Below are 114,456 nucleotides of genomic sequence, written 5' to 3' on the forward strand. Positions count from 1 at the left end.
GGCGCGGTCGTCACGGTCGAACCGACGCGGGGCACGGTCGTCGCTGTCACGACGGGGCGCACGATCGTCGCGGTCGAACCGACGCGGGGCACGGTCGTCGGCGCGGGCCGGGCGACCGGCGCCGCGGGGCTCCCACGCCGGACGGCTGCCGCGGCTGTCGCGCGGGTCCCAGTTGGGGCGGCTCGGGCGATCGCCCTGCGAGGAGCGGTTGCGACGCTCGTCGGCGTCCCAACGCTGCTTCTGGCGGGGAGCGGTCGGCTCGGCGGCGCGGAAGCCACGGTGCTTGCTCGAGCGAGCGGCGGGGGTGCCGTTCGGGTGACGGGTTCGATCGGAGGCGCGCTTGTCCGCGCCCTTGTCGTACGGGGCCATGTGTTCTTTCCGGGGTGCAGACGTACCACGCAGCCCGGCAGCGACATCGGCGGGGGCGGTTCGTGGAGAGGGGGTTCATCCCGTCGTCGATCGACGTGATTCCAGCCCTCGAACTACACAACACCCAAACACGTCCGCGGCTCGCAGCCACGGTGTCGAAGGCCGACCGAAGGAGTCTACGCGACACGACACGCGTTGGCCAGCCCCGCTGGCTCGCACGGGGCGTGGCGGAGGCGAGCGGGGCCTCCCGTCCGACCGCGCCGGATCAGGACTCGGCGAGTCGCTGTCGCTGCTCGGCCACGTCGAAGTCGGCGGCGGGCCAGGACAGGTGCATGTCCTCGAGCGCGCGCAGCAGGAGCTGCTGGACGGCGAGCCGCGCGTACCACTTGCGGTTCGCCGGCACGACGTACCAGGGCGCGACCGCGGTCGAGGTGCGGTCGAAGACGACCTGGTAGGCGTCCTGGTACTCGTCCCAGAGCAGGCGCTCGTCAATGTCGCCCGGGTTGAACTTCCAGTGCTTGTCGGGGCGGTCGAGGCGGTCGCCGAGTCGGGCACGCTGCTCGTCCTTCGAGATGTGCAGCATGACCTTGACGATGGTCGTCCCCTGCTCGGCCAGACGCGTCTCGAAGTCGACGATCGCCCCGTAGCGACGTTCGATCTCCTCCGGCGGCGCGAAGGAGCGGACGCGCTGGATGAGGACGTCCTCGTAGTGCGAGCGGTCGAACACGCCGAGCTGTCCGGCGGCCGGCAGCTGCCGCTCGACGCGCCAGAGGAAGTCGTGCGCTCGCTCCTCGGCCGTCGGCGCCTTGAAGCCCGCGTAGTGGACCCCGTTCGGGTCGACGGCGCCCACGACGTGCGAGACGATCCCGCCCTTGCCCGCGGTGTCCATCGCCTGCAGGACGAGCAGCACGCGGCGCTCGTCGCCCGTCGTGGCCGCAGCCCAGAGGCGTTCCTGGAGCGCGGCGAGCCGATCGGCGCCGGCGGCCAGCGACTCGAGCCCGTCGATCTTGCGGCCGGGGAACCCGGGGGTGCCCTCGGGGTCGACGTCGGCGAGCCGGAACCCCTCGTCGACGCGGAGGAGCGGTTCGGGATCGGCGTTCCAGGCCTTGCGACGGCTCACGGGTCCTCCAGGGTCAGGGGTGTGCTGCCGCTCATCCTGGCACCCGCGGGTGAACGGCGTTCCGCGGTACCGTGGTCTGCGATGAGGTCCGGCCGCCGCACGCTGTACGCGCTCGTCGCCGCGGTCGTGGCGCTCGGCGCGGTTGCGTCGTGCAGCGCCGACCCGGCAGCCGACGAGAACGCGACCGTCACCGCCGATCCCGTCATCTACCCGCTGTCGCTGCGGTACCACGGCATCGACGTCGTCCGGGACGTCCCGTACGGCGCCGACCGACTGCAGCAGCTCGACGTCTGCCTGCCCGCGGACAGCGCTCCGAGGACGACGGCGACCCCGAGCGTGGCGGCGTCCGCTGGCGCTCCCGGGTCGGCCGCCAGCTCGGCTCCGGGCGGTGCCTCGGCGTCGGCCAGCCCCCGTGCCGCGGCCGGGACCCGCCCCGCGGTGATGATGGTGCACGGCGGCAGCTGGTCCCACGGGGACAAGGACACGGCGGCCTACCGCGCGGTGTGCCAGTACCTGGCGTCCGAGGGCTTCGTCACGTTCAACATCGACTACCGCCTGGCGCCGACCGACCCCTTCCCCGCGGGCCTCGACGACACCCGACGGGCGCTCGACTGGGTCTTCCGACCGTCGACCCTCGAGACGTACGACGTCGATGCCGACCGCGTGGGGGTGTTCGGCGGCAGCGCGGGCGGCAACCTGGCCGCCATGCTCGCGGTCGAGGACCACGAGTCCACCGCCTACGCCGACGGGGACCGCATCCGTGCCGTCGTCGACCTGAGCGGACCGACCGACCTGACGGCGCGTTCGACCCGGGCGGACGGGGTGTCGGCGGCGTTCCAGCGGCGCCAGCTGCTGTACCTCGGGTGCACCGCGTACGACGCCTGCCCGGCGGCGACCAGGGCCTCCCCCACGTACCACGTCACCGCGGACACGGCGCCCTTCTTCATCGGGCACTCCACGCAGGAGTTCATCCCGCTCTGGGAGTCGCAGGAGTTCGCCGCGGCGCTGCGAGCACACGACGTCCCGGTCACGTTCGTCGCGGTGCGGGGGACGGCGCACTCGATCGCACAGCTCGACGAGGCGATGAGCAAGCGCGTCGTGGCGTTTCTGCGGCGGCAGCTGCGCTGAGCGCGGGGCCTGCGACATCGCCGCAGTTATTGCGCGTCGCTTCTGCTGCACCGATGTCGCCTCGGGAGCGGACCCGGGCCGCGGGCGACGTCAGGGCAGCGAAAGCGACACGCGAAACCGCGGGTGATGTCGCTTTCGGGGGCGGCGCAGGCAGGAGCGGGCGGCGCAGGCGGGGGCGGCGCAGGCGGGGGCGGCGCAGGCGGGGGCGGCGCAGGCGGGGGCGGCGCGGGCGCGGCAGGCGGGAGCGTGCACTCGGGTCGGCCACGCGGTGGACCGTGGGCGTACCCCGACCGGGTGCCACCCGGAGTCGGGACTGCCGCCGTAACGTGTCCGGACGGAGACTTCGTGGGTGACCGACACCTCGACCCGCCCCGCGCGCTCCGCACGACCGACGACCCCGTGGGAGCGCCGCCCCCGCAGCAGCACGGTCGCGGAGCTGCTGCTCGGGCTGTCGTTCTTCGTGACGGTCGGGTTCGCGGGACTCGGTGCCGCGACCGGGCACACCTCGGCCGTCGCACAGCTCGGCGCGGTGGTGTTCCTGGTGACGCTGACGGTCGTCGTCGTGCGGTGGTTCGTCGCTGTCGACCTCGAGGACGTCGAAGCCCGCTAGTCCGCGACGCGCTCCGACCGGCGTCGGAACGTCTCGCCGAACCAGACGCGCAGACTCCGCCGCGGCAGTCCCGCAGCACGACGGTCAGCCCGACGCTCGCGCGCCCGCTCGACCAGGAAGTACAGCGCCGGCAGCACCACGAGCGTCAGCAGCGTGGAGGACACCAGCCCGCCGATCACCACCAGCGCGAGCGGCTGCGAGATGAAGCCGCCCTGCCCGGTCAGGCCGATCGCCATCGGCACCAGCGCGAAGATCGTCGCCAACGCCGTCATCAGGATCGGGCGGAGTCGGCGGGTCGCGCCTTCGACCAGGGCCTCGCGGACGCGGAGTCCCCGTCGGCGGTACTGGTTGACGAGGTCGATGAGCACGATCGCGTTCGTCACGACGATGCCGACCAGCATGAGCACCCCGATCAGGGACGCCACACCGATCGGGATCCCCGACGCGATCTGCAGCAGGATCGCCCCGGTCGCCGCGAACGGCACGGACACGAGCAGCAGCAGCGGTTGCAGGAGGCTGCGGAACGTCGCCACCATCACGACGTAGACGATCAGGATCGCCACGAGCGCTGCGAGCAACAGCTGGCTGAACGCCGACGACTGGCTCGACGCGACGCCGCCGATCGACGCCGACGCCCCTCGTGGCAGGTCGAGCTGGTCGACAGCGTTCGTCACCGACGTGACCGCGGCACCGAGGTTGGCGGAGTCGGGCGTGACCGTGATCGTCGCCGTCCGGACCGCGTCCGAGGTGGTGACCGAGGTGGGCCCGTCGGCCTGGTCCACTGACGCCAGATCGGACAGCGGGACCGATCCGGTCGCGGTCGGGACCGACAGGTCGCGCAGGGCCTGGACGGTGGTGGGCGGCTCGGGGTCGGCGATGTAGACGTCGAGCGAGGCGTCGTCGATCTCGACCGTGCCGGTGTCGCGCGGCGAGACCGAAGCCGCGACGATGCCGCCGACCTGGGTCTCGGTGAGGCCGAGCGACGCGGCCTTCGCGCGGTCGACCGTGACGGCCAGGTACGGCTCGGCCGCCGACAGGTTGCTCGTCGCACCGGTGGTGTGGGCGACGTCCTTGAGCGTGCTCAGGGCCTTGTCTGCCGCGGTCCGCAGCTGCGCCTGGGTCGGCGCGGTGACGTCGACCTCGATGTCGCTGCTGCCGCCGAAGCCGCCGCCCGATGACGACAGCGCGATCTCCCCCGCGCCGCTGAGCCGGTCCAGGCGCTTGCGCGTGTCCGACTGGATGCGGGCCTGGTCGGCGTCGGAGTCGGTCGTCACGGCGTACTGGATCGACGCGGTCCCACCGCCGCCGAACGCCGCCTGGATCGACTGGCCGCTCGTGCCGATGGTGGTCTGCACGGTGTCGACGCCGTCCACCGCACGGAGCTGCCGCTCGACCGCGCGCGCCTTGTCGGACTGCACGTCGAGCGAGGCGCCGGGGTCGAGGTCCTGCGTGACGGTGAACGTGTTCTGGCCGGAGTCGCCGAGGTAGTTCGTCTTGACGAACGGCAGCGCCGCGACCGTCCCACCGAGCACGAGGACCGCCAGCACCACGACGAGCGCCGGGAACCGCAGGACCCAGTGCAGGACGGGCTGGTACCCGCGCCTCAGGCGGTCCGGAGCGGTGGCGTCGTGCAGGTCCGCCGCGGAGCGCAGGTCCGACTCGGTGGCCGAACCGGCAGCCACCGCGCCCGTGCCCGGCGAACCCGCCGTGTCCGCAGCAGCGACACCGGCGGCCGCGCCGGCGTGCTTGTGGGCCTTGGGTGCCCGCAGGAACCAGTACGCGAGCACCGGCACGATGGTCAGCGCCACGAGCAGGGACGCGACCAGCGCCATCGACACGGTGAGTGCGAACGGCCGGAACAGCTCGCCGACGAGCTCGGCGACGAACGCGACGGGCAGGAACACGACGACCGTGGTCAGCGTCGACGCGGTCACCGCGCCCGCGACCTCGCGCACGCCGTCGAGCACGGCCTGTCGCCGGTCGACGCCCGGTTGCAGATGTCGCTTGATGTTCTCGATGACCACGATGGAGTCGTCGACCACGCGGCCGATCGCGATCGTCAGGCCGGCCAGCGTGATGATGTTGAGCGTGTAGTCGGCCGCCCGCATGCCGATCGCCGCGAGCAGCACCGACGTCGGGATCGAGATCGCGGTCACGATCGTGGAACGCACCGACAGCAGGAACACCAGGATCACGACGACAGCGAACCCGAGCCCGAGCAGGCCCTCTTCGGCGAGGGAGTCGATCGACTGCTGGATGTAGGGCGCCTGGTCGAAGACGACCGTGAACCGCGGGTCACCGGTGATCTTCGACTCTATGCCAGGCAGGGCGTTGCGGACGGTCTTCGACACGTCGACCGTGTTGGCCTCTTGCGTCTTGGTGATCGCGATCGTCAGCGCCTGTTCGCCGTCGACCCGACTGATCGACGTGCGTGGTGACTCGGTGATCTCGACCTTCGCGACGTCACCGATCGTGGTCGTCGTCGGTGTCGCCCCCGGTGCCGTCGTGCCCCCGGTCAGCGGGAGCGCCTGGATGTCGGCCACCGACGCGATGCGCTCCCCCGTCTGCACCGAGAGCGTCGAGCCGTCCTGGGTGAGCGTGCCGCCGGGGATGAGCGTGCCGTTGTCGCTGAGGGCATCGGAGATCGCCGACTCGGACAGCCCGCGCTCCCCGAGTGCCGTGCGGTCGGGGGTGATGAGCACGCGCCGACCCGGGTTGCCGTAGATGTCGGCCGCGCGCACCCCGTCGAGCTTCTCGAGGTCGGGGACCGCCGTGGCGTTCAACCGCTCGACGAGCTGTTCCTGGTCGCCCTTCGCCGACACCGCCAGCTGGATCACCGGCAGGTCGTCGAACGACCCCGTGACGATCTGCGTCTGGACCGAGTCCGGCAGCGAGAGCGCGTTGACGACGGTCTGGATCTTGTCCTCGGCGCTCGCCAGGTTGGACCCGTAGGCGAACTCGGCCGACACGACGCTCTGCCCGGTGGAGGACGTGGCCGTGGTGGACTTCAGGTCGGGGACCGCCTGGATGCCCTGCTCGATCTTGGTCGAGACGTCGTTCGACACCACCTCGGGAGTCGCTCCCGGGTACGCGCTGACGATGGCGACCTGGGGGAACTGGACGCTCGGGATGAGTTCCTGCTTCAGGCTGGACAGCGAGATGCCGCCGAAGATCGCCACGACGATGGTGACGAGCGCGATGAGCGCGCGGTTCCGCAGGCTGAAGACCGAGAGCAGGTGCACGGTCCGATCCTCGCAGGTGCGTCCGACGCTGAGCACAGCCCACGAGCAGGTGCGTCCGACGCGGAGCACAGCCGACGAGCAGGTGCATCCGACGCCCGGCACGGCCCGCCCGGAGGAACGCCGCCGGGACGGGTCAGCCGCCGAGCAGCAGGAAGACCGCCAGCACCGCCACCGACCCGACGACACCGGTGCCGAGCGCGAGGACCCGCGCCGCCGGCGACCCGGCCAGCACGACCCCGGCGACGAGCACCGCCGCCCCGACCACGATCTCGACGATCCAGGTCACGACGCCGGTCGTCGCGGCGACCTGGAGCAGTGCCCGGATGCCCTCGCCCACGAGCACCGCGGCGACGGCACCGAACGCCGCCCCGCGCAGTCGTCCGTCGCGGGACCGCACGAGGACCGCGCACGCGCCGGCGAGCACCCCCGCAGGCACCCCCATGAGGACCCAGAAGTTGGTGAGGGACAGCACGTCCGGGAAGCCGCGCAGGTTCGTCGTCGCCCAGTAGCCGACGTGCATGAGCTCCAGCAGCACGACACCGGCGACCATCGCGAGCGCCAGACCACCGCGACCCGCGCGGACCCGGAGCACGAGCAGCAGCGCGACGGCGACGACGAACCACGGACCGGCGGAGTTCGCCACCGACGACAGCGGCCCGACGGCCTGTCCGTACGACGTCAGGACGCCGGCGAGCAGCGCACCGCCGAGGACCATCGACACCCGCGCAGCGGCGGGCACGGGCGCGACGGGCGTCGCGGGGGCGGAGGACACGAGCGGGGTCATGTCCCGATGCTCGCGCACGCCCGGCGCAGCCGCGTCACCCCCGGGAGCGAAGCCGGCTCATCCCAGCGGACGACACCTCAGACCACCGCGGCCAACGACCCCCGCGTGCCGCTGCCCGCACCACCGGTCCGCGCCCACGCACGCTCGAGCACGTCGACCAGCCGCACCCGGTCCGCCGGTGCCATCGTGAACGGCACCCGAAGGAACCGCTCGAAGCCGCCGTCCGGCCCGAACACCCCACCGGAGGCCAGCACGACGCCCTCGGATCGCGCAGCCAGCACGAGCGCACTCGAGACCGGCCGGCCGAGCCCCACCCACGTCGTCAGCCCACCCGCCGGTGACGGCACGTCCCACTCCGGCAACCGCGCCCGCAGCGCGCCCACGACGGCGTCGCGACCCTGTCTCAGGGTGACGCGCCGGGCCTCCAGGACCGTGTCCGTCAGCGGGACCAGCTCGCGCGCGACCAGCTGGTCGAGCACCGGCGTGCCGAGGTCGCCCGTCGGGCGGGCGAGCAGCAGCCGCTGCAGCAGCTCCGGCTCGGCGCGGATCCACCCGATCCGCAGGCCGCCCCAGAAGACCTTGTCGGCCGACCCGATCATCACCACGGACGACGAACGCGTCGCCAGCGGCGGCGATGCCTGGCCGTCGATCCGCAGCTCGCCCATCGTCTCGTCCGCGATCACCGTCGTCCCGACCGACGACGCGAGGTCGAGCAGCGTCGACCGCACCGCGTCGGACATCGTGGCGCCGGTCGGGTTGTGCAGCTCCGGCATCACGTACGCGACGGAGGGCGCCGAACGCCGGAGGGCGGCCTCGAGCACCCCGACGTCCCACCCGGTCCGCGCGTCGACGGGCACGCCGACGAGACGGCCCCCTGCTTCGCGGAAGGCTTCATGGGCGTGCGGGTACGTGGGCGACTCCACGAGCACGGCGTCGCCGCGACGGACCAGGACCCGGGCGAGCAGCGCGATCGCGTGCTGCGCGCCGATGGTGACCACGACCTGGTCCGGCGTGGTCGGCAGCCCGCGAGCGGTGTACCGCGCGGCCACGGCGGCACGGAGCCCGGGGTCGCCGACCGTGTCGTACCCGATGCCGGCGAGCGCTGCCGGGACGTGCCGCATCGCCCGGTCGACCGCTTCGGAGATCCCGGGGGCGGCGTGCAGCGCGGCCTTCCGCAGGTCGAGCACGTCACCGGACACGACGCCGCCCAGCCGCTCCGGGTCGGGCCGTCCGACCAGGTCCCGCGGCAGACGCACGACACTGCCGGACCCGCGCAGGGACGCCAGGTACCCGGAGGACCGCAGCCGGGCGTAGGCGTTCGCGACGGTGGTGCGTGAGACGCCGAGCGCCTCGGCCAGCCCGCGTTCGGCGGGCATCCGGGCGCCGAGCGGGACGCGTCCGTCGATGACGAGCACGCGGACGGCGTCGGCGAGTGCCTCGTACGCGACGGCGTTCGACCCGACACGCCAGTCCTGCAGCATGGCTGCGGCGGCGCGGGCACTCAGCAGGACCGGGGTCATCACGCCACCGTAGTGCGATTGGCTCTCGACCGGCAGTCCAATTCCCTGCCACGCTCGCCCCATGTCCCGTTCCGCCGCCCTCACCCTGCGCACCGTCCAGCTGTTCGTCGGCCTGTTCCTCTACGGCGCCTCCACCGCACTGCAGGTCCGAGCGGTCGTGGGCGTCAGCTCGTGGACCGTCCTGACCGAGGGTCTCGAGCACGTCCTGCCGTGGTCGTTCGGGCTCATCACCGTGGTGTCGAGCGGCGTCATCCTGCTGTTCTGGATCCCGCTCCGCCAGCGGCCCGGCATCGGGACGCTGCTCAACGCCCTGGCCATCGGGCCGTCGGCGGACCTGGTGCTGTGGCTCGTCCCGACGCCGCCGGAACTGGGGGGCAGGATCCTGTTGTTCGTGGCCGGGACGGTCCTGCTGGCCGTCGCGACCGCGTTCTACATCGGCGCGGGCTTCGGCACGGGAGCGCGCGACGGGCTGATGGTCGGCCTGCACCAGCGGCTCGGGTGGCCGATCTGGCTCGCCCGCACCCTGGTCGAGGTCACCGTCGTGGTCGTGGGCTGGTTCCTCGGCGGCGACGTCGGTGCGGGAACCGTGGTCGCCGCGTTCGTCATCGGCCCGATGGTGCAGCCGCTGATGCCGGTCTTCCGCCGCTTCCCGTGGAGCCCGGACCGGGCACCTCGACTGGAGGCTCACCCCGCCACCGTCACGGAGCCCGCCCCCGCCCCGTGATGCGTCCCGCCGGTGGGTCACCACCGAGCCGTTGCCGACGGGCGTGACGCGATGTATCGTGTCGTCAACACACGCGATACATCGCGAGTCCGAAGGAGACGACAGGGCGCAGGAGAAGTGGCTCGTCGAGGAGCCCAAGGTCATCGACACCGGGATCGTCCGGTCCGTGCGGATCGGCCTGGTCGGGGGGCAGGTCGACGTCGTCGCGCACGACGAGCCCACCGCCCGCATCGAGGTGCACAGCGTGTCGGGCAAGCCCCTCAAGGTGGAGCTGGACGGGGACACCCTCACGGTCGACCACCCCCAGATCCGGTGGGACGACCCGATCGGCTTCCTGAAGTCCTTCCGCGGCAAGGCCCACGCCGACGTCAGCATCCTGGTCCCCCGCGACGCCGGGGTCACCCTCGGGGTCGTCTCGGCCGGCGCACTGCTCGCGGGCACGAACCGCGGCGCGACGCTGAACACCGTCTCGGGTGACGTCGTCGTCGACGGCGTTGCGGGCGACATCACCGTCAACGCGGTCTCCGGCACGACCACGATGCGCGACCTCGACGGCTCCCTGACCGTCCACACCGTGTCGGGCGACGTCGTCGCCACCGGTGAGATCCCGCGCTTCTCGGCCGACGGGGTCTCCGCCGACGTCGTGCTCGACCTGCGCGGCACCGCCGACTCGGCGAAGGTCAACACGGTCTCCGGCGGCGTGAGCGTCCGACTCGAGGACGGCGCTCCGTACCGCTGCACCGTCAGCACGGCCAGCGGCAAGCTGCAGTTCGACGACGCCGAGATCAAGGGCGTGCGCGGCTCGTACGTCAAGCAGGGCGGCGAGCTCTCCGGGCAGTGGCTCGACCTCCGGGTGAACTCCGTGTCGGGCGACATCGCGGTGCTGCACGCGCCGCCGACGGCCGCCAGCGCGCCGGCATCGGCAGCGCCGACGACCCCGGCACCGACCACGCCCGTCGTCGACGACAGCGAGGCGCCCGAATGAGCCCCGTCTTCGCCCACGGGCACCTGCGGCTGTACCTGCTCACGCTGCTCGCCGACCACCCGATGCACGGCTACGAGGTCATCCAGGCGCTCGGCGACCGCTTCGGCGGCACCTACGTCCCGAGCGCCGGCACGGTCTACCCGCGCCTGGCGAAGCTCGAGGAGGACGGCCTGGTCACGAAGACCGCCGACGGTCGCAAGACCGTCTACGCGATCACCGACGCAGGCCGCGCCGAACTCGACGCCCGCGCCGAGGAGATCGCCTCGCTCGAGGCCGGCGTGAACGACTCCGTCCGGTCGCTGGCCGACGGCGTCCGCGCCTCGGTCGGCGACGCGATGCGGTCCCTGCGCGCCGACCTCGCCGCCTCGGCCCAGGGTGCCGACGCCAGCGAGCCGACCTCGGTGCCGTCCGAGAGCGCTCGCGCCCTGCGGGAGCTGGAGATGGCCCTGTCGTCGTTCCGGCAGCAGGTCCGTGCCGACCTGCGGCGTCGGGCGACCCGCGGGACGCTCGGCCCGGACACCGTCACGCGCCTGCGCGACGGGCTCGAGGAGCTGCGCAAGTCCCTCTGAACCGCACGCCGACGGGGCGGCGGCGACCGGAGCCTCCCGTCCGGTCCGCACCGGCACGGCACCGACGAACGGACACAGCACCACGGCAACCCGTGGTGCTGTGTCCGTTCCACGGTGCGGTGTGGGAACGACTACAGCCCCGCGTCCGCCAGCGCGTGCATCGCGTCGCGGAGGGCGCGGGCCGCACCGGGCCCGGCCCACTCGTAGGCGTGGGTGAACCGCTCGTCGGCGACGTACATGTCGCCCAGGGTGCGGAACCGGTCGGCGGTCAGGTCTGCCGGCGGCGTCGCCTGGGCCAGCCACGCGTACTGCCGTCGGGCGAGCGCGATCCCCCGCGGTGACGACGGTCCCTCGCCCGCGGCGGCGAGCGCGGCGGCGTCCGCGGCGATCGATCGCTGCTCGTCCTGGAACACCTGCTTGGCGGCGGGGTCCTTCGCGTCCCACCATCCGGCCCCGCGCTCCCAGGCCTGAGCGCCCCAACGCTCCTCGACCTCGGCGCGGAACCGCGTCTGGTCGAACCCGTCGAAGGTGTCGTTCGTGGTCATGTCCTGTCCTCCCTGCAGTTTGGTGATGGTGGTGCGCACCGCGGCGAGCTGCCGGGCGATGCGGTCGCGCTCCCGTTCGAGCCACGCGACGTGGATGGTCAGCGCCACGACGTCGTCCTGCTCGCCGTCCAGGACGTCCCGGATGGCGGACAGGCCGAGCCCGAGGCCCCGGAGCAGCAGGATCCGCTGCAGCCGCACGAGCGCGCGGTCGTCGTAGCGGCGGAGCCCGCCGTCGCCGACCGCCGTCGCGGGCAGCAGCCCGATCGCGTCGTAGTGCCGCAGCGTCCTGCTCGAGACCCCCGCTGCGCGCGCCACGTCGGCGATGCCGTGCTGGGCTTTCGCAGGCGGGTCCGGGATGTCTGTCGAACCACTCATGCTGATGACGGTAGACGTTGACGCAGCGTCAACTGCAAGGGGTGCGTGCGACGGAGTTCGCCGATGTGGGAACACCGAGCGGGCCCCTCGTGTTGACTCGCGCCCGGATGTGAGTAGGTTTGCCGCTCGTGACGAACGAGATCCGGTCGCTGAAGTCGCGACTGATCGGGGAGCCCCTCCCCTCCGAGAAGCTCGAAGGACAGCTCCTCCCGAAGCACCTGGCACTGCCGATCTTCGCGAGTGACCCGCTGTCCAGCGTGGCGTACGCCCCGCAGGAGCTGCTGATGATCCTGCTGCTCGGCGGCATGGCGTTCCTCACCTTCGCCCCGTGGGTCGCCGCGCTCGTCGTGCTGCTGCTGCTGGTCGTGGTCGCGTCCTACCGCCAGCTGATCAAGGCGTACCCGTCCGGGGGCGGCGACTACGAGGTCGCGCACCGCAACCTGGGCGAGAAGGCGGGGCTCGTCGTTGCGAGCGCGCTGCTCGTCGACTACGTGATGACCGTCGCCGTGTCGGTGGCCTCGGGCGTGGACAACATCATCTCGGCGCTGCCCGCGCTGAACGAGTTCCGCGTCGAGCTCGCACTGCTGTTCGTCGTGCTGCTCGCAGCGGCGAACCTGCGCGGCGTGCGCGAGTCGAGCAAGGCGTTCGCCGTGCCGACCTACCTGTTCGTGGCGAGCGTGTTCGTCATGGTGGTCACGGGCCTGGTCCGCGTCCTCGCCGGCAACGCACCGGTGGCCGAGTCCGCCGCGTACACGGTGCAGAACGTCGAGCACACGACCCAGGCCGCGTTCATCCTGCTGCTGCTCCGCGCGTTCGCCTCGGGCTGCTCGGCATTGACGGGCGTCGAGGCGATCGCGAACGGCGTGCAGGCCTTCCGCCGTCCGAAGATCAAGAACGCGCAGGCGACCCTGGTGGCGATGGGTGGGATCGCGATCGTCCTGTTCGTCGGGCTGATCACCCTGGCGCTGGTCTCCCGCGTGCACTACGCCGAGAACGCCTGCGACCTACGGGGCTTCGCGGACTGCGCGACCACCCCGCAGCGCTCCCTGATCGCGCAGATCGCCGCCGCCACCTTCGGCAACGACACGGTGCTGTTCTTCGTCATCCAGGCCACCACCGCGGCGGTCCTGCTGCTGGCGGCCAACACGGCCTTCAACGGCTTCCCGCTGCTCGGGTCGATCCTGGCGCGCGACTCCTACGCCCCCAAGGCACTGTCGACCCGCGGCGACCGGCTCATCTACAGCAACGGCGTCATCGTGCTGGCCCTGGTCGCCGCGGCGCTGCTCGTGGTCTACCGCGCGAACGTGACGAGCCTGATCCAGCTCTACATCATCGGCGTGTTCGTGTCGTTCACGCTCGGCCAGACGGGCATGGTCCGGCACTGGACACGACTGCTGCGCGAGGACCGGGACGGCACCGCGACCGAGCCGGTGAACCGCGGGCAGGTCATGCGCTCCCGGGCGATCAACGCGACCGGCGCGACGTTCACCCTCGTCGTCCTGGTCATCGTGACGATCACGAAGTTCACGCACGGCGCCTGGCTGGTCTTCGTCATCATGCCGGTGCTGTTCGTGCTCATGCTCGGCGTCAACCGCTACTACCGCGACGTCAAGCACGAGATCGAGGCCGACGTCGAGACCGAGTTCGGCGCGACCGGCGACCACGCGATCGTCCTCGTCAACAAGCTGCAGAAGCCCGTGCTCAAGGCCCTCGACTACGCGATCGCGGCGAAGCACGCCGGGCTCGAGGCCGTGCACGTCGCCATCGACGACGCCGACGCGGCGCTCCTGCGACAGCAGTGGGCCGAGCACGGCATCGAGGTCCCGCTGACGATCGTGCCGAGCCCGTACCGCGACATCTCGACGCCGCTGATCCGGTACATCAAGGCACACCGCCTGCAGCACGGGTCCGAGGTCGTCACCGTGTACACGCCCGTCTTCATCGTGGGGCACTGGTGGGAGGGCCTCCTCCACAACCACCGCGGCCGCCGGATCCGCAAGAGGCTCCTGCTCGTGCACGGCGTCACCGTGGCGCTCGTGCCGTGGCTGCTGGACTCGTCCGAGCTGCTGTACGGCCGCCGCTCGCGCCCCTTCCCCGGGCAGGACCGCCGCGGCGAGCCCGTCCGACCCGCGCTGCGCCGGTCGCCCAGCGGCGTGTTCCGCAGCGAGGAAGAGGACCGGCTGCTCCGCTCCGAGCACCGCAACAGCCTCGAGGCCCAGGCGCTCCACGTGCTCCCCGGTCACACGTCCGGGCAGCAGTCCCGTCGCGCCACGCGTCCGGCAGGGCCCGCCGAGGGGCTGGACCCGGCCCTGTGCACCGGTGAGCTGAAGGCCCTGGTGCCGGCCACGCCGGGACGCGCGCCGTCGTCTGCCGAGTGACCCACGCCTCCCGGCCTACGATCTGATGCCATGACCGACGCACCCGACCTGCGCACCTTCGCGACGTTCGACGGGCACGGCGGCAAGGTCTCCCAGCGCGTCGAGGTGCTCGACCACCGCGACGACGACCACGAGGGCCTGGTCGCCGTCCTCGGCGCGCACCCGCTCGGAGCGGTCGACGAACGCGCTGTCGACGACGACGCGGCGCTCTCCCGCGGCGTGGCGAGCATCGGCTGGGTCGACCCCGCCACGCTCCGCGACTGGTACCGGCCGGACCGCGTCGTGGTCCCCGACATCGAGGCCCGCCGGTCCGACCTGTCGCCCGGCACCTACGCGGACACCCGGGGACGCGGTCGCGTCCGGATCGACAGCCAGGAGGCCCACCTCGGCCCCGACGGCCGGCCCGCCTTCCGCGCGCTGGCCGGTTCCGGCGTCGTCGACGTGCCCCTGCCGAAGGACCAGGTGGTCCGACTCGTCGTCGTGCGCGCCGACGTGCCGACCGAGTCCGGCGCCGCCGGCACCGAGATCGTGACGACGCCGATCAGCCCGCTGCTCGCGCCCGGGGAGTACCCCTCGTACGCCGACGACGTGCCGGGGCTGCCGCGTCGAGCGTCGTCCGGGCGGGTGCACGTGCGCGCCGCGGTGCTGCTGGACGGGACCCTGTTCCCGGTCGAGCGACTCGACGAACCGGCGAACACGATCTGGATCCGGCGGGACGACCGCTCGGTGCCGATCGCGGCGAACGAGGTCGGGCCCGACCTGGTGCGCTACACGGCCTCGCCCGTCTGACCGTGTGTCCCCCGGGTGTCAGTGGGTGCGGCGTAGCGTCCGTGCCATGACCTCCTCGGACTCCACCCCCACGCCTGCACACGACGCCGACGCCGACCACTCGGGCGAGACCCTCGGCGGCGCCCGTCCCGATCCCTCCACCACCGCCAGCAAGGACCCGGAGCAGTGGGTCACCGGCGACGAGCCGATGACCGGCCCGCAGCGCAGCTACCTCGACACCCTGGCGCGCGAAGCCGGCGAGGAACTTCCCGCCGACCTGACCAAGGCCGAGGCGTCGGAGCACATCGACCGCCTGCAGCACGAGACCGGTCGGGGCACCCCGGACGGGTCGGACACGTCCGGCACGATCGGCGCGAAGTCCTGACCTGCGCTTGCTGAACGCTGACGCTCGCGCCGTGCCGTGCGCCGTGCACCGCGCACGGTGCGAGGTTCGTGCCCGGTGCGAGCGTGATCGTGTGGTGCGAGGAACCATGCTCGCACCAGGCGGTCAGCCGTGCACCGGGTTGCGCGGACTTCGCACCGTGCGAGGTCAGTCGTGCGCGAGCAGCGCCATCACCTGGCGTGCCGTACGTCGTCCGGCGCGGTTGGCGCCGATCGTCGAGGCCTGGGGACCGTAGCCAGCCAGGAACAGCCGCGGCTCGTCGACGCTCTGCCCGTCGACGACCGCGACGCCCCCGTGCTCGGTCCGCAGGTGCAGTGGCGCCAGGTGCCGCAGGTCGGCCCGGAAGCCCGTGGCCCAGATGACCGCGTCGGCGTGCACGTGCTCGCCGTTGCTGGTCACGACCCCGTCAGGGTCCATCGCGGTGAACACGGGCTCGTCGCGCAGCACCCCGTGGTCGAGGCCCTCGCGGATCCGGTCGGACACCGGCACGCCCGTCCCGCTGACGATGCTCGGCAGCACCTCGCCGGCACGGGCTGCCCGGTCCTGCTCGGCCACCGCAGCGACCGCCGACTCGACGTCGAGCGCTGAACCGTCCGCCCAGACCACCGGCCGACGGGTGAACCACCGCGTGGACCGCGCGACACCGTCGAGCTCGAGCAGGAACCCGATCGCGCTGGTGCCGCCGCCGACCACGACGACGTCCTGCCCGGCGAACTCGTCCGCCGACCGGTACTCCGTCGTGTCTACCTGCCGACCCGTGAAGGTGTCGCGCCCGGGGTACCACGGCACGAACGGCGTGCCCCACGTGCCCGAGGCGTTGACGACGGCCTCCGCGACGATCCGCTGCGCCCGGCCGTCCGCGGACCGCGTCGCGACCTGCAGACCGCCGTCGACGCGGGTGACGGAAGTGACCGCGACCGGCCGCCGGACCTGCAGCCCGTGGTGCTGCTCGAACCTCCGGTAGTACTCACCGACGACGTCACGCGCGGGCCGGGAACGGTCGGCGTCCTCGAACCGCAGGCCCATCTCCGGCATGCCCGGCAGGTCGTGTACACGGTGGGCCCACCCGAGTCGCAGAGCCTCCCACCGGAACTGCCAGGCGCCGCCCGTGCTCGGCGCCCGGTCGAGGACCACGAGGTCCGACCCGGGCGTGAGCCCCAGACGGCGCAGGTGGTACGCGACGGAGAGCCCCGCCTGGCCCGCTCCGATCACGACGACCCGAGCGTGCTGGTCGTCCGGGAGGGGCTCCGGCGTCGGGTCGGTCATCGCCATGATTCTGCCGGACGGACCCGCACGACCGGGCTCGTCGTGCGGCGGGTCCGGACAGGGCTGCATGGTAGAGTGATCGGCAGATTTCCAACCACGAACCGTTCGGATTCCCCGGGTGATGACTCGTCTCCCGTGTGACCGGACACGAGCCGACACACGAGGGGGTCACGCATGGGGCGCGGCCGTCAGAAGGCAAAGCACACCAAGGTCGCTCGGGAGCTGAAGTACTTCAGCCCGGAGACCAACTACGGTGCACTCGAACGCGAGCTTGCTTCCGGGCAGCACTCGGGCGAGGACTACGTCGACCGTTGGGCCGATGAGTACGGACCGGAGCCGCAGGACGAGGACGACGAGTTCGAGCCCCAGCAGGACCAGAACAAGTCCGCCTGACCTCGACTCGATGACGCCGCGCCGCCCCTGGGCAGCGCGGCGTTTTCCGTGTGCGCGGGTGACTGGCCCGGCGCAGCGCATGTCCCGCAGCCCGCCGCCCGCCGCCCGAACGACACCACCGACGTCGTACGACACCCACAACGTCGTACCACGGGCACCCCGCCGCCCACGCGACACCACCGACGTCGTACGACACCGTCAACGTCGTACCACGGGCACCCCGCCGCCCACGCGACACCACCGACGTCGTACGACACCGACAACGTCGTACCACGGGCACCCCGCCGCCCACGCGACACCACCGACGTCGTACGACACCGACACTGTCGTCCCGGGTCGGACAACGCTGCGCAGCACCCCCGCGCGCGGCGCCTCAGCCCGCGTACGGCGCCTCAGCCCGCGTACGACCCGGTCAGCCGAACGGCTCCTCCGTCGACGCCCTTCGCGCCCTGCTCGAACCCGTCCAGCTCACGTGCGGACATCGACACGACACCCACGGGCCACGACGCCAGGCCAGCGGCCCCGAGCGCACCGACCACGGCGTCCGCCGCCGAGGCCGCGACGACCGCGAACATCCCGACGCCGAGGTTCCAGGTGCCCTCGGTGTCCTCGATCCGTGTGTCCGCCATGTCGGCGAGCACCCGGAACACGGGCAGGGGCTCCCACGTGGCGCGGTCGACCTCGACCCAGGACCCGACGGGCAGCACGCGCGCCAGGTTCGCCGCGATGCCGCCACCGGTCACGTGCGACAGCGAGTGGACGGCACCGTCGTGTGAGGCGATGACCGACAGCAGCGGCGTCGTGTAGAGCCGGGTCGGTTCGAGCAGCGCTTCGCCGACGGTGCCGGAGCCGAACTCGGGCAGCGTGTCCGTGTAGGACACCCCCCGCTGGCCGAGGATGTGCCGGACGAGCGAGTAGCCGTTCGAATGCAGGCCGGACGAGGCGATCGCCACGACGACGTCCCCGTCCTCGACGCGCTCGGCACCGAGCACCGAGGACGCCTCGACCGCACCGACCGCGGCACCGGCGACGTCGTAGTCGTCCGGGCCGAGCAACCCCGGGTGCTCCGCGGTCTCGCCGCCGACCAGCGCGGTGCCGGTCTCGGCGCACCCGCGGGCGATCCCGGCGACGATGTCCGCGATCCGCGACGGCACCACGCGCCCGCAGGCGATGTAGTCCGTCATGAACATCGGCGTCGCCCCGACCACGACGATGTCGTCGACGACCATGCCGACCAGGTCCTGCCCGATGGTGTCGTGCTTGTCGATCGCCTGGGCGATGGCGACCTTCGTGCCGACGCCGTCGGTGGACGTCGCGAGCAGCGGTCGTGAGAAGTCCTTCAAGAACGAGACGTCGTAGAGCCCGGCGAAACCACCCACGCCGCCCAGCACGGAGGCGTTGTGCGTGGCCGACACGGCGGACTTCATGAGCTCGACGGCCAGGTCACCGGCAGCGGTGTCGACGCCGGCCTCGGCGTAGGGGTTGGGCATACGTCGTCCTCCGCGGGGCATGGCAGACTTGTTCGGTACCACCCGATCCTACGGTCTGGAGCACTCCGCGCATGTGCGGCATCGTCGGCCTCGTCAACCAGGGGCCAGCAAACCAATCCATCTACGACGCACTGCTCCTGTTGCAACACCGGGGACAGGACTCGACCGGCATCGCCACGGTCGAGGGGCACATCCACCACATGCACAAGACCCGCGGGCACGTGCGCGAGGCCTTCCGCACCCGCGACATGCGCGCGCTGCTCGGCACGATGGGCCTCGGCCACGTGCGCTACGCCACCAAGGGCGCCGCCAGCAACGAAGAAGAGGCGCAGCCCTTCTACGTGAACGCGCCGTACGGCATCGTCCTCGTGCACAACGGCAACCTGACGAACACGCGCGAGCTCACGCGTGAGCTGTTCGACATCGACCGACGCCACCTCAACACCAGCTCCGACACCGAGCTCCTGGTGAACGTGCTCGCGCACGAGCTCCAGGGCCAGGTGCGCGGCAAGGACCTCGACCCCGGTCAGGTGTTCGACGCCGTCGAGCGTGTGCACGAGCGCGTCGAGGGCTCCTACGCCGCCATCGCCACGATCGCCGGGCACGGACTGCTGGCCTTCCGCGACCCGTACGGCATCCGGCCGCTCATCCTCGGGCACCGGTTCAACGGCGCCGAGAAGTCCGAGTGGGTCGTCGCGTCCGAGTCGCTCGTGCTCGAGTCGGGTGGCTACGAGATCGTCCGCGACGTGGCCCCGGGCGAAGCCGTCTTCATCGAGATGGACGGCACGATGCACGCCCGCCAGTGCGCACAGAACCCGCGCCTGGTGCCGTGCTCGTTCGAGTACGTCTACCTGGCCCGCCCGGACTCCGTGATGAACGGCATCTCGGTCTACGACGCCCGCCTGCGGCTCGGCAACCGGCTGGCCGACACGATCGCGCAGTACGCCCCCACCGGTGACATCGACGTCGTGATGCCGATCCCGGACTCCAGCCGACCGGCGGCGATGCAGGTCGCGCAGAAGCTCGGCATCGAGTACCGCGAGGGCTTCTACAAGAACCGCTACGTCGGCCGGACGTTCATCATGCCGGGCCAGGCGGAGCGCAAGCGGTCGGTGCGCCAGAAGCTCAACGCGATGTCGTCCGAGTTCAAGGGCAAGAACATCCTGATCGTCGACGACTCGATCGTGCGCGGCACGACCTCGAAGGAGATCGTCGAGATGGCCCGCGCGGCCGGCGCGAACGAGGTCACCTTCACGAGCGCCGCCCCGCCCGTCCGCTACCCGCACGTCTACGGCATCAACATGCCGACGCGGCAGGAGCTCATCGCGCACGACCGGAAGATCCCGGACATCAACCGCGTGCTCGGCAGCGACCACCTGATCTACCAGGAGATCGGCGACATGCGCGACGCGATCATCGAGGGCTCGGACGTCACCGACCTCGAGATGAGCTGCTTCACCGGCGAGTACGTCACCGGCACGGTGACCCCGGAGTACCTGTCCTGGGTCGAGGCCAACCAGCTCAGCTGAGCGCGGGTCGCCGACGCGACCGACCGACGGACTGGAGGCCCCCTGCCAGCTGGCAAGGGGCCTCCAGTCTGTCTGCGGCGCGGATCAGGGCTGCTGGTCGCCGTGGTCCTCGATCTCGCCCTCGACCGTGTCCGGCGGGGTGTCGACCGTGACGCGCTGCGCCGTCAGGCGGGCGGCGCGGCGCGCGAGCACCCGGTCGAGGACGATCGCGACCACGGCACCGACGAAGCCGCCGACGGCCACGCCCCACAGGCCGAAGTAGCCGACCAGGCCGCTGAAACTGACCGTCTCGGCCTGGCCGCCGCGGTCGATGTCCCGGGTGAGCGCAACGATGATGACGACGACGATGAAGCCGAGGACGGCTCCGCCGACGATGAAGACGCCGAACTTGGGCGCACGACGGATGGTCACCTCGTCGGACGAGGAGACGGTGGCGGGCTCCGGAACCGGGGCGTCGTCGGGGCGATCGGTGTTGCTCACACCGCCATTGTCCCCCACTGTGGGACGTCACGAGGCCTGCCGCCGCCCGCCGATCCGGTGGAGGATGGTGCGTACCCGCTGGTATCCCGAGGACGGAGGTGAACCCATGGCCCGATCGACCGCTGTCGGAGCGCGTGGCCGACCCGTCCCCGCTCGGATCGCGTGGCCGATCGTGCAGCGTGCGGACGAGGACCGCGCCGTGTCCGTCGTCGCCGAGCACCGCACGAGCGTCGCGCTGGTGGGCGCCCCCGGGCTGGGGAAGAGCACCTCGGCGGCCCGTGTCACCGACCGTGTCGCGGGTCGCGACGGCAGCGGCCGCACCCTCGTCGTGCCGATCACCGCCGTCGCCACCGGGACCTCGATGCCGTTCGGAGCGATCTCCGAACGGTTCGGCGACCTGCCCGCCGAGGTGCTCTCCGACGAGACCGGATCGGAACGCCGACTGCGCGAAGCGGCTGACGCGATCGACCGCGACCTGCTCATCCGCATCGACGACGCCGACCACCTCGACGCCATCTCGGCGCGGTACGTGGCCTGGCTCGTGCGACACCAGGACGCGCGGATCGTCCTGACGTGTCGCGACTTCACCGCCCTGGCCGAGCCGCTGCGCTCGCTGTGGCAGGACGACCTGCTCGAGCGGATCGACCTCGGCCCGCTCGACCTGCAGGACACCGCCCGGCTGATCGAGGACGCGCTCGGCGCCCCGCTCGAGTCGGCCTCGGTCGAACGCGTGCACCGGGCGACCGAGGGGAACCCGCTGTACCTGCGCGAGGTCGTCCGGGCAGCGCTGGCGACCGGTGCGCTCGAGCACACGGCGTCCGGGTGGTACTGGCGCGGACGGATCACCGCCTCGAACAGCCTGTCGGACATGTACCGCACCGAGCTCGGGGCGCTGCCCGAGGACCTGCGCGACGTCGTCGACATCGTGGCGCTGGCCGACCCGATCCCGCTGTCACGGCTGCTCGGGCTGGTCGGCGGCGGGGACGTCGACCACGTCGTCGCGCTCGGCCTGGTCCGCATCGACTCGCTCGCCGACGGCGCCCCGATCGTCCGTCCGTCGCACCCGCTGGTCGGCGAGGTCGTCCGGTCCCTGGTGCCCGTCGCGCGCCGCACCACGCTGTTCGCCCGCGCGAACGCCTTCCGCGCCGACCACCACGAGGGCGCCACGCCCGCCGCCCGGCTCCGGGCCGCGCTCTGGGCGCTCGAGTGCGGCGTCCGGCCCCCGGTCGCCCAGCTGCTCGACGCGGCGCAGGTGGCCAGCGGACTGCAGGAACTCGAGAGCGCCGTCGCACTGAGCTCGGCCGCCCTCCGCGTGGACCTGACACCGACCGAACGCGTCGTCGCGCTCTGCCTGCGGTCGTTGGCGCGGGGCTACAGCACCGGGCGCGAGGCCGGCCGCGCCGACGCCGAGGCCGCCTGGGACCTGGTCCGCGCACGCCGCGGCGAGGTCGCGGACGCGGTCGTGATCGAGGCGTGCGAGACCCTGGCGAACATCCGCCAGTTCCACGACGACGACACGATGGCCGCCGTCGCGCTCACCGACGCCGCGGTCGCCTACGTCGGCGGCCCCGACGCGGTCGAGCGGCTGCGACTGCTCCGCCTGGCGCACCTCGGTTGGGGCGGCGACTTCGTCGAGGTCCGCGAGGAGGTCGAACGCTCCGGGATCGTGCACGCGCCGACCGTGCCGATGTCGTTCCTCTGCGTCGCGCCCTGCGCCGTGATGGCCCTCGCGACCGCCGGACGGCTCGACGACGCGATGTCGCTCGGCACCGCGTCGCTCGCGACCGCGACCGTGCACGTGGAAGAGGCGCCGTGGAGCGTCGGCGAACTGCTGTCCGTCATGCACCAGGTGCAGGTCTGGCGGGGCGACTACGAGGACATGATCACGTCGATCTCGGTGAAGCGGTCGAACCCCTTCCTGAAGTACGACTTCACGCTCGAGCTGATCGGGGCCGGCAACCTGGCGATCGGGCAGCGCCGGTGGGACGACGCGGTCGCGGCGTTCTCGGCGGCGTGCGAGCGGTACGCGATCGCTGACCTCGGTGGGTTCGGTGCCTACCCGTGGTCGCGGCTGGCGATGGCACTGGCCTCGGCAGGTCGGGTCGAGGAGGCGACGGCGGCGATCGACCGTTGGCGCTCCGTGCCACCCCGTGCGATGCGGATCACCGGCGAGCAGATGCCGACGTCGGTGGCCTGGGCCGAGGTGCTGCTCGGCAACCCGCTCGGCCGCGAGCACGCCGAGGAGGTCATCGCCCGGTCGACGGCGACCGGGTCGTGGCTCGGCGTGTTCTCCGGGCACCTGCTGCTGCACGCCGCCGCACTGGTCCACGGCCTGGACACGGCCCCGACGCTCCGACGGCTGCGCGAGGCCGCTGCCCGGGTGGACGGCCCCCTCGCGGCTGCGGTGCGCGAGTACGCCGACGCGACCAGGTCCGGGGACCGGACGCGGGTGGTCGCGTCGTACGCCGGTCTGGCACGGTGCGGTCTGTACGTCACGGACAACCTGGCGCGGCTGCCGCTGACCCGACGCGAGCACGAGGTCGCGGAGCTGGCCGCGCGGGGGTTGTCGAACCGGCTCATCGCCGAGCAGCTCGGGCTGTCGGTGCGGACCATCGACGCCCACCTGTCGAAGGTGTTCCAGAAGTGGGAGCTGCACTCGCGGTCGGAGCTCGCGGACCTGCTGCGGGTGGTCTGACTCCGGCGTCGTCGGTCTCGCAGCGCGGGATGCCTGGACGACCGACTGGACGTCGTTGTCTCGTCGGTCGAACGGCTTCGGGGCCGCCGGATTCGGCAGTTTCGTTGCGGAATGCAGCACGCCACGCCGGATGGTTGACACGGAATGCCGAACATCGCGTACCGTTGCCCCTGTTGCCGGGTTCGGACCCGTTCGGGTCGGGTCCGAATCCCGGTGACTTCAACGCTAGGACCGCGGCGCGGATCGGCACATCGGTAGGTGTTACCTAATTCGATCCCCGCGGGTACCGACGGGCGTGTCGGGGTGCTCCTGCCCGATCAGACCGTCGTGCGCACGGGCAGGAACGACGCCAGGTCGGCCCGCGAACCGGAGGCGCTGACCTTGGTCGCCACGGATGCGTCGTCCCACCGGAGCGCGCCGGTCGCGAGTGCGATCCACGTCGTGGCGTCGGTCTCGATCACGTTCGGTGGGGTCCCCCGGGTGTGCCGGGGACCGGGGACCGCCTGCACCGCCGCGAAGGGCGGGACCCGCACCTCGACGCTGTTGCCCGGGACGTCCTCGGCCAGGCGCTGCAGCGTCCACCGCACCGCGGTCGCGACCGACGCCCGGTCGGTGGCACCGCCGACCACGGCCTGCAGCGCCGCTGCTCCCTCGGCGTCGTCGATCGTCCTGCCCGGCATGTCCACAGGCTAGCCGGTGCACTGCGGCGGGCCCCCGCGTCTCGGTAGGGTGATCGGGTGCGAATCCTCGTCCTCGGTTCCGGTGCCCGCGAGCACGCGATCACCACGGCGCTCCTGGCAGAACAGGCCGGGCACGTCATCACCGTCGCGCCCGGCAACGCCGGCATCGCTGCCGATGTCGAGACCGTGGCGCTCGACCCCACGAACGGCCCGCTCGTGGCCGAGTACGCGCTCGAGAACGACGTCGAGCTCGTCGTGATCGGGCCGGAGGCACCGCTGATCGCCGGCGTCGCGGACCCGCTCCGCACGCGTGGCATCGCGGTCTTCGGTCCGAGCAGGGCCGCCGCGGCGCTCGAGGGCTCGAAGGCCTTCGCGAAGCGGGTCATGGCCGACGCCGACGTCCCCACCGGCCGCCCGGTGTCCGCCGGCACGCTCGACGAAGCCGTCGCCGCGATCGACGAGCTCGGCGCTCCCTACGTGGTCAAGGCCGACGGCCTCGCCGCCGGCAAGGGCGTGCTCGTGACGTCGGACCGCCAGGCAGCCGTCGACCACGCCACGTACTGGCTGCAGCACGGCCCCGTGGTGGTCGAGGAGTTCCTCGACGGCGAAGAAGTGTCGCTGTTCTTCCTGAGCGACGGGCACGACATCGCCCCGCTCAGCCCCGCCCAGGACTACAAGCGCCTGGGCGACGGCGACGTCGGGCCGAACACGGGCGGCATGGGTGCGTACTCCCCGCTGCCGTGGCTGGCCGAGCGCTGGGGCTCCGAAGCCGCCTTCGTGGCCGAGGTTGCCGACATGGTCGCACTCCCGACGATCCGCCGGCTCGAACACGAGGGCACCCCGTTCGTCGGGCTGCTCTACTGCGGGCTCATCGTCACCGAACAGGGCGTGCGGGTCATCGAGTTCAACGCACGCTTCGGCGACCCGGAGACCCAGGTCGTCCTCCCCCGCCTGGCCACCCCGCTCAGCGGGCTCCTGCTCGCGGCCGCCACCGGCCAGCTCGGCGGCGTGCCCGCGCCGGAGTTCCACGACCTGGCAGCCGTCACCGTCGTCCTGGCGAGCGAGGGGTACCCCGCCAGCCCGGTGACCGGCCGTCCACTGATCGGGGTCGACGCCGCGAACGCCCGCGACGGCGTCTCGGTGCTGCACGCCGCCACCGGGGTCCTCGACGGCGAGCTCGTCGCGACCGGCGGGCGGGTGCTCAGCGTGGTCGCGACCGGCTCGGACTTCGCCCAGGCCCGCGAGCGCGCGTACGCCGGGCTGCACGACATCGCGCTGCAGGGCGGGCAGTACCGCACCGACATCGCGGCCGAGGTCACCCGATGAGCGCCCCGCAGGTCGACGGCTGGCGGCACGTCTCGTCCGGCAAGGTCCGCGAGCTCTACGTGCCGGCCGACACCGCCGACGTCGCCGGCGCCACCGAGCTGTTGCTCGTCGCCTCGGACCGGGTCAGCGCCTACGACTTCGCCCTCGAGCCGCCGATCCCGGGCAAGGGCGAGCTCCTGACCCGCCTGTCCCGGTTCTGGTTCACCCAGCTCGGGGACGTCCCCAACCACCTGCTCGGCCCGTCGGCCACCAGCACTCCGGTGCCGTCGTCCGTCGCGTCGCGAGCGATGCACGTCATGCCCCTGACGATGTTCCCCGTCGAGTGCGTCGTGCGCGGCTACCTGGTCGGCAGCGGCTGGGTCGAGTACCAGCAGTCGGGCAGCGTCTGCGGCGTCGAGCTGCCGTCGGGGCTGTCGAACGGCGACCGGCTGCCCGAACCGATCTACACCCCGGCGTACAAGGCGCCGCAGGGCGAGCACGACGAGAACATCTCCTACGAGCGCACCGAAGCGCTGGTGGGGCCCGACGTCGCGGCGACGCTCCGCGACCTCTCCCTGCACGTGTACTCGGAAGCCGCAGCGATCGCCCTGCAGCGCGGGGTCGTGATCGCGGACACGAAGTTCGAGTTCGGGCACGACCGCAGTGGCCAGATCCGCATCGGGGACGAAGTCCTCACGAGCGACTCGAGCCGCTACTGGGACGCCCGGGCCTCCGACGACGGCTCCCGCACGGACTCGTTCGACAAGCAGATCGTGCGCGACTGGCTCAGCGCCAACTGGGACAAGCAGGGCACGCCGCCGGTGCTGCCCGATGCGATCGTCGAGCGGACGGCGACGCGGTACCGCGAGCTGATCGAGCGCCTCGGCGCCTGACCCGTCAGGCGGCGCGCTCGACCACCACGACGGTCAGGTCGTCGCCCGGGTCGTGCGAGGCAGCACGTGCCCGGATGCGGCCGAGGAACGTCCCGACGTCGGCGGAGTTCCGGTAGAGCCCGCCGAGCCGCGACAGTGACGCCAGCGTCGAGTCCCAGAGCTCGAGCGCCCCGTCGCTGACCACGATCAGGACGTCGCCGGGCTCGAGCTCGAGCGTCCCGGTCGTCCGCTCGAACCCCACCGGGTGCAGCCCGAGCGGCAGGTCGAGCGAGCGGTGGATCGTCTCGGTCCCGTCGTGGTGGAGCTGCAGCACCAGACCGTGCCCGGCGTCGATGAACTCGACGACACCGGTGGCGGGCTCGAGCACCCCGTGGAAGAGCGTGGCGAAGGACTCGGCGCGGCTGAGCTCGGGCGCGACCTGGGCCTCGACGGCCCCGAAGGCGTTGGGCGCGGTCGCAGCACCGCGGGCGAGCAGCGCCCCGCGGATGTTCGCGGCGAGGAGCCCGGCCGACATGCCCTTGCCCATCACGTCGGAGACCGTGACGTGCAGTCCGCGGTCGGAGACGTGCCAGTCGTGGAAGTCGCCGGAGACGACGCCGTGCGGGACCGACAGGCCCGTGATCCGGTACCCCGGCACGTCCACGGCACCCGGCTCGAGTCCGGCGAGCACCGAGCGCAGGCGGTCCTCGTCGGCGCCGGCGGCGAGCTCGCGTTCCGCCCAGATGCCGAGTTCCTGCAGCAGGGCGACGTCGTCGTCGTCGAGGGTGCGCGGCTGGGGGTCGATCAGGCACAGCGTGCCGACCTTGACGTGCTCGGCACCGAGCCGCAGCGGGACGCCGGCGTAGAAGCGGACGTTGGGGTCCTGGAGCACCATCGGCAGGTCGCGGAACCGCTCGTCGCGGAGCGCGTCCGGCACGAGCACCGGCCCGGGGCTGGCCAACGTGCGCCCGCAGAAGGTGTCCTCGAGCGGGATGACCGGGTCGAAGCGCTTGTCGCTCTGCTGCGACTTGATCGTCAGGTGGTCGTCCCCGGCCAGGTTGAGGAACGAGCCCGACACCCCGAAGGCCTCACGCGCGATGCGGGTGATCCGTTCGAAGCGTTCCTCGGCACCGCCCTGCACCACGTCGAGCGCCGCGAGCAGTGCCGCACGCCGCGCGGCGTCCTGCCCGGGCGTGGTCGACTGCACGGTGCTCGCGGTCTCGGTAGCCATGGACCAACGCTAACGCGCCGACCGGACAGTGAGTGTCCCTCGTTCGGAGGACCAGGACCCCCAGTAGACGGGCCACTGACCTCGACGCCGGCCGGGCACCGGCCCGCCGCCCGTGACAGATGTCACGAAGGATCCGTGACGGACGCCCCATGGCCGAGGCGCCTCGCGACAGCACGCTGGGGTCATGAACACACCAGCAGCCCGGGACGACGTCCCGGTCATCGAGCTCACCGGCCTGCGCAAGCGCTTCGGCGCCGTACCGGCCGTCGACGGCGTCGACCTGACGATCCGTCCGGGCGAGGTCGTCGCCCTCCTCGGCCCGAACGGCGCCGGCAAGACCACGACGGTCGACCTGGTCCTGGGCCTGGCCACCCCGACCGCCGGGTCGGCGCGGCTGTTCGGCGCGGACCCGCGGCACGCCGTGGTCGCCGGGCGCGTCGGCGCGATGCTGCAGGGCGGCGCGCTGCTGCCCGACATGACGGTCCGCGAGGCCGTCGCCCTGGTGGCCGCAGCCCACCGCACGCCGATGCCCGTCGACGAGGCCCTCCGCCGCGCGCGCTGCACCGACATCGCCGGCCGCCGGGTCGCCAAGCTGTCCGGCGGCCAGCTCCAGCGGGCGCGGTTCGCCGTCGCCGTGGTCTCCGACCCGGACCTGCTGGTGCTGGACGAGCCGACGGCCGCGATGGACGTCGAGGCACGCCACACCTTCTGGTCGTCGATGCGCGAGTTCACGGACGCCGGCCGCACGGTGGTCTTCGCCACCCACTACCTCGACGAGGCCGACACGTTCGCGGACCGCATCGTCATCCTGCGCGCCGGTCGCGTCGTCGCCGACGGCACCCCCGCCGAGGTGAAGGCGATCGCGGCCACCCGGACCATCCGGTTCCGCGGTGTCCCCGACAGCGAGCACGTCGCGCTGGGCGCGCTGCCCGGCACCGTCGGACTGGAGGCGCGGCACGGCTCCGTCACGCTGCGCACCGACGACTCGGACACCACGCTCCGCGCGCTGCTCACCGCGTTCCCCGCGGCCCACGACGTCGAGGTGGTCGCCTCGACCATGGACGACGCGTTCCTCGCCCTCACGGCGGACACCACGTCCGCCGACACGATCGGAGTCTCCGCATGACCACGACCACCACGACCACCGCGACCACCGTCGCCACGACAGCGCGCCCGCTCGACACCGTCCTCGGCGGCGGTCGACTGCCGCTCCGGTACGTCCTGCTCGAGACGAAGCGCCAGCTCCGCAACGTCCGCGCGATGGTGTTCACCTTCGCCGTCCCGGTCGTGATGCTGCTGGTGTTCGGCGCGGCCTACGGGTCGCAGCAGGACCCCACGACGCACCTGCAGTACCTGGTCGTGACGACCCTGCAGATGGCGTCGTACGGCGCGATGATGGCCGCACTGAGCCAGGCCTTCGCGATCGTCAACGAGCGGTCCCTCGGCTGGAACCGGCAGCTCCGCGTCACGCCGCTGTCCGGGTGGGCCTTCCTGGTGTCCAAGGTCGTCGCCGCCATGGCGTTCGCGGCGATGTCGATCGCGGTCACGGTCGTCGTGGCGGTCCTCGCGCTGCATGCCTCGCTCGACGCCGGGCACTGGGCGGCGGCCGCGTTCGGCATCTGGTGCGGGGTCGTGCCCTTCGCGCTCATCGCGGTCCTGATCGGGCAGTTCGCGAAGCCCGCCTTCGCCCAGCCCCTGTTCATGGTCGTGTTCATGGGGCTGGCGATCCTCGGCGGGCTGTGGGTCCCGCTGTCGATCATGCCCGCGTGGATGGCGGACGTCGCGCACCTGCTGCCGTCGTACTGGCTCAACCGGATCGGGCAGATGGGTGCCGGCGCCACCGGGACGAGCGGCATGCTCGAGCCCGCGCTGGTGCTGACGGGCTGGGCGGTGGCCCTCGGCGCGGTGATCGTCTGGCGCTACCGCCGCGACGCGGCACGCCAGTGACCGACGGCCCTACACTCGCCCACGTGGACGACGTGTCGAGCGTGCGGGAGGCCCCACGGGCCTCCCGTCCGTCGCGCTCCCGGTCGTTCCCGTGGGCCGCCGCGCCCAGCAACGACGCCGCGGAGATCGCGCAGGCGCGACGCCGCTGGTACGGCGGGGCGGTGTTCGGGCTGCTGTGGCAGTCGTTGCTGCTCATCGCCCTGTGGACGGACGGCGGGTCGTTCCGGGACCACCTGACCGCCACGGCGTCGCTCGCGCTGGTCTACGCGTTCTTCATGGTGGCGCCCGAGCTGATGTGGCGCCGGGCCCTGGTCGGACGCGTCGTCGTCATCGGGTTCTTCGCGCTCTGCTCCGGGCTGCTGCTCGCCGTCATCGGGCCGCTCGCGGTGTGGTCGTGGCTGCTCCTGGTGTCCCTGTCGGGCTTCGTCGCGGCGCGGCTCTGGGTGGCGATGGCCGTCACCGGGCTCACCGTCGCCGGACAGCTCGCCGTCGCCGCCGTCATCGGCTGGGACACCGCGTCGGCCTCGGGGATCCTGTTCGCCCCGCTCATCACGATCTCCGTCGGCGCCTCGATGGTGTTCTTCGGACGCCAGCGCGAGGCCGAGGACCGGTTGGGGGTCGCGCAGGACGAGATCACGCGGCTGGCCGTGGTCGAAGAACGCGCACGCTTCTCGCGGGACCTGCACGACGTCCTCGGGCACTCGCTGACCGTCGTCACGATGAAGTCCGAGCTCGCCGCACGCCTGGTCGACAGCGACCCCGTGCGGGCGAAGGCCGAGATGCAGGACGTCGAGCGGCTGGCGCGCGAGGCGCTGCAGGGGCTCCGCCAGGCCGTGAGCGGGTACCGCGAGGCCTCGCTCGACGCCGAGCTGCTGTCCGCCCGGGCCGCGCTGTCGGCCGCGCAGATCGCGGCGGAGCTGCCCGCGTCCGGGGACGCCGCCGCGGCCGACGCGCGCAGCCTGTTCGCCTGGGTGCTGCGCGAGGGCGTCACGAACGTCCTCCGCCACGCGGGGGCCTCGGCCGTCCGGATCACGATCAGCCGCACCGCACTGACTGTCGAGGACGACGGCACCGGGTCGCTCGACGGGCCGGCGGTCGGCACGCCCGTGTTCGGCGGCAACGGGCTGCGCGGCCTCCGGGAACGGGCCGACGCCGTCGGGGCCACCCTCGCCACGGGCACCAGTGACCTGGGCGGGTTCCTGCTGCGGGTGGAACGAGGACGACGGTGACCGAGGCCATCCGCGTGCTGATCGCCGACGACCAGGCCCTCGTCCGCGGTGCGCTGGCGTCGCTGCTGTCGCTCGAGCGGGACATCGACGTCGTCGCCCAGGTCGCGCGCGGGGACGAAGTGCTCGACGCCGCACGGTCGAGCGGCGCGACCGTGGCGCTGCTCGACGTCGAGATGCCCGGGGCCGACGGGCTCACGGCCGCGGCGCAGCTCGCCGCCTCGCTGCCGGCGTGCCGGTCGCTCATCGTGACGACGTTCGGGCGACCCGGGTACCTGCGGCGCGCACTGGAGTCCGGGGCAGCCGGGTTCGTCGTCAAGGACACGCCGGCGGAACAGCTCGCCGACGCCGTCCGCCGTGTCGCGTCCGGGCTGCGCGTGGTCGACCCGGTCCTGGCAGCCGAGTCGCTCGCCGCGGGGCCGTCACCGCTGACCAAGCGTGAGACGGACGCGCTCATCGCCTTCCGGACGGCCCCGACCGTGGCGGGTGTCGCGGCCGCGCTGCACCTGTCCGAGGGCACCGTGCGGAACCACCTGTCCGCGGCGATCGGCAAGACCGCGTCGCGGAACGCCACCGAGGCGCTGCGCGTGGCCGCCGACAACGGGTGGCTGCTCGGGTCCGCGTAGGCTTGTGGGGTGTTCCGTCGCCCCGCCACCGCCCTCGTCGTCGGACTCGCCGCAGCCCTGGTCCTGACCGGTTGCAAGGCCCAGGACTCCACCGGGCGGATCGCCGTGACCGTCTCGCCGAACGAGGCCGAGCAGTCCTACTTCGTCGAGGTCCTCGTGCCGAACGGACGCACCGCCGCGCACCAGAAGGCGTTCCCCGGGGACACCCTCGAGTTCGCCGGGGTCGCCGTGGGCAAGGTCCGGGTCCGCGCGGACGGGCTCTGCGCGCAGTCGACCACGATCCTGAGCGGGCAGGTCACCGACGTGACGCTGTCGTCCACCGGCTGCTGACCGGCGCGGGCGGCGCTTCGCGCACCGTGCGCCGTTGATGCGCCGTGCCCGCCTGACCGCCCCGTGCGCGGTTGTTGCCCCGCACCACGCGGTCAACCTCGCACCACGCGCCGACGGCCGCAACCTCGCACCGTGCGAGGTTAGTCCGCCGTGCGCGGTTAGTCCGCCGTGCCCGCCTGACCGCCCCGTGCGCGGTTGTTGCCCCGCACCACGCGGTCAACACCGCACCACGCGCGCCGACGCCCGCAACCTCGCACCGTGCGCGCCCGGCGCCGCAAGCTCGCACCGTGCGCGGTTGCGGCCGCTCAGTGCGTCAGGAGCACCTTCACGAGACCGATGACGAACGCGACCGCCGCCAGCACGATCCCGCCCCACAGCGCCGGGAACGTCGGCTTCTGCCCGCTGAACCGCTGCATGAACACGCCGACCAGCCCGATGCGGACGACCAGGATCACGAGCGCAGCCGTCTGCGCCCAGGGCGCCGGGAGCCACCCGACCCACGCCACCGCGTAGAGCACCGCGGGGATGAGGCCCGAGGTCGCGATCGGGTTGGCGTTCCGGGCGATGGTCGCGGCGGACTCGCGGCGCGCGGCGTCGGTGGCGTCCTGCTCGCCGACGCCGTGCGCCACGAGGTGCGCGAGCACGTGCGCCGCGTAGGTCAGCACCGCGGTGCCGAGCACGGCCCAGACCGCCGAGCCGTGCTCGATGGCGCGCGGGTCGACGGCGATCGCGGCGGCGAGCACCGTGATGTTGCCGTACACGTACGAGGACAGCCGGTCGCGGACGTGCTCGACGGCGATGGCGTCCGGAGCGGGACGGGAGCGGGCCATCCGCCCATCCTGCCCTGTGCGAGGCTTGGTGGGTCGACGCACCGGAGCGCCGGACAGGAGGCCCGCAGCATGTCCCACAGACCCCTCGCCCTGGTCACGGGTGTCGGCCGCAGAGCCGGCATCGGCGCCGCGATCGCGTCGCGTCTCGCGACGGACGGCTGGGACCTCGCGCTGTCGTGGTGGAGCCCGTACGACGAGCGGGTGCACGGTGGGGCCGATCCGGACGGCATCGACTCCGTCGTCGCCGAGTGCGAGCACGCGGGCGCACGCGTGTCGCGGCTCCCGGTCGACCTGGCCGACCCCGCGCAGGCGGCCGCACTCGTCGGCCGCGCCGAGGAGGACGCGGGCGCCCCCGTGACCGCGATCGTGATGTCGCACTGCGAGTCGGTCGCCTCGGACTTCGCCACGACGACGCTCGAGTCGTTCGACCGGCACATGGCGGTGAACGTCCGTGCTCCGTTCCTGCTCGTGCAGGCGTACGCGGCACGACTCCGGGCCGGGGCGGACGCACCGATCGACCGCCGTCGGGTGGTCGCCCTGACCAGCGACCACGTCGGCTTCAACCTGCCGTACGGCACCAGCAAGGGCGCACTCGACCGACTGGTCATCTGGGCAGCGCAGGAGCTCGGCGACCTCCGGGTGAGTGCGAACCTGGTCAGTCCCGGGCCGAACGACACCGGGTGGATGACCGACGCGATCCGGCAGTCCGCTGCGGACCAGACACCGCTCGGACGGCCGTCGTTGCCGTCCGACACCGCCGCGCTGGTCGGGTTCCTGCTCGGGCCGGACGGCGGCTGGGTGAACGGGCAGCTGCTGAAGTCGGACGGCGGGTTCAGCGCCCGCTGAGGTCGATTTAGTTGACGCGTCAACCAAATCGGCGCACACTGGGGTCATGCACACGCAGGACCTCCTCGCCGCCGACACCGGGATGGGCGCCGTCACGCTCCGGGTCGCCGACCTCGACCGGATGACCGCCTTCTACCGGGACGGCGTCCGGCTCACCCTGCTGTCGAACGCCGGTGGGATCGCCGTGCTCGGCCGAGGCGCGACGCCGATCGTGGTCCTGGAACACGCCCCCGAGCTCCGGCACGCCGGCGCGCACGAGGCCGGGCTGTTCCACACCGCCATCCTGTTCGACACCCGGGCCGACCTGGCCGCGGCGCTGTACTCCGTCGCGACGCAGTACCCGCAGGCGTTCACGGGCAGCGCCGACCACCTGGTGAGCAACGCCTTCTACTTCACGGATCCCGAGGGCAACGGCGTCGAGCTGTACTGGGACCGCGACCGCACCGAGTGGTCGTGGACGCACGGCATGGTCGACATGGCGACGATCTCCGTCGACCCGAACCAGTTCCTGCAGGAGCACCTGACGTCGTCCGCGCTCGAGTCGGCAGCCACTACCCCGGGTCGGGTCGGACACGTGCACCTGTCCGTCGGGGACGTGGCCTCGGCGAAGGCGTTCTACGTCGACCAGCTCGGCTTCGCGACGACGGCGGGTTGGGGCGAGGCACTGTTCGTCAGCGCCGGCGGCTACCACCACCACATGGCGATGAACACGTGGAACTCCCGCGGTGCCGGACGCCGGCAGCTCGCACTCGGCCTGGGGCTCGTCCGCATCGAGGTCCCCGGCGCGGACGACCTCGGCGCGCTGGTCTCGCGGATGCACGACACCGGGGTGCAGACCGCGGACGACGGGCGGACCGTGGCGTTCGAGGACCCGTGGGCGAACCGCATCGAGGTCACGGCGCCCGGTCGGGGCTGATCCGAGCCCGCGTCTGCCCGGCTCGGCAGCGTCCGGGCAGGATGGACCCATGAGCGACGACATCCGGTGGGAGGTGGTCGAGGAGAGCGCGCTGAGCCTCCCCGACCACGAGGCGATCGCAGCGATGCTGGGGCAGGCGTTCCCGGACTGGTCGCACTGGTACGTGGGTGGCCGGAGCTGGTCCGGCATGCAGCCCGAGCGCCGGGTCATCGCGCGCGATGCCGACGGCGTCGTCCTGGCCCACGTCGGGATCCGGCGGATGTTCGTCGGCGTCGGCGGCGAGGACGTCCTGATCGGCGACACGGGCCTGGTCGCCGTCGCACCGACGATGCAGGGCACCGGGATCGGCCGCGAGCTGATGACCCGCACGCAGAGCGTCCTCGAGGGTCTGCGCGTCCCCTTCGGCTTCCTCGGCACCGGCGAGCGCACCGTCCCGTTCTACGTCCGCATGGGGTGGCACCTGATGGACGACGCCGTCACGACCTTCAGCGCCTTCACGGCGGACGGCGCCGGGGTCTCGGAGACCGAGCAGGGCGGATGGCTGGTCCTGCCCGTGACGGCGACGGCCGAGGAGTGGCCGGAGGGCCCGATCTGGCTGAACGGCCAGCAGGTCTAGTCGCGACACACGTCAGACGGGCGCGCCCCGCTCAGAGGCAACGCGAAGCGTTGCGCGGGGCGCGCCGACCGAGCCTGCGAGGGAGGACGGTGCCAGCTGGCACCGGGCCTCCCGTCTGCGTGGAGCGGCTGGGGCTCAGGCCTCGACCGCGACCTCCGCCGGGTCCTCGTTCGAGCCGGGGGCGCTCGGCGCCACCGCGGCGCGCACGCGCGCACCCAGGTCGGCGTCGACGTTCGTCCAGTAGGCGAAGACCCGCTCGCGCAGGTCGTCGCGCGTCACCTTGGAGACGTGCCCGGCGATGTTGCCGACCAGGCGCTCACGTGCGGCGTCGTCGAGGACCTCGCGCACCATGGTGCCCGCCTGGCCGAAGTCGTCGTCCTCGGGGTGGAGCGTCGCCGCGGCACGCTGCAGCGCACCGTCCGACTCCCAGCCGGGAGTGTCGTCGGTCGCGGCGGGGTCGGCGTGCGCACCGCCGAGCGAGTTCGGCGCGTAGACGGGGACCTCGGACTTCTGGAAGTCGAAGCGCATGGCGCCGTCCTTCGAGTACGAGTGGACCTCGTTCTTCGGCGCGTTCACCGGCAGCTGCGCGTGGTTCGTGCCGACGCGGTAGCGGTGCGCGTCCGCGTAGCTGAAGATGCGTGCGAGGAGCATCTTGTCCGGACTGGCCGCGATGCCGGGCACGAAGTTCGACGGCGCGAAGGTGGCCTGCTCGATCTGCGCGAAGTAGTTCTCCGGGTTGCGGTTGAGCTCCATCGTGCCGACCTCGATCAGCGGGTAGTCCGCGTGCGGCCACACCTTCGTCAGGTCGAACGGGTTGAAGCGGTAGCTGGCGGCGTCCTCGTACGGCATGACCTGCACCTTGAGGGTCCAGCGCGGGAAGTCGTTGCGCTCGATCGCCTCGTGCAGGTCGCGGATGTGGAAGTCCGCGTCCTCACCGGCGATGCGGTCGGCGTCCTCCTGCGTCAGGGTCTTGTGGCCCTGCTCGGTGATGAAGTGGTACTTCACCCAGAAGCGCTCGCCCTCGGCGTTGATCCACTGGTACGTGTGCGACCCGAAGCCGTCCATGTTCCGCCAGCTCGCCGGCAGGCCGCGGTCGCCCATCAGCCACGTGACCTGGTGCGCCGACTCGGGCGAGAGGGTCCAGAAGTCCCACTGCATGTCGTGGTCGCGCAGGTGCGAGCCCGGCAGGCGCTTCTGCGAGCGGATGAAGTCGGGGAACTTGATGCCGTCACGGATGAAGAACACGGGCGTGTTGTTGCCGACGAGGTCGTAGTTGCCCTCGGACGTGTAGAACTTCAGCGCGAAGCCACGGGGGTCGCGCCAGGTGTCCGGGGAGCCCTGCTCGCCGGCGACGCTCGAGAAGCGGGCGAGCATCTCGGTCTGCTGGCCCGGCTGCAGGAACGCGGCGCGGGTGTACTTGCTGATGTCGTGCGTGATCGTCAGGGTGCCGAACGCGCCGCCGCCCTTGGCGTGGACGACGCGCTCCGGGATGCGCTCGCGGTTGAACTGCGCGAGCTTCTCGACCAGGTAGTGGTCGTGCAGCGCGAGGGGGCCGTCGGCCCCGACGCCCATCGAGTGCTGGTCGCTCGAGACGGGTGCCCCGCTGTTGGTCGTGGTGGTCGGGGTGCCGGTCGGCTGGTCGGTCGTGTTCTGGTCGGACACGGTTCCTCCTCGGTTGGGACGGTGGTGCGGTCAGGGTTGCTCGGGTGGTCTGTGCGGTGCGGTGCGGTGCGCGGGTGCGGTGCGCGGGTGCGCTGTGCGGGTGCGGCGCGCGCTGCGGGTCGGTGCGCTGCGGTTCGTCCGTGGCGCCGGTCGCGGTCGGCGCGTGCGCGCTACGCCAGAACCGGCTCGTCGTCGCGCTCGGCCGCGGCACACCGTTCGCAGATCCCCCAGTAGGTGACCTCGGCGGTGGTGACGGCGAAGCCGTGGGCGTCGGACGGCGTCAGGCAGGGCGCATGCCCGACGGCGCAGTCGACGTCGGCGATGGTCCCGCACATCGTGCACACGATGTGGTGGTGGTTGTCCCCGGTGCGGCGTTCGTAGCGCGCCGGGCTGCCCGCGGGCTCGATGCGACGCACCAACCCGACGCCGGTCAGCGCGGCGAGGACGCCGTACACCGCCTGGTGACTCGTGGTCGGCAGCTCGGAGGCCAAGGCCGTCACGATGTCGTCGGCCGTTGCGTGCGGCAGGGTCTCGGTCGCGCGCAGGACCGCCAGACGAGGGGTCGTCACCCGCAGGCCCGCGGTGCGGAGCAGCTCGGCGTCGCCGTCCATGAGACCCCCTTCTCTTGCAGCATTCAAGACAACTGCGACCCTACACGACATCGGGCGCGGGACGCATTCCGCTACCGGAATACAATGTGTCACGGTTCGGTCGCGATCAGCTGGACGGACCATGGGAAGCCCCGACCGGCCGGTAGCGTCGCGCCATGTCCACTCAGCCGGTACAGACCAGCGTGGACGCCCGGGGGATCATCGCGCAGCGAGACCTGGTCGTCGACCTCATCCGGACGGCCTGCGTCGTCCTCGTCGTCATCGTGCACGTCACGATGGTCGGGATCGCCGCCGACGACGCCGGCATCCGTGTCACCAGCCCACTGCAGCAGGCGGACTGGTACGTGCCGGCCACCTGGGTCGGCCAGGTGATGCCCCTGTTCTTCGTCGTGGGCGGGTTCGCCAGCGCGGTCGGGTGGCGGAGCACCCTGGCCCGGGGCGGCGGTGCCCGCGACTGGTACGCGACCCGGTTGGTCCGGTTGTTCCGCCCGGCGGTCCCGCTCCTGGTCGTGCTCGCGCTGGGACTCGGCGTCGCCACGGCGCTCGGCACACCGGCCGACCTGTTGGCCACGGTGGCGTTCGGCATCGGGTCGCCGCTGTGGTTCCTCGCTGCCTACGGCATCACCCAGTGCTGCGTCCCCCTGATGGCCCGACTGCACGCCAGCGCCCCGTGGCGCACGCTCGGCATGCTGCTCCTGCTGGCAGGACTGGTCGACGCCGTCCGGCTGACGACCGGGGTCGCCGACGTCGGGCTGCTCAACCTCGGTCCGGTGTGGTTGTTCGCGCAGCAGCTCGGGTTCCTGTGGGCGGACGGGTGGTTCCGGCAGCGGTCGCGTGCGCTGCTCGCCGTCGTCGCCGTCCTGACCTACGCCGTCACCGTGCCGATCACGCTGGTCGGACTGTGGTCGCCGGACATGCTGCAGGACCTCAACCCGCCGATGCTGCCGCTGGCACTGCTGGCCGTGGCGCAGGTGTGTCTGGTGCAGGTCCTGCACGCGCCACTGTCGCGGCTCATGCACACCCGCGCCGCGCAGGGCGTCGTGTTCCTGCTCGGCCGTGACGGCATGACCGTCTACCTGTGGCACCTGCCGCTCTTCATCGCGCTCAACGGCATCGCGCTGTTCATCGGCGTCCCGTTCCCCGCGCCCGGCTCGGCGACGTGGTGGGCGACCCGGGCCGTGGCCGTGGTCGTGGTCCTCGCGACGGCGCTGGCGGTGGCGCGGGGGCTGCGCTGGTTCGACCGACCGCTCCCCCGCCTGGTCCCCGGCTCCGACCGCCCCGCCTGGCCGGTCGTCGCGCTCGCCGTCCTGTGCACGGTCGGCCCGGCGTTCGTCGTGATGCAGCTCCACCTGTCGTTCGGGGTCGCAGTGCTGGGCGCGGTGCTGGTGCCGATCGGCGTGTGGCTGCTGTCCCGCACGGTGCCGGCGGCGGGCGTCACGCGGATCTGAACCCGTTCTCACCGGATCGGCACCGGCTCCGAGCGGCGCCGGTCCTCCGGAGGCCGAGGATGATCGTGCGGCGCGATCGCGCCGTGCGACCCAGGAGGCCCCCACGCCGTCACCGTCCGAGTTCTGGAGCATCTGGCACCTCGATCCGCTCGCGGTCGCCATGATCCTGGTCGCCGCGGTGGCCTACGGCTGGTGGCTCGTCGGTGCCCACCGTCGCGGCACCGGATGGCCGTGGTGGCGGTCGCTGTCTTTCGTCGCAGCACTGGCGCTGTTCGGCGTCCTGCAGTTCGGCATCGTCGGCGTGTACGACCAGACCCTGCGCTGGGCGTTCGTCCTGCGGCTCGCGCTGCTGTTCTTCGCGGTCCCGACGTTCGCTGCGATCGGCGCGCCGCTCGCGCTGCTCCGGACGGGAGGCCCTGCTCGCCTCGCCGACGCCGCCACCGCCGTCATGCGGTCGCGTCCGGTGCGGGTGCTCGGCACCGCAATCGTGTCGCCCCTGGTCGCCCTCGCGCTGTTCTGTCTCCTGCTGACTCCGCTGTCGGCGGCGATCCGCACGTCCGCGGTGGGGGCCGTCGCGATCACGGTGCTCGTCCCGATGCTCGGGTTCGGGCTGCTCGCTCCGCTGTCCGAACCGGGACTGCTGCGCTCATCGACGTTCGTCACGGCGGAGTTCCTGCTGGCGTTCGTGGAGCTCATGCTCGACGCGATCCCGGGCATCGTGCTGCGCATCACGAACCACGTGCTCGACGGCGCGACCGTGATGGCCTCGGGGCCCGCCTGGTTCCCGTCACCGCTCCGCGACCAGCACCTGGCGGGCGACCTGCTGTGGTTCATCGCCGAGGTGGCGGACATCCCCGTGCTGATCTCGCTGTTCATCCGGTGGCAGCGGACCGACCGCCGCGAGGCCCGCGCCGTCGACGCCCTCTCCGACGACGAGATGGACGCCCTGACCCGCGAGCACCTGTCCCGCCGCAGGTGAGGCGGGCGCGGCGGACGCAGGGGCGGCGGCGGGCGGAGCCGACTCGGAACGACAGAGTCGATGTCGTACGACAGCGGTGTTGTCGCATCGTCGGCAGGGCTGCCCCGACCGCGACGAAGTCGACGTCGTACGACAGCGGTGTTGTCGCCTCGGACTGCATCGAGGAGCCGCCGGTGCTCGCCCGGTGTCGGGACATGCGGACGCAGCGAGCGACAGCGGGCATGGACAGGCGCCCGGACACAACGACGCCCCCGACCACATGTGCGATCGGGGGCGTCCTGGGTACGCGGGCTACTCGGCGCCGGAGTGCCGTCCGTGGTGGTCGGCTGCGGCCAGCTCCTCCTCGGGTGAGGTGGGCGCGGGAGCCGCAGCGTGGATGCCGTGTCCGGTCGGGGCAGCCGGCTGCTCCGCCGCGGCGCCGGGCTGAGTCGCGACGGAACCGGTCTGGCTCCAGGCGACGGTCTGCTTCGGCTTCGCCAGGAACAGTGCCGCGACGATCGCGACGACGAGCACCACGGCGGGCAGCACCAGCGACTGGCCCATCGCGGTCGCGAACGGCTGCTGGAGGAAGGCGGGCAGCCCACCGACCTGCTGCTCGGCGCCACCGGCCGACGCCCCGCCCGACTGCGCCGGGAAGTTCGCGGTGATCCGGGCCTCGATCAGGGCGGCGATGCCGGCGGAACCGAGCACCGCACCGATCTGACGGGTCGTGTTGTAGACGCCCGAGCCGGCACCCGCGAGCTTGGGCGGGAGGTTGCGCGTGGCCGAGACGGACAGCGGTCCCCACATGCAGGCGTTGGCCAGACCGAGCAGGGCACTCGGCAGAAGCGTCCAGCCCCAGTCGGCACCCGACCAGAGCAGCGCACCGAACCAGAACAGCCCGCCCGAGAAGCACGCGAGGCCGAACGCCGCGACCCAGCGCGGGTTCCACTTGTTGAGGTTCTTGCCGACGAGCGGCGCGAGCCCCGCGGAGATGACCGCCTGGGGCACGAGCAGCAGCGCGGCCTGGGTCGGGGAGAAGCGCAGGACGTCCTGCGCCCAGAGCATGATCGGCAGCGCGAACGACGAGATCGCGACACCGACGGCGGTGATGGCGACGTTGGCCAGGGTGAAGTTGCGGTCCTTGAACAGGCCGAGGGGCAGCAGCGGCTCCCCCTTCTGCACGCCCTGCCACACCACGAAGGCGACGAGCACGACGATGCCGGTGATGATCAGCGACCAGACCGAGATCGGGCCGGTGATGACGCCCCAGTCGTAGGTCTCGCCCTCCTGGATGCCGAAGACGAGCAGGAAGAGCCCGACGGCACTGAGCACGATGCCGAGGTAGTCGAAGCGGTGGCCGTGGCGCTCGAACGACGGGACGAAGCGCTGCGCCAGCACGAAGGCGACGACACCGACCGGCACGTTCACGAAGAAGATCCACTCCCAGCCGAAGCCGTCGACGAGCAGGCCGCCGACGATCGGGCCGACGAGCGAGGCGACACCGGCGACCGCGCCCCAGAGGCCCATCGCCGCGCCGCGGTTCTGCGGCGGGAAGATGCGCGTGATGACGGACATGGTCTGCGGCGTCATCATGGCGGCGCCGAGGCCCTGGACGACACGGGCGAGGATCAGCATCTCGATCGAGCCCGAGAAACCACACCACAGGCTGGCGAGGGTGAAGACGACGAGGCCGACCTGGTACAGGACCTTCGGGCCGAAGCGGTCACCGAGTCGGCCCGTGATGAGCAGCGGCACCGCGTAGGCGAGCAGGTAGGCGCTGGTCACCCAGATGACGCTGTTGATGTCGGCGTTCAGCTTCTCGGCGATGGTGGGGGTGGCGACGGACACGATCGTGGAGTCGACCAGGATCATGAAGAAGCCGACGACGAGCGCCCAGAGGGCGGGCCACGGCTTCTTCTCGGTGCCCGTGGGGGGCGACGTGACGGAGGTCATCGAGTGGGTTCCTTGCTGTTCGTGGGGTTCTGCGTCGGGACGGCCGGGCCGTCCCAGGGGATGTCGCCGCGCTCGATGCGGGCGACGGTGGCACGGAGCCACTCGATCTGTGCGGTGAGCATCGCATGCACGTAGGACACGTCGAGCCAGTAGCGGTCGGCGAGCTGCTTGGCGTGGATGTCGCGCACGGCGCCGTCGTACTCGTCGCGTTCGTGTTCGAGCGCGACGATCCGGACCCGGACCGCATCGACGGCCTCGTCCTTCGGCAGGTTCTCGAGCACCGACAGCGCCAGGTGGAACTCGGGGTACTCGTCGGCGGGCTCGGCGACCATGCGCCGGAGCCCCTCGGCGAGCGCGGTCCGTCCCGCGTCGGTGATCGTGTAGGTCGTCCGCTCGGGGCGGTTGCCGTCGCGGTCGGTGCCGACCACCTCGGCCAGGCCGAGCTCTGCGAGGCGCCCGACCTGGTGGTAGAGCGTGCCGGGCCGGACCTTGACGTTCCGTTCCTCGCGGCGGTGGACCATGGTCTGGAACATCTCGTACGGGTGCATCGGCGCTTCGTTCAGCAGGTCCAGCGCGGCGAACGCGAGGGGCGTGAGCGACGTCATCCGGGCCTCCTGTCCGTGTTCCGAGTTGACTATTCGACTTGGAATATACGGCTTCGAACAGTTCTCCACAAGCGCGCCCGGCGGGATGCGCGGGCCGCATAGACTTGGCGCGTCCCCAACCGACCCACCGTGCTGGAGTGAACACGTGCCAACGATCGTCGTCGAGGTCATGCCGAAGGCCGAGATCCTCGACCCCCAGGGCAAGGCGGTGGGCAATGCCCTCGCGCGCCTCGGCAAGAACGACCTGACCAACGTCCGCATCGGCAAGCGATTCGAGGTGACCGTCGACGGCCCCGTCGACGACGCCAAGCTCGCCGAGGTCCGCGAGATCGCGGCGGACATCTTCTCCAACGCGGTGATCGAAGACGTCGTCTCGGTCAGCGTGGCCGAGCACAGCAGCGCCGAGTGACCGCGATGCGCATCGGCGTCATCACGTTCCCCGGCTCGCTCGACGACCGCGACGCCCAGCGCGCGGTCCGCCTCGCCGGGGCCGACCCGGTCGCGCTCTGGCACGGCGACCACGACCTGCAGGGCGTCGACGCGATCGTGCTCCCCGGGGGCTTCTCGTACGGGGACTACCTGCGTGCCGGGGCGATCGCGGCCAAGGCGCCGATCATGGCCGAGGTCATCGACGCAGCCGGCAAGGGCATGCCCGTGCTCGGCATCTGCAACGGGTTCCAGATGCTCGCCGAGGCCCGCCTGGTGCCCGGCGCGCACACCCGCAACGCCCACCAGCAGTTCATCCGTCGCGACCAGAAGCTCCGCGTCGAGAACGCCGGCACCGCCTGGACCTCCGGGTTCAGCGCGCAGCAGGAGATCACGATCCCGCTCAAGAACGCGGACGGCCGGTTCGTCGCCGACGCCGACGAGATCAAGCGCATCGAGGACAACGGCCAGGTGGTGTTCCGCTACGTCGGCGTGAACCCGAACGGCTCGATCGACGACATCGCGGGCGTCTCCAACGAGCGCGGCAACGTCGTCGGCCTGATGCCGCACCCCGAGCACGCGACGGAAGCCGGGTTCGGCCCGGACACCCCCGCGGCGATGGCCTCCGGCACGGACGGCCTCACCTTCTTCACCTCCGTGATCGAGTCGACACTCGTCAAGTGACCGACGCGACCGACGTGACCGCCCCGACCTCAGCAGGGAACGACAACACCGTGACGACCCACGTTCGCCCGAAGCCCGACACCGTGCAGGACGCGGCGGCGACGCCCGACAAGGACCAGCCGTACGAGGCCCTCGGGCTCAAGGCGGACGAGTACGCGAAGATCCGCGAGATCCTCGGCCGTCGCCCCACCTCGGGTGAGCTGGCGATGTACTCCGTCATGTGGTCGGAGCACTGCTCGTACAAGTCGAGCAAGAACTACCTCCGGCAGTTCGGCCAGAAGGTCACGCCGGAGATGCAGAAGGACCTGATGGTCGGCATGGGCGAGAACGCCGGTGTCGTCGACATCGGCGACGGCTGGGCGGTCACCTTCAAGGTCGAGTCGCACAACCACCCGTCCTACGTCGAGCCGTACCAGGGCGCCGCCACGGGCGTCGGCGGCATCGTCCGCGACATCATCTCGATGGGTGCGCGTCCGGTGGCGGTCATGGACCAGCTCCGCTTCGGCGCGATCGACCACGAGGACACGGCTCGCGTCGTGCACGGCGTCGTCGGGGGCATCTCGTTCTACGGCAACTGCCTGGGCCTGCCGAACATCGGCGGCGAGACCTACTTCGACTCCGTGTACCAGGGCAACCCGCTGGTCAACGCCCTCGCGGTGGGTGTCCTGCGGCACGAGGACCTGCACCTGGCGAACGCCTCGGGCGCCGGCAACAAGGTCGTCCTCTTCGGCGCCCGCACCGGCGGCGACGGCATCGGCGGCGCGTCGATCCTGGCGTCCGACACCTTCACCGAGGGCGGCCCGACCAAGCGCCCCGCAGTGCAGGTCGGCGACCCCTTCGCCGAGAAGGTCCTGATCGAGTGCTGCCTCGAGCTCTTCCAGAAGGACCTCGTCGAGGGCATCCAGGACCTCGGCGCCGCGGGCATCTCGTGCGCCACGTCCGAGCTCGCCAGCAACGGCGACGGCGGCATGCACATCTCGCTCGACGACGTCCTGCTGCGGGACCCCACGCTCACGGCAGAGGAGATCCTCATGTCGGAGAGCCAGGAGCGCATGATGGCGGTCGTCCGTCCCGACAAGCTCGACGCCTTCCTGCAGGTCGTCGGCAAGTGGGAGGTCGAGACGAGCGTCCTCGGCGAGGTCACCGGCACCGGTCGTCTCGTGATCGACTGGCAGGGCCAGGAGATCGTCAACGTCGACCCTCGCACCGTCGCCGTCGACGGCCCCGTGTACGACCGCCCGGTCGCCTACCCGACCTGGATCGACGCACTGCAGTCCGACGGCGCCGAGTCGCTCGACCGCCCGGAGACGGGGCCGGCGCTCAAGGCCCAGTTCCTGCAGTTGCTCGGCTCGCCCAACTTGGCGGACAAGCGCTGGATCACGAACCAGTACGACACCTACGTGCTCGGCAACACCGCTCTGGCCTTCCCGGACGACGGCGGCATGATCCGCGTCGACGAGGAAACGGGCCTCGGCGTGACGATCGCGACGGACGCGAACGGCCGCTACTGCCAGCTCGACCCGAAGCAGGGCGCTCGCCTGGCCCTGGCCGAGGCGTACCGCAACGTCGCCGTCACCGGTGCCATTCCGGCGGCGGTGACCGACTGCCTGAACTTCGGCTCCCCGGAGAACCCCGAGGTCATGTGGCAGTTCTCCGAGGCGGTCGAAGGACTGGCGGACGGCTGCATGGAGCTCGGCATCCCGGTGACCGGCGGCAACGTGTCGTTCTACAACCAGACCGGCTCGACCCCGATCCACCCCACCCCCGTGGTCGGTGTGCTCGGTGTCATCGACGACGTCGCCAAGCGCGTGCCCTCGGGCTGGCAGGACGACGGCCACAACATCTACCTGCTCGGCACGACCGACCTCGAGCTCGACGGTTCGGCGTGGGCGGGTACCGTGCACGGACACCTGGGCGGTCGCCCGCCCAAGGTCGACCTGGCCCACGAGAAGGACCTCGCCGCGCTGCTGCACGCCGCCACGGACGAGCAGCTACTGACCAGCGCCCACGACCTGTCGGACGGCGGGCTCGCGCAGTCGCTCGCCGAGTCGGTCCTGCGCTTCGGGGTCGGCGCACGCGTCGTCCTCGACGAGCTGCAGGAACGCGACGGCATCGACGTCGCCACGGCGCTGTTCTCGGAGTCGACCACACGGGTGATCGTCACCGTCCGCCGCGAGGACGACGTCCGCTTCCAGGGCCTCTGCAACGGTCGGGGCTTCCCGGTCCTGCGCATCGGTGTGACCGACGGCCACTCGCAGGCCCTCGAGGTCCAGGGGGCGTTCGAGGTCTCGATCGGCGAGCTCCGCGGCACGCACGGCGCGACTCTGCCGAGCCGCTTCGGCGACGTCATCCAGGAGACCGTGACCGAGGGCGTCCTGGGCCGCGGGCCGCTGGCGTCCGACGGCACGTTCTCGCCGCGCACGGACAGCTGAGGCCGGACGTCGTGAGCGCGAACCCCCGCACCAGCGTCGTCACCCTGCCGTTCGCCGAACTCGTCGACCGCTTCGGCCCGGTGCCGGACGGCGTCGAGCTCGAGGTGTGGGACCTCGAGCAGCCCCACGAGCGGCCGGACGACATCGCGATCACGCTGCTGCCGTTCTACTTCCAGGGCCGCCACCGGTGGCAGTACGTGCACGACCTGCCGAACCTGCGGCTCCTGCAGCTGCCGAGTGCCGGGTACGAGCACGCGGTGCCGCACGTCCCCGCGCACGCGCAACTGGCGAACGGCCGGGGCATCCACGACGACGAGACCGCCGAGCTCGCCGTCGGTCTCGCACTCACGGCGCTGCGCGAGATCGGCCAGTTCCAGATCGACCGGACGAACCAGGTCTGGGACGTCCGGAAGACCCGGTCCCTGGCCGACCGTCGGGTGACCGTGGTCGGCTACGGCGCGATCGGAGGCGCCATCGCGACGCGCTTCGAAGCGTTCCGGACCGACGTCACCGTCGTCGCCCGGACCGCTCGCGTGCAGGACGGCCGCCAGGTGCACGCGTTCGACGAGCTGCCCGAACTCGCCCGCAGCACCGACGTCCTCGTGCTCATCGCCCCGCTGACCGACGAGACCGAGCACCTGGTCGACGCGGCGTTGCTCGCGGCGCTGCCCGACGGCGCCCTCGTGGTGAACGTCGCGCGCGGCAAGGTCGTCGACACCGATGCCCTGGTGGCCGAGCTGCTCGCTGAGCGGCTCTCGGCTGGGCTCGACGTCACGGACCCCGAGCCGCTGCCGCCCGGGCACCCGCTGTGGACGACGCCGAACACCGTGCTCACGCCGCACGTCGGTGGCAACACCGACCTCAGCGTGCCGCGGTCCATCGAGCTGATGCGGCGGCAGGTGTCGGCCCTTGCCGAGGGACGCCCCTTCGAGAACCTGATCCAGACCTGATCCAGACCCGATCCAGACCTGACCCAGACCTGACCCCAGCGGGTCTAGCCGACCGGCACCACGCACGTCGGGGTGCCGACGGCGATCTGCCCGACGGGCTCCCCCGGAACCCCGTCCGGCCCCACGGGCAACACCGCGATCGCGTCGGACCGCTCGTTCGCCACCAGGACGAACCCGGGCACCCGGGCGAAGTGCCGCGGCCAGACACCACCCGACGACGCCGACCCGACGACCGCCAACTGTCCGTCGGAGGCGTCGAGCACCACGATGACGTCCCGGCCGCGCACGGCGACGTACACCAGCCCGGAGTCGTCGACCTCGATGTGGCTCAGCAGGGACTCGCCCGCCCCCGTCGACACCGAGGCCACGGTGCGGAGCGATCCGCCCTCGTCACGACGCAGCCGGTGGACGTGCCCGTCGAGTTCCCCGGCGACGAACAGGTCCCCGTCGAACCAGGCCATGTGCCTCGGCCCCGCCCCCGGCGCCACGTGGTGGACCCGGACCAGCACGAGCGACGACGAGTCACCAACACCAACCCCAGCACCAGCACCAGCACCAGCACCAGCACCAGCACCAGCGTCACCCACCGAGAACTCGTGGAGCGCGTCCCCGCCCAGGTCCGCCACCAGGATCGTGCCCTCGGGCGTGGCGATGGACTGGTGCGCGTGCGGCCCGTCCTGCCGGTCGGCATCCGGCCCCGTCACGTCCGGCAGGACCTCGGTCGACGACGCGGCATCCGGCACCACGAGTGCGTCCCCCGGCCCCGCCGACGCCGCGAACGACTCCGCCGCGGCCAGGTCCACCGCGGAGACGGTCCCCGACGTGTAGTTCGTCACCACCAGCACCCCGGCCGGGTCGACCCGGACGTGGCACGGCGCATCACCCCCGGCAGCGACGGTCCACAGGTGCTCGAGCGCCGACCCGTTCCGGCGGAAGGCCTGCACGCTGCCGTCGACGACCTCGGACACGGCGTAGACCCGGTCCTCTGAGACGGCGAGGAACGACGGGTCGTCCATCACGGCCACGGTGGTGGCGACGCCGTCCTGGACGAACGAGATCCCGGTCGCCGTGCCTCCCCCGGTGGCCGTGTACGACCCGAGGAGCAACGCCGGCACCGCGTCCCGCCACGAGGCGACGGCACCCGCCCCGGCATCCGAAGCACCCGCACCCGCCCCGGCATCCGAAGCACCCGCCCTGGCAGCCGCAGCACCCGAAGCCGAAACACCCGCCCCGCTCACACCTCGCCCTCGGCGATCTGCTCGTGGTGGTGGATGACCTCGGCGACGATGAAGTTCAGGAACTTCTCCGCGAACGCCGGGTCCAGGTGCGACTCCGCCGCGAGCGACCGCAGCCGCGAGACCTGCACCTGCTCGCGTGCCGGGTCGGCCGGCGGCATGCCCGCACTGGCCTTGAGGTACCCCACCCGCTGCGTGTACTTGAAGCGCTCCGCGAGCATGTGGATCACCGCGGCGTCGATGTTGTCGATGCTCTGCCGGATGCTCTGCAGTTCCGCCACGGCCGCGTCGTCGTACTCGCTCATGGCCCGAGCCTAACGGCGCACGACGGGCGACACCCGTGGGGCACGACTGACACCGCGGTCGATGGGAAGATGGAGTCCATGTCGGTCCTCCTCGTCCTCTCCTGCGTGTTCGCGATCCTCGCCGGACTGCTCCACGTCTACATCTTCTTCATGGAGTCGATCGCCTGGACGAGCCCCCGCGTCCGCAAGACCTTCGGCATCGCCTCCGACGCCGAAGCGCGCGCCACCCGCTCGCTCGCCTTCAACCAGGGCTTCTACAACCTGTTCCTGGCGATCGGCACGTTCCTCGGTGTGGTGCTCGCCTTCGCGGGCAACGGCGCGACGGGCTGGCCGCTCATCGTCTTCGGCACCGCGAGCATGCTCGCCGCGGCCGTGGTGCTCGTCGGCACGGGCCGTCGGTACCTCAGCACGGCGCTGATCCAGGGCTCGTTCCCGCTCATCGCGCTGCTCTTCGCCTTCCTGGGCTCGACCTTCGGCGTCTGATCCGACCGACGCGTCGGCTGGCGACGTGGTCGCCGGAACGCTCTGGAGGCCCGGTGCACCCCCGGCGGACCGCAACCGGTCCGTGGGTGGTGATCCGGGCCTCCAGGCCGTTCAGCGGATCGGGGCGGCTCAGCCGAGCTTCGCCGCGAACTCGTCGGGCAGGCGCTTGAGCGCCCACTCGATCGCCGCGGTCGTGCCCATCGAGAACGCCGAGGACACGTCCTTGTCGTCGACGACGATGGAATGGCCGGCCTGGACCGACGGCACCTTCTGGAACAGCGGGTCGTTCTCGGCCGCCGAGGCCTCGACGTAGATCGGCAGGATCACCGTCAGGTCGGCGTTCAGCAGGTCGAGGTTCTCGTTCGACAGCGACACCGAGAACTGCTTGCCGGCCTCTTGGTCGATCTTCTTGGGGATGGTGAACCCGAGCTGCTGCATGAACTGCGCGCGGCTGTCGGCCGAGGCGTAGGCGCCGAAGCCCTCGGACGTGTAGGCCCCGATGACGGCGGTCTTGCCGTCGAACTCGGGGTGCGCCTTGCGTGCTGCGGCGTAGGCGTCGTCGACCCCGGACAGCAGCTTCTTGCCCTCAGTGACCTTGCCGAGCGCCTTGGCGATCATCGTGGTCTGCTGCTTCGTGGTGGCGAGGTAGTTCTCGCCGCCCTTCGGGATCGCCACGGTCGGCGCGATCGCGGAGAGCTTGCTGTAGCGGTCCTTGTCGCCCGAGGACTTGACGTCGAGGATCAGGTCCGGCTTGAGCTTGAGGATGTCCTCGTAGCTGGGCTCGAGCGTGTTGATGATCTTCGGCGACTTCGTGTACGCGTCCTTGAGCCACGGCCCGACGCCGTCGCCACCGAACGCCAGCCAGTCGCTCGCGCCGACGGGCTGCACGCCGAGCTCGAGTGCCGTCTCGGCGTCGCCCCAGCCGAGGGCGACGACGCGCTTGGGCTGCGACTCGATGGTCGTGGTGCCGAGGCCGGTCGTGATGGACACCGGGAAGGCGCCGTCGCCGGAGGCGGACGAGGTCGACTGCGCGGTCGTCGAACCGGAGGCGCACCCGGCGAGGACGAGCGAGGCGGCCACGACGGCGCCGGCTGCTGCGAGCACGCGGCGGAGGCGCTGCTTGGGGAGGGAGGATCGGATCACAGAGGTAAGGCTACCCTAAGCACCTGACGTCGAGCCGGGCTGACTATGCTCACAGACCGTGACCCCCACCTGGCACGACCCGGAGCGCACCGCCCTGTCCGTGCTCGGCTCCCCGATCACGCACTCCCTCTCCCCCACGCTGCACCTGGCGGCGTACGAGGTGCTCGGCCTGCCCTTCACCTACGACCGGCACGAGGTCGCTTCAGGCGGGCTCGACGCGTTCATCGGCGCGCTCGGCCCGGAGCAGCGCGGGCTCAGCCTGACCATGCCACTCAAGCGCGAGGTGCTGCCCCTGCTCGACCGGACGACACCGCTCGTCGACGAACTCGGCGTCGCGAACACGCTGGCGTTCCGGACGTCCGGCGACCGGGTGCTGCGGTGGGGCGCGAACACCGACGTCGAGGGACTGGTCCGTCCCGTCGCCGCACTCGGGCACGTCCCCGGCGAGGCCACGATCCTGGGCGGCGGGGCCACCGCGGCGAGCGCCCTGACGGCGTCGCTGCGACTCGGGGCCTCGCTGGTCCGGGTCTTCGTCCGGGACACCGCGCGCGCCGGTGACCTGGTTACCCTGGCGACACGGCTCGGGGTGACGATCGAGGTGCACCCCCTGGCCGAGCTCGACCAGGCCGGCCCGCTCGGGTTCGTCGTGTCGACGCTCCCCGGTGGTGCTGCCGACGACCTGCACCTCGTGCCGAGCGGGCCCGACGCCGTGCTGTTCGACGTGGCGTACGAGCCGTGGCCGACGGCGGCGTCGAGTCGGTGGTCGGCTGCCGGGGGCCGGGTGCTGAACGGGCTCGACATGTTGACCGAGCAGGCGATCGGGCAGATCCGGTTCTTCCTGAACGGGGACGACGACGAGCTGCTGCCGGACGAGGCCGCCGTGCGCCGGGCGATGCGCGCCGCGGTGCGCCTGCCGGAGACGATCGGCGGGTAGTCGCAGCTCGCCGCAGCTACCCGCGGCTGCGGGCCTCGGCGTCGAGCAGCGCGACGGACACGTCCCACAGACGGTCGGCGTCGCGGGTGTCGAGCGCCCAGGGCAGCACCCCGTACAGGCCGTCCTGCACGGCGTCGACGACCGCTGCCTCGTGGCAGTCCTCGAAGTACTTCCCGCTCACGCCGGCGAGCTCGGGTGCCGTTGCGAGCAGCACCGACGTCGCCGCTCCCTGCGCCGGGGTCTTGACGACGTCGGCCGCGGCGACCTTGGTGGCCGCCAGGACGTCCGGGTCCCAGTGCTTCTGCAGCCCGGTCCAGATGCCGCCGGGCATGCAGGAGTTCGCGGTGATGCCGTCGTCGGCCCAGCGCAGACCCACCCCGACGGCGAACAGGGCGTTCGCGGTCTTCGACTGGGCGTAGGCGAGCCCGGGTTCGTACGGACGGCGGCGGAAGAACAGGTCGTCGAACACGACGGGCGACGAGCCGTGCCCGCTCGACGACACGGCGACGATGCGCGCGGACCCCGCTGCGGTCAGGGCGTCGTGCAGCCCGAGCGCCAGGGCGAAGTGCCCGAGGTGGTTCGTGGCGAACTGCGACTCCCACCCGGCGGGCGTGTACGTCTCGGGAGCGTCCATGATGCCGGCGTTGGCGATCAGCACGTCGAGCGGGCCGTCCCACGCGGCGGTGAACGCGTCGACCGAGGCCGGACGGTCCAGGTGCAGCTCGGCGATCGCCGGTGCCGGCCGTCCGGTCGAGTCCGCGATGTCGTCGGCCACCCGACGGCCGGCGTCCACGGCGCGGACGGCCATCGTCACGGTGGCTCCGGCTCCGGCGAGCGCCCGGGCCGTCTCGACGCCGATGCCCGACGCGGCACCGGTGACGATCGCGGTGCGGCCGGTCAGGTCGATGCCGTCGAGGACCTCGGCCGCCGTGGTGCGGGCGCCGAACGTGGTGATGTCGCGGGGCATGGGACTCCTCAGCTGACGACCCCGTCCAGGTAGGACCAGCGGCCCCGCTCGCGCACGAAGTCGCTCGTCTCCTCGAGCGTGCCACGCTCGGTGTCGGTCCGCCACCACGCGCGGAAGGCAACCGTGCCCCGGGAGTCGAACGGGCCTCCGGCCTGGGTCGACAGCACGTCGAGCCGTGTCCAGCGCTGGTCGGCGTCCAGTTCGAGCGAGCTCGGCCGGGTGCTCGGGTGCCACGACGACAGCAAGTACTCGGGCAGCCCCAGCGCGAAGGCGGAGAAGCGCGACCGCATGAGCCGTTCCGCGGTCGGTGCTGCGGCCCCGGCGTGCAGGGGACCGCAGCACTCGCCGTAGGGGTTGCCGCTCAGACAGGGGCATCGCGACGCGGGGTCCATGACGCCCAGCGTGTCAGACGCCCAGCGTGTCAGTCGACGAGCGACAGCGTGACGGTGATGTTGCCCCGGGTGGCGTTCGAGTACGGGCAGATCTCGTGCGCCCGCTCGACGGCACGCTGGCGCTGGGTCGGCTCGACGGCCGGCGCGTAGACGTCCAGCTCGACCGCCAGCCCGAAGCCCCCGCTGCCGTTGCCGCCGATGCCGACCTCGGCGGAGACCTCGGCACCGGTGGTGTCGACGCCGAGCTCTCGGCCCGCGGCGTGCAGTGCACCGAGGAAGCACGCGGCGTACCCGGCGGCGAAGAGCTGCTCGGGGTTGGTGCCCTCGCCGCTGCCGCCCATCTCCTTCGGCGGACGGGTGTCGAGGTCGAGGCGGTCGTCCTCGCTGCGGACGTGCCCGTCGCGGCCGCCCCCGGAGGCGTGGGCGACGGCGGTGTAGACGATGTCGAGACTCATGGCAGCAGATGAGCGCCCCTGCCTGGACGATCGCTGATCCAGCCCGGTGCCGTGCGGTGGTCGGCACCGCCGCTCCGGGCAGGTCGGGCGTGTCCGAGCCGCGGACGAGTAGGAAAGGCCCATGTACTCCCTCGGATGGCGTGTCTTCCGCGACCATGTCGGTGGCGCCGTCCCCGCGGACCGGCGTCGTCGGTCGGTCGTCGTCGGCGTGCTCGTCGCCGTGGTCGTGGTCGTCGTCCTGGTGACGCTCGGGCTGGTCGCGGGGTGGCCCGACCTGCGTGACGGCGCGGACGCGGTCGGCGTGGCGCTGCTCGCGCTGGGGCTCGGGGTGTTCGGGGCTGCATGCGTGCCACTGCGACCGAGCACGGCCGACGGCACGCGGCTGTACTGGGGCGCGGTGTCGACGGCTCCGGACTCGAGCGAGCGGCACTTCCGCCGCGGAGCAGCCCCGACGATCGACCCTGCCGACCGCGACGACGTGCTGCGTGACGCCCTCGCCATCCGCGCTGCCCTCGTGCCCGAGGTGTACCGCGGGCTGCTCGTCGTGGTCGCCGTCATCCTGGCGTTCACCGGCGTCGTCCTGTGGGCGGGGTCGTCGTTCCTGTTCCTGTGGGTCGCGGGGATGACCGTCGTCCGCACGGTCATCAGCCTCGCCCGTCTCGGCCGGGTCGAGCGTGCCCGGGCCCTGGCCGAGGTGCTGCCCGACGCACCGGCGCGGACCGCGGCACGCTCCGTGCGCCCCGGCCGTCCCGGCACCCGCTCGGGCTCGAAGATCGCCCTGCCCGGCGACGATCGGTAGCCGCGGGTGTTCCGACTCGGGTGGGAGACGTACCGGCACGTCGTCCACGAGGTGGTGTCGCCGGCACGTGCACGCCGTGCGTTCGGCATCGCAGTCGTGTGCACCGTCCTCGCCGCCGTGGTGATGACCGCGCTCGAGGCCGCCGTCCACTGGACCGGGCACGACGCACCCGGCGCGGCGGTCGTCATCGCGCTGCTGTCGCTCGGCGTCGGGTCGGTCGCCTTCGCGTGCTGTCGCCTGACAGCGCCGGTCGCCCCGAACGCCACGATCAACGGACGGGAGGTCCGTCCCGACACCGCGCGCTCGCTACGGTGGTCCGTCCAGCGGTACGTCGGTGCCAGACCCCCGGCCATCGCGCCCGAGGACCGCGAGGCCGTCCTGGTCGACACGGCACTGTTCCGCCGTGGCGTGACGCTCGACCTGACCCGGGGGACGGCACTCATCGGCGGCGGCCTGCTGGCGGCGACGGGCCTGACGGTCGTCGGGGCCCCGCCCCTGTGGCTGGGGTTCGTGGTCATCTACGGGGCGAACCTGCCGGCGACACTGCTGCGCCTCGGTCGCGCCGAGCGCGCCCGCCGTGCCGCGGAAGCGCTGGCACCCCGCCCCTGACCGAGCACCGCCGATCCGGTCTGCGACCCGCAGGGAACCGTGAACCGGATCGGCCGCTGACGAATCTGGTCGGCTGGCCTCGGGTTTCGCCAACCGGATTCGTCAGCGCGCAGGACGAACCACCCGCACCACCGCCGCCCGCACCCGCACCACCGCCGCCCGCACCCCCGCCACCGCCGTCGCCGCGCGCTCCACCGCAACCGTCGCCGCGCGCTCCACCGCAACCGTCGCCGCGCGCTCCACCGCAACCGTCGCCGCCCGCACCACCGCCACCGCCGTCGCCGCCACGCGCGCCACCGCGACCGTCACCGCCGCCGAGCTCCCGGCAAGCCCGAACGCGCCTCCGTCGGCGGCACGGGGCACACTGGGCGCATGTGTGGCCGCTTCGTCGTCTCCGACACCACCGCTGACCTGCTCCCCGAGCTCATGGGCGAACTCGCCGCCCGCACCGAGCACGTGGACGAGGACTCGGGCGAGGTGCACTCCGGCCTGGCTCCGAGCTGGAACGTCGCCCCGACCGACCCCGTGTACGCCGTCCGGCAACGGCACGGCGAGCGCGAGCTCCCGCGCATCAGCTGGGGCTTCGTGCCGACCTGGGCGAAGGACTTCGCCAAGCAGCGCCCGAAGCCGATCAACGCGCGGATCGAGACCGTCGCCACGAGCGGCATGTTCAAGCGGGCCTTCACGACCAACCGCTGCATCGTCCCGGCCCAGGGCTACTACGAGTGGGTCGTGCGTGAGGACGGCAAGGAACCGCACTTCGTGCACGAGCCCGGTGGCGCCCTGGCGATGGCGGGTGTCGTCAGCGCCTGGCCCGACCCGACCAAGGCCGAGGACGACCCCGACAAGTGGAAGCTCTCGCTCGCGATCATCACGCGTGACGCTCACGTCGCTCCGGGTGAGGTGCACGACCGCATGCCCGCGTTCCTCACGCCGGACGGCTACGACGACTGGCTCGGCGGCGACCTGCCTCCGGACGACCTGCTCGCGCTCCTCGACCACGAGTCGCTCGCGGTCGCGGCCGGCCTCGAGCAGTACGAGGTCGCCCGCGCCGTCAACAGCGTCCGCAACGACGGACCCCAGCTGATCGAGCCCGTCACGGGCGCAGGCGCTCCCGAACACCCCGGCGAGTCCACGCTCTTCTGACGAGACGCCGCCCGCCGCACCCGACCGCACCCACCGCACCCACCGCAACGGACGGGAGGCCCGGATCACCGGCGCCGATGAGCGATGGTGATCCGGGCCTCCCGTCCGTCAGCCGGTGTCGGTCAGCTGCGCGCGTTCCGTCGGCGCAGCATCAGGGCGAAGCCGGCCAGCAGCAGTGCGAGCGCTCCGAGCCCCAGGCCGACCAGGCCGGTGGCTCCCGTGAAGGCGAGCTGTGCGGCGTGCAGCTTGGCGGCCAGGCCGACCGGGTAGACCACGGTGATCGTGGCCTTGACGACCTGCCCGTCGCTGTCGGTCACGATGTACCCGACCTGCAGCGTGCCGGTGTGGTCGGCCGTTGGCGTGAAGGTGACCACGCCGTCGGACACGGTCCAGGTGCCCTCGCCCGCGACGGTCAGGCGGTCGACGCTCGCGCCGGTCGCCGGGTCGAGCAGGTGCAGCGTGCTGCGCTCGAACGTCGCGCCACCGGTGGGGTGGTCGTTGTCGAGCGGCGCGATCGTGACGTGCTCGCCCTTGGTCCCGGTGGCCGAGTCGTCCGTCGCGACCGCGTGCGCGATGACGACCATCGTCGCCGTGGCGGTCGTGGTCTGCCCCGAGGCGTCCGTCACCGTGTAGGTGAACGTGTCCGTCCCGGTGAACCCGGCTGCCGGCGTGTAGACGTACGACCCGTCCCGAGCCACACGCGCGGTGCCGTGCGCGGGCTTCCGGTCGAGCGCCGCGGTCAGGCCCGTGCCGACGTCGTTCCGGAGCAGGCCGTGGCGCGCATCGGTGGCGACCGGCACCCCGGCGATCGTGCGACCGGAGTCGTCCACCGCATCGATGCCGACCGTGATCGTCACGGTGCCGTCGACGCGCTGCCCGGAGGCGTCCTGCGCGCTGTACGTCACGTGGTCGATGCCGGAGAAGCCGGCGGCGGGCGTGTAGACGAACGTGCCGTCCGCGGCGATGCCGACCGTGCCGTGCGCCGCGGTGCCGACCGCGACGACCCGCAGCTGCGAGCCGTGGTCGTTGCCGAGCACACCGGGACCCCGCACGGTGACGGACCTGCCCGCGGTGGTGCGGGCGCTGTCGTCACGCACGGTCGGGACGACGGTGATCGTCACGAGGCCGGTCGCGGTGTTCCCCTCGGCATCGGTGGCCGTGTACGTGAAGGTGTCGACGCCCGACCAGTCCTCGGCCGGCGTGTAGACGAACGAGCCGTCCTTCGCCAGCTCGACGGCGCCGTGCGCCGGCTTCCGGTCGACCGCGGCCCAGAGCGCCGTGCCGGAGTCACCCGTCAGCACGCCCGTCGCGGCCGAGGCCGTCACGGTGCCGTTCGTCGACGTCGTCGCGGTGTGGTCGACCGCCACGGTGCCGACCAGCACGGTCACGGTCGCCGTCGTCGTCTGCCCCGAGGCGTCCGTCGCGGTGTAGGTGAACGTGTCGGTGCCCGACGTGCCCGGCGCGGGCGTGTAGACGAGACCGCCGCCCTGGCCGTCGGTCACGGTGCCGTGCCGAGCGTCGCCGTGTCCGGTGACGTGCAGGCCGGTGCCGTGGTCGTTGCCGGTGAGCGTGTCGCTGCTGATCGGCAGCGCGGTACCGGCTGGCGTGGTCAGGGCGTCCGCGACGGCCACGGGCGAGACGGTCACGGTGACCGTCGCCGTGGCGGTGCCACCCGTGGCGTCGGTGACCGTGTAGTCGAACGTCGCGGTGCCGGAGAACCCGTCGGTGGGCGTGAAGGTCACGGTCCCCGCCCCGGTCGTCCGCGCGGTGCCCGGGGCGGTCACGGCGGACGACACGGCGGACACAGGACCGACGGCCGTGACCCGGAGTCCGGTGCCGCTGTCGTTGGTCGTCACGGGGACGTCGACGGCGGTGCCCACACGGGTGCTGGCGGTGTCGGCCGCGGCCTTCGGGGCGACGGTGATGGTGACGGTCGTCGTCGCGGTGTTGCCCGAGCCGTCCTCCGCCGTGGCGTCGAACGTGTCCGGACCGGAGTACCCCGGCGTCGGCGTGTAGGTGTACGACCCGTCCTTGTCGACCGTCACCGAACCGTGTGCGGGGTCGCTGTTGTCGACGACGTGCAGGTCGGTGCCGGTCGAGCCGGCCAGGACGCCCTGGTCCGCCGGCACGACGAGCTCACCGTCCGCGGTGGCCGTGGTGTCCGGTGCGGCGAGCACGGGCGTGATCGTCACGGTGACGGTGCCGGTCGCGGTGTTGTGGTTCGCGCCGGTGACCTCGTACGTGAAGGTGTCCGTGCCGGAGGTGCCCGTCGCCGGGGTGTACGTCACGGTGCCGTCGGCGTTCAGCACGACCGAGCCGCTGTGTGCGTCATGCACGGCGGTGACCGTCAGGCCCGTGCCGTGGTCGTTCGCCGTCAGGTCGCGGGACGTCACGGTGACGGGCACGTTCGCCGTCGTCGTGACGGTGTCCGGCGTGGTGCTCGGCGTCACGGTGATGCTGACCAGCCCGGTGGACGTGTTGCCGTCCGGGTCGGTCGCGGTGTACGTGAAGGAGTCCGGCCCGGAGTAGCCGTCCTTCGGGGTGTACGTGTAGCTGCCGTCCGCCGCCAGGTCGACGGTCCCGTGCAGTGGCTTCACGTCGACGGTGGCGCGCAGGTCGGTGCCGCGGTCGTTGGCCAGGACGCCCTCGCCCGCCGGGACGGTGAGCGTCGAGCCCGCCGTGGCCGTCGCCGCGTCAGCCGTCGCCATCGGGCCGACGATCACGACGACCCAGCTGGAGGTCGGCTGCCCCGAGCCGTCCGCGGCGTCGTACCAGAACGTGCCGGTGCCCGAGAAGCCGGTGTCGGGGGTGAACACCGCGTTGCCGGAGGCGTCGGGCGCGACCGAGCCGTGCGTGGCGTCACGGTAGCCGGTGACGTGCATCCCGGTGCCGACGTCGTTGCCCGTCAGGGCCGTCGCGGCGACGGTCACGGGCTGGTCCGCCGTGGTCGCGGCCGAGTCGGGCAGCGCGCGCGGCGTCACCGTGACGGTGACGGTCGCGGTGCGGGAGACCAGTCCGGCGGTGTCGGTCACGCGGTAGCTGAAGTGGTCGGTGCCCGAGGAGCCGGTGGTGGGCGTGTAGTCCACCGAGCCGTCGTCGGCGACCACGACCCGGCCGGCGGCGGGGCCGTCGACGATCGTGGTCGTCAGTCCGGTGCCGTGGTCGTTGCCCTGCACGTCGATGGTCACGGGCACGTTGGCACGGGTGCTCGCGGTGTCGTCGGCCGCGGCCGGCACCACCGTCAGGGTGACCGTCGCCGTGGACAGCGCACCGGTCGAGTCCTGCACCGTGTAGGTGAACGAGTCCGTGCCCGAGAACCCCTCGACCGGCGTGTACCGGTACGTGCCGGTCGCCTTGTCGAGCTCGAGCGCGCCGTGGGCCGGCTGGTCGTTCGTCACGATGGTCAGCCCGGCGCCCAGGTCGTTGCCGAGGACGCCGTCCGCGCGGGTCGTGGTCACGACGGCGTCTCCGGCGGTGGTGGTCGCGGCGTCGTCGACGGCCTCCGGGGCGACGTGCACGGTGACCGTGACGGTGTCGCTCGAGGTGCCGTCGGTGACGGTGTAGTCGAACTGGTCCGGTCCGGAGTACCCGTCGGTCGGCGTGTACGTGTACGACCCGTCCTTCCCGACGACGACCGAACCGTGAGCGGGCTGCGTGGAACCGGAGACGGTCAGGCCGGTGCCCTGGTCATCGGCCAGGAGGCCCGGTGCGGCTCCGACCGTCGGCTGTCCGGCCGTCGCGGCGACGGTGTCCGCCCCTGCGGTCGGCACCACGGTGACCGTCACGGTGGCAGTGGTCTGGTGGCCCTTGGTGTCCTGGGCCACGTAGGTGAAGGAGTCCGAGCCCGAGAAGCCGTCGGCCGGGGTGAAGCGGTAGGCGCCGTCGGCGTCCACGGTCACGGAGCCGTGCGCCGGCTTCGTGTTCGACACGACGGTGAGTCCGTTGCCGGTGTCGTTCGCGAGCAGGCCGGATGCGGCGTCCGCCGTGGCCGTCGCGCCCGCGTGCACGGTGACGACGTCATCGGCGGCGGTCGGCGTGACGGTGATCGTCACGGTGCCGGTCTGCTGCTGCCCGGAGCCGTCCTCCGCCACGTAGGTGAAGGTGTCCGTGCCGGAGAACCCGGCGTCGGAGGTGTAGGTGTACGAGCCGTCGGGGTTGACGGTCGCGGTGCCGTGGGCGGGCTTCGTGTTCGACACGACGGACAGGCCGTCACCGGTGTCGTTCGCCAGGACGCCCTGCGCTGCCGGCACCGACAGGGTCTCGCCCGTCACGGCCACGCCGGTGTCCGAGGTCGTCGCGACGTGTGTGCGGCGCATGGTGTCGGTGAACAGCACGACGACGTCGGTGCCGTCGGAGGACGTGGCCTTGGGGAAGGTGAAGGACGCGGTGTTCCCGGTGCCCTCGGCGACCTTCCGCCCGCTGTTGACATCGGTGGCGGTCCACGTGGTCGTGTAGTCGGACAGGTCGGTGGTGCCCGCGGCGGTCTGCGTCACGGTGTAGTGCTTGTCCGGCGTGACCAGGATCGCCCCGGCCTTCTGGCGCTGGAGGCCCGTGTCGGTGCCGCTCGTGGTCGCGGTCGTGCCGCTGTTCGTGCTCGTGATGCCGTCGCCGGTGATGGCCAGGCCGAACTGGTCGCCGCTGTTCCACCGCTGGTCGACACTCGACTTCCCCGTGACGGTGTCGGCGTAGTTGCACGTCGCCAGGTCCGAGGCGGCGTAGTTGCCAACGACCGGGAACGACCGCATCTGCGCGCCGGAGGTGGGGTCGAGCTGGTAGATCGTCGTCGCCGAGACGTTGTTGGCCGTCGACGTGTTCGACACGTACAGGTAGCCGTCGGACGAGAACGCGATGCCCGGGCTGTTCGTGCCGCTCGGCAGCGTGGCGATCTTCGTCGTCGACAGCGCCGTCGCCCCCGGGGTCGAGGGCACCGTGTCGCTGTCCAGGCGGTACACGGTGTCCGCCGCGACAACGAACATCAGGCCCTGCGAGCTGAACGCGAAGTCGCCGTTGCCGGCCTTCAGCCCGTTGATCTGGCCGACCTGGCCCAGGTACTGCTTCTTCGCCGGGTCGTAGGCGCCGAGCCAGCCGGTGTTGTCGCCGTAGTAGTAGATGCCGGACTTCGGGTCCACCGCGCCACGGATGACCGGCCGGACCTTGTCGGTCGCGACGGGGTCCGAGGCGGTGCCCGTCGCCGGGTCGAACGAGCGCAGCGTGGCGTTCTGGTTGTTCGCGTTGCCGTTCGCTGCCGCGTACATCGCGGTGCCCTCGCGCGAGATTCCGAGGCCGTTGTTCGCCTGCATGCCGAGGTCCGCGACGTCGACCGTCGAACCCTTCGAGTCCGCCGCGCTGATGTCGATCGCGACGACCTTGCCCGCGCTGTTCGTCGCGTAGAGCGTGTTCTGGTCGCAGACGAAGTGCCCGTCCGTGGTGGCGGTGACCGCAGCCGACGCCGGGGTCGCGGCGACCACGGCGGAGGTGGTGCTCAGGCCGGCGCCGACGAGCAGCGCGGCCGCGAGGACGGCGAGGGGTCGGACGCCACGACGGCGCGCGGGCACGGCGGTGCCCCGGTGAGCAGGCAGCATGAGTCTCTTTCGGGTCGAGGCTGTCGAGCGCGTCCACGCCGTCCTCACGGTCAGGGAACCGGAGAACGGACGTTCGCGCTGAGCAGATCCTGACAGCTCGTCACCAGCTCATGGGGTGCGGCGCGGTCCCCAGTAGTGGGGACCTCCCAGTACGGGTGTCAGGTGCGAGCCGGTAGCGTCGGACCTCGTGACCATGCCCCGACGGACCGCGATCGCCCGGTTCGTGCTCGGCTGCGCGGTGCTCCTCGCCGTGGTGGTCGCGACCCTGCCCGGGGTGGCGAGTGGGGCCGTGGAGCTGTTCCGTGCCGGGGTCGCAGCGCTGCGCGGTGTCGGACACGGCCTCCTGTCCGTCGAGGACGGCTTCGTCACCGCCGCCGCCGTCACCCTCGTCGTCGTGCCACTGCCCGCGCTCGTCGCGGCTGCCGGCCGCGGAGCCGCCGCGGTCGCCGGCTGGCGTGCCTCGGTCTGGGCGGCCGTCGCCTGCGTCGTCGTGGTGTCCATCCGCGCCGCCCAGGGTGCGACGCCGGGGCCGAGCTGGGTGTCCGGCGTCCTGGCGTGTGCGGTCGGCGTGCTGCTGGGGTGCCTGCTGCTCGCCGCTCTGCGGACGCGGGCTGTCGCGCCGACGCCCCGCAGCCGGCGCCTGGCGACCACGCTGCTCGCGCTCTACGGCATCGGCGTGCTGCTGGTGGGGTTCTGGGGCTCCCCCGTCGACGCGGGCGCGCACCCGGGGATCCTGCGGGTGCTCGACCTGGCGCACCGCGCCAGGCTGCCGCTCTGGTTCGGGTACGGGGCGCTCGAGTTCACCGCGAACGTGCTGTTCTTCGTGCCGCTCGGGCTGCTCGTCGTGCTGCGGCTCGGCACGCGTGCCTGGTGGGCCGGTGCCGCCGCCGGGCTGGTCGTCAGCGCCGCGATCGAGGTCGGCCAGGCGCTGTTCCTGCCCGCGCGGTTTGCCTCGTTCGACGACGTGCTCGCGAACACGAGCGGTGCCGTGACCGGCGCCATGGCCGGTGTCGTGTTGCTGGGCCTTCGCGGCCGGCGGACGTCCCCGGGAACGACGAAGCCCCGCCGGAGTGCGGCGGGGCGTTGATCGTACGGGTGGGGCTGGTCAGCTGGCCTGGCGGATGACGTCCGGCAGGACCGTGTGCAGTCGCTCGGCGAGCTTGGCCTGCGCCTCTGCCAGGGTCCGGAAGTCCCCGACGTACTGGCCGAAGGTGTCGGACACGAAGTAGTGGGTGCCCTGCTTGTCGACCGTGCCGCCGTAGTAGCCGCCGTAGTTCGCAGCCCACAGGCCGGTGTCGGGGCGGGTCCAGAGGATGCGGGCACGCTGCGGTTCGGCAGCGGTGACGACCTCGGCTTCGATGGCAGCGATGACCTCGATGGTCTCCGTGTCGAGGGTCACTTCGGCGACGTTGGGGTGGGTCTCGGTCATGCTCATGTCGCTGCTCCTTGGCGATCCGGGGTACGTGTCCTGACGTCTGCAACGCTATGTCCTGCGCCCCCGGTGCCGCGACCACTCCCGTGGATTCACGGGATCTGTCAATGCGGAGGACAGGATGATCCCCGTGTTTCCGGGCCGGTACGATCGCGTTTCGGGGTACAGGTCCGCAGCGGGGTACTCGCGATCTGGACACGGTCCAACAACTCCGACGGATCGGGAATGCGGGTGGAGCGGTACAGCCCACAGGTTGGTGCCGCACACTCCGCCACATGGACTCCCGCGACCGCTCCCCCCGTCAGATGAAGCGACCCGGGCGGACGCCGGTCTGGCTGTACGTCGTGCTGGTCATCGTGGCCGTGGTCGCCGTGGTGCTGGTGGTGGTGGCACTGGCGACGCGCTGACCAGCGCAGGGGCGGCCGGGTGCCAATGGGTGCCGCCCCACGCCGGAACGACGAAGCCCCCGCAGCCAGATGGCTGCGGGGGCTTCGTTCAGTGTGTCGAGACTCAGACGGTCTCGCGCTGGCGACGGACCGAGCCGCGGACGACCAGCAGGCCACCACCGAGCAGGACAGCGCCGCCACCGACCCAGAGGGCGAGGGCGGAGATGGTGCCACCGGTGAAGGCGAGGGTGCCGTTGGTGCCGTTCGAGCCCGAGGCAGCAGCAGCGGCCGCGTCAGCCGGTGCGACCGTGAAGGACGCGAGGCCGACGACACCCGAGGTGGCGCCCGTGGCGGTCAGGTTGTAGGTGCCCGAGGCACCGGCCGGGAAGGTGACGCGGACGACGAGCGAGCCGTCGGACGCAGCCGTGTAGGACTTCGAGACGGTGGTGGTCGGCAGCGCACCCAGGGTGACGGCGCCAGCGCCGGTGACCTGGACGTTAACGGTCTCGTTGTCCTGGAACGCACCCGGCGTGAAGCTCACCGCGGCGGTGCCACCGGCGGCGTAGTTGCCGGAGACGGAGACGGACGAGTCGGGCGTGTAGCCGGCGGCGTTGGCAACGGCCGGCGTCGCGAGCAGTGCGGCCCCAGCCAGCACGACCGCAGCAATGAGCTTCTTCATGAAGTTTCCCCTAGTGATCTGATCCTCAAGACCCTGAGTCCCAGAGCCCGCAACTTCGGTTCCTCGTCGGCCCCGGCCTTGGTGATGGCGGGCGCGATTTACGAAGTTCGCTCAATCTATCGGTTTCTCCCAGGATGTTGCCACCTCCGATGCAACAATCTCGTGAACTCTTCGACGGACGCCGCTGACTGCCGGACACCCGGCGGCCGGGCCACATCCGAACGATTCACCAAAACCCCAGTTCAGGCAGCGGTCACGCCGGTTTTGACCCCCTGAGCCGAAGCTGAGCGCACGCCCGTTCCACTGCTGTCCGATCGGCCAGGTTCGACGCTCGCCCCCCGGAATGGGGGCAGGAATCGCCGCGTTCTGGGGACGAACACGACGTGGACAAAGGGTTCTGGGAGCGTTCGCGGCCGTATGGTTCGCGGTTGCCTGTGCGCCGGTCAGCCCTGCGCGGGGTTCGCGCAGTCGATCGACAGCGGCTCGACCTTGCCCTGGCGGACCCCGGGCGTCGAGATCGCCTGCACACCCGCGTTCGCGAACTTCGCCTCGCCGAGGAACGCCACCCGGAACGTGGTGCTCTCCCCCGGTGCCAGCAGGGTCTGCAGCTGCGCCACGGGATGCCCGCCGTCCGACGTCGTCTGCACGCCCACCTGCTTGCCGTCCTGCGACGACCCGAGGTAGATCGCGTTCGTCGGCGCGTACACAGCGATCAGCGTCTTGATCTTGCCGGGCTCGGTACCGAAGTCCCCGCCACCCGTCACGTACTCGGGCAGGGACGTCGCAGCGTCGGCGGGAGCGGTGTTCTTGATCGTCACCTGCACCACCGAGGTCGGTCGGCCGTCCTTCCGGCAGATCGAGCTGCCGACTGCAACCGTCTTGTCGAGGTAGTAGTCCATCTTCGAGCCCGTGCCGTCGTTCAGGTAGACGCCGAACTGCCGGGTGGCCTTCGTCGCGCTCGGCAGGGATCCGGCGACAGCCGTGTCGTCGATCTGGCGCTGCTCGCCCTGGTCGGCGCTCCACAGGCGAAGGCGCCCCTCGGACGTGCCCTGCGTCAGCGCGGCGATGAACTGCTTGGTGTCGAAGCTCCCGCTCGACACCTTCTCGAACACCGAGCTGGCGGCCGCTGCGAAGAACGCATCCTGCGCCGTGGGGTCGGTGTACTTGGCGTAGACGTCGCTCAGCAGCAGCTTGACCGCGTTGTCCGACGTCAGTGTGTCCCCGGTCGGCAGCTGTACGGGTCCGGTCGCGCGCAGGATGTAACTGAGCGTGACCGGGTCGATCGCCAGCACGCCGTCGACCTGCTCCCCGAACTTCTGCTTCCACATCTCGCGCGCCAGCTGCGCGGACACGTCGAAGCGCGGCGTCAGGGTCACGTCCTGCATGTACTCGCCCGTGATCGACCCGTAGAGGCTGGCCGTGTCCGCCGCAAGCGGCAGGACCGGCTGGTCGTACGGGCCAAAGGAGGATCCGGCGGCCTGGCTCAGCAGGCTGATGTGGCCGTCGTCGACCTGGAGGCGCGCCACGGCTCCCGGGATGCCCCCACCTGCGCGCAGCTCGGCGTTGTTCTGGAACAGCAGCAGGTAGTTCCGGTCACCGTCGTGCCCGAGCATGGCTGGCGCCAGCTCGACGATCCGGTTCGCGGTCGCCGCCTGCGTCGACGCCGACTGCAATGCGTTCTGCAGCTGACCGACCGCCGACGTGACGGGCGAGAGTGTGTCCGATGTGTCGATCGCCTCCGCGTCCCGTTCTGCGCGCTGCAACGTGCTCGTCGCCTTCGCGATCGCTGGCTGCGCGTCCTCGATCGGCTGCAGGTCGATCCGGCCGTCCTTCGGCGCGAAGCTGTCGGTGCTGAAGTCCCCGACGACGCTCGACACCGGTGTGACCGCATCCCGCGCCACATCGTCGACGACCACCGAGATCTGGCGGACCGCGCGCAGGTTCGTCCCGAAGAACGGCACGTACTGCGACGCACCCCAGATCGGGTCGCCCGTCAGCGAGCGGGCGGCGCCACCTTCGTCCTCCAGGTGCTTCGCGGTGGACTGGACCGCCGCGGTGTCGCCACTGGTCAGCTGCGACCGCAGGGTGTCCACGTCGCCGACGGCTCGCTCGAGGTGCCCCTTCGCGAGGACACCACGGATGCCGATCCACGCGACGGCGAAGATCAGCAGGAGGACGAGAGCGAGGACGACCCACAGGACAACGCGGGCCCCTGACCCCCGTCGTGCTGCAGTGCGTCCGGACTCAGGCAGGTCGGACATGTCGCCAATCTATAGGTTGCGAGGCGAAGCTGAGCGAGAGCGCATCCTCGCGGAGGGCAACGGAAGTGCGGGTGACAAGCTCGGTCAGCGACGGGGACCCGAAGATCGTCGAAGCGTGTTGATCGGTCGAGCAGGCACGCCCGCAACGACGGTGTCCGCGGGGACATCCTTTGTGACGACAGAGCCGGCACCCACGATCGAGTTGTCTCCGATCGACACACCTGGAGAGACGAAGACGCCCCGGCCCAGCCAGACGTTGTTACCGATGTGGACAGGGGCGGATATAACACCATCACCAGCCACCATCTCGTGCGCGCGGCTGTCTGAGATGGCGACGTTTGATCCGATCTTCACGTCGTTCCCGATCTCGACGCGATCAACCACATCGATCGTGGCTCCGGAGTTGACCAACACGTGATCTCCGATGATCAGACTCCCACCTGATCGCACCCTCACAACACTCCTCGATTCAGCTCCAAGAAAGCGAGCTCGACGACCAACTGAGATTGCACCCGAGTTTTCTATCCGCGGTGCCGCGTGTTCCATCGAGGGGCGCAGACCGTACTTCACGCCCCGCGAGCCGAATTTGATTCGGGCACGAAGAACCCTGAACTCGCGAAGAACTCTTTGTCCAAACCGTGACAAGAAAATCCTCCATCTGAAAAGCACTTCAAGGTTGAACAGGCTAGACGACATCAGGCCTAAGCGGGCGACATCGGCCGGTCAGGGCGCCTCGCGATTTTCGCCAACTTGACTGCAGGAACGCCCCCGTAGTTACCCTTTTCGCTGATGTCGCGCGTGACAACGGCATTGGCTCCGATCGCGACATCGCTACATATCGTGAGTCCTTCACGCTCCCGACTGACCACCGCGCAACCAGCTCCAAAGGTGACATTGTCGCCGATGGTCAGGCGAGACGAAGAGTTGAGCGAGTCAGTGACGGAGAGCGTGACGCCGTGCCAGAGCCTCACTCCCTTGCCGAGCGAAACATTCGGATGCACGACGACGCCCAATCCGAGGTGTCCGAGCACAACAGGCGCGGCCAGTCTCGCTTCCGGCGGGAGCACTGCGTGAAACACGAGGTAGTTGTACCCCTTGATCAGCCTCGCCAGCCGACGGTGGCCACGCGCATGTAGTCGGGTAGACAAATACCAGAGGGCCGACGGGTCAGCGAGGAGAAAAGACATGGTTAAGCCTCTCGAAGCCGGAATGTTTCATAGTTGTTTCTCGGACCTCCCCGCACGTCGGACTGAACCGGCCCTCAGTAGGATCCTCCGAACGACCAACCGTGCTGACGAGAACGCGGTGATCAGTACCGCCATTGCGAGGCCGTTCAGGAGACCAGTTACGCCTAGGCAAGTGGCCACGACGATGAGCATTGCCGTCGCGATCGCCGAAGCCCACATGAGAGCACCCGGTTTCCCCGAAGCCGAGTCAGCATAGGTTCGTAATTGCCACTGATCGCTCAATGCCTGAGCGACGACGAGGACGCTGACGACCGGCAAGAGTCCGTCGTAGGAATGACCGAAAAGCCATCCTCCGAATATCGCCACCACAGCTATGATCAGACCGCCACCGACGACAGACATGCATACTCCCAGCAGCGAACGAAGCCTCAGCAGGTCCGCTCCTCCGGTGCTGCTGGTCGTATCGGCGAGCCTCGCGTACGTCAACTGGTTCAACGCCTGTGTGAAGCCGCCAGCGGCGCTGGCACACGTGACAGCGACGGCGTACACACCCAGCTGACTTGGCACGACTAAGGCGGCGAGGATGAGCTGGTCGACCCTGGCTCCGATTCCGTCGAACGCCGATCCCGCCCAGTAGTGCAGGCTGAACCTCCACGGGGTCCGGACCGGTCTGCGCGCCCGGATGGTCGGTATGGCCAGTACAACTCCCAGAAGGACTGCGAGAGCCTGCGCGCATAGCGTGAACAAGAACGCGCTGGTCAGGGTCAGCACGCCCGCGAAGTAGGCGACGATCACCGCGACCGAGGGCAACACCAAATTCACACCGCGTACCAGGTTCACCGCGTGTACTTGCCCGCGCAACAGCGCTCTCTCGGTACCGACGGCCCCGATCCCTGCGAACACGAGTACGAACGACGCCGCTCGGATGCCCGTCGCGATCCGCTCGTCCCCGTTGGAGGCCAAATCGGCTACTGAGAAAGCGATGGCCGCCGTAACGGGGCCGAGCAGGCCGACCACGATGAGTCCACGCCGGGACGCCGCACCCTCTCGGAGTTCCTGGAGCGCTTCCCCGCGCGGTAATCCAAGAAAAGCACTCCAGGAGAGCAGTTGCACGAGCACAAACGAGGCGGCCAGGGCTCCGCGACCGTCGGCGCCGAGCTCGCGGGCGAGCATCGGTGCAGAAATCACGCTGAGTGCCATCCCGAGGTAGCTCACACCGGCCGTCTGGAGGAGCCGTCGAGCGCGCCGCACCGGCGAGAAGAGAGCCGAAGTGTCCTTCATTACGAGCGTCTCCGTCTCGACCGCTCGAAGCGATCGATGGCTCGTTGGTAGACCTCGCCGACCAGTCGTTCCGTTTCCGCGAGTTCGAGTACCGGCTCGACTTGTGTCAACGGCATCGACGTCTGGTCAGGAGGAGAAGCGAGTAGGACAGCCGCCAGGGCGTCTGTGAAATCCTGGTCGGGAACGATGTCGAATCCAACGTGGCCGTCGAGGAGCGAACGCAAGAATTCTGCCCCTGGGGTCGGCGAGGTCACGACCGGGGTGCCGAGAGCCAGCCCTTCGAAGGCAGGGATGCCGAACCCCTCGTAGGACGAGGGTGCGGCGAGGACCCACGAACGACCGATCCACTCATGGACTTCTGCGTCTGACACTCCCTCTAGGTGCAGACAGTAGCTCGGCCAGTTCTTGCGATCGTCGGCCGGTCCCACAACCGTCAGGCCGATCTCGAGCCCGCTCTGTCGTCGAAGCCGATCGACCGACTCGGCGACCATCCAGCCACGCTTTCTCCCGTGGAACGAACCGATGAAGACAACGGAAGGGACCGCCGCCCTGCTAGTCGACCGATTCAGTCGCACAACAGGCGGCATTGCGGTATCACAGCGGAACTCTTCCATTGAATCGGCTCCGACAGCGATCCGCACATCAACCCGACGAGCGGACCAGTGCTCCAGAATCGCCAAGACGTAATGATTCAACCGACGCAATCCTCGCGAGGACCGAGCCTCCCCTGCCGCCGAGCCGTGAAAGGTACGGACCATGGGCCACCGGTGACCGAGCGCCCAATCGTCTCCGAAGCTGTGTACCACATCCGGTTGACTTTGCCGCACCAACTTACGAAGACGGAATGGAAGGGCGTAGTACCTACCAAACCGCCCGTGATGGCGCTTTGTTCGCAGTACATTTGTTCCGGACAGGTCTGCGCCGTTGCCATCAACAGTGACGATGGTCAGATCTACATGCTCACGCAGGCGCTCCGCCAAGCGCAAGGCGTACCGAGCAACACCGCCGGAATGACTGTCTCCAGGCCACTCCGGGCTGACGAGCGTCACTCGAAGCTTGCCGCCGCTCGCGATTCGGAGATTATTTGCGTGAGGCAAGAATCTCCTCGTATACCGCGACATGCGCCTTAGCAGCACGCTCCCATGAAAACAGCCCAGCGTGACGTCGACATTCCTCCGCGCTTGGAATCAACCCACCGATACCCGCCACCAGCCGCTCTGCAAGCTGCTCGGGAGACGCCGGTTCGACGACGAGTGAAGGGTCGAGTCCTCGAACCGAGTCTGGGAGACCGCCGCAGTTCGTCACGATCGGTGCTTTACCGCGAACAAGCGATTCCAAGGCGATCAGTCCGAATCCTTCGAGCGCTCTCGTCGGTACGACGGTGAGAGTGGACTGTAAATATTCCTCGTGCAGATCCGAATCCGAAGTTCTGCCGAGGAATTTCACGGTCCCCTCGAGACCCAGCGTAATGCTCTGCGCGCGCAGTGCTTCACGCTCGCTACCGTCGCCAATGATGCGCAACTCGGCGTCCGGGTATGCCTCATGGACGACTCGCCAAGCGTCGAGCAGGTCATCAATCCCCATGCGGCGTTCGAGCCTACGCACACATAGGACAACTGGATGGTCAGGCGTTGTACGTTTCCCGGTGTCGAAGAGCATCCGAACTCCAGGCGGGATGACTCGGACCTTCGAGGCGGGCACCTCGTAGTCCCTGATCAGAAGCTCCTTGAACGCATCCGAAAGTACGATGATGACGTCCGCCGAGGCGTACCTGATCTTTTCGATTCGTCGCTTGGTCCGGCTTGTGAATGACCGGCCTCCTGAGACGAGACTCTCAGCCGACCAAGGGCCGTGGAAGTGAACTACATTCAGGAAGCTTGCTCGGCGAGCCGATCTTAGTGGAAGCCGGCCGTAAAGGCTGAAGTGCCTGTCGATGACGTCTGCAGATTCAACGTCTACGGTTGCCTGCGCGACACGCCGCAAGAACGAAAGGCCCGTGGGCCCCCAAGTCCTCCCGTTGAGCGGCGGTTCACCGAAGGCCAGGGCACGGACGTTGACTCCGTCTTGCTCCGCAAGCGCCTCGTGGAGCTCCGCGAAGTATCGGTTCAGACCACCCGGCCGCGACCCAAACCACTCCGAGCCAGTCATCGTTATGTTCACGTTTCGGCCCCTTCCAGGCCCATGAATTCCTCCAGGAACCTCGCACTCCCTTCAGCGACCTCCTCGTCGCTCAACAAGCCGGGGGTGTCGACCGCATTGCTCGCCAGAGCCCTTCGCTTGTCATCGTTCTCGATCAGGCCCAACAGCGCGTTAGACAGCGCTCCGGCCGATCGTGGCTGAACCAGGATGCCGTTCTTACCGTCCGTCACCCATTCAAGTGGTCCGCCTTCGGCAGCCACCAGGACAGCGACACCCCTCGCCAGGTACTGCAAGACGTTCTGGCCGAGCGGCTCTGGCCTCGTGGAGTACTGCACGCAGATGTCCATGGTGTCGAGGAAACTGTTCACGTCTTCCACCCGACCCTCGAGCGTGACCGAGTCGTCCAGACCCGACGAACTGATTCGAGTCCGAAGCTCATCAAGGTAATCCTCGTGCCCGAAGTCAGCGGCTCCGGCGAGATGAAGCGAGATGGCCCTCGTCGTCCCGGCCCGAACCATCGCGAACGCTTCCACCACGAGATGCTGCCCCTTCCATGGATCGAGGCGTGCGACCATGCCTATTCTGAGGGGATCCGCTCCGCCACTCGACGCCGCTCTCGACGTCCCCGGAGGGACACGCTCGAGTCCCGCAGAACTCTGCAGGACTTCGACTCGAGCGTCCGGCCGAAGGTACCTCTGCGCCGAACGCAACGTACTCCGGGAGTTGGCGACGATCGCGTCGGCGCGCGGAAGTACGAGTCTGCTCATGGCAAGGAAGCCGAACCGTCCCATCGACTCGACGTCCACGCGATCACGGAGGTGAATGACGAGTCTCGACATCTTCCGCTTAGGGACGAGTGCCGCATACACCGCCGCCCGCGAACTGTTCGCCCAGAGAATGTCCGGCTTCGTCCGGCGCGACAGCCGGTGTACGGCGACGGCCTGAGCCACGACATTGAAACCAAACCGAAGGAACGGGATCACCGCTCCGGACCGGCTCGCACCGGCGGACGATGCTGGTCCTGTACGAACTATTTGTAGTTCATCCGCTTCGAATCCGCCGAAGGCGTCTTGGCTCACTTTCGAACTTCTGCGTCGACGGGGCAGGACGAGCGTTGCCCGCCACCGCGGATGCGCTCGCAAGAGCCGCGCGAGCGCAAGCTCCGCACCGCCGCGCTCCTCCGTGTGATCGAGGTGCAGGACTTGAAGGGAGTGCGGAAGCGCCTCAGCCATTTGCGGTCACCTCCGTCGAGGACGACTCGGGATGGGCCTGTCGCGCTCTCTTCCGCCGCCAGGACGCGAGCGTCGATCCGAAAGCCAGGCTCGCCAGGACGCCGAAGCCGGAGAGGTAGATGTTTCCACTTGCTGCCGTGACGAGGCAGAACACCGACGCAGCCGCCGCGACGTCGTTGTCCCCCGACCTCAGGTTCGACAACGCGGCCACCGCCACGACCATCAGGCTCAAGACAGTTCCGAGCGCTGCCACGACGCCGAAGTTGACCAGTAAATCGACCACCACATTGTCGTAACGCAGACCACTGGAGTTACCAACCAGAAACCTACTGGGCTCGCGAAGAAGTGCGAGGATCTCCAGTCGTTGTTGCAGTGAATTATCCGTGGCCGCATCGAATTGACCGTATCTGCTGCCGGAGAACAGGGCGCTCGTTCCGGCGAGGCGCCCCTGCACATAGTTTAGCGCGAACAACAACCCGGCTAGGAAGATCACAGGTACAACGCGACTCAGGCCTTTTGCTCGGAGGAAGAGGATGGCGCACAACGCGATGGCGACGCCCAAGATCGCGGTCCTGACACCTGAGAGGAGCATCGGGAACAGGAGGAATGCGACGAGTAACACTGCTGAGACCCGACTCTTCCCCCTGGTCGTGAGCGCCCTGCTCGCGGCGATTGTCACACAGAGTCCGAGAATGAAGGCGTATGGCCCGGGGGCTTCAGACGGCCCGAACACCCTCACCTGCATGGGCAGGGCCTGGCCGATGCTTCGCAAGCCCGAGCTGAGCATCCACGCGCGGTCCCAACCCGGCAAGACGTAGAACTGCAGTATGCCATAGGCGCCGCTCACGACACCGAGCAACGGCAGACACCGTTCGAGGAACGGCCACACGTCCGGCACCACTCCAGCGGACACCCCGCTCGCAACTCCGAGACACGCCAGGATTGCAACCGCGCTGAAAATCCCAGCTGTCGACGCCCCACGAGTTGCAACCAGGGTTCCTGCTACTGAGACGAGAACCAGTAGGGCGGCAAGGTTGAATGTACGAACACCGCCACGTGCGCGAAACATCTGTCTCAGTGAAGCGAGGAGAACGACGAGGACCGCAACGACCAGGACTATCGCCAACGGGTCATTGTCTGAATCGGTACCGTCGGCGAGAAGCCGACGCAGCAACGGTATGAATGGAACAAGGACTACGATCGCGCCCAACATGACAGCGCGGTTGAAGGCAGCAGCCATACCGAAGATGAGTAGCGCGAACACAGCTACCTGCAGACCCGCCCTTGTTGCCAAGAACACAATCGCGACAGTGAGTAGCACACCAGCGCCGATGAAGCCGACGCTTCCGGAAAAGCGCCCGGTGGGAGCCGGGAGGAACCTGCGCTCGATCATTTCACTCACTCGGATACACGCTTCACTCGACCACGACGCATCCGCGAACCTCGACGGCTTCCATCAAGCAGACCACGTACCCCGGCCCTCAGTTGCACAAATCCTTGGTCACTGACTGGGGCCAAGAGAAGCCCCGGAGCGCCGCGGTCTCCGAGGAAGATCGCGCGAATGAGGAAGACTCCCCATGTCAACGACATCCCAGCGAATTGCAGCGCAGCTGCCTCGTTGGAGCGCCGCACGAAGGTGCGCTGCGGGTCAGCCGTCACTCGACCATCTCCAAGCCCTCGCTCCGCGGGAAAGTGGTCGACCTGAATTGATGGGTCATACGTCACCTCATAGCCCTGGGCAAGTACCGCGAGGCTCAGAACGAACTCATTCCGAACCTGTGCGCCGCTCCCGGTGACGAGGTCTGCAAGCGGTATGGAATCCACGGCTCGCCGCCGCATACTCATGTTGGCCCCCTTCACGTGGTGAGCTGCGCGAGGCGGCCCCTGGCCACGATGATGGTTTCCGATCACCTTGCCACGGCGGAGCAGACCTACAGGGAGGCCAGCGCCGCCAGTAGATGCGTCTCCTCCGACGTTGTCCCGCCCACCGAGCAAGCCCAGCCTCGGATTCGAGATGAACGAATCCCTGACTTGTTCGAGCCATGTGGGATGAGCGCGAGCATCATCGTCGATGAACGCGATGATGTCAGTCGTCGCGTTGGCTATACCCCTCTCCAGCGCGAGAGCCAGGCCAGGTCGTTCGACCCACGCCACTGACGCCCCAGCCTCGCGCGCAGTGCGTGACGTTGCTTCGTCGGTCACCTGGGCGACAACGATCACCTCGTCAGCGCTCACACCCTGTTCCGCCACGGAGCGGAGACACTCGGAGAGGTCGCGCGGCCGCCCGACGCTAGCGATCACTACGCCCACGGTCGTATCAGTCAACGATGTTCCTCTTCGCGTAAGCGGTGTCTTCGCCGATGTGTTCCGGGTCAGCAAGGTTCTCCACGGTGTCGGTCACCACTTGCTTGAGCTTGCGTTCGAATTCCTCGAAGGAAAAACGGGCGGCATGTGCTCTGATCTTCGCGGAGTCCCAGTGTCGAGGGAAGGTCTCCACCGAGTTCACAATCCCCCGGATCGATGTGTCCTCGATGAACAAACCCGACGTTCCCTCGTCCAGGCTGTCGAGGAAGCCGCCTGCCTTCACCAGCAGAGCGGGAGTGCCGAACGAGTTGGCTTCGATCGGTGTCAACCCGAAATCTTCCTTCGAGACGCTGAGAAGCGCCGTCGCTCGGTCGTACAGCCACCGCAGTTCCGCTTCGGCCACGTCGTTGATAACGAAGACGTTCCGGGAGGAATCTTCTCGCCTCCCCCCTACCACCACGAGGTTCTCGTGCGGCATCTCCTCGAAGGCTGCTATGAGGTTTGCAGTGCCCTTGTAGCCACGTTGACGTCCGACCGTGAGGAAGAATCCGTCGGGAACTCCGCCAGGCCGAGTCTGCCAAGCACTTGGATCGATCGTGACGGGAGGATGGATGATCTGAGCGTCGATCCCGTAGGCAGTTTTTATACGGGCCGCCACGCTCGCGGAATTTGCAATGTATCGGTCGACGCTTTTCGCCGCTCGCTGATCCCATCGAAAGAGCACCGGTCGGAGAGCCCCGAGGGCCAATCGAACCCACAAGGAACGCTCAATGAGGTACTCGTCTGTCTGGTAGATCCACCGGGGTGGATTGTGACAGTAGACCACTTTCACGGTTTCTTGTGACACACGCACCGCGTGCGCCCATCCAGACGAACTGACAAGTACCGCTGCTGCTGACACCGGCCGGCGGAGCGTCCACGCGTAGTGGAGTACTGGGAGGGCGAGTTGCGGATTGCGTCGGAAGGTACGCACGCGATTCAAGAGAGACGGGCGAACGTCGACCGCTGAGTAACCCGGGTAGCTGGCAGCCGGGTCGTACAACGCCGTCATGAATCGTGTGCCTGGGTACATCCGGGTAAGGACGAGAGCAACGCGTTCCGCGCCACCGCGCTGCGTGGAGTAATCGTGAGCGATGACCACTTCGGTCTCAGTCATCAGTACGCTCCCCCACTGCTCGTTACGGCCTTTAGAGTTCTCCAGAGGATGACGAGATCGGTCACCAGTGACCAGTTCTCCACGTAGTACAGGTCCAGCCGTACCGAGTCCTCCCACGACAGGTCCGACCGTCCGCTGACCTGCCACAACCCGGTCATCCCGGGCTTGACCAGGAACCGACGGTGGACGTGGACGTCATATCGCTCGACTTCACGCGCCAGCGGCGGACGGGGCCCGACGAGTGACATGTTCCCGAGTAACACGTTGAACAGCTGCGGCACCTCGTCCAGGCTGTAGCGGCGCATGAAGGCACCGATCCGGGTGACGCGGGGGTCGTTGCGCATCTTGAAGAGCACGTCGTTGCCCTCGGCGCGGTCGAGTGTGCTGAGCTCCTGCAGCCGGTCCTCGGCGTCGACGACCATCGAGCGGAACTTGACCATGTGGAAGGTGCTGCCGTTCAGGCCGACGCGCTCCTGCAGGAAGAAGACCGGCCCGGGCGAAGTCGCCTTCACCAGGATCGCCAGGACGAGCAGGACGGGCGACAACACGATGAGCAGGATCGCCGACCCGATCAGGTCGAACGCCCGCTTGGTGTAGAGCTTCCGGCCCGAATAGGTCGGGGTCTCCACGTGGATGAGCGGCAGGCCCTGCACCGGACGCGTGTGGATCCGCGGTCCACCGATGTCCGTCAGGCTCGGTGCGACCACCAGGTGCTGGCGGCCGGGCTCGAGCGACCAGCTCAGCTGCCGGACACGCTCGGGCGGCAGGTCGTCGGAGCTGGTGATCACGACCGTGTCGGCCCCGGTCTCCCGGAGGGCGTCGGCCAGGTCGTCGAACCCGCCGTGGCACTGGATCGTCGAGCCGGGGAGCAGGCCTCGAAGACCGGTCGACACCGCTGCGCCGACGACGCGATAGCCGGCCTCGGGCGTGCGTCCGAGCTCGCGGCCGATGTGGAGCACGCTCGCTGGTGAACCGACGAGCAGCACGCGCGCCGAGAACGCACCGTGCTTGCGCTGGGCAACGAGCCACTGTCGCCAGATCCAGCGGGACAGCAGCAGCACGAGGATGCCGATGGGGAACGCGATCAACACGTATCCGCGTGCCAGATCGACGTGCAGCAGGAACGCGGCGATCGCCAGCAGACCGAACACGCGCACGCTCGAGTCGGCCACGAGCCGGTACTCCACGCTGCCGACGCCGATGACGCGGTCGCCTCGGGTGTCGTAGAGGGCCAGAGCGCTCATCCACACGACGATGACGACGATCGAGATGCCGAAGTAGCTGAGACGAACGTCCGCGGTGTTCGTCGACAGATTCGAGAACAGGCCGAGCCACAGGATCTGCACGCCGAACACGACCCAGATCAGGGCGAGCAGGTCGGTGATCAGCACACCGCGCGAGTACCGGCGGCTCCAGTCCTCGGTGGCGCCCGTCGCCTGCGGCGCCCGGATCGCGTCCGCGGTCACGGACAGCCCCCGGTCACCACGTCTTGCCACCGTCCACCGACACCGCGACCCGGTCCCCGGCCCACGCCCACAGCGTCGACCCGGCCAGGTCGATCGCCACGGGCCCCTCGGACCCGCCGTCCTGCCAGCACCCGATCGGGCTGACCTGCGACCCGGCGGTCACGCGCGCCGCCGGCAGGCGCACGATCTGCACCCCGTCGCACGTCGAGGACCCGAGCCGCGCCAACGTGTACGTGTCCCCGGCGTCGGCGATCGCCCGGATGCCCGGCAGCGGCACCTCGACCCACGCGCCGGTCCCGCTGCGCCACGAGACCTGGCGCCCGCACGCGACGAGCGTCGTGTACTGCCCCTGGTACGCGTCGACCGGTTCGGCACAGGGCGACTCGACCTGGCCGGTGGACAGCACGATGGAGGCGTCGCGGATCCCTGCGCCGGCTGCCCCGGGCTGGCCGGCACTCCAGGTGGCACCCGCGTCGACACTGGTCCGCACGGACGGCGAGCAGTCGTCGCCGACCATGGCCAGCACCGACAGCTGCTCGGTCGTGGCGCGCAGCGCCGTCACGGCGCGCACGTCGTCGGCGAGCGCGACGGCGACCCACGTCGCCCCGCCGTCCACGGAGTGCTCCAGCACCGGCTGCCCAGCGGGACACGACCCACTGGAGGCTCGCCAAGCCTCCTTGCCGTTGATCGCGGAGAGCAGGTGGCGGGCTGATGCGCCGTCAGCGGCTCCGGCCTCCGCCGGTGCGGTGGGCGTGCCGGAGGCACCGGGCGTCGCCGAGGACGGCGACCGTGGGGTGCTCGAGTACGTGGGGATCGGACCGGCCGGACCGTTCTGCTCGGGCGCGGTTCGGCCGAGCGCCAGCGAGACGAGCACCACGTCGACGACCACCAGCACGACCACGACGGCGGCGACCCAGATCAGGGTCGTCCGCGGGAGTGACCGTCCCAGGCCTCGGACCCCCCGGCGCGTGTCCATGTCCCCCAACCCCTCTCAGCGTTCCGCGCGGCGGAGGGCGCTGAGCTTGCCCGGACGCTTGGGCGGCTTGACCGCGGCCGGAGCCTTGTCGTCGTCCTGACCGGTGCCGTACCCGTAGCCGTACCCGTAGCGGCCGTAGCCGTAGGCACCCGGGCCCTTGACCGGCATCATCGTGATGACGAAGCCCGCGATGGGTGCGCCGACGTTCTCGAGCGATGCGACGGCGGCCGCCAGCTGGCCCTTGTGCGTCTTGCCGGAGGCGACGGCCAGGATCGCGCCGCTCGCCTTCTTCGACAGGATCGCCGCGTCGGTGACGGGCAGCAGGGGCGGTGCGTCGAAGAGCACGTAGTCGAACTGGCCCTCGAGCCGGGCGATCAGGTCCTGCATCGCCAGCGAGCCGAGCAGCTCGGACGGGTTCGGCGGGATCGGGCCGGCGGGCAGGACGACCAGGTTGCCGCGACCCCAGGGGTGCGCGACGTCCTCGAGCTCGGCGCGGCCGATCAGCACGTCGGTGAGGCCGGCGCTGCCCTCGACCTCCATGTACTCGGCGACACGGGGACGGCGCAGGTCGGCGTCGATCAGGATCACGCGGAAGCCGGCGCTGTCGAGCGCGATCGCCAGGTTCGCGACGGTGGTGCTCTTGCCCTCGGACTGCATCGACGACGTCATGACGAAGGTGCGCGAGCCGGTACCGAGGTCCAGGAACTGCAGGTTCGTGCGCAGCGTGCGGAAGGACTCGGCGCGGGGGCTGCGGGGGTCGACCTGCACGATGAGCGGTCGCTCGGACGCCTTGCTGTCGAATGCGATGCCGCCGACCACGGGCTTCTCGCTGATCTTCTCGACGTCGAGCTCGGTGCGGACGCGGTTGTCGAGCGTCTCGCGCAGCACGGCGATGCCGATGCCGAGTGCCAGACCGACCAGCAGTCCGAGCGCCACGTTGACCGGCACGTTCGGGCTGATCGGCTTGCTCGGGACGTCGGCCTGCTTCACGCGGGTGAGCTTGACGGTGCTGGCGCCGTTCGCGTCCGTCGCCTCGATGTCCTGCACGACGTTGGTCAGGCTCTGCGAGGTCGCGTTCGCGATGTTCGCCGCCTGCACCGGGTCGGTGTCGTTGACGGAGATCGAGATCAGCGTGGTGCTGGTCGGCGCGGTCGCGGTGACCATCGTCGCGAGCTGGTCGGCGTTCATGTCGAGCTTGAGCGACGAGATCACGGGCAGCAGGACGATCGGCGTCGACACCAGGTTCGAGTACGTCAGCACGCGCTGCTGCGTGAACGTGTTGCCCTGGGCCAGGTCACTGGCGCTGCCGGAGGTCTCCGTGGAGACGAACACCTGAGCGGATGCCGAGTAGACCGGCTTCTTGACGAGGGAGAACCCCGCCGCGGCCGCCACGCCGACGAGTGCGAGCACCAGGATGAGGACCCATCCCTTGCGCAGCACTGTGATGTAGTCGCGGAGTTCCACGCGTCTGCCTTCCCCGATCCCAACCGCTCCTGTGGTCCCGACACAGGTAGACCGGGATACTCCCAGCGCACGGCATACAAATAGTGCCACATCTTCGAGCCGAACTCGGATGTGCACCGCTCGGGGCAGAACGGGTCCTCTACGGTTGCCCCATGACCTCCGAGTCGGCCCAGCCCACCACCGAGCCCGACACCACTCGACAGCGGGACCTGGTCGTCCTGCTCGTCGCTCTGGGCGCGGCGGTCGTCCTGGCCCGCGTGGTGGGCGGGATCTCGCGGTCCGGCGGCATCCCGTCGCCGGTCATGCAGGTGCTGGTCGCCGACCTCGCCGTGTGGGTGCCGCTCGTGGCCGGAGCCGCCTGGGTCCTGCGTCGCAGCGACCGCTCGCGCTTCGCGTCACGACTGCGTCTCGATCTGGGCGACGTCGTGTTCGCCATCGGGATCGTCATCATCTGCCGCGTGCTCGACGTGTTCCTGTCGATCTCCTTCACGGGCACGACGGGCCTGACCCCGGCGCCGTCCCTCGGCACGCCGGACATCGGGCTGCTGGTGGTGTCGGCGATCGGCATCGTGCTCGTCAGCCCGTTCCTCGAAGAGGTGGTGTTCCGCGGGCTCTTCCAGCGGCGCCTGGCGGACGAGCTCACGCCCCGCACGCGGTTCCTGGCCGTGCTGCTGACCGCGTTCCTGTTCGCGCTGCTGCACCTGCTGCTCGGAGCGGCGTCGACGCAACTCGGCGGGGTGCAGGTCTTCACGACGACCTTCGCGCTCGGCCTGCTCACCGGCACCCTGGTCGCGATGACCGGGCGCATCGGCGGCGCGGTCTTGGCGCACGTGCTGTTCAACGCCGTGGCCGTCGTTGCCACCTGGCCGCGCTGAACGAGGACGCCGACGCGCCGCCCCGACCGTCGCGGTCGAGGCCGCAGCGTCGGCGGCGGTGTGCTGGTGCTGGTCGACCGGGTGCTAGTCGACCGGGCGGATGACCGTCGGCAGCATGACGTGCAGTCGGTCGGCCAGGTTGGCCTGGGCGTCCTCGAGCGACGCGAAGTCGCCGACGACCATGCCGAAGGTGTCCGAGGCGACGTAGCGACCGCCGAGCTTGTCGACGGAACCACCGAAGTAGCCGCCGTAGTTGGCGATCCACTCGCCGTCGGTCTCCTGCGTCCAGGACAGGCGGGCGCGCTGGGCACGCTGGCCGGTGACTGCCTCGGCTTCGAGGATCGCCATGATGTCGACGGTCTCGGTGTCGACGGTGACCTCGCGCGGCGTCGCGGTCTGCGTGGTGGTCGTGCTCATGGCGGTGCTCCTGTCACGTTCGGGGTACGTCTTGCGGTGATGACAACCTACGACGACATCGTCCCGGATCCCTAGCGTTGCGCGCCCTTTCACGGGTTGCGCAAGGGAACGTCGTGATCATCCCCCCGGATCTGCGGGCAGCACGCCGCCGAGACGGGGTACACGCGCCCGAACGGGGTACCCCGGTGGCACGCGTTCGGGGGGACTCGGGGACCCCATGACGGGCCGCCGGGCCACTAGCCTTCGATGAGCATGTCTCGCCCCACCAGCATCTTCGACAGCGCACTCGTCCGACAGGCCCCGATCAGCGGTCTGGTCGGCCTCGCGGTGCTCCTCACGATGGTCGTGCCCGGCATGCCGGTGACCGGGCCGGCGGCCTTCCTGGCGAGCATCGTCGTCGTCGCCGTCGCCACCCTGTTCGCGGCGTTCGCACCGCACGCGGCGGCATTCGTCCCCGTCGTCCTGGTGCTCGACTTCGTCGCCCTGGCACTGCTGCGCAGCGGGACCGGCGCGGGTGCGTCGGTGTTCACGTCCATGGTCGTGCTGCCCGTGGTGTGGTGGGCGTCCCTGCCGCGGCGTCGCACCATCGTCTTCGCGATGGCCGGCGTCGTCGGGGTGATCCTGGCGCCCTTCGTGCTCATGCCGGACGGGGCTCCTGGCGTCAGCGAACTGGTCCGTCTCGGCACCACGCTCATCGTGTTCGGCTCCGTGGCCGCCGTCGTGCACGAGCTCGCCGGACGTGCACGAGCGAGTGTCGAGGCCGCCGAGGAGCGCGAGCAGCAGGTCCGCACCGAGATCGAACGCGCGGCCGTGGTGCAGCGTTCCCTGCTGCCGTCGTCCGCGGACGGCTCGACGATCAGCAGCACCCCGTTCGGCAGCGCCGCCGTCCACACGCGGTCCCTCGGGACGCTGCAGGTCGCAGGCACCTGCCTGCCGGCCAAGAGCGTCGGCGGGGACTTCTTCGACTGGTACCCGACCGACGACGGACTCGCCCTCAGCCTGGGCGACGTGATGGGGAAGGGCGTCGGCGCGGGACTCATCGCCGCCGCCGTCCGCACGACCCTGCGGAGCGCCCGCGCCGTCGACGACCCCTCGATGGCGCTGCACCGGGCGTCCGACGGGCTCACCGCCGAGGACGGCCGCAGCGTCGTCGCGTTCACCACGCTCTTCCACGCTCGCCTGGGCAGCGACGGCTCGATGCGCTGGGCCGACGCCGGACACGGACTGGCCTTCGTGCTGCGGGCCGACGGAGGGGTGGAGCGACTGCGCTCGTCCGACCTGCCGCTCGGTCTGGGCATCCGCGACGAGTGGCGCACCTCGACGGGCACGCTCGACCCGGGCGACATGCTCATCGCCTTCAGCGACGGCGTGCTCGACCTGTTCGGCGGCCGCGACGACGCGATCGACGCCGTGGCGGCCCTCGCCCGCGGCGAAGCGGACCGCGACCCGGCGGCGCTCGTGACCGTCCTGGCCCAGCGGGCCGACGCGGTCGTGCACGACGACGACGTCACCGTCGTGGCGCTCTGCCGGCAGCCCGTCACGGTCCCCGCAGCGGTGGACGCGGACGCCGGACTCGCGCGCTCCGTCTGACGGCGGCAGTCGGACACCCACCGCGCACGAGACGGACGGGAGGCTCGGTGCCAGCTGGCACCGAGCCTCCCGTCCGTCTCCGTGGTCGCGCCCACCCGGTGGGCCCGACCGGTCAGACCACGGCGCGCTCTCGGGACGGTGCGGTCCGAGCGACTCTGGCCGCTGCTGCGAGGTCGACGACGCCTGGCACTTCCGGGGCCGCCCGGGCCACACCGGAGGCCGGTGTGCACAGCGCCAGCGCCAGCCAGAGCACGGTCGAGGCGGCCGACATCGTCGCGAACCCGGAGTAGCAGAACCCGAGGGTGACGCCAGCCACGACCGCGATGCGCGCTGCGACCGGTGCCCGGCTGCGGAGTGCCGGCACGAGCTGGAGGACCACGAGGGCGACGACCGGCACCAGGCCCAGGTCGAAGGCGAGGATCGCGTAGGAGTTCTCGAGACTCGTGCGGAGGACCGTGCCCTTCAGCGCCCAGGCGGCTCCCCATCCACCGCCGACCAGGGTGTGGTCCCAGATGTGGTCGAGGACGTACTGCGCGGCGGCTCCCCGTGCCGAGGACGAGCTGCCGTCATCGCCCGTCAGCCGCTCGACCAGACCGTCGAGCACCGTGGTGCGCGTCACGACCAGGACCGCCGCGCCACAGCTCACCATCGCCGTGACGATCGCGACGAAGGACCGGGTCGTCCGGACGAGGATCCATGCGAACCCGACGACCGCGACCACCGTGGGCACGCGCGAGGCGGACAGGACCACCGCGCTCAGCAGCAGCATCGCGGTGACGAGCCGGGCGGGGACCGGTCGGACGAACGCGGTCAGGGGGATCGCGATCGACGCGGCGAACCCGAGGTCGAGCGCACTGTCGAGCGTGCCACGCGGTCGGAACTGTCCGGTCACCGGGCCGGTTCCCCACGGCAGGTCCGAGTGCGACACCGACTGCAGGACCACCAGCACGGCGACGACGACCATGGTCCCCACGAAGACGAGCACCAGGCGGCGCAACGACCCCGGCGAGACCCGCTCCTGCACCCGTGCGGCGAAGCACAGCAGGATCGGCGCGAGGACGGCGTTCGTGAGCCCGAGGAGCGACGTCGGGCCGCTCCCGACGACCGCCTCGACGACGAGCAGGAACGCCACGATCGTCAGCCCGGCGTACCACCCACGTCTGTGCCCGACCTCGGCGGCGATCGCCTGCCAGCGACCGCGCATGCCGAACAGGCAGTACGCGCCGAGCAGGACCGTCGCCGGGTGGAGCGCACCGTTCCCCTCCCAGTCGCCGATGAGCAGGCTGCCGGACGTGGAGGGGAGGACGAGGCGCAGCACGACGACCGACGCGAGGACGAACGTCGGGCGGGAGCTCTGCGTGGTGACGAACACCAGGCAGAACACCAGCCAGACGACGAGACGGAGGAGCTCCATCACGGACCTTTCGAGAAGACGGGGCGGACGAGCCCGACGGTGATCGACGCGACGTGTCGGACGTCCGCCGGACGGATGGCGTAGAAGTCCCGGAACCGGGCGCCGGTGAGCCGCGCGGCCCCCCGCACGCTCCCGTTGCTCGACAGCAGGTTGCCCACGAGGGTCGCGCCGGCCGCACCGAGCGCACCGAACAGGGGGACCAGGGCGACGAGTGCGACCGCGTTCGCGAGACACCCGACGAGGATGCTCATGCTGCGGAGCTCCGGACGTCCGCGTGCGGTCAAGGTGCTGCCGGCGATGGAGCCGGGCACGCCGATCACGACCCCGACGGCGGTGACGACGACCGCCGGGACGGCCGGCGCGAACTGCGCACCGAACACCAGCGGGACCCAGAACACGGCCGTGCCGACCAACGGCAGCGTGGCGGCGAGCGCGAGCAGGCCCGAGGCCCGGGCGACCCGGGGCACACGTTGGTCGTCCGTCCCGGTGGCGTCGTTCGACAGCATCACCTCGCGCACGGCGTTCGTCACGATCAGGGGCACGTCGCTCACGTTGACCGCTATGGCGTAGAGACCGAGCTGTTCGGCGTCGGACAAGGGCAGCACGAGGAGCTGGTCGAGGCGGACGAGCAGCACACCGGCCACCGACCCGAGCCAGCTGCGGAGGGAGAACCCGAGCAGCGCCGGACCGCGGAGTCCGTCGTTCGCCGACCGGTCGTCGACGCCGCGCGGCATGAACAGGTACACCACCCCGCCGACGACCGGCGCGAACGCGATGAGCGCCGTCGCCGAGGCGATGTCGAGACGATCCGCCCCTGCCAACAGCACGGTGCCGACGATCTTGACCGACGCCCCGACGATGCGTTCGGCGCTGACGAACCCCCACGCGTGACGACCCGCCGCCCGCCCTCGGAGCAACGACACGAAGAGCGCCGGGACCGTGGCAGCGGATGCGGCAGCCACGAGGGTCAGGAGCTCGGGGTCGTGCGTGCCGACGATCACGGGGCCCAGGGCGACGGCGACCACGAAGGCCGCGATGCCGCCACCGCCCAGCAGGGACGCCGCGAGCACCCAGCTGGAACGCGCGAGGCGGCGTCCCGAGGCGATCGCCTGGGTGACGGCGTCCGGCAGGCCGAACGTGGCGATGGACACCGCCAGGAGGAAGGGCGCCGTCACCGCTGCCAGCTCCCCACGCCCACTCACACCGAGCGTGTGCGCGAGGAACGGAGCCATGACGAACGTCGCCGCCGGCGGGAACAGGTTCCCGAAGACGAGGACGACGGTGCTCGAGCTGACCGGCCGCCCCGCGTTCATCCGCGGAGGTCGAGCCGGTTGGCGTCGTGCCGGACGACGTCGTGCCGGACGACGTCGAGCAGGTCGGGTGACAGCGTCGCCGCGATCTGGTCGTCGTTGCCGCCGTCCATGCCGTTGGCTCGGGACAACGCCGATCGCTGACCGCCGACGATCGGGTACCAGAGTCGCGGGGCGTCCGCGAGCTGCGCCACCCGGACGCCGTTCGCGATCGCGCGAGCAGTGAGCCAGACGTCGTCGGCGTGGGGAGCGCACTGCCGGAACCCGTCGCCGTCACGTCGCAGGGCATCGAGGAAGGCGGGTGGGTAGATCACGCCGGACACACCCGTCAGGAACGAACCGTGGGAGGGCTCCTTGCTCTGGCACGGGGGCCAGCTCATGTACGGGGCCGGCCGCGAGTCGCTGGTGAGTGCGATGCGGTGCGCCCGGTGGCAGTGGATGACGTCGGGGGCGGCCTCGTGCGCCTCGACCAGGGGGCGGAGCCAGTCCCGGCCGTACCGCACGTCGTCGTCGGCCGTGACGAGCGGGAGGTCGTGCGACGTCTCCGACTGCACGAACGACCACCACTTGCCGTGCGGGCCGATCGGTTCGCCGACCCGGAGCTCGAGGCCGCGAGCGACCAGCCGCCGCAACGGGCGGGAACGGAGGGCGCGTGCACGGTCCGCCTCGTTGTCGACCCAGAGGATCAGGCGTCGTGGGCGGACCGTGCCGCCGACGATCGACTCGATCGCCAGGAACACGGTGCGCAGCCGCACGCCGTGCGAGGTGAGCGACACGACGACCTGCGCGTCGCCGGTGACGGCGCGTCGACGACCGACGAACAGCGCCGTCCTGGCGAGTTGGGCGACGGCGACCGCGACGGCCGAGGCGGCACGCACGGGCAGGGGCTTGCGCGGTGCGAGCGTCATGCGACGTCCTCCAGCAGGCGCCAGACGTCCGCGCGGAACCGTTCGGCGTTCGCAGCGGACCGCGCGGCCGCGGTGCGGCAGCGGGCGCGCCGGGCCTCGGGGTCGCCGAGGCGTTCGGCCGTCAACGTCGCGACGAGCGCATCGGGGCGTTCCAGGTCGACCGCGAGCCCGGAACGGCCGAGCTCGCGCGCGAAGAGCACCTGGTGGTCGTCGACGTGTTCGCCGTGCGACGCGCGACGGCCGAGCACCAGCGGCCAGGTACCCGAAGCGAGCGCTCCGAACACGAGGCCCGGACTCGACTGACTGACGACGACGTCGGCCCAGTCCATGTGCGCCTGCATGCTCGCGGCGTCGAAGTAGTCGGCCGCGACCAGCACACCGGGCAGGTGGCTCGACCACCGTCCGACACCGTGCTGCACGACCCACTCGTCGCCGTCCCGTGTCGCGATGGCGTCGTGGGCGGCGTCCAAGAGGCGCTGGAACGGCTGCTCGTGGGTCCCGACGCTGAGCAGGATCCTCATCGGCTGACCGCCACGCGCTCGCGCCGGGGGAAGCCGGCGAGCTGTTCGTCCCACTGTGCGACGAAGCGGTCCGTCACCGGCCGGACGAGCCGCGCGGTCAGCGTGGGGTTGTCCATGCGATCGACGCACTCGACGAAGACGGTGCGCGTCCGGAAGACGAGTTTGCCGAGCCAGAAGAACGGGACGGCTGCCGCGGCGCCGCTGCTCACGATGACGTCGGGGCGCTCCTGACGGAGCGTCCGAGCGGCGATGCGGAGGTTGCGCACCAGGGCCGTGAGACTGCGGTTGGTCGGCCAGTGGAGCCCGTAGGTGCGGTGACCTGCGACCTTGGCGACCGCGTCGGGCTTCATGAACGTGGCGATGGCGACTTCGGTGCCCGCAGGAGCGGGGAGGAGCGCGAGCAGTTGGTCGAGGTGTCCCCCGCTGCTGCAGACGAACAGGATCCGGGTCATGCGTGGGTCTCCATCAGGTCTTGCGCCCGCTGCTCCCAGAGGGCAGCGGCGCGGTCGAGGGTCACTGGTTCGATGTAGTCGAGGCAGTCCTGGTCGGACGGGCGGCGGCTGTCAATCCGCTCGAGCAGGCGCGCTCGCAGGTCGGCGGCGGAGCCGTTCGTGAAGAGCTCGAGGAGGTCGGTGCGGTGCCCGAGCAGCGCCTGCATCTCGGTCGGGCCGATGCTGTCGGCGGCGAGCACCGGCGTCCCCACCGCCAGCGACTCGAGGAGCACGATGCCCCAGGCCTCGCTGCGGGCACTGTGCACGAGCACGTCGGCCGCTGCCATGAACCCGTAGGGCTCGGCGAACGCTCCTTCGACCGACACCTGCACCAACCCGCTCGGGTCGCGGTGACCGGCGAGTCGATCGGCCAGAGGCCCAGCGCCGACGATGCGCCAGTGCACCGGGACGCCCAGGCCCTCGAGCGCAGCGAGCGTGACGTCGAGGCCCTTGCGCTCGATCAGGCTGCCGACCGACACGACGGTGAACACCGTCGACCGACCGACGGCCTTCGCTGTCGCCGCGGCCCGGACCGAGGCAGGGTCGACCGTGCTCGGGATCACGTCGGGACGGCGTGCGAGCCCGTAGACCCGCGTCATCGAGGTCGCGACCGTCTGCGTGTTCGCCGACAGGATCGACCGCGATCGGAAGACCGCGCCGATGAGTCGTTGCTTGAGACCGCCGAGGCGGATGTAGTCCGCGTGGTCGGTCGGGTCGAGGTCCTCGCAGTAGTTGAAGACGTGGTGTGCCACAGCGCGGTGCCGGTCGATCAGCGCGCAGGCCAGGATCGACGACCACAGCTTGACCACCACGAGCGACCGCGGCAGCGAGGCGAGGACCCGTCGCATCCGGCGTGCGACGTCGAGCGTGGCGATGTGGCTCTCGATCCCGAGCACGTGGACGGTCACCTCGGGTCGGAGCATCGTGACGAGCCCGCCGCCGCCGGAGTGCAGCACGACGTCGACGCGGTGCCCCCGTGCGGCGAGTTCGTTCGCGACGATCACGGTCTGCCGCTCAGCACCACCGAATCGGAGGTGCGGCTGGACGAAGATGTAGGAAGACATGGATCCCTCGGGTCAGGTTACATACGGTATATTACACCTGAATGGAAGGAATCACATGCGCAATTTCTTCGGCCTCCGCCTCCCGCGCCCGTTGGTCTTCGCCGTCGTCTCCCGCATCGCCGGCGGCGACGTCGCGGCCCGCCGCCTGGGCCTCCGCGTCGGGCGAGGCTGTCGCGTGTACTCCTGCCGCGTCGCCTCCGAGTACTCGATGGTGTCCATCGGCGACCACACGACGGTGAGCGTCGACGTGCTCTTCATCACGCACGACGGCACCGGATGGCTGGTGGACGACGACCGAGGACGTCGCTACCGCTACGCACCGATCACGGTCGGCAACCGGTGCTTCATCGGTGCGCGAGCAACGCTGATGCCGGGTGTGCACGTCGGCGACGGCTCGATCGTCGCCGCGGGTGCCGTCGTCACGAAGTCGGTCCCTGCCGGGTCTGTCGTGGGCGGGGTGCCGGCGCGGGTCATCGGCCGCGCCGACGACCTCTTGGCGAAGATCGCGACGTGGCCCGCCGAGGCCGACAAACGCGGCCGGACGCCCCGGGAACGGATCGCCTCGATCACCGAGGAACCGCCCCGCCCGCTCGGGTGACGATCACGATGACGCCGCTGCCGGGGCACCTCGCCACGGCGACGGGTGATCGGCGCACCTCGGCGCCCCGCGGCTGTGCGCGTGCGCCGCGGTGTTGGGACACCGCGGTCACGCGCTCCTGATCACGGCCTCACGGAGCTCGGCGCGGCAGCACCCGCGCCGGGTTGCCGACCGCCACGCCACCCGGTGGGACGTCGTCGAGGACCACGGCCGCCGCACCGATCTTGGCGCCGGCACCGATCTCGATCGGACCGAGGATGAAGGCGCCCGCGCCGATGTCGGCACCGACGCCGATCCGCGGCAGCTCCTCAGCCGCAGTACCGCCGGTCCGACGGACGCCGATGGTCACGTTGTGCCGGAGTCGCACGCCCGACGCCACCTCTGCCAGCGGGTGGATTCCGAGGCCGTTCGCGTGGAGGACCACCACGCCGGGACCGAGTCTGGCGTTCGCCGGGATCGTCGCACCGAAGACGACCTGCAGGAAGAGTTGCTGCGCGGCACGGTACGGCAGCGTGACGACGCGGAGGGGAGCGGGCAGTCGCAGCGACGCCGAGGCCAGACGATGGCTCACCAGGACGACCCGACCACTCCACCCTGGATTGGCGTGCCAATCTGCACGGATCACCGACAGCAGGCGCGGTCGCGCGGCAGTCGACGTCGAGGGTTGTTGTTTCATACACCAAACCTGGCACACCAACAGCAAAATGTGCCAGCATTTCGTGTTTCAGTGGAGAGGAACCGCCGTCAGGCCATGGAGCGCAGCGCCCTCGCGATCACGGCGAGCGCCCGGTCGATCTCGTCCGCGACCCGCTCGTGCGTCGCCGTCGAGCGCCGGTAGGGGTCGTCCACGTCGTCGTCGGCGGGGTCGGCCAGCGGCGGGACGGTCCCCCGCAGCCGGGCGACCCGCTCGACCAGTTGCTGCGGGGTGGTGACGTCGTCCAGGTCCCCGGGCTCGAGCCCCTGCAGCACGCGCGCGAACTGCTTGATCGTGAACACCCGCTTCGTCGCCCGCGGTGCGAGCTGCACCGCCGCCGCCCGGTGGGAGCGCTCGGCGGTCAGCACGAGGTCCGCGCTCGCGACGATGTCGGAGGTCAGGTACCGCGAGGCATGCGCCGACGGGTCCCCGCCCAGCCGCGCGGACTGCTCGGCGGCCGCGCCGTCCATCGCCGCGCCGTCGTCCGCGATGGTGCCGGCGGACTCGACGTCGAACGACGCCGCCGCGTCACCGAGACGCGCACGCAGCACCTGCGCGCCGAGCGGCGACCGACAGATGTTGCCGCTGCAGACGAACAGGACGCGCACACTCACGCCCCGAGCAGGTCGTGCCGGACCACGATCGCGTCACGGCCGGGCCCGACGCCGATCGCCGAGATCCGCGCACCCGACATCGCCTCGACCGCCAGCACGTAGTCCTGGGCGTTCTTCGGCAGGTCCTCGAACGACCGGGCGCCGGTGATGTCCTCGGTCCAGCCGGGGAACTCCTGGTACACGGGCTTGGCGTGGTGGAAGTCGGACTGGTTGACCGGCACCTCGTCGACCCGCTGCCCGTCGACCTCGTACGCGACGCACACGGGGATCGTGTCGAGCCCGGTCAGGACGTCGAGCTTGGTGAGCACGAAGTCGGTCACGCCGTTGATCCGTGCCGTGTACCGGGCGATCGGGGCGTCGTACCAACCGCAGCGACGCGGACGCCCCGTGGTGGTGCCGAACTCGAAGCCGTTGGCGCGCAGGAACTCGCCCGATTCGTCGAACAGCTCGGTCGGGAACGGACCGGCGCCGACACGGGTCGTGTACGCCTTGACGATGCCGATGATGCGCTCGAGCTTGCCCGGGCCGATGCCCGAGCCGGTGGCCGCACCGCCCGCGGTGGCGGACGACGAGGTGACGAACGGGTAGGTGCCGTGGTCGACGTCGAGCATGGTGGCCTGGCCCGCTTCGAACAGGACGGTGTCGCCCCGCTCGAGTGCCTGGTGGATCTCGAGCGCGGTGTCGGCGACCATCGGCCGCAGGCGGTCGGCGAAGGACAGCAGCGACTCGACCACCTCGTCCACGTCGATGGCCCGGCGGTTGAAGACCTTGACCAGCAGGTGGTTCTTCTGGTCGAGCGCGGCCTCGACCTTCTGGCGCAGGATGTTCTCGTCGAAGATGTCCTGGATGCGGATGCCCACGCGGTTGATCTTGTCGGCGTAGGTGGGGCCGATGCCGCGGCCGGTCGTGCCGATCTGGCGCTTGCCGAGGAACCGCTCGGTCACCTTGTCGATGGTGCGGTGGTAGTGCGTGATGACGTGGGCGTTCGCGGAGACGCGGAGCTTCGACACGTCGACGCCGCGGGCCTTGAGGGCGTCGAGCTCCTGGAACAGGACCTCGATATCGACGACGACGCCGTTGCCGATGACCGGGGTGACGCCGGGCGTGAGGATGCCGGAGGGCAGCAGGTGCAGCGCGTACTTCTCGCCGCCGACGACGACCGTGTGGCCGGCGTTGTTGCCGCCGTTGAACTTGACGACGTAGTCGATGCGGCTGCCGAGGAGGTCGGTGGCCTTCCCCTTGCCCTCGTCGCCCCACTGGGCGCCGATGATGACTGCTGCGGGCATCTGGTTCTCCTCACGTTGGCGGAGGACCGCACGCGACCGTTGGGCCGGTGGTCCACCCGAGTCTATCGAACGGCCACCTGCACGCCACCCGCCTCCCTGCCGACCGCCGACAGTCGGAAGCGGACAGCCCTGCGACGCCCGTGCACCCCAGAACGGGGGTCATTCGATTCCGGGGTGGAACCACTCCATCGTTTGGACGTAGTGTTCAGGCGGCAGCGTTCAACTGACGATGCCTCGGGGTTTTCCCGCCCCGTCTTCCGAGCGCCGCACCTGTGTGGCGCCGACCGGTGTTCACCCGAGCCCCGGTGCCCGATCGCCGTGCCGTCTGCCGCACGGAGAGAGCAGTTCATCGATGAACAAGTCCTTCTGGACCAAGAAGGCCATGGCCCTTCCGGTCTGCGCCGCGATCGTCGTTGGCGGCGTCGCCCTCGGCGCCACCCCCGCGATGGCCAACCCGGCCGACCTCAAGCTCACCAGCCAGTCCGTCACCAACGGCGTGCTGACCCTCAAGGGTCTCGGCACCCCCGGCGAGAACGTCATCCTGCAGAAGGGCTTCCCGGCAGAGCGCCACGTCATCGCTGACGACGGCACCTGGACGATCACGTACACGCTGCCCGACACGGCGGCCCACACGTACGAACTCGACCAGCAGAACGGTCTCAACTCGGACGGCAGCCTCACGGTCTCCGTCCCGGCACAGCAGGCCACTCCCGCGTTCGCCATCACGAGCCACACGGTCTCCGGCCGCACCCTCACGGTGTCCGGCACGGGCAACCCGGACAACACGGTGCAGATCGACCCGCAGTCGGCCCCGATCATCCGCCACCAGATCGCTGACGACGGCACCTGGTCGTTCACGTACGAGATCCCCGCGAGCGCCGGCACCACCACGGTGACCTACAACGTGCTCGAGGAGAACAACAACCTGCAGGTCCAGGCACAGGGCAGCTTCACCGCGGCCGCCGAGGCAGCGACCCCGGCCGACCAGTTCTCGCTGACCACCCCGAAGAACGGCGACACCGTCGGGTCGCGCACCGTCACCTTCACCGGTACCGGCACCCCTGGCGACCTGGTCAACACGCTGAACGCCGCGGGCGACCGCGTCGCGCCGCAGGTACTCGTCGCAGCCGATGGCTCGTGGACCACCACGGGCACCTTCGCCGCCGACGCACCCGTCGTGCAGAACCTGTCCGTCAACCAGGTCGGTGGCGGCCAGGGCCAGGGGACCGTGGACTTCACGATCAACCTGCCCGCAGCGACCACCCCGCCGTCCGCGACGCCCCTGACGCTGGTCACCCCGACCGACGGCTCGAAGGTCGCTTCGCGCACCGTGACCTACTCGGGCAAGGGCACCCCCGGCGACGCGATCGCCGTGGTGAACGCCGACGGCGACGTCGTCGCACCCGCCGTGCTCGTGGCGGCAGACGGCACGTGGACCACCACGGGCACCTTCTCCGACTCGGCGTCGACCACGCAGGACCTGACGGTCGGTGAGGTCGACACCGACCTCAACGTCGTCGGCACGATCGACTTCTCGATCACCCTGCCCGCCGTCGCGACCGGCACCACGCCCGGTGCAGGCACCGGCAGCACGCCGGGCACGGGCACCCGCCCGGCCGGCGCCCTCCCGGTCGTCGCTGGCTAGTCGTCACACCAGATCCGCAGGCGGGGGCACGACCATCGGTCGTGCCCCCGTCGGCGTCCCACCGGAGGAACCACCGCATGACCCGCACCCGCACCGTCCGGGTGGCGAGCACCACGCTCGCCACCGCGCTGCTGCTCACCCTCGGGCTGACCGCCTGCACCGCACCGAGCACCACCACCGGCACCAAGCCGACGACCTCCCGCAGTGCGACACCGACGGCGGACCCCTACGTGGCACCGGCCGCCGCCGTCGTCGCGACCCTGCCCGAGGCGCGCTACGACGCCGTCATCGGTGGACTGCTCCCCTTCTACGACGCGAAGATCCCGAAGACCGCTGACGAGACGTACACGATCAGCGCCGACGCCCCGCTGTACGGCGACGACCACAGCAAGCCGGTCGCCCGGCTCGCCGCGAAGAACTTCCTCGGCGACCCGACGGTCGTCGTCCCGGTCAAGGTCTCCGGCGACTGGGCGATGGTGATGACCCCGGCACGCCAGGCACTCCCCTCCGCGGTCAAGGACGGGGCCGCCGCACAGAGCGCCGCCTGGATCCGTCGAGACCTGCTGACGAAGCAGACCGCACTGAAGGACCACGTGGTGATCTCGGTCGGCAAGCAGACCGTCTCGATCGTCGGGTCCGACGGCAAGACCGTGCAGGAGTTCCCGGCCGGCGTCGGCGCCGGCGGCACCCCGACCCCGACGGGCGTCATCGGGTACATCCAGGCGCGCTACCTCGACCCGGCGCAGAACCAGACCGTGCACCCGATCCAGCTGACGACGCTCCACTCGTCCGCGGCGGACGAACCGTACGGGGGCAACGACGGCGGCCTGATCGGCGTGCACTACGAGTCCGTCGCGCGGGGGGCGGTCTCACACGGGTGCGTCCGACTCGACGGCGGCGCCGTGGACGCGGTGAACGCGCTGCCCGTCGGGACGGTCGTGCAGATCGTCGCGTAGCGCGCCGGTCACCGCCACCGCGTGACCAGACGACGAACGGGAGGCACGGTGCCAGCTGGCACCGTGCCTCCCGTTCGTCAGGTGGTGACGTCCGCGATCAGCCGCGGAAGAAGTCCGCGTAGCTCGGGTCGCCGACCGGCTGGCTGTGGCCGGGCTCGGCCAGGCGCTGCTCGATCATGGCCTGGATCACGTCCGGCGGGGTCAGCCCACGTCGACGCCACTCCATCGGGTTCGTGCGGAGCTGGGAGAGGGTGTTCTGCGTGTGCATGGCACAACGGTGGCACTGGATCACTAGTTTGTCTAACTACCTGTCCGCTCCCCGCACTGAATCCTGCACTCGCTCCCACTCCACCCCTCCCCCGTCGAGGGAGCAGAAAACGTCGAGTCCCGAAGTGGAACCCGACGTTTTCTGCTCCCTCAAGGTCGGGGCAGGCCGATCATCAGCGCTTGGCGACCGTCGCGGTCTTCGCCGAGGTGGCGGAGCCGTCCTGGTAGCCCTTCGCCTTCGCCGTGACCGTGACCTGGAAGCGGTGTCCCTGGTCCGAGGTGCCGAGCTTGTACGTCTTGCTGTCGGCACCCGTCACCGCCGTGCCGTCGCGCAGCCACTGGTAGGAGTACGAGACTCCGCGAGCGTCCCAGTTGCCGTGCTGCGCCGTCAGCTTCTTGCCGACCTTCGGCGTGCCGGACACGGTCACCGCGCTGCCCTCACGGAGCGGCAGGACGGGCGCCGCGACCGAGGTCCCGAGCGTGTCCACCTGGTCGCCGACCGCGTTGTGCAGGTGCAGCAGCAGGATGCGGGGCGTCGTCGTGGTGTCGGCGGCGCGGGTCACCTGCAGCGACCCAGCGTCGGAGAACAGCACGCCGGCCGTCCCGCCCTGTGCGAAGGACAGCCCCGGTGCGGCGGGGTCGAACGTCGCCGTGGCGGTGTCGTCCACCACCGAGGAACCGTCCGTGGCCCGTGCCGGTGCGTACGCCGACTCGGTCAGGACCGAGTAGTCGAACGCCCCCGTGACGCCGATGGCGCTCTGCGAGACCGTCAGCACCTTCACCGCGCTGTCGAACGTGTTGACGTCCTGGCCCGGTGCCCCGCCGTTGAGCGGCTGCGAGTCGAGCGTCTCGCCGGTGGCGAGGTCGATCGTCGTCGCGAAGGTGGCGTCCACCGCTGCCGACTTGGCGTCGTACACCAGGTAGTCCGGCGTGCCGTCACGGTCGGCGTCGATGAGCACCTCGACGTTGGTCACGGCGCCGGGGTTGGCGTCGGGACCGGTCGTCTGGACGCCGAACGCCAGGGTGCCGTCGGCCGCGCTGGCTCCGTAGGCACGGACGTCAGCGGCCTGCAGCGACTGCTTCGCCGAGCCGTCCGGGAACGACTCCTGCGGGTCCGTCCCACCGAGCACGAACGGTGCCACGAGGGCTCCGGTCACGCCGCGGCCGGTCAGGGCCACGTCGGCGGTCGTCTGGTCGGCCTCGAAGGTGGTGTCCGCACCGTGCACGGCGCTGACGGCCTTCGGGGCCGCGTAGGTGGCCAGGCGGAGCGGGTTGTACTTCGACTCCGTCGGCGTGAAGGTCACCAGGCCGGTGGCCGCGGCGACGAACTCACGCTCGTAGCCCAGCTGGACCGACTCCTGGGTGGGGTCGATCGTCCTGGTGAGCTTCGTCGGGTCGGCGATCGTCATCGTCAGGGTGACGGTGGCGGTGCCGTGCGGGACGACCGTGACGCGCTGCTTGTCGACCGAGAACGCGACGCCGCCCTGGGCGACACGGGACTGGTACGCCACGTCGTACGTGTGCGGACGTCCGTCGGTGTTCTTGATCTGCAGCGTGCGCTTCTCGGTGGTCGGCGAGGCGACCTCGACGACGCCGAACGACGCCGTGACGAGCTGGTCGTTCTCGACGCTGCGCACCGTGGTGCCGGCGGTGACCGCCTGCAGCGCGTCGACCCGGCCGGTGCCCTGGCGGAGCAGGGTCGCGTTGCCGTCACCGTCGCGCACGTCGTGCGTGGCGGTGTTCATGAGCGTCGCCTTGACGTCGGGAGCCGACCACGTCGGGTGCGACTCGAACGTCAGCGCGGCGATGCCGGCCACGTCCGGGGTGGCCATCGAGGTGCCGCTCATCGACATGCGGCCGTCACCGGTGCCGTTGGCCGCGGAGATCACGTTGACCCCGGGGCCGGCGATGTCCGGCTTGACGATGTCGTCGAACGAACCGTGCACGCCCCGGCTGGTGAACTGCGCGAGCGTGTTCACCGCGTCGGCGTCGGTCGCCAGCTGGAAGCCCTTGAGCTCGTCGGCGAACTTGACGTGCAGGGTCCCGGCCTGGGCAGCAGCCTGGAGGCTCGCAGCGCTGTCCTTGGTCAGCTCGGCACCCGGGATGGTCGTGTTGCCGGCGATCCCGCTGTCGAAGGTGTTGATCGTCCCGGCGAGCAGGACACCGACACCGCCGGCGGCCTGGACGTTGTTGAACCGCACGCCCGACCCGCACTCGAGTTGCGCGTCGGTCCACTTGAGCCAGACCACCTTGCCCGCGATCGCCGCGGCGTCGGCAGCGCTGAACGCAGCGCACCCGTCGACGTTCGTGGTCGGGACGACGACGTCACCCTCGACCGGCAGCGCGCCCTGGTAGTTCTGCGAGTACTGCGCGGCGTAGGTCTGCGCGACGTCCGCCGGGGCGGTCGCCTGGACGCCGTCGAACAGGCTCTGGCCGGTGGCGCTGGCGGCGACCGTCAGGGCGCCCTCCGCGTTGCCCGGCGAGCCGCCGATGTCGGTGAAGTCGTCGGCGTTGCCCGAGGCGATCACGGGCAGGACACCGCGTGCGGTGAGCGCGTCGATCTTCGCGTTGTCGGGGTCGTCCGGTGCGCCGTAGTCCGAGCCGAGCGACAGGTTCAGGACGTTGATGTCCTTGCCCTCGGTCAGGGCCTGGCCGACCCAGTCGAGTGCGGCGCCCGTGACGTCGGTCGATCCGCCGTCGTCACCGAACACCTTGAGGGCGTAGAGGCCGGCCTCGGGCGCGGTGCCCGGGCCGATCCACATGTCCTGCACGGTCTGCGTCGTCAGCTTCTTGTAGTTCCCCGTGAAGGTCTTCTTGTCGGCGGTCAGGCCGTAGCCGGCGATGGTGCCGGACACGTGCGTGCCGTGGTCGCCGCCCTTGCCGTCGATGGGGTTGTCGTCCGGCGCGGGGGTCGGGTCGTAGGCCGGGCTCGACGGGTCCGCGTTGTACGTGGGGCCGGCGAAGTCGTAGCCGCCGAGGAACTTCTCGGCGTCGTAGGAGCCGGCCGTCGGGGCGCCCGTGTTGGCGAGTGCTGCAGCGTAGGCCTCGGCCGTGCCGGGACCGCCGAAGTCCGCCTGGGTGTAGTCGAGTCCGGTGTCCAGGACCGCGACGTTGACGCCCTTGCCCGTGTGACCGGTCTGCTGCCAGGCGTCGAGCGCCCGTGTGTAGACGTCGCTCGCCGCGTTCTTCGGCGTGACACCGTCGGCGCCGGGCTTCACGAGGTCGGGGTCGACACCGCTCGGGGCCGCCGTGGTGCTGTCGTTGACCGTGGGCTGCACCACCTTCTTCGGGGTGAGCGGGATGACGCTCGCGACGTCCGAACGCTCAGCGACCTTGCGGAGTGCGGCGACGTCGGCGACGACCGCGACACCCGGAACGGTGTACTCGGTCGTGTAGAGCTCGGTCGCGTCGCCGTCCGCGGACTGCACGGCGGCCCGGACCTGGTCGGTGGTCGAGGTGATCGCGGAGACGCGCTGCTTCGCGGCGGCGGAGGGGGTCTTCGAGCGGGTCAGGTCGCCGCCCTTGGCCTTCGCGTCCACGGCGAGAGCGCCTTCGCCCGTCGTCCGGACGAAGGCCGCGATGGTGGTCTGCGGCTTGGCGTTCCGCAGCGGCGCGGAGAGCTTGAGCTCGGCCGAGGACAGCCCGGAGGGGGCAGCCGACGCGGCTCCCCCGAACGCGAGTCCACCGCAGGCCAGGGCTCCGGCGGCGACGAGCGCGGTGGCGATGCGGGTGATCCGCCGGTGGTTCGGGAGGTGTGGTTCGTTCGGTGTTGCACGGGTCACTGGGGGCACTTGGAGCTCCGTCCGTGTTGCTGGGGAATTGCCCTGAAGCTATGTGCTGTCACACAGGGAGGGGAGTCGGCACTTCGGGGGACTGGCCCTCGTTCGGGGTACGGCCGCCTGACTATCTTGCACATGCGTGTGCAGGTTATTACGATGGACACGTGACCACTTCCGAGCCCTCCACCCGTGCCCCGCGGCGCGACGCGACCGAGAACCGCGTGGCGCTCATCGACGCCGCGAAGTCCGTGCTGCAGCGGGATCCGGACGCGTCGCTCGAGACGATCGCGACCGCCGCCGGGCTGTCCCGCCGTGCGGTCTACGGACACTTCCCCTCGCGCGACGACCTGGTCCGCGCCGTCGTCACCGCCGGCGCAGCCCGGGTCGCATCGGCCATGCCGACCTCGTCCGACCTCGGCGAGCTCCCGCCCGCAGCGCGCATCGCGGCCATCGCGGTCACGCTGTGGTCCGAGGTCTCGCACGTCCGCTCGATGGCCCGCATCGCGGTGCGCAGCCCGTACGGCGAGTCCGTGGCCGAGGTGTTCGCGCCGCTGCGGGCCCAGGTGCGCGAGGCGTGCGCGCTCGGGATCGCCGACGGGTCGATGCGCTCGGACGTCGACGCCGCCACGCTCGGTCGACTGGTCGAGGGCGCGTGCATCGCCGTGCTCGACGAGGCGACCCGTTCGGGCACCTCGGACCAGGACGGTCGGCGCATGGTCGTCGTCTCAGCCCTGGGGATCGCCGGCATCGACTGGCGGACCGCACTGCTCAGCCAACGCGCCGACCCCACCACCCAGGAGCTCGCGTGACCACCCTCGAACTGCAGGACGCCGGCATCGGCGACGAGCCGGGCGCCGCGCTCCCCCGCGTGTCCGCCGTCGCCGGGCCCCACCGCCCGGGCATCGTCGCCGTCGAGACCGAACAGGCACCCGTGCTGGCGTCCCTCGTCGCCGGTGGGCGGATGCAGCCGGAGCACGGCCGGGTGCTGGTCGACGGACACCAGGACGCCGCGGCCGTGCGCGGTGCGGTCGCCCTCGTGGACACGCCCGGTGTCGCCGAGCCCTTCCCCGTCATGACGCTCCGCCGGATCGTGCGCGAGGAACTCGCCTTCGCCGGACGGCGTCCCTCCCGCGAGCACGTCGACACCGTGCTCGACGGGCTCGGCATGCGCGAGTACGCCGACACCGCCGTGCAGCGCGTGCCGACGGCCGTCCGCGTGCGGCTGCTCGTCGAGCTCGCCCTGCTGCGCAACGGCGTCACGACCCTCGTGATCACCTCACCCGAGCGCCACGGCGGAGCGGTCGAGAGCTGGTTCGCCGTCGTGCGCGACGTCGTCGCGCGCGGGGTCACCGTGCTGCTGGTCACGTCGAAGGCCGCCGCCGAGACCGCTGAGCGCCTGCTGGCGACCATCCCGGTCCCGCACGACGACCTGCCCGAACCGGGCACCCCTGAACCCACCGGTCCCGACGACGCGACCCTTCCCGACGGAGACGCACCGCGCCTCCAGACCGCTCCCGTGGAGAACCGCTCGTGACCACCATCTCGCTCGTCCGCGCCGAACTGGCGCGCCTCACCGCCACGCCGCTCGCCCGGCTGGCGTTCATCGCCCTGATGGTCGTGCCGCTGCTGTACGGCGGCGCGTACCTGTGGGCCAACCGCGACCCGTACGCGGCGCTCGACAAGGTGCCCGCGGCGATCGTCAACCAGGACGCGGGCGCGACGCTCGACGGCAAGCGCGTCGATTACGGCACCGACGTCGCCGACCGGGCGATCGACGGCGCCGATTTCGCGTGGAAGGAGACCACCGCGGCCGACGCGCGCTCCGGCGTGCGGAACGGGACCTACGACTTCGTCGTGACGATCCCGCACGACTTCTCCTCGTCGCTGGTCTCGGCGCAGTCCGACGACCCGCAGCGCGCCGAACTCGTGATGACGACGGCGGACACGAACTCCTACCTGGCGTCGACCATCGCGGAACAGGCGGGCAAGACGATGCGCACGGCCGTCGCCGAGCAGGTCGGCAAGCAGGCCGCCAAGACCCTGCTGGTCGGGCTCGCCGACGTGCGGGACAGCCTGGGCGACGCGGTCGACGGCGCGGGGCAGCTCGCGTCCGGTGCGGCGACGGCCTCGGACGGTGCGGACCAGCTGGCGTCCGGCAACGCGGCACTCGCCTCGGGTGCGGCGTCGCTGGCATCGGGCACGGCATCGCTGCCGGCGCAGACCACGAAGCTGAACGGCGGGGCGCAGCAGGTCGCTTCCGGGGCGTCCACGTTGTCGAGTGGGCTGCAGTCGGCGGCCGACCAGACGTCGGCGCTACCGGCGCAGACCGCGCAGCTGGCGGACGGTGCGGCGAAGGTCGCCGCCGGGAACCAGCGGATCGCGACCGGTGTCGACGAGGCGAGCAAGGCCGCCGATGCCGTACAGCCCATCGACGCGGCGAAGCTCATCGCCGACCTCACCGCGAAGCTCCCCGAGGGCGTCACGCTCACGCAGGAGCAACAGGACCAGATCACCGCCGCGGTGACGCAGGCGAACACCGCGGGCGAGCAGGCGAAGGCCACGCTCACGGCGACGAAGGGGCAGATCGATCAGCTGAACGCCGGGTCGCAGCAGGTGTCCGCCGGGGCGTCCCAGCTCGCCGCCGCCGCGCCGACGCTGCGCTCCGGGATCGCATCCGCGGCATCCGGGGCGTCCACGCTGTCCGACGGCGCATCGCAGGTCGCTTCCGGCACCTCGGCGCTGGCCGCTGCGGCGCCGAAGCTGTCCGACGGCGCGTCACAGCTGTCGACCGGAGCCGCGTCGGCGTCCTCGGGGGCTGACTCGCTGGCGTCCGGGCTGCACACGCTCAAGGACGGTTCCTCGAAGCTGGCCGACCAGCTCGACCAGGGTCGCACGAAGATCCCGGCGTCGACGGCGTCGCAGCGGAACGACCAGGCGTCGGTGATCTCCGACCCGGTCAAGGTCGGGGACGACAACGTCGCGGCGGCCGACAACTACGGCGCTGGACTGGCTCCGTTCTTCATCTCGCTGGCGGCCTGGATCGGCATGTACGCGCTGTTCCTCATCCTGAAGCCGATCTCGAAGCGGGCGATCACGGCCGTGCGGAAGCCGCTGCGGATCGTGCTTGGCGGTTGGCTCACGCCCGTGGTGCTCGGCATCGTGCAGATGGTGGCGCTGTTCTTCATCGTGCGGTTCGCCCTCGACCTCGGCGTGCAGCTGCCCGTCGCGACGATCGGCGTGATGGTGCTGGCGTCGGCGACGTTCGCAGCGGTCCTCATGGCGCTCAACGTCCTGCTCGGGTCCGTCGGGCAGTTCCTCGGCCTGGTGCTCATGCTCGTGCAGCTCGTCACGGCCGGCGGCACCTTCCCCTGGCAGACGCTGCCCGGGCCCTTGGCGGCGCTGCACTTCGCCCTGCCGATGACGTACTCCGTCGATGCCCTGCGCCAGACGATGTACGGCGGGTCGATGGGTGCCGCGTGGTCCGATGCCGGCGTGCTCGCGTGCTGGATGCTCGGAGCGCTGCTGGTGTCGTACGTGGTGGCTGCCCGCCAGGGCCGCGCCCGCACCCTGCGCGACCTGCGCCCCAGCCTGATCGGCTAGCGGCCGCCCCCTTCCCCTCCCGATCGTCTCGTCGAGGGAGCAGAAAACGTCGGGTAGCCGCACGCTTCCCGACGTTTTCTGCTCCCTGGACGGACGTGGCGCGGGGCGCGGGCGGGGCGCGGGCGCGGGCGCGGCGCGGGCGTCAGGCCTTGCGGCCGAGGGGGTCGACGGCGAACGAACCGCCCAGCCAGCGCTCGTCCTCGGGCGGGAAGGCAGCGAGATCGTCCGCGGTGAGGACAGCACCTGCGTCATCGACCGGACGGAAGCCGATCGCCGCGCCCGCCCTCAGGTCGGCCGGGGTCCCCGCGTTGGCGGAGAGTGCCCACACCACGTGGTGGCCCGGCTCGCGCAGGGCGACCGTCGCGAGCACCAGCCGTGCGAGGTCGTCCGCCGAGGTCCACATCAGCAGGGCACGGCGTGACGAGGGCCGCTCACCGAAGGCGCCGATCCGCGCCGAGACGACGGAGATGTCGTACCGGTCGGCGAACAGGCTCCCCAGCAGTTCCATGCCGGCCTTGGTCACGCCGTAGTACGAGTCCGGCCGGGGAAGTCGGTCACCCGGCACGCTCCCCGGCGGCACGTCCTCGGGCACCCGGCCGACCGCGTGGATGGAGCTCGCCAGCAGCACGCGACGGACGCCGCGTGCCGCTGCTCCCTCGAGTACGTTCTTCGTGCCCGTGAGGTTCGCCGCAACGAGCGATTCCCAGTCCGTCTCCGCCGGGATGCCCGCCAGGTGCACGACCGTGTCAACCCCGGCGAGCGCGTCGTCCAGCGCGGCCTGGTCCGCCACCGACCCGAGCACGACGCGTTCGCCGTCGGCCGGGGGCGTCGACGGTGCGCGTTCGTCGAACAACGTCAGCTCGTGGCCGGACTGCAGCAGTCGGGACCGGAGGCTCGTCCCGATCCGCCCGGATGCCCCCGTGATCAGCAGCGTCGTCATGCCGCGGACCCTACGCGCGCGCTCCGATCAGGGCCGCCAGCGACGCGAGTGCCACGAACAGGTGCGTCGTGAGGTCCGACTTCGTCCACCGGAGGACGATCCACCCGAGCCGCTCGAGCTCGCGGTAGCGGCGGATGTCCGATGCCCACTGCACCGGGTCCGTTCGATGGTGGTCGCCCTCGTACTCGATCGCGATCCGCTGCTCCGGGTACGCCATGTCGACCCGACCGACGAAAGCCCCTCGCTCGTCGAGGACCTCGACCTGCAACTGTGGTTCGGGCAGCCCCGCGCGCACGATCGCCAGATGGCACCGGGTCTCCTGCGGCGAGCCCGATCCGACCCGCACCCGGCCGAGTGCCGCACGCAGGTGGCGCGCCCCACGACACCTGCCGTGCAGCGCCGCGACGGCACGGAGTTCGTGCAGTGTGGTCCGGCACGCCTGCTTCGCGAGGATCGCGTCGCCGAGCACGACGAGGTCGTCGAGCGCCAGGATGGAAGCACACTCGACCCACAGCGAGGCCGGACTGCTGGCCGGCATGCCCCAACGAGCCCGGACGAGGGCCCGGGCCGGATCGGACCGGTGGCCGACGACTCCGACCCGCCGCATCTGGGAGGCGGGACGGACACTGGTCACGTGGATGCGGTCGTCGGCTGCGACGGCGGCGGGCAACGGCAGCTCCCACACCTGCGCGGCAGTCGTGTGACTGACGTACTGCCCGGGCAACAGGACGGGACGGAACGCCCTGATCCGCGCGATCCCCCCCCGGTGGAGCAGCACGGGACCACCGGATCGACCGTGTCGGACAGGTCAGGTCCGACCGGCGCAGACGCTCGCGCGAGATGCCAGCGCGATCGGCAGCATCGACGGCGAAGGGGCGCCCCCGCAGCGCGGGTGGAAGTGGTCGTGGTCGCATGCGACGACTGTGCCGGGCCCCGAAGCCGCGCGATGCCGGATGGCCAGCGCTGTGGAGAACGCGCCCCGAGCCTCCCGTGTGGAGGAGCGCTGGCCGCGTCGATGGAGCAGAAGTCGCGGGTGCGGGGAGACCGCCCGACGTTTTCTGCTCCCTCGATGGAACTCGCGGGACGCGACGCACCCTCACGAAGACTCCAGGACCGCACCGATAGCATCGGGGGACGAGCTGGAGGTCGATGCCGACGATGCCTGACGCGAAACCCGCGACGATCTACGACGTCGCTGCCCGCGCGGGGGTGTCGAAGTCGCTCGTCTCCCTCGTGCTGCAGCGCTCCCCACGGGTGAGCGACCAACGTCGTTCCGCGGTCCTCAAGGCCATCCAGGAGCTCGACTACCGCCCCTCGACGGCGGCCGTCTCGCTGGCCGGCACCCGCAGCCGCACGATCGGCGTCGTGCTCGACGACTTCCGCAACCAGTGGTTCGTCGACCTGCTGACCGGCCTGCGCGAGTCGCTGCAGGACCAGGGGCACCGGCTCGTCGTCGCGGACCGGTTCCTCAACACGGGGCTCGACGCCTCGCCGGTCGAGGGCTTCCTGTCCATGCGCGTCGAGGGCATCGTCATCGCCGGCGAGCCCGACACCGACCTGGCGATCCCCGCGAGTATGCCCCTCGTCATCGCCGGCGGCCGCGTCGCCATCCCCCGCGCCGACACCGTCGCGAACGACGACCGCGCCGGGGGCCGCATGGCCGCCGACCACCTGCTCTCGCTCGGCCACCGCACGCTCGGCTTCGTCGGGGCGGGCTCGGCCGCGTCCCTGGAACGTCGCGCGGGGTTCGAGGCCGGGGTGGCCGACAGCGCGACCGACGCGACGGTCGTCACCACGATCCTCCCGGGAGAACTGACGGAAGACGCCGGTCTGCACGCCGCGCGCACGCTGTTCGAGGAGCACCCGGACGTGACCGCGCTCTTCGCGGCGAACGACGTGATGGCGCTGGGCGCGATGTCCGCGCTGACCGAGCGCGGGCTGCGCGTCCCGGAGGACGTCTCGGTCATCGGGTACGACGACACCCCGGTCGCGGCGACGCGCTACGTGGGGCTGACGAGCATCGACGACCGGTCCGTCGAGATCGGTCGCGGGGCTGGCGAGCGGCTGCTCGCCCGGATCGCCGATCCGACGGTGGTGGCGCAGGAGTACCTGGTCGAGCCGCGGTTGGTCGCGCGGCGCACGACCGCCGCGCGCTGACGCGGACCGGCTCCGCCCGTCCCGGGCTGCCGGCTGCTCGCTGCCCCTTGCCCCCTGCCCCCCTCCCCCCAGGTCGCACAACACGCCGCTCAGGTCCGCCGAAGTCGCCGGAACTGCTGCCGCCGCGCCCTCGCGACCACGATCTGCGCGACCTCGGCGATCCGCCGGCGGCATGTCGTGCGACTTCGGAGGCCGGCGTCGGTGCCAGCCACCCGCGACCGGCCGCCGTCGCAGCGCGCGACCGCCGCGCCCACACTGATCGGACTGGAGGCCGGACTCACCCCCGGCACGTCGGCGCGGTCCTGCTGGCCCTGGCACCGCAGCCCCAGCCCCGGCCCCGGCCCCAGCCCGACCCTGCCGTCGCTGCGAGACGCCGCCGCCGGGAACGGCGTCCGGCGCGTGCCGCGGCGGCTCACGCCGTGGGCGGCGCCTCGGCGTGCTGGACGATCCACGTGTGCATCACGATCGCGGCGGCGGCGGACGCGTTGATGCTCCGCGTCGAGCCGTACTGCGCGATCTCGAGGTGGGCGTCCGCGCCGGCGACGGCCTCGTCGGTCAGGCCGGGGCCCTCCTGCCCGAACAGGAAGACACAGCGCCCGGGCAGCTCGGTCGACTCGAGCATCGTCGCACCCGGGGTGTTGTCGATCGCGATGACCGGACGGCCCTCGTCGCGCATGGCCTGCAGGAAGGCACCCACGTCGGGGTGGTTCCGCACGTGCTGGTACCGGTCGGTGACCATCGCCCCGCGGCGGTTCCAGCGGCGACGCCCGATGATGTGCACGGTGCCCGCCAGGAACGCGTTCGCGCTGCGGACGATCGACCCGATGTTCAGGTCGTGCTGCCAGTTCTCGATCGCCACGTCGAACCCGTGCCGGCGGGTGTCGAGGTCGGTGACGATCGCCTCCATCGACCAGTAGCGGTAGTGGTCGAGGACGTTGCGGGTGTCGCCGTGCGCGAGCAGCTCCGGGTCGAGCCGGGGGTCCTCCGGCCAGGGGCGCGGGTGTGGTCCGACGCCGTTCGTCGTCCGCTCATGCGAGGGCGAGGGCGAGGGCTGCGACGACGGATCCGTCGCGGGCTGGTCGGTCACCCGTCCAGCGTAGGGCGGCTCAGCCGGACGTCGTCGTCGAGGTCACGCCGACTGCGGCAGCCGCGCCGCGATCCCCGCCAGCAGGACGTCCAGCCCCAGCTCGAACCGGGTGTCGTACGAGTGCGTGCCCAGGATCTCGCCCACCAGCGCGTGCCGCTCGGGCCGCCCGGCCTCGGAGTCGCCCCGACCGACCAGCACCCCGGCGTGCCCGACCACGAAGTCGTACACGACGAAGAACGTGTACATGGCCTCGACGTCGCTGAGACCGCCCTCCTGCAGCGCCCCGACGACCTTGGCGACGACCGCGTCCGACTCCGAGGACACCAGCGGGGCCCGCTGGCTGTGCGACTCGAGCACGAGCGGGTGCGTCACCATCAGGTCGCGGAAGGTGCGGGCGAAGGTCCGGACGACGTCGTGCCACTCGTCGGGCCACACGAACGTCGCGGTGAACTCGTCGACGGTCTTCCGCACGAGCTCGGCGTGCAGGTCGTCCAGGCCGCCGATCGTCCGGTGCACGGTCATCGGCGCGACGCCCAGCCGCAGCCCCAGCGCCCGGAACGACAGCCGGTCGAGGCCGTCCTCGTTCGCGATGGCCGTCGCTGCCGCGATCACCTGCTCGCGGGTCAGCGAGTTGGGCCGCCCCCGGCGTCGGGGCGCAGCAGCGTCAGCAGCACCGGGAGCGCCAGCAGCGCCAGCGGCTCCCGCAGCGCCAGCGGCACCGGCCGACGTGGCGGTGGTGGTCGGTTCGACGAGCACGGGGCCTCCTGGTTCCGGTACGTGTCCCGCAAAAACCCTACCGGGGGTCGGTGTTCACCGGGCCTCCGAGACACGCCGACTAGTGTGAGGACATGGCATCCCGCGACGAGGTCGAGTGCTGGCTGACGGACATGGACGGCGTGCTCGTGCACGAGAACCAGGCCCTCCCCGGCGCCCCGGAGCTCATCCAGCAGTGGCTCGACGAGGGCACCGAGTTCCTGGTCCTGACGAACAACTCGATCTTCACGCCGCGCGACCTGAGCGCCCGCCTGCGCTGGTCCGGCATCGAGGTCCCCGAGGACCGCATCTGGACGAGCGCCCTGGCCACGGCCGACTTCTGCAAGTCGCAGATGCCCGGCGGCTCGGCGTTCGTCATCGGCGAGGCCGGCATGACCACGGCCCTGCACGAGGCCGGCTTCATCATGACCGAGACCGACCCGGACTACGTCGTCGTCGGTGAGACCCGCAACTACTCGTTCGAGGCGATCACGAAGGCCGTCCGGCTCATCCGCGCGGGCGCCCGGTTCATCGTCACGAACCCCGACGCGACCGGCCCGAGCGCCGAGGGCGTCCTGCCCGCGACGGGTGCGATCGCCGCGATGATCGAGAAGGCCACCGGCAAGCAGCCCTACGTGGTCGGCAAGCCGAACCCGATGATGTTCCGATCGGCGATGAACCGCATCGGCGCGCACTCCGAGAACACCGGCATGATCGGCGACCGGATGGACACCGACGTGCAGGCCGGCATCGAGGCGGGGCTGCACACCGTCCTGGTCATGACGGGCATCAGCGACCAGGCCGAGATCGACCGGTACCCCTTCCGCCCCAGCGAGGTCATCTCCGGCGTGCACGAGCTCGTCCGCTCGGAGCCCATCGAAGTCGAGATGTAGCGGTGCGCTGGGACCCGACGCGGTACGCCGCGTTCCAGGACGAGCGGTCGCGTCCGTTCCACGACCTGGTCGCCCAGATCGGACAGGAGGCTCCACGTCGCGTCGTCGACCTGGGCTGCGGTCCCGGGACCCTCACGGCCACCCTCGCCGACCGCTGGCCGTCGGCCCACGTCGTCGGGGTGGACTCCTCGGCGGAGATGCTGTCCGACGCGGACAGCTTGACGCGCGACCACCCCACCCTGTCGTTCGAGCTCGGTGCCATCGAGGACTGGGCTCCCAACCCGTCGGACGACGTCGTCGTGACGAACGCCGCGCTGCAGTGGGTCCCGTCGCACGTCGAACTGCTGCCCGGCTGGCTCGCCGCGATGCCGTCGGACTCGTGGTTCGCGATGCAGGTCCCGGGCAACTTCGACTCCCCGTCACACGCGCTGATGCGGGAGGTCGCCGCCGAGGGCCCATGGGCTCCCGCGCTGTCCGGTGTGCTCCGGGCGGACCCGGTCCTCGATGCCGCGGGCTACCTGGAGCTCTTCGAGGACAACGGCTTCGCGGCCACGGCATGGGAGACCACCTACATGCAGCTGCTCCCCGGTGAGGACCCGGTGCTGGCCTGGGTCCGCGGTACGGGACTCCGTCCGGCGCTGGCCGCACTCGACGCTGCCGATCCGACCGGCGAGCTGACCGCCGCGTTCGAGGACACGTACGCCGCTCGACTGCGCCAGGCCTACCCGCAGGGCCCCCACGGCACGGTGTTCCCGTTCCGCCGTGTCTTCGCGGTCGCGCACAAGCGCTGAGCCCTCGTGCGACGGCGGCACGACCCCGCGGTCGACATCTGGGAGCCGCTCTCCGTCGACGCGGTCTCGTCCCTGATCGACGGCACGTCGGCCTGGCTGTCGGGCGGCGTGGGCATCGACCACTGGCTCGGGCGTGTGACCCGACGGCACGGGGACGTCGACGTGAGCGTGACCCGCCGTGATCGCGCAGCGTTCCTGGTGTCGCTGCCCGACTCGCTCCGGCCGTTCGCGGCGCAGGACGGCTGGCTGACGCCGCTCGACGAACTCCGCCCCGACCGCGCAGGCCTGGACGACGCAGGCCCCGCCGACGCAGGCCCGGACAACGTCTGGTGCCGCGACCAGCAATCCGGTCGATGGGTGCTCCAGGTCAACGCCGAGGACGGGGACGACACGACGTGGGCCTACCGGCGCGATCCGTCCGTGGTCCTGCCCTGGCCCCGGCGGTCCTCGTGGTGGCGGGTGTCCGCACGGTCGCGCCCGAGGTCCAGCTCCTCTGGAAGAGCCGCGCGCCACGCCCCGTCGACGAGTCCGACCGGCGGCACGTGCTGCACCGGCTCGACGCGGACGCCCGGACCTGGCTCCGGCGCGCGATCCGTACCGCCCACCCCGACTCCCCCTGGGCGATCGCGACCGACGACCAAGTACCTTCCGCGCGATGACGAATCCGGTCGCCTCGGCCCGGGTTCGCCGAACCTGATTCGTCATCCGCGAAAACGCATCCGCCCACACCCGAGCGGACTGCTCGTCCACGGTGCCGCGCACAGCGAAGCGGCCCCGGTGCCGTCAAGGTCGTGGCGACGAGGGGGGCGGAGCGACCGACGACCAAGTTCCTCCCGCGCGATGACGAATCCGGTCGCCTCGGCCCGGGTTCGCTGAACCCGATTCGTCAGCCGCGAAAACGCATCTGCCCGCCGGAGCGGACTGCTCGTCCATGGTGCCGGGTACCGGGAAACGGGCCCGGCGGAACGTGCGGGCGGGACGTGCGGGCAGGACGTGCGGGGCGGGACGTGCGGGCAGGACGTGCGGGGCGGGACGTGCGGGGCGGAGGTGGGGCGAGCCTCCAGGCCGGCCGACGCTCGATGCGCCGACCGGCCCGGTGGGGTGACTCAGCCGCTGACGACGGGCAGGTGGACGCCGGTCGTCGTCCCGGTGGTGCCGGTGCTGCCGGTCCCGCCAGCGCTGCCCGTGCCGCCCGTGGTGCCGCCGGGCGTGCCGGTGGTGGGTGCCGCGGTCACGGTGATCGCGAGCGGGTCGACGACCGCCGAGGCGCCCGAGGCGTCCACCAGGTCGACGGTGTGCGCGCCGGCCGTCGTGCCCGCCGGGATCGTGACGCTGCCGGTGGCGGCGCCGCTCGCGTCGGCGGTCAGCGTGCCGACGACGGTCGGGTCGCTGGCGAGCACGATCTGGTAGGTCGCTCCGGCGGTCAGGCCGGTGGCGGCGAGGGCCAGCTGCGAACCGGCCTGCACGGTGGTGCCGTCCGGTGCGGTCAGGACGCCGGAGACGACCTTGGCGGTACCGCCGGTCGCGACGACCGTCGCGGTGCCGTCCTGCGCCACGGTGACCGTGGCGCTGGTGGCAGCCGCCAGGTCGAGGCGCTCCCACGAGCCGTTCGCGGTGCCGGACTGGTCGAGCGGGTCACCCGAGGCGATCTCGGTCTGCGCGAGCACCGCGGTGCGCTGCGCGTCGGTCAGGGTCGGGAACGTGCTGAGCAGCAGGTTCTCGGCGCCGGCCGGGACGCTGGCGGCCAGGCCGGTCGTGCCGGTCTTCGCGAAGCCGTAGTCCATGCGCTCGCGGTAGACCTTCACGGCCGAGGCGCGGTCGGTCACGATCTGGGACGTGCCGCCCGGGATCGCCTTCCCGCCGTAGGGGTTGTTCTGGTACGGCTTCTCGGCGGCGATGCACGTCGCCAGGGTGTTGCCGCACTTGGCCTCGAGGTAGCTGACCAGCTCCTTGCGGGCCGGCTCGAGCACACCGGTGCGGAACGCGGTGTCGGACCAGCGTGCGGCCAGGGCGGCCTCGCCGTCCATGCGTCCACCCATGATGTCGAGCGGGTAGTGCACGCCGAGGACGATGCGGTCGTTGCCGTTCTCGGACGCGCGGGCCAGGATCTCCGGCGCGAGCTCGGGGACCAGCGTGGCCAGCGTGATGCCAGCCTGGTACGCGGTGGTGGTGTGGCCGCTCGGGAAGGACCCACCGGTGCAGATGCCCTGGGTGCCGTAGCCCGCGTCGAGCACGACGTCGCTCGGCGAGAACTCGTGCGTGGTGTCTGTCTGCACGGGCACGCGCGTGATCGTCAGGTTGCCCTTGGCGTCCGCCCATGCCGTGCCGGTGCGGTTGCCCGCGAGCGACGAGGCGTTGACCTTCGCCGGCGCGCAGTTGACCTGGTCGTCACCCGCCGGCAGGGTCGCCGAGGCGTCCGTCGGCAGGTAGGGACGGGGGTAGCTGAAGTGCGCCTTCGCGGTGCCGGTGCTGACGTAGGCGCCGGTCGTGCCCGTGTTGCTGTTGATGAGCGCCTCGGTCAGCGGCAGGTCGCCGTTCTGCCGGCCCTGCAGGTAGAGCTTCTCGAGCGCGTCGCCGAGCCCCTGCCCCACCGTCGAGGACTGGTCGTACCCGGTCGGGTCGTTCTTGTACTCGGAGTCCTGCAGTGCAGTGAACTGCTGGGCCTTCGTGGCGTTCTGGTTGATCCAGGACGTCAGCTGGTCGTTCTGCGCCAGCGTGGCACCACTGACGACCGTGCCGTGCAGATCGTTCGCGCCGCTGGACTTCCAGAAGGAGTCGTAGCCGCTCAGCAGCGAGACGAGGTCCGGCTTGGCGGTGTCGCTCGGGTAGGTCGCGGCGTTCGCCACGAGCGGGTTGCCGATGACCAGGGACGTCGCGATCGCCGCGACGGTCACCCCCGTGGCCATGGCGCGTGCGGATGTGCGCATGCGTGGTTGCCGCCCCGGAGGGGCGGCGCTCCTTCCTGTGGACCCGCCGGCGACAGTGTCGGGCAGGGCTCGGTTCCCGGGATGGGATCGCAGCGACGGTAAGGAGGCCCGGTGTCGGTCCGAGGAACAGTTGCCGTCAGGCAGGTGAACCAGCCGGTGTGTCTGTGCGGCTTCGCAGGTCGTTCCGGCCCGGAACTGCTTCCGCCTGTCCGCGGGGCGCTGCGACGTCGATGGGCCGGACGTCTCGCCAGCGGCGCCGCAGTCGTCGCGGCCGGTCGTCGCGCCAGGCGACGAGTCCTCCGGCGACCACGCCGAGGGCGAGCACGGCGAAGGCGAACACGCCGAGCACCCCGGCGACGGCGATGTCGTCGAAGCCCTGGCGCGACGTGGCGGACACCGCGATCGAGCCGAAGTCCCACGCGGCGTGCAGCAGCACGGGCGCGAGCAGGTTCCCGGTGAGCCGGCGGGCGACGTAGAGCGTCGAGCCGAACGACGCCGCGAAGACGACCTGAACGAGCGTCGGACCGATCCCGGCGCCGGCCAGGGCGTTGAGCAGGTGCAGCAGCCCGAACAGCACGCACGAGGCGATCCACACGCCGAACTCGGGCAGCCGCCGACGGAGCCCCACCAGCAGCACGCCCCGGGTCAGCAGCTCCTCGAACACCCCCACGAACAGCACGCCCACCCCGAGCAGCACGAAGTAGTGCCAGGGCAGCGCCGTCCAGTCGACCAGCGGCAACCGCGCCAGGCACACGACGGCGATCAGTACGGGGGCCACCCAGGTCCAGCGTGGACGGCCCCGGGTGGGGTCGACGGTCGCGATCCGCCACCACCCCAGCCCGGTGACGACCACGGCGAGCGCCAGCGCGGCGATGCCCTCCGGCACGACGAGCGCCCGCACGACGCTGTCGACCGTCAGCCCGAGCGACGGGTAGTCGTCACTCGGCCGGGAGCGCCAGACGCTGATCGCCGCGAAGACGACGAGCGGCGCGAGCCCGACCAGCAGGGAGGGCGGGACGGGCCAACGACGTCTGTGGGCGGGCATGGTGTGTTTGTACCATTGACGCATGCGCCTCCCTTCGCTCTCGACCATGGCGGAGGACTACGTCAAGCTCATCTGGAAGGCGCGCGAACACGGCGGCGACGGCATCGCCACGCGGGACATCGCCGCGGCGCTGCGGGTGTCGGCCTCGACGGTGTCGGGCAACCTCCGCAAGCTCGACCGCGACGGGCTGATCGAGCACACGCCCTACTACGGCGTCGTGCTCACCCCGCTCGGGCAGCAGGTCGCCGTGGCGATGGTCCGGCGGCACCGCTTGATCGAGTCGTTCCTGGTGTCCCGGCTCGGCTACACGTGGGACGAGGTCCACTCCGAGGCCGAGGCCCTCGAGCACGCGGTGTCCGAGACGTTCCTCGACCGGGTCGACGCCGACCTGGGGCACCCGACGCACGACCCGCACGGCGATCCGATCCCGCGCGCGGACGGCTCGGTGCCGGACTCCCCCGGCGCGCTGCTCGGCACGGTGGCCCCGGGTTCGTGCGGCACCGTCGGGCGGGTGTCCGACGACGACCCCTCGCTGCTGCGCTACTTCGACGAGCTCGGCGTCGGACTGGGGACGCACCTGCGCGTGGAGCAGGTGCGGGACTACGCGGGCGTCATCGCGGTGTCACGGCGCTCCCCGGACGGCATCGAGACCCTCGTGGACCTGCCGAGCGCCGCCGCCCACGCGATCTGGCTCACGCCCGACGCGGACTGACGCGCCGCGCTCCGCGCTTCCCGGGCGCCGGGCGCCGGGCGCCGGGCGCCGGGCGCCGGGCGGGGCCACCCTGCCCGAGGTTCCACAACTCGCCGCTCAGGTGCATCGAGGTTCCACGATGCGCCTGTTCGAGGTCCCGAGATGCCGCAATTGTGGAACCTGGGCAGGGCGGGAACCTCGGCAGGGCGTGCGACCTCAGCGCAGCGCCGGGGACGACGGCCGCCGGAAGGGTGCCGTGATCGTCGGGACGACGTCGCGCCGGCTGATCCACAGCACCACGAGGGCCACGACCAGGTGCACGATGCTCAACACCCATCGACCGCTGGTGTCCGTCACCACGAACTGCACCGCGAACAGCGCCACGAGGGCGATCGCCGACCAGCGGTGGAAGCGCAGCGCGATGATGATCGCGACCCCGAGCACGGTCTGCGACGCGGTGAGCATGAACTCCTCCACCTGGCGACCGTCGAGCGGCAGCCCGCCGGTGGTCCCCCCGCCCAGCACGTGGGCGATCGGCAGCGAACCGACGAGCAGCGACCACTGGTTGACCTTCGACGCGATGAGCGTGCCGATCGCCGCGCCGCCCATCCCCCGCAGCGCGAACAGGGCCGCCACGATGAACTCGGGCGCCTCGGTGGCGAGCGGTGCCAGCCACTGCACCAGGAAGTAGCTGTCGATGCCGAGCGCGCCGCCGGACTGGACGAGCGCGTCGGCGAAGGGCTCCGCCGAGGACAGGATCACCGCGGCGGCGACGACGAACAGCGCGACGATCGTCCACCGGCGGGCCCGCTGCGGCATCGAGGCCAGGTTGCCCGCCATGCCGACGAGCTCCTCGTCCTCGCCGTCGTCGTCGGCGGTCTTCGACGCCCGCCACAGGTACAGCACGAACGCGGCGAGCAGCACGAAGCCGAACCACATCGGGATCGAGCCCATCGCCGGGATCAGGAAGGCGATGACGGCGAGCAGCGCCAGGAACGCGATGTCCACCCGGGACGACCGCTCGAGCTCGAGCACGCGGGTGGCCGACGCGGGCAGGGCGCCGACACGGACGAACCGGCGGGCCACCAGGAGCGAGATGACCACGACGAGCGGCCAGCCGAAGCCGAGCAGCAGCCGGTTCGACCCGGTCATGTTGGCGGCGGCGAACTGCTCGTAGGCGGGGTCGGAGCCGGAGCGGAACGCGTAGTAGAGGTCGACGGCGTACTCGGGCAGCACGGCGATGAGGGCCAGGATCGCGATGGCGAGTGCGCCGGCGATGTCCTTCTGCGCGGCCTCGGCGGCCCAGGCGAGCAGGAACGACGCGGCGACGACCGCCGCGCCGAACACGAGCAGGTCGACGACGGGGTTCGGCGCGAACCCGGTCAGCCGGAAGACGACGGCGGGCACCGCGATGGCGAAGCAGATCGCGATCCGGCCCCAGGCGCTGGCGCCCATGCGGGGAGCAGGTGCCGCGGGTGCGGGCGACTGCACGGCGATGGTGTCGGTCATGGTGGTCCTCGTGGTCGAGCCATGACGCAGCACACACACTTCGAGCGGCTTCGGCCATGGCGGAACGGCCGAAGGTCTCGCTCGCCCCGACCGGCCCGACCGGGCCGTTCGTGGTGGTGCACCGGGCCGATCGTCGTGATGGCCAGTGTGTCGATGCACGCGCTGGGAGCTACTCCCCTTCGACACCCATGCTGGCGCGCTCCGATCGGCATGTGCAAGCCGATCGGCCCTGTTCGGGATCCCGAATCCGGGTCTTGGTGCGCCCGCCCCGGCGCACCGCGGATCGCACTGGAGGCTCGTTGCGGACCCGCCACGGCCCTCCCGTCCGGCGCACCGCGCCTCTCGTCCACCGCCGCGCGCCCTGGTGCGCGCCTGATCGCCTGGTGCGCACCGCTTCACGGCCCGGTGTGCGCCTGATCGCCCGGCGCGAGCTTGCAACCCCGCACCAGACGCACGACCTCGCACCAGCGAACAACCTCGCACCGTGCGACGGACAGCAACGGCAACCCGCACCGAGCGCACAATCCGGCACCGTGCACAGCGGGAACGCCGGCGCGGGGCCGGGTCAGCCCTTGGCGGACCGCGTGCGTCCGAGCGCGACCTCACGTCGAGCCCGGTCGAGCGCGAGCGACGACCCGGCGTCCGGGTCGTGCAGCAGCTGCTCGGTCGCCGCCGCGTGCGCGCGAACCGCCTCGGACCGGTGCGCGGCAGCCGCCTCGAGCACGGGTCCGACCGTCGACGCGCCGAGCCCGACGAGCGCCCGGCTCAGTGCCAGCTGCGTCTCGCGGTCCCCCTGGCCGAGCTGCACGGCGAGCATCCGCGCGAGCGACTCCTCCGATCCGGACGGCACGAGCACGACGGCCGCGCGCCAGGCGGTCCGCGCGACCCCGGGGTCGACGTCCCCGAGGAACGACGCCACCCGGGGGTACACGGACCGGTCGTGGACCTTGGACAGGGTGTGCAGGGCCTGACTGCGCGCCTGCGCCTCGGGACGGTCGAGTTCCCGCAGCACCCGCGGCACGACGACCTCGGCGGGCAGCCGGATGAGCGCCCAGGTCAACATCTCCCGCACCTGCAGGTCGGGCTCGACG

Annotated in this window: 105 protein-coding genes and 2 pseudogenes (1 of these 107 only partly in view); 48 read left to right on the forward strand and 59 right to left on the reverse strand. The window is 71.0% G+C overall.

Going from position 1 to position 114,456, the window contains the following annotated elements:
• Together ASG04_RS17865 and ASG04_RS09570 are read right to left on the reverse strand one after the other, a co-directional pair.
• Positions 1–369, reverse strand: a pseudogene (locus ASG04_RS17865) (ATP-dependent helicase); the annotation flags it as partial.
• Between the two features lie 265 nt (positions 370–634).
• Entirely contained in the window at positions 635–1,489 is an 855-nt protein-coding gene (locus ASG04_RS09570) for a polyphosphate kinase 2 family protein (RefSeq protein ID WP_056123009.1), read from the reverse strand.
• 81 nt (positions 1,490–1,570) lie between these two features.
• Between ASG04_RS09570 and ASG04_RS09575 the strand changes: the two genes are divergently transcribed.
• Positions 1,571–2,617 carry an alpha/beta hydrolase gene (locus ASG04_RS09575; protein ID WP_056123013.1) on the forward strand — a complete coding sequence of 349 codons (1,047 nt, stop codon included), beginning with the start codon at positions 1,571–1,573 and terminating at the stop codon, positions 2,615–2,617.
• A 349-nt stretch (positions 2,618–2,966) separates the two neighbouring features.
• Positions 2,967–3,227, forward strand: coding sequence for a hypothetical protein (locus tag ASG04_RS17415; protein ID WP_056123016.1), 261 nt, complete (start codon positions 2,967–2,969; stop codon positions 3,225–3,227).
• Here ASG04_RS17415 and ASG04_RS09585 read toward each other — a convergent pair.
• The 3 genes from ASG04_RS09585 to ASG04_RS09595 form a co-directional block, all read right to left on the reverse strand.
• Entirely contained in the window at positions 3,224–6,469 is a 3,246-nt protein-coding gene (locus ASG04_RS09585) for an efflux RND transporter permease subunit (protein ID WP_056123956.1), read from the reverse strand. The genes ASG04_RS17415 and ASG04_RS09585 overlap by 4 nt on opposite strands.
• A gap of 133 nt (positions 6,470–6,602) precedes the next feature.
• Positions 6,603–7,253, reverse strand: coding sequence for a DUF6518 family protein (locus ASG04_RS09590; RefSeq protein ID WP_056123021.1), 651 nt, complete (start codon positions 7,251–7,253; stop codon positions 6,603–6,605).
• A 77-nt stretch (positions 7,254–7,330) separates the two neighbouring features.
• Positions 7,331–8,773 (reverse strand): PLP-dependent aminotransferase family protein, encoded by a 1,443-nt coding sequence (locus ASG04_RS09595; RefSeq protein WP_056123024.1) that lies wholly within the window; start codon positions 8,771–8,773, stop codon positions 7,331–7,333.
• A 61-nt stretch (positions 8,774–8,834) separates the two neighbouring features.
• On the opposite strand from ASG04_RS09595, the gene ASG04_RS09600 reads away from it, so the two are divergent.
• From ASG04_RS09600 to ASG04_RS09610, 3 genes are read left to right on the forward strand one after another with little or no spacing between them, the layout of a single operon-like run.
• On the forward strand, positions 8,835–9,497 hold the full coding sequence (locus ASG04_RS09600) for a YczE/YyaS/YitT family protein (RefSeq protein WP_056123027.1): 663 nt from the start codon (positions 8,835–8,837) through the stop codon (positions 9,495–9,497).
• Between the two features lie 58 nt (positions 9,498–9,555).
• Complete coding sequence (locus ASG04_RS09605) at positions 9,556–10,482, forward strand: DUF4097 family beta strand repeat-containing protein (RefSeq protein ID WP_235515502.1); 927 nt, start codon at positions 9,556–9,558, stop codon at positions 10,480–10,482.
• The gene (locus ASG04_RS09610) at positions 10,479–11,051 is read left to right on the forward strand and encodes a PadR family transcriptional regulator (RefSeq protein WP_056123029.1); all 573 of its coding nucleotides are present in this window, start codon (positions 10,479–10,481) and stop codon (positions 11,049–11,051) included. The genes ASG04_RS09605 and ASG04_RS09610 overlap by 4 nt, the downstream gene beginning before the upstream one ends.
• A 131-nt stretch (positions 11,052–11,182) precedes the next feature.
• On the opposite strand, the gene ASG04_RS09615 is transcribed toward ASG04_RS09610, so the two are convergent.
• Positions 11,183–11,971 (reverse strand): MerR family transcriptional regulator, encoded by a 789-nt coding sequence (locus ASG04_RS09615; RefSeq protein ID WP_056123032.1) that lies wholly within the window; start codon positions 11,969–11,971, stop codon positions 11,183–11,185.
• 119 nt (positions 11,972–12,090) lie between these two features.
• On the opposite strand from ASG04_RS09615, the gene ASG04_RS09620 reads away from it, so the two are divergent.
• The 3 genes from ASG04_RS09620 to ASG04_RS09630 are packed head-to-tail and all read left to right on the forward strand — an operon-like array spanning position 12,091 to position 15,502.
• Complete coding sequence (locus ASG04_RS09620) at positions 12,091–14,349, forward strand: APC family permease (protein WP_056123034.1); 2,259 nt, start codon at positions 12,091–12,093, stop codon at positions 14,347–14,349.
• Between the two features lie 30 nt (positions 14,350–14,379).
• The gene (locus tag ASG04_RS09625) at positions 14,380–15,138 is read left to right on the forward strand and encodes a hypothetical protein (RefSeq protein ID WP_056123037.1); all 759 of its coding nucleotides are present in this window, start codon (positions 14,380–14,382) and stop codon (positions 15,136–15,138) included.
• A gap of 46 nt (positions 15,139–15,184) precedes the next feature.
• On the forward strand, positions 15,185–15,502 hold the full coding sequence (locus ASG04_RS09630; RefSeq protein WP_056123040.1) for a DUF3072 domain-containing protein: 318 nt from the start codon (positions 15,185–15,187) through the stop codon (positions 15,500–15,502).
• Between the two features lie 165 nt (positions 15,503–15,667).
• Here ASG04_RS09630 and ASG04_RS09635 read toward each other — a convergent pair whose 3' ends face one another.
• Entirely contained in the window at positions 15,668–16,786 is a 1,119-nt protein-coding gene (locus tag ASG04_RS09635; protein ID WP_056123961.1) for an NAD(P)-binding domain-containing protein, read from the reverse strand.
• A gap of 174 nt (positions 16,787–16,960) precedes the next feature.
• Here ASG04_RS09635 and ASG04_RS09640 point away from each other — a divergent pair, with 174 nt between their 5' ends.
• Positions 16,961–17,179: a DUF3073 domain-containing protein gene (locus tag ASG04_RS09640; RefSeq protein ID WP_056123043.1), complete on the forward strand. Its 219-nt coding sequence runs from the start codon at positions 16,961–16,963 to the stop codon at positions 17,177–17,179.
• A 392-nt stretch (positions 17,180–17,571) separates the two neighbouring features.
• On the opposite strand, the gene purM is transcribed toward ASG04_RS09640, so the two are convergent.
• Positions 17,572–18,669 (reverse strand): phosphoribosylformylglycinamidine cyclo-ligase, encoded by a 1,098-nt coding sequence (gene purM, locus ASG04_RS09645; protein WP_082517934.1) that lies wholly within the window; start codon positions 18,667–18,669, stop codon positions 17,572–17,574.
• A gap of 71 nt (positions 18,670–18,740) precedes the next feature.
• On the opposite strand from purM, the gene purF reads away from it, so the two are divergent.
• Positions 18,741–20,198, forward strand: coding sequence for an amidophosphoribosyltransferase (gene purF, locus ASG04_RS09650; RefSeq protein WP_056123050.1), 1,458 nt, complete (start codon positions 18,741–18,743; stop codon positions 20,196–20,198).
• An 84-nt stretch (positions 20,199–20,282) separates the two neighbouring features.
• Here the strand turns inward: purF and ASG04_RS09655 are convergent, their stop codons facing one another.
• Complete coding sequence (locus ASG04_RS09655; RefSeq protein ID WP_056123054.1) at positions 20,283–20,678, reverse strand: hypothetical protein; 396 nt, start codon at positions 20,676–20,678, stop codon at positions 20,283–20,285.
• A gap of 106 nt (positions 20,679–20,784) precedes the next feature.
• Here ASG04_RS09655 and ASG04_RS09660 point away from each other — a divergent pair, with 106 nt between their 5' ends.
• Positions 20,785–23,373, forward strand: a complete 2,589-nt coding sequence (locus ASG04_RS09660; RefSeq protein WP_056123058.1) for a LuxR C-terminal-related transcriptional regulator — start codon at positions 20,785–20,787, stop codon at positions 23,371–23,373.
• A 317-nt stretch (positions 23,374–23,690) separates the two neighbouring features.
• Here ASG04_RS09660 and ASG04_RS09665 read toward each other — a convergent pair whose 3' ends face one another.
• Complete coding sequence (locus ASG04_RS09665; protein ID WP_056123965.1) at positions 23,691–24,053, reverse strand: sterol carrier family protein; 363 nt, start codon at positions 24,051–24,053, stop codon at positions 23,691–23,693.
• Positions 24,054–24,110: 57 nt separating this feature from the next.
• Between ASG04_RS09665 and purD the strand changes: the two genes are divergently transcribed.
• Together purD and ASG04_RS09675 are read left to right on the forward strand one after the other, a co-directional pair.
• Positions 24,111–25,379 carry a phosphoribosylamine--glycine ligase gene (gene purD / locus ASG04_RS09670; protein WP_056123060.1) on the forward strand — a complete coding sequence of 423 codons (1,269 nt, stop codon included), beginning with the start codon at positions 24,111–24,113 and terminating at the stop codon, positions 25,377–25,379.
• The gene (locus ASG04_RS09675; protein ID WP_056123062.1) at positions 25,376–26,251 is read left to right on the forward strand and encodes a phosphoribosylaminoimidazolesuccinocarboxamide synthase; all 876 of its coding nucleotides are present in this window, start codon (positions 25,376–25,378) and stop codon (positions 26,249–26,251) included. Before purD ends, ASG04_RS09675 begins: the two co-directional genes overlap by 4 nt.
• A gap of 4 nt (positions 26,252–26,255) precedes the next feature.
• Here the strand turns inward: ASG04_RS09675 and ASG04_RS09680 are convergent, their stop codons facing one another.
• Positions 26,256–27,461, reverse strand: coding sequence for a PP2C family protein-serine/threonine phosphatase (locus ASG04_RS09680; protein WP_056123065.1), 1,206 nt, complete (start codon positions 27,459–27,461; stop codon positions 26,256–26,258).
• Between the two features lie 184 nt (positions 27,462–27,645).
• Here ASG04_RS09680 and ASG04_RS09685 point away from each other — a divergent pair, with 184 nt between their 5' ends.
• The 5 genes from ASG04_RS09685 to ASG04_RS09705 are packed head-to-tail and all read left to right on the forward strand — an operon-like array spanning position 27,646 to position 31,590.
• Positions 27,646–28,587, forward strand: coding sequence for an ABC transporter ATP-binding protein (locus ASG04_RS09685; protein WP_056123069.1), 942 nt, complete (start codon positions 27,646–27,648; stop codon positions 28,585–28,587).
• Positions 28,584–29,408: an ABC transporter permease gene (locus tag ASG04_RS09690; protein WP_235515503.1), complete on the forward strand. Its 825-nt coding sequence runs from the start codon at positions 28,584–28,586 to the stop codon at positions 29,406–29,408. Before ASG04_RS09685 ends, ASG04_RS09690 begins: the two co-directional genes overlap by 4 nt.
• Before the next feature lie 23 nt (positions 29,409–29,431).
• A complete protein-coding gene (locus tag ASG04_RS09695; RefSeq protein ID WP_056123071.1) occupies positions 29,432–30,637 on the forward strand; it encodes a sensor histidine kinase in 1,206 nt (401 codons plus the stop codon).
• On the forward strand, positions 30,634–31,260 hold the full coding sequence (locus tag ASG04_RS09700) for a response regulator transcription factor (protein ID WP_056123073.1): 627 nt from the start codon (positions 30,634–30,636) through the stop codon (positions 31,258–31,260). Before ASG04_RS09695 ends, ASG04_RS09700 begins: the two co-directional genes overlap by 4 nt.
• A 9-nt stretch (positions 31,261–31,269) precedes the next feature.
• Entirely contained in the window at positions 31,270–31,590 is a 321-nt protein-coding gene (locus ASG04_RS09705) for a hypothetical protein (protein WP_056123076.1), read from the forward strand.
• A 305-nt stretch (positions 31,591–31,895) separates the two neighbouring features.
• Here ASG04_RS09705 and ASG04_RS09710 read toward each other — a convergent pair whose 3' ends face one another.
• Entirely contained in the window at positions 31,896–32,420 is a 525-nt protein-coding gene (locus ASG04_RS09710) for a hypothetical protein (protein WP_056123078.1), read from the reverse strand.
• Positions 32,421–32,489: 69 nt separating this feature from the next.
• Between ASG04_RS09710 and ASG04_RS09715 the strand changes: the two genes are divergently transcribed.
• The 3 genes from ASG04_RS09715 to ASG04_RS09725 are packed head-to-tail and all read left to right on the forward strand — an operon-like array spanning position 32,490 to position 34,798.
• The gene (locus ASG04_RS09715; RefSeq protein WP_056123081.1) at positions 32,490–33,266 is read left to right on the forward strand and encodes an SDR family oxidoreductase; all 777 of its coding nucleotides are present in this window, start codon (positions 32,490–32,492) and stop codon (positions 33,264–33,266) included.
• A gap of 46 nt (positions 33,267–33,312) precedes the next feature.
• Positions 33,313–34,182, forward strand: coding sequence for a VOC family protein (locus tag ASG04_RS09720; RefSeq protein WP_056123084.1), 870 nt, complete (start codon positions 33,313–33,315; stop codon positions 34,180–34,182).
• Positions 34,183–34,231: 49 nt separating this feature from the next.
• Positions 34,232–34,798: a GNAT family N-acetyltransferase gene (locus tag ASG04_RS09725; protein WP_056123088.1), complete on the forward strand. Its 567-nt coding sequence runs from the start codon at positions 34,232–34,234 to the stop codon at positions 34,796–34,798.
• Positions 34,799–34,933: 135 nt separating this feature from the next.
• Here the strand turns inward: ASG04_RS09725 and ASG04_RS09730 are convergent, their stop codons facing one another.
• Entirely contained in the window at positions 34,934–36,460 is a 1,527-nt protein-coding gene (locus ASG04_RS09730) for a catalase (RefSeq protein WP_056123091.1), read from the reverse strand.
• Positions 36,461–36,630: 170 nt separating this feature from the next.
• Positions 36,631–37,071 (reverse strand): Fur family transcriptional regulator, encoded by a 441-nt coding sequence (locus tag ASG04_RS09735; RefSeq protein ID WP_056123093.1) that lies wholly within the window; start codon positions 37,069–37,071, stop codon positions 36,631–36,633.
• Positions 37,072–37,226: 155 nt separating this feature from the next.
• Here ASG04_RS09735 and ASG04_RS09740 point away from each other — a divergent pair, with 155 nt between their 5' ends.
• Both ASG04_RS09740 and ASG04_RS09745 read left to right on the forward strand, forming a co-directional pair.
• A complete protein-coding gene (locus ASG04_RS09740) occupies positions 37,227–38,519 on the forward strand; it encodes an acyltransferase family protein (RefSeq protein WP_082517936.1) in 1,293 nt (430 codons plus the stop codon).
• 160 nt (positions 38,520–38,679) lie between these two features.
• Positions 38,680–39,498, forward strand: a complete 819-nt coding sequence (locus ASG04_RS09745; RefSeq protein WP_056123099.1) for a cytochrome c oxidase assembly protein — start codon at positions 38,680–38,682, stop codon at positions 39,496–39,498.
• Positions 39,499–39,789: 291 nt separating this feature from the next.
• On the opposite strand, the gene ASG04_RS09750 is transcribed toward ASG04_RS09745, so the two are convergent.
• Together ASG04_RS09750 and ASG04_RS17105 are read right to left on the reverse strand one after the other, a co-directional pair.
• On the reverse strand, positions 39,790–41,433 hold the full coding sequence (locus ASG04_RS09750) for a DHA2 family efflux MFS transporter permease subunit (protein WP_235515504.1): 1,644 nt from the start codon (positions 41,431–41,433) through the stop codon (positions 39,790–39,792).
• Entirely contained in the window at positions 41,430–42,038 is a 609-nt protein-coding gene (locus ASG04_RS17105) for a PadR family transcriptional regulator (RefSeq protein WP_056123102.1), read from the reverse strand. The genes ASG04_RS09750 and ASG04_RS17105 overlap by 4 nt, the downstream gene beginning before the upstream one ends.
• 145 nt (positions 42,039–42,183) lie before the next feature.
• Here ASG04_RS17105 and purS point away from each other — a divergent pair, with 145 nt between their 5' ends.
• From purS to ASG04_RS09775, 4 genes are read left to right on the forward strand one after another with little or no spacing between them, the layout of a single operon-like run.
• Positions 42,184–42,447 (forward strand): phosphoribosylformylglycinamidine synthase subunit PurS, encoded by a 264-nt coding sequence (purS, locus tag ASG04_RS17420; protein WP_056123105.1) that lies wholly within the window; start codon positions 42,184–42,186, stop codon positions 42,445–42,447.
• 5 nt (positions 42,448–42,452) lie between these two features.
• A complete protein-coding gene (gene purQ, locus ASG04_RS09765; RefSeq protein ID WP_056123970.1) occupies positions 42,453–43,148 on the forward strand; it encodes a phosphoribosylformylglycinamidine synthase subunit PurQ in 696 nt (231 codons plus the stop codon).
• Positions 43,149–43,198: 50 nt separating this feature from the next.
• Entirely contained in the window at positions 43,199–45,580 is a 2,382-nt protein-coding gene (purL, locus tag ASG04_RS09770; protein WP_056123973.1) for a phosphoribosylformylglycinamidine synthase subunit PurL, read from the forward strand.
• Positions 45,581–45,591: 11 nt separating this feature from the next.
• Positions 45,592–46,530 (forward strand): NAD(P)-dependent oxidoreductase, encoded by a 939-nt coding sequence (locus ASG04_RS09775; protein ID WP_056123107.1) that lies wholly within the window; start codon positions 45,592–45,594, stop codon positions 46,528–46,530.
• 44 nt (positions 46,531–46,574) lie between these two features.
• Here ASG04_RS09775 and ASG04_RS09780 read toward each other — a convergent pair whose 3' ends face one another.
• A complete protein-coding gene (locus tag ASG04_RS09780) occupies positions 46,575–47,645 on the reverse strand; it encodes a lactonase family protein (protein ID WP_056123109.1) in 1,071 nt (356 codons plus the stop codon).
• Between the two features lie 119 nt (positions 47,646–47,764).
• The gene (locus ASG04_RS09785; protein ID WP_056123111.1) at positions 47,765–48,070 is read right to left on the reverse strand and encodes a chorismate mutase; all 306 of its coding nucleotides are present in this window, start codon (positions 48,068–48,070) and stop codon (positions 47,765–47,767) included.
• A gap of 78 nt (positions 48,071–48,148) precedes the next feature.
• On the opposite strand from ASG04_RS09785, the gene ASG04_RS09790 reads away from it, so the two are divergent.
• Positions 48,149–48,553 carry a DUF1304 domain-containing protein gene (locus ASG04_RS09790; RefSeq protein WP_056123976.1) on the forward strand — a complete coding sequence of 135 codons (405 nt, stop codon included), beginning with the start codon at positions 48,149–48,151 and terminating at the stop codon, positions 48,551–48,553.
• A 129-nt stretch (positions 48,554–48,682) separates the two neighbouring features.
• On the opposite strand, the gene ASG04_RS09795 is transcribed toward ASG04_RS09790, so the two are convergent.
• Positions 48,683–49,696 (reverse strand): iron-siderophore ABC transporter substrate-binding protein, encoded by a 1,014-nt coding sequence (locus tag ASG04_RS09795; protein ID WP_235515505.1) that lies wholly within the window; start codon positions 49,694–49,696, stop codon positions 48,683–48,685.
• A gap of 58 nt (positions 49,697–49,754) precedes the next feature.
• On the opposite strand from ASG04_RS09795, the gene ASG04_RS09800 reads away from it, so the two are divergent.
• A complete protein-coding gene (locus ASG04_RS09800) occupies positions 49,755–50,630 on the forward strand; it encodes a shikimate dehydrogenase family protein (RefSeq protein ID WP_056123113.1) in 876 nt (291 codons plus the stop codon).
• Between the two features lie 16 nt (positions 50,631–50,646).
• Here ASG04_RS09800 and ASG04_RS09805 read toward each other — a convergent pair whose 3' ends face one another.
• From ASG04_RS09805 to ASG04_RS09815, 3 genes are read right to left on the reverse strand one after another with little or no spacing between them, the layout of a single operon-like run.
• Complete coding sequence (locus tag ASG04_RS09805; protein WP_056123115.1) at positions 50,647–51,597, reverse strand: SDR family NAD(P)-dependent oxidoreductase; 951 nt, start codon at positions 51,595–51,597, stop codon at positions 50,647–50,649.
• Positions 51,598–51,605: 8 nt separating this feature from the next.
• A complete protein-coding gene (locus ASG04_RS09810; protein WP_056123117.1) occupies positions 51,606–51,989 on the reverse strand; it encodes a YchJ family protein in 384 nt (127 codons plus the stop codon).
• Positions 51,990–52,018: 29 nt separating this feature from the next.
• A complete protein-coding gene (locus tag ASG04_RS09815) occupies positions 52,019–52,444 on the reverse strand; it encodes an organic hydroperoxide resistance protein (protein ID WP_056123121.1) in 426 nt (141 codons plus the stop codon).
• A 121-nt stretch (positions 52,445–52,565) separates the two neighbouring features.
• Here ASG04_RS09815 and ASG04_RS09820 point away from each other — a divergent pair, with 121 nt between their 5' ends.
• Together ASG04_RS09820 and ASG04_RS09825 are read left to right on the forward strand one after the other, a co-directional pair.
• Positions 52,566–53,243, forward strand: a complete 678-nt coding sequence (locus tag ASG04_RS09820; RefSeq protein ID WP_056123123.1) for a hypothetical protein — start codon at positions 52,566–52,568, stop codon at positions 53,241–53,243.
• Positions 53,244–53,249: 6 nt separating this feature from the next.
• Positions 53,250–53,852, forward strand: a complete 603-nt coding sequence (locus ASG04_RS09825) for a hypothetical protein (RefSeq protein WP_056123126.1) — start codon at positions 53,250–53,252, stop codon at positions 53,850–53,852.
• A gap of 102 nt (positions 53,853–53,954) precedes the next feature.
• Here ASG04_RS09825 and ASG04_RS09830 read toward each other — a convergent pair whose 3' ends face one another.
• Positions 53,955–54,161, reverse strand: coding sequence for a hypothetical protein (locus ASG04_RS09830; protein WP_156463604.1), 207 nt, complete (start codon positions 54,159–54,161; stop codon positions 53,955–53,957).
• A gap of 63 nt (positions 54,162–54,224) precedes the next feature.
• Between ASG04_RS09830 and ASG04_RS09835 the strand changes: the two genes are divergently transcribed.
• A complete protein-coding gene (locus ASG04_RS09835; RefSeq protein WP_082517940.1) occupies positions 54,225–54,998 on the forward strand; it encodes an SOS response-associated peptidase in 774 nt (257 codons plus the stop codon).
• A 122-nt stretch (positions 54,999–55,120) separates the two neighbouring features.
• Here the strand turns inward: ASG04_RS09835 and ASG04_RS09840 are convergent, their stop codons facing one another.
• Positions 55,121–60,580 (reverse strand): beta strand repeat-containing protein, encoded by a 5,460-nt coding sequence (locus ASG04_RS09840; RefSeq protein WP_056123133.1) that lies wholly within the window; start codon positions 60,578–60,580, stop codon positions 55,121–55,123.
• 193 nt (positions 60,581–60,773) lie between these two features.
• Here ASG04_RS09840 and ASG04_RS09845 point away from each other — a divergent pair, with 193 nt between their 5' ends.
• Positions 60,774–61,667 (forward strand): VanZ family protein, encoded by an 894-nt coding sequence (locus ASG04_RS09845; protein WP_235515518.1) that lies wholly within the window; start codon positions 60,774–60,776, stop codon positions 61,665–61,667.
• A gap of 18 nt (positions 61,668–61,685) precedes the next feature.
• Here ASG04_RS09845 and ASG04_RS09850 read toward each other — a convergent pair whose 3' ends face one another.
• Positions 61,686–62,015 carry a hypothetical protein gene (locus ASG04_RS09850; protein WP_056123149.1) on the reverse strand — a complete coding sequence of 110 codons (330 nt, stop codon included), beginning with the start codon at positions 62,013–62,015 and terminating at the stop codon, positions 61,686–61,688.
• Positions 62,016–62,287: 272 nt separating this feature from the next.
• Here ASG04_RS09850 and ASG04_RS17990 point away from each other — a divergent pair, with 272 nt between their 5' ends.
• Positions 62,288–62,419 (forward strand): hypothetical protein, encoded by a 132-nt coding sequence (locus ASG04_RS17990; RefSeq protein WP_268750892.1) that lies wholly within the window; start codon positions 62,288–62,290, stop codon positions 62,417–62,419.
• A gap of 103 nt (positions 62,420–62,522) precedes the next feature.
• Here the strand turns inward: ASG04_RS17990 and ASG04_RS09855 are convergent, their stop codons facing one another.
• The 14 genes from ASG04_RS09855 to ASG04_RS09905 form a co-directional block, all read right to left on the reverse strand.
• The gene (locus ASG04_RS09855) at positions 62,523–63,077 is read right to left on the reverse strand and encodes a hypothetical protein (RefSeq protein ID WP_056123151.1); all 555 of its coding nucleotides are present in this window, start codon (positions 63,075–63,077) and stop codon (positions 62,523–62,525) included.
• A gap of 443 nt (positions 63,078–63,520) precedes the next feature.
• Entirely contained in the window at positions 63,521–65,338 is a 1,818-nt protein-coding gene (locus ASG04_RS09860; protein ID WP_056123154.1) for a DUF4012 domain-containing protein, read from the reverse strand.
• 84 nt (positions 65,339–65,422) lie between these two features.
• Complete coding sequence (locus tag ASG04_RS18025) at positions 65,423–65,908, reverse strand: acyltransferase (protein ID WP_162241708.1); 486 nt, start codon at positions 65,906–65,908, stop codon at positions 65,423–65,425.
• 131 nt (positions 65,909–66,039) lie between these two features.
• The gene (locus tag ASG04_RS17425; RefSeq protein WP_156463605.1) at positions 66,040–66,525 is read right to left on the reverse strand and encodes a serine acetyltransferase; all 486 of its coding nucleotides are present in this window, start codon (positions 66,523–66,525) and stop codon (positions 66,040–66,042) included.
• A gap of 27 nt (positions 66,526–66,552) precedes the next feature.
• A complete protein-coding gene (locus tag ASG04_RS09865; RefSeq protein WP_056123157.1) occupies positions 66,553–67,806 on the reverse strand; it encodes an oligosaccharide flippase family protein in 1,254 nt (417 codons plus the stop codon).
• Complete coding sequence (locus ASG04_RS18030; protein ID WP_321164487.1) at positions 67,806–68,927, reverse strand: glycosyltransferase family 4 protein; 1,122 nt, start codon at positions 68,925–68,927, stop codon at positions 67,806–67,808. The genes ASG04_RS09865 and ASG04_RS18030 overlap by 1 nt, the downstream gene beginning before the upstream one ends.
• Positions 68,887–69,966: a glycosyltransferase family 4 protein gene (locus ASG04_RS17120; RefSeq protein ID WP_200938448.1), complete on the reverse strand. Its 1,080-nt coding sequence runs from the start codon at positions 69,964–69,966 to the stop codon at positions 68,887–68,889. Before ASG04_RS17120 ends, ASG04_RS18030 begins: the two co-directional genes overlap by 41 nt.
• A complete protein-coding gene (locus tag ASG04_RS17125) occupies positions 69,963–71,177 on the reverse strand; it encodes a glycosyltransferase family 4 protein (protein ID WP_082517946.1) in 1,215 nt (404 codons plus the stop codon). The genes ASG04_RS17120 and ASG04_RS17125 overlap by 4 nt, the downstream gene beginning before the upstream one ends.
• Positions 71,170–72,579, reverse strand: a complete 1,410-nt coding sequence (locus tag ASG04_RS09880) for a hypothetical protein (protein WP_156463606.1) — start codon at positions 72,577–72,579, stop codon at positions 71,170–71,172. The genes ASG04_RS17125 and ASG04_RS09880 overlap by 8 nt, the downstream gene beginning before the upstream one ends.
• Positions 72,576–73,487 (reverse strand): glycosyltransferase family 2 protein, encoded by a 912-nt coding sequence (locus ASG04_RS18085; protein WP_414835827.1) that lies wholly within the window; start codon positions 73,485–73,487, stop codon positions 72,576–72,578. Before ASG04_RS18085 ends, ASG04_RS09880 begins: the two co-directional genes overlap by 4 nt.
• Before the next feature lie 7 nt (positions 73,488–73,494).
• A complete protein-coding gene (locus tag ASG04_RS17135) occupies positions 73,495–74,637 on the reverse strand; it encodes a glycosyltransferase (RefSeq protein WP_082517949.1) in 1,143 nt (380 codons plus the stop codon).
• Entirely contained in the window at positions 74,637–76,103 is a 1,467-nt protein-coding gene (locus ASG04_RS09895; RefSeq protein ID WP_235515506.1) for a sugar transferase, read from the reverse strand. Before ASG04_RS09895 ends, ASG04_RS17135 begins: the two co-directional genes overlap by 1 nt.
• 13 nt (positions 76,104–76,116) lie before the next feature.
• Positions 76,117–77,079 carry a hypothetical protein gene (locus tag ASG04_RS09900; RefSeq protein ID WP_056123185.1) on the reverse strand — a complete coding sequence of 321 codons (963 nt, stop codon included), beginning with the start codon at positions 77,077–77,079 and terminating at the stop codon, positions 76,117–76,119.
• Between the two features lie 15 nt (positions 77,080–77,094).
• A complete protein-coding gene (locus tag ASG04_RS09905; RefSeq protein ID WP_056123188.1) occupies positions 77,095–78,543 on the reverse strand; it encodes a polysaccharide biosynthesis tyrosine autokinase in 1,449 nt (482 codons plus the stop codon).
• A 152-nt stretch (positions 78,544–78,695) separates the two neighbouring features.
• Between ASG04_RS09905 and ASG04_RS09910 the strand changes: the two genes are divergently transcribed.
• Positions 78,696–79,418: a type II CAAX endopeptidase family protein gene (locus ASG04_RS09910; protein WP_056123191.1), complete on the forward strand. Its 723-nt coding sequence runs from the start codon at positions 78,696–78,698 to the stop codon at positions 79,416–79,418.
• 84 nt (positions 79,419–79,502) lie between these two features.
• Here ASG04_RS09910 and ASG04_RS09915 read toward each other — a convergent pair whose 3' ends face one another.
• A complete protein-coding gene (locus ASG04_RS09915) occupies positions 79,503–79,835 on the reverse strand; it encodes a hypothetical protein (RefSeq protein WP_056123193.1) in 333 nt (110 codons plus the stop codon).
• Between the two features lie 252 nt (positions 79,836–80,087).
• Between ASG04_RS09915 and ASG04_RS09920 the strand changes: the two genes are divergently transcribed.
• Positions 80,088–81,425 carry a PP2C family protein-serine/threonine phosphatase gene (locus tag ASG04_RS09920; RefSeq protein ID WP_056123195.1) on the forward strand — a complete coding sequence of 446 codons (1,338 nt, stop codon included), beginning with the start codon at positions 80,088–80,090 and terminating at the stop codon, positions 81,423–81,425.
• Positions 81,426–81,537: 112 nt separating this feature from the next.
• Here ASG04_RS09920 and ASG04_RS09925 read toward each other — a convergent pair whose 3' ends face one another.
• The 6 genes from ASG04_RS09925 to ASG04_RS09950 are packed head-to-tail and all read right to left on the reverse strand — an operon-like array spanning position 81,538 to position 87,133.
• The gene (locus ASG04_RS09925) at positions 81,538–82,839 is read right to left on the reverse strand and encodes an O-antigen ligase family protein (protein WP_056123197.1); all 1,302 of its coding nucleotides are present in this window, start codon (positions 82,837–82,839) and stop codon (positions 81,538–81,540) included.
• On the reverse strand, positions 82,839–84,152 hold the full coding sequence (locus ASG04_RS09930) for a lipopolysaccharide biosynthesis protein (protein WP_056123199.1): 1,314 nt from the start codon (positions 84,150–84,152) through the stop codon (positions 82,839–82,841). The genes ASG04_RS09925 and ASG04_RS09930 overlap by 1 nt, the downstream gene beginning before the upstream one ends.
• Positions 84,149–85,057: a hypothetical protein gene (locus tag ASG04_RS09935; RefSeq protein WP_056123202.1), complete on the reverse strand. Its 909-nt coding sequence runs from the start codon at positions 85,055–85,057 to the stop codon at positions 84,149–84,151. The genes ASG04_RS09930 and ASG04_RS09935 overlap by 4 nt, the downstream gene beginning before the upstream one ends.
• The gene (locus ASG04_RS09940) at positions 85,054–85,578 is read right to left on the reverse strand and encodes a glycosyltransferase (RefSeq protein WP_056123205.1); all 525 of its coding nucleotides are present in this window, start codon (positions 85,576–85,578) and stop codon (positions 85,054–85,056) included. Before ASG04_RS09940 ends, ASG04_RS09935 begins: the two co-directional genes overlap by 4 nt.
• Positions 85,575–86,030: a polysaccharide biosynthesis protein gene (locus ASG04_RS09945; protein WP_056123208.1), complete on the reverse strand. Its 456-nt coding sequence runs from the start codon at positions 86,028–86,030 to the stop codon at positions 85,575–85,577. The genes ASG04_RS09940 and ASG04_RS09945 overlap by 4 nt, the downstream gene beginning before the upstream one ends.
• Positions 86,027–87,133, reverse strand: a complete 1,107-nt coding sequence (locus ASG04_RS09950) for a glycosyltransferase (protein ID WP_056123209.1) — start codon at positions 87,131–87,133, stop codon at positions 86,027–86,029. Before ASG04_RS09950 ends, ASG04_RS09945 begins: the two co-directional genes overlap by 4 nt.
• A 55-nt stretch (positions 87,134–87,188) precedes the next feature.
• Here ASG04_RS09950 and ASG04_RS09955 point away from each other — a divergent pair, with 55 nt between their 5' ends.
• Entirely contained in the window at positions 87,189–87,731 is a 543-nt protein-coding gene (locus tag ASG04_RS09955; RefSeq protein ID WP_056123210.1) for an acyltransferase, read from the forward strand.
• A gap of 130 nt (positions 87,732–87,861) precedes the next feature.
• On the opposite strand, the gene ASG04_RS18035 is transcribed toward ASG04_RS09955, so the two are convergent.
• The 3 genes from ASG04_RS18035 to ASG04_RS09970 all read right to left on the reverse strand — a co-directional run bounded on the left by ASG04_RS18035 (position 87,862) and on the right by ASG04_RS09970 (position 90,325).
• Positions 87,862–88,302, reverse strand: a complete 441-nt coding sequence (locus ASG04_RS18035; protein ID WP_056123212.1) for a hypothetical protein — start codon at positions 88,300–88,302, stop codon at positions 87,862–87,864.
• Positions 88,303–88,475: 173 nt separating this feature from the next.
• On the reverse strand, positions 88,476–89,039 hold the full coding sequence (locus tag ASG04_RS09965; RefSeq protein WP_082517953.1) for a hypothetical protein: 564 nt from the start codon (positions 89,037–89,039) through the stop codon (positions 88,476–88,478).
• Positions 89,036–90,325, reverse strand: a complete 1,290-nt coding sequence (locus ASG04_RS09970; RefSeq protein WP_056123219.1) for an adenylosuccinate synthase — start codon at positions 90,323–90,325, stop codon at positions 89,036–89,038. The genes ASG04_RS09965 and ASG04_RS09970 overlap by 4 nt, the downstream gene beginning before the upstream one ends.
• Before the next feature lie 352 nt (positions 90,326–90,677).
• Here ASG04_RS09970 and ASG04_RS09975 point away from each other — a divergent pair, with 352 nt between their 5' ends.
• Positions 90,678–91,970 carry a hypothetical protein gene (locus ASG04_RS09975; protein WP_056123222.1) on the forward strand — a complete coding sequence of 431 codons (1,293 nt, stop codon included), beginning with the start codon at positions 90,678–90,680 and terminating at the stop codon, positions 91,968–91,970.
• Between the two features lie 77 nt (positions 91,971–92,047).
• Positions 92,048–92,926, forward strand: a complete 879-nt coding sequence (locus tag ASG04_RS09980; protein WP_056123223.1) for a L,D-transpeptidase — start codon at positions 92,048–92,050, stop codon at positions 92,924–92,926.
• A gap of 97 nt (positions 92,927–93,023) precedes the next feature.
• On the opposite strand, the gene ASG04_RS17430 is transcribed toward ASG04_RS09980, so the two are convergent.
• Both ASG04_RS17430 and ASG04_RS09985 read right to left on the reverse strand, forming a co-directional pair.
• On the reverse strand, positions 93,024–93,194 hold the full coding sequence (locus ASG04_RS17430) for a hypothetical protein (protein WP_156463607.1): 171 nt from the start codon (positions 93,192–93,194) through the stop codon (positions 93,024–93,026).
• Between the two features lie 172 nt (positions 93,195–93,366).
• Complete coding sequence (locus tag ASG04_RS09985; RefSeq protein WP_056123226.1) at positions 93,367–96,975, reverse strand: S8 family serine peptidase; 3,609 nt, start codon at positions 96,973–96,975, stop codon at positions 93,367–93,369.
• 161 nt (positions 96,976–97,136) lie between these two features.
• Between ASG04_RS09985 and ASG04_RS09990 the strand changes: the two genes are divergently transcribed.
• From ASG04_RS09990 to ASG04_RS10000, 3 genes are read left to right on the forward strand one after another with little or no spacing between them, the layout of a single operon-like run.
• Positions 97,137–97,781, forward strand: coding sequence for a TetR/AcrR family transcriptional regulator (locus tag ASG04_RS09990; RefSeq protein ID WP_056123229.1), 645 nt, complete (start codon positions 97,137–97,139; stop codon positions 97,779–97,781).
• Positions 97,778–98,506, forward strand: coding sequence for a hypothetical protein (locus ASG04_RS09995; RefSeq protein ID WP_056123237.1), 729 nt, complete (start codon positions 97,778–97,780; stop codon positions 98,504–98,506). Before ASG04_RS09990 ends, ASG04_RS09995 begins: the two co-directional genes overlap by 4 nt.
• A complete protein-coding gene (locus ASG04_RS10000; protein WP_056123241.1) occupies positions 98,503–100,572 on the forward strand; it encodes a YhgE/Pip domain-containing protein in 2,070 nt (689 codons plus the stop codon). Before ASG04_RS09995 ends, ASG04_RS10000 begins: the two co-directional genes overlap by 4 nt.
• Positions 100,573–100,714: 142 nt before the next feature.
• On the opposite strand, the gene ASG04_RS10005 is transcribed toward ASG04_RS10000, so the two are convergent.
• On the reverse strand, positions 100,715–101,512 hold the full coding sequence (locus ASG04_RS10005) for an NAD-dependent epimerase/dehydratase family protein (protein WP_056123242.1): 798 nt from the start codon (positions 101,510–101,512) through the stop codon (positions 100,715–100,717).
• A 10-nt stretch (positions 101,513–101,522) separates the two neighbouring features.
• Positions 101,523–102,290 (reverse strand): endonuclease domain-containing protein, encoded by a 768-nt coding sequence (locus ASG04_RS10010; RefSeq protein ID WP_056123243.1) that lies wholly within the window; start codon positions 102,288–102,290, stop codon positions 101,523–101,525.
• Between the two features lie 380 nt (positions 102,291–102,670).
• Between ASG04_RS10010 and ASG04_RS10015 the strand changes: the two genes are divergently transcribed.
• The gene (locus ASG04_RS10015) at positions 102,671–103,669 is read left to right on the forward strand and encodes a LacI family DNA-binding transcriptional regulator (RefSeq protein ID WP_056123987.1); all 999 of its coding nucleotides are present in this window, start codon (positions 102,671–102,673) and stop codon (positions 103,667–103,669) included.
• Between the two features lie 412 nt (positions 103,670–104,081).
• On the opposite strand, the gene ASG04_RS10025 is transcribed toward ASG04_RS10015, so the two are convergent.
• A complete protein-coding gene (locus tag ASG04_RS10025) occupies positions 104,082–104,756 on the reverse strand; it encodes a TrmH family RNA methyltransferase (RefSeq protein WP_056123249.1) in 675 nt (224 codons plus the stop codon).
• A gap of 42 nt (positions 104,757–104,798) precedes the next feature.
• Positions 104,799–105,512 carry a TetR/AcrR family transcriptional regulator C-terminal domain-containing protein gene (locus ASG04_RS10030; RefSeq protein ID WP_056123252.1) on the reverse strand — a complete coding sequence of 238 codons (714 nt, stop codon included), beginning with the start codon at positions 105,510–105,512 and terminating at the stop codon, positions 104,799–104,801.
• 92 nt (positions 105,513–105,604) lie between these two features.
• On the opposite strand from ASG04_RS10030, the gene ASG04_RS10035 reads away from it, so the two are divergent.
• The 4 genes and pseudogenes from ASG04_RS10035 (at position 105,605) to ASG04_RS17890 (ending at position 107,852) form a co-directional block, all read left to right on the forward strand.
• Positions 105,605–106,402 carry an HAD-IIA family hydrolase gene (locus ASG04_RS10035; RefSeq protein WP_056123255.1) on the forward strand — a complete coding sequence of 266 codons (798 nt, stop codon included), beginning with the start codon at positions 105,605–105,607 and terminating at the stop codon, positions 106,400–106,402.
• 2 nt (positions 106,403–106,404) lie between these two features.
• The gene (locus ASG04_RS10040) at positions 106,405–107,193 is read left to right on the forward strand and encodes a trans-aconitate 2-methyltransferase (protein ID WP_056123258.1); all 789 of its coding nucleotides are present in this window, start codon (positions 106,405–106,407) and stop codon (positions 107,191–107,193) included.
• Between the two features lie 6 nt (positions 107,194–107,199).
• Positions 107,200–107,388, forward strand: a pseudogene (locus ASG04_RS18090) (nucleotidyltransferase domain-containing protein); the annotation flags it as partial.
• 200 nt (positions 107,389–107,588) lie between these two features.
• Positions 107,589–107,852 carry a hypothetical protein gene (locus tag ASG04_RS17890; RefSeq protein ID WP_235515507.1) on the forward strand — a complete coding sequence of 88 codons (264 nt, stop codon included), beginning with the start codon at positions 107,589–107,591 and terminating at the stop codon, positions 107,850–107,852.
• A 447-nt stretch (positions 107,853–108,299) separates the two neighbouring features.
• Here ASG04_RS17890 and ASG04_RS10050 read toward each other — a convergent pair whose 3' ends face one another.
• Both ASG04_RS10050 and ASG04_RS10055 read right to left on the reverse strand, forming a co-directional pair.
• Positions 108,300–110,120, reverse strand: a complete 1,821-nt coding sequence (locus ASG04_RS10050) for a phosphatase PAP2 family protein (protein ID WP_082517955.1) — start codon at positions 110,118–110,120, stop codon at positions 108,300–108,302.
• 136 nt (positions 110,121–110,256) lie between these two features.
• The gene (locus tag ASG04_RS10055; protein ID WP_056123262.1) at positions 110,257–111,165 is read right to left on the reverse strand and encodes a CPBP family intramembrane glutamic endopeptidase; all 909 of its coding nucleotides are present in this window, start codon (positions 111,163–111,165) and stop codon (positions 110,257–110,259) included.
• A gap of 22 nt (positions 111,166–111,187) precedes the next feature.
• Between ASG04_RS10055 and ASG04_RS10060 the strand changes: the two genes are divergently transcribed.
• The gene (locus ASG04_RS10060) at positions 111,188–111,877 is read left to right on the forward strand and encodes a metal-dependent transcriptional regulator (RefSeq protein WP_056123269.1); all 690 of its coding nucleotides are present in this window, start codon (positions 111,188–111,190) and stop codon (positions 111,875–111,877) included.
• 195 nt (positions 111,878–112,072) lie between these two features.
• Here the strand turns inward: ASG04_RS10060 and ASG04_RS10065 are convergent, their stop codons facing one another.
• Both ASG04_RS10065 and ASG04_RS10070 read right to left on the reverse strand, forming a co-directional pair.
• Positions 112,073–113,365: a sodium:proton exchanger gene (locus tag ASG04_RS10065; RefSeq protein ID WP_156463610.1), complete on the reverse strand. Its 1,293-nt coding sequence runs from the start codon at positions 113,363–113,365 to the stop codon at positions 112,073–112,075.
• Positions 113,366–113,930: 565 nt separating this feature from the next.
• Positions 113,931–114,456, reverse strand: partial view of a HEAT repeat domain-containing protein gene (locus ASG04_RS10070; RefSeq protein WP_056123271.1) — the 3' portion only. It continues 119 nt past the right edge of the window; only the last 526 of its 645 coding nucleotides appear in the window; its start codon lies off the right edge, out of view; it ends in the stop codon at positions 113,931–113,933.

This window comes from Curtobacterium sp. Leaf183, from assembly GCF_001424385.1.
Classification (GTDB): domain Bacteria; phylum Actinomycetota; class Actinomycetes; order Actinomycetales; family Microbacteriaceae; genus Curtobacterium.

Bases quoted from the DNA above. Each gene is read 5' to 3' on its own strand.
- ASG04_RS09575 (WP_056123013.1), top strand. From the start codon at position 1,571: ATGAGGTCCGGCCGCCGCACGCTGTACGCGCTCGTCGCCGCGGTCGTG.
- ASG04_RS09590 (WP_056123021.1), bottom strand. From the start codon at position 7,253: ATGACCCCGCTCGTGTCCTCCGCCCCCGCGACGCCCGTCGCGCCCGTG.
- ASG04_RS09595 (WP_056123024.1), bottom strand. From the start codon at position 8,773: ATGACCCCGGTCCTGCTGAGTGCCCGCGCCGCCGCAGCCATGCTGCAG.
- ASG04_RS09600 (WP_056123027.1), top strand. From the start codon at position 8,835: ATGTCCCGTTCCGCCGCCCTCACCCTGCGCACCGTCCAGCTGTTCGTC.
- ASG04_RS09610 (WP_056123029.1), top strand. From the start codon at position 10,479: ATGAGCCCCGTCTTCGCCCACGGGCACCTGCGGCTGTACCTGCTCACG.
- ASG04_RS09615 (WP_056123032.1), bottom strand. From the start codon at position 11,971: ATGAGTGGTTCGACAGACATCCCGGACCCGCCTGCGAAAGCCCAGCAC.
- ASG04_RS09625 (WP_056123037.1), top strand. From the start codon at position 14,380: ATGACCGACGCACCCGACCTGCGCACCTTCGCGACGTTCGACGGGCAC.
- ASG04_RS09630 (WP_056123040.1), top strand. From the start codon at position 15,185: ATGACCTCCTCGGACTCCACCCCCACGCCTGCACACGACGCCGACGCC.
- ASG04_RS09635 (WP_056123961.1), bottom strand. From the start codon at position 16,786: ATGACCGACCCGACGCCGGAGCCCCTCCCGGACGACCAGCACGCTCGG.
- ASG04_RS09640 (WP_056123043.1), top strand. From the start codon at position 16,961: ATGGGGCGCGGCCGTCAGAAGGCAAAGCACACCAAGGTCGCTCGGGAG.
- purM (WP_082517934.1), bottom strand. From the start codon at position 18,669: ATGCCCAACCCCTACGCCGAGGCCGGCGTCGACACCGCTGCCGGTGAC.
- purF (WP_056123050.1), top strand. From the start codon at position 18,741: ATGTGCGGCATCGTCGGCCTCGTCAACCAGGGGCCAGCAAACCAATCC.
- ASG04_RS09660 (WP_056123058.1), top strand. From the start codon at position 20,785: ATGGCCCGATCGACCGCTGTCGGAGCGCGTGGCCGACCCGTCCCCGCT.
- ASG04_RS09665 (WP_056123965.1), bottom strand. From the start codon at position 24,053: ATGCCGGGCAGGACGATCGACGACGCCGAGGGAGCAGCGGCGCTGCAG.
- ASG04_RS09675 (WP_056123062.1), top strand. From the start codon at position 25,376: ATGAGCGCCCCGCAGGTCGACGGCTGGCGGCACGTCTCGTCCGGCAAG.
- ASG04_RS09680 (WP_056123065.1), bottom strand. From the start codon at position 27,461: ATGGCTACCGAGACCGCGAGCACCGTGCAGTCGACCACGCCCGGGCAG.
- ASG04_RS09685 (WP_056123069.1), top strand. From the start codon at position 27,646: ATGAACACACCAGCAGCCCGGGACGACGTCCCGGTCATCGAGCTCACC.
- ASG04_RS09690 (WP_235515503.1), top strand. From the start codon at position 28,584: ATGACCACGACCACCACGACCACCGCGACCACCGTCGCCACGACAGCG.
- ASG04_RS09710 (WP_056123078.1), bottom strand. From the start codon at position 32,420: ATGGCCCGCTCCCGTCCCGCTCCGGACGCCATCGCCGTCGAGCACGTC.
- ASG04_RS09715 (WP_056123081.1), top strand. From the start codon at position 32,490: ATGTCCCACAGACCCCTCGCCCTGGTCACGGGTGTCGGCCGCAGAGCC.
- ASG04_RS09720 (WP_056123084.1), top strand. From the start codon at position 33,313: ATGCACACGCAGGACCTCCTCGCCGCCGACACCGGGATGGGCGCCGTC.
- ASG04_RS09725 (WP_056123088.1), top strand. From the start codon at position 34,232: ATGAGCGACGACATCCGGTGGGAGGTGGTCGAGGAGAGCGCGCTGAGC.
- ASG04_RS09735 (WP_056123093.1), bottom strand. From the start codon at position 37,071: ATGGACGGCGACGCCGAGCTGCTCCGCACCGCGGGCCTGCGGGTGACG.
- ASG04_RS09740 (WP_082517936.1), top strand. From the start codon at position 37,227: ATGTCCACTCAGCCGGTACAGACCAGCGTGGACGCCCGGGGGATCATC.
- ASG04_RS09745 (WP_056123099.1), top strand. From the start codon at position 38,680: ATGATCCTGGTCGCCGCGGTGGCCTACGGCTGGTGGCTCGTCGGTGCC.
- ASG04_RS09750 (WP_235515504.1), bottom strand. From the start codon at position 41,433: ATGACCTCCGTCACGTCGCCCCCCACGGGCACCGAGAAGAAGCCGTGG.
- ASG04_RS17105 (WP_056123102.1), bottom strand. From the start codon at position 42,038: ATGACGTCGCTCACGCCCCTCGCGTTCGCCGCGCTGGACCTGCTGAAC.
- purQ (WP_056123970.1), top strand. From the start codon at position 42,453: ATGCGCATCGGCGTCATCACGTTCCCCGGCTCGCTCGACGACCGCGAC.
- ASG04_RS09785 (WP_056123111.1), bottom strand. From the start codon at position 48,070: ATGAGCGAGTACGACGACGCGGCCGTGGCGGAACTGCAGAGCATCCGG.
- ASG04_RS09790 (WP_056123976.1), top strand. From the start codon at position 48,149: ATGTCGGTCCTCCTCGTCCTCTCCTGCGTGTTCGCGATCCTCGCCGGA.
- ASG04_RS09805 (WP_056123115.1), bottom strand. From the start codon at position 51,597: ATGCCCCGCGACATCACCACGTTCGGCGCCCGCACCACGGCGGCCGAG.
- ASG04_RS09810 (WP_056123117.1), bottom strand. From the start codon at position 51,989: ATGGACCCCGCGTCGCGATGCCCCTGTCTGAGCGGCAACCCCTACGGC.
- ASG04_RS09815 (WP_056123121.1), bottom strand. From the start codon at position 52,444: ATGAGTCTCGACATCGTCTACACCGCCGTCGCCCACGCCTCCGGGGGC.
- ASG04_RS09820 (WP_056123123.1), top strand. From the start codon at position 52,566: ATGTACTCCCTCGGATGGCGTGTCTTCCGCGACCATGTCGGTGGCGCC.
- ASG04_RS09835 (WP_082517940.1), top strand. From the start codon at position 54,225: ATGTGTGGCCGCTTCGTCGTCTCCGACACCACCGCTGACCTGCTCCCC.
- ASG04_RS09840 (WP_056123133.1), bottom strand. From the start codon at position 60,580: ATGCTGCCTGCTCACCGGGGCACCGCCGTGCCCGCGCGCCGTCGTGGC.
- ASG04_RS09845 (WP_235515518.1), top strand. From the start codon at position 60,774: ATGCCCCGACGGACCGCGATCGCCCGGTTCGTGCTCGGCTGCGCGGTG.
- ASG04_RS09850 (WP_056123149.1), bottom strand. From the start codon at position 62,015: ATGAGCATGACCGAGACCCACCCCAACGTCGCCGAAGTGACCCTCGAC.
- ASG04_RS17990 (WP_268750892.1), top strand. From the start codon at position 62,288: ATGGACTCCCGCGACCGCTCCCCCCGTCAGATGAAGCGACCCGGGCGG.
- ASG04_RS09855 (WP_056123151.1), bottom strand. From the start codon at position 63,077: ATGAAGAAGCTCATTGCTGCGGTCGTGCTGGCTGGGGCCGCACTGCTC.
- ASG04_RS09860 (WP_056123154.1), bottom strand. From the start codon at position 65,338: ATGTCCGACCTGCCTGAGTCCGGACGCACTGCAGCACGACGGGGGTCA.
- ASG04_RS17425 (WP_156463605.1), bottom strand. From the start codon at position 66,525: ATGTCTTTTCTCCTCGCTGACCCGTCGGCCCTCTGGTATTTGTCTACC.
- ASG04_RS09865 (WP_056123157.1), bottom strand. From the start codon at position 67,806: ATGAAGGACACTTCGGCTCTCTTCTCGCCGGTGCGGCGCGCTCGACGG.
- ASG04_RS18030 (WP_321164487.1), bottom strand. From the start codon at position 68,927: ATGTCGCGGTATACGAGGAGATTCTTGCCTCACGCAAATAATCTCCGA.
- ASG04_RS17125 (WP_082517946.1), bottom strand. From the start codon at position 71,177: ATGGCTGAGGCGCTTCCGCACTCCCTTCAAGTCCTGCACCTCGATCAC.
- ASG04_RS17135 (WP_082517949.1), bottom strand. From the start codon at position 74,637: ATGACTGAGACCGAAGTGGTCATCGCTCACGATTACTCCACGCAGCGC.
- ASG04_RS09900 (WP_056123185.1), bottom strand. From the start codon at position 77,079: ATGGACACGCGCCGGGGGGTCCGAGGCCTGGGACGGTCACTCCCGCGG.
- ASG04_RS09910 (WP_056123191.1), top strand. From the start codon at position 78,696: ATGACCTCCGAGTCGGCCCAGCCCACCACCGAGCCCGACACCACTCGA.
- ASG04_RS09915 (WP_056123193.1), bottom strand. From the start codon at position 79,835: ATGAGCACGACCACCACGCAGACCGCGACGCCGCGCGAGGTCACCGTC.
- ASG04_RS09920 (WP_056123195.1), top strand. From the start codon at position 80,088: ATGTCTCGCCCCACCAGCATCTTCGACAGCGCACTCGTCCGACAGGCC.
- ASG04_RS09925 (WP_056123197.1), bottom strand. From the start codon at position 82,839: ATGGAGCTCCTCCGTCTCGTCGTCTGGCTGGTGTTCTGCCTGGTGTTC.
- ASG04_RS09930 (WP_056123199.1), bottom strand. From the start codon at position 84,152: ATGAACGCGGGGCGGCCGGTCAGCTCGAGCACCGTCGTCCTCGTCTTC.
- ASG04_RS09935 (WP_056123202.1), bottom strand. From the start codon at position 85,057: ATGACGCTCGCACCGCGCAAGCCCCTGCCCGTGCGTGCCGCCTCGGCC.
- ASG04_RS09940 (WP_056123205.1), bottom strand. From the start codon at position 85,578: ATGAGGATCCTGCTCAGCGTCGGGACCCACGAGCAGCCGTTCCAGCGC.
- ASG04_RS09945 (WP_056123208.1), bottom strand. From the start codon at position 86,030: ATGACCCGGATCCTGTTCGTCTGCAGCAGCGGGGGACACCTCGACCAA.
- ASG04_RS09950 (WP_056123209.1), bottom strand. From the start codon at position 87,133: ATGTCTTCCTACATCTTCGTCCAGCCGCACCTCCGATTCGGTGGTGCT.
- ASG04_RS09955 (WP_056123210.1), top strand. From the start codon at position 87,189: ATGCGCAATTTCTTCGGCCTCCGCCTCCCGCGCCCGTTGGTCTTCGCC.
- ASG04_RS09970 (WP_056123219.1), bottom strand. From the start codon at position 90,325: ATGCCCGCAGCAGTCATCATCGGCGCCCAGTGGGGCGACGAGGGCAAG.
- ASG04_RS09975 (WP_056123222.1), top strand. From the start codon at position 90,678: ATGAACAAGTCCTTCTGGACCAAGAAGGCCATGGCCCTTCCGGTCTGC.
- ASG04_RS09980 (WP_056123223.1), top strand. From the start codon at position 92,048: ATGACCCGCACCCGCACCGTCCGGGTGGCGAGCACCACGCTCGCCACC.
- ASG04_RS17430 (WP_156463607.1), bottom strand. From the start codon at position 93,194: ATGCACACGCAGAACACCCTCTCCCAGCTCCGCACGAACCCGATGGAG.
- ASG04_RS10005 (WP_056123242.1), bottom strand. From the start codon at position 101,512: ATGACGACGCTGCTGATCACGGGGGCATCCGGGCGGATCGGGACGAGC.
- ASG04_RS10015 (WP_056123987.1), top strand. From the start codon at position 102,671: ATGCCTGACGCGAAACCCGCGACGATCTACGACGTCGCTGCCCGCGCG.
- ASG04_RS10035 (WP_056123255.1), top strand. From the start codon at position 105,605: ATGGCATCCCGCGACGAGGTCGAGTGCTGGCTGACGGACATGGACGGC.
- ASG04_RS10050 (WP_082517955.1), bottom strand. From the start codon at position 110,120: ATGCGCACATCCGCACGCGCCATGGCCACGGGGGTGACCGTCGCGGCG.
- ASG04_RS10055 (WP_056123262.1), bottom strand. From the start codon at position 111,165: ATGCCCGCCCACAGACGTCGTTGGCCCGTCCCGCCCTCCCTGCTGGTC.
- ASG04_RS10060 (WP_056123269.1), top strand. From the start codon at position 111,188: ATGCGCCTCCCTTCGCTCTCGACCATGGCGGAGGACTACGTCAAGCTC.
- ASG04_RS10065 (WP_156463610.1), bottom strand. From the start codon at position 113,365: ATGACCGACACCATCGCCGTGCAGTCGCCCGCACCCGCGGCACCTGCT.